At 70.0% G+C, this 115343-nt stretch carries 99 protein-coding genes, 10 tRNA genes, 1 other RNA gene and 4 pseudogenes (2 of these 114 running past the window's edge); 58 read left to right on the top strand and 56 right to left on the bottom strand.

Features of this window, described 5'->3' with window-relative positions; translation table 11 throughout:
- Together EDD92_RS23615 and EDD92_RS51290 are read left to right on the top strand one after the other, a co-directional pair.
- Positions 1-18 carry the 3' portion of a hypothetical protein gene (locus tag EDD92_RS23615; RefSeq protein WP_260326708.1) on the top strand. Its footprint begins 633 nt before the window's first position, so the window shows 18 of its 651 coding nt (coding positions 634-651); its start codon lies off the left edge, out of view; it ends in the stop codon at positions 16-18.
- Positions 15-509, top strand: a complete 495-nt coding sequence (locus tag EDD92_RS51290) for a hypothetical protein (protein WP_260326707.1) — start codon at positions 15-17, stop codon at positions 507-509. Before EDD92_RS23615 ends, EDD92_RS51290 begins: the two co-directional genes overlap by 4 nt.
- A gap of 356 nt (positions 510-865) precedes the next feature.
- Here EDD92_RS51290 and EDD92_RS51285 read toward each other — a convergent pair whose 3' ends face one another.
- Together EDD92_RS51285 and EDD92_RS23605 are read right to left on the bottom strand one after the other, a co-directional pair.
- Positions 866-1120, bottom strand: a complete 255-nt coding sequence (locus EDD92_RS51285) for a hypothetical protein (RefSeq protein ID WP_260326706.1) — start codon at positions 1118-1120, stop codon at positions 866-868.
- A 127-nt stretch (positions 1121-1247) separates the two neighbouring features.
- On the bottom strand, positions 1248-2480 hold the full coding sequence (locus EDD92_RS23605; protein ID WP_260326705.1) for a serine protease: 1233 nt from the start codon (positions 2478-2480) through the stop codon (positions 1248-1250).
- A 196-nt stretch (positions 2481-2676) separates the two neighbouring features.
- On the opposite strand from EDD92_RS23605, the gene EDD92_RS23600 reads away from it, so the two are divergent.
- Positions 2677-3558: a hypothetical protein gene (locus EDD92_RS23600; RefSeq protein WP_123966152.1), complete on the top strand. Its 882-nt coding sequence runs from the start codon at positions 2677-2679 to the stop codon at positions 3556-3558.
- A 349-nt stretch (positions 3559-3907) separates the two neighbouring features.
- On the opposite strand, the gene EDD92_RS23595 is transcribed toward EDD92_RS23600, so the two are convergent.
- From EDD92_RS23595 to EDD92_RS23585, 3 genes are all read right to left on the bottom strand, one after another.
- Positions 3908-4156, bottom strand: coding sequence for a hypothetical protein (locus tag EDD92_RS23595; protein WP_123966151.1), 249 nt, complete (start codon positions 4154-4156; stop codon positions 3908-3910).
- Positions 4157-4410: 254 nt separating this feature from the next.
- A complete protein-coding gene (locus EDD92_RS23590) occupies positions 4411-4617 on the bottom strand; it encodes a hypothetical protein (protein WP_123966150.1) in 207 nt (68 codons plus the stop codon).
- A 246-nt stretch (positions 4618-4863) separates the two neighbouring features.
- A complete protein-coding gene (locus EDD92_RS23585) occupies positions 4864-5340 on the bottom strand; it encodes a MarR family winged helix-turn-helix transcriptional regulator (protein ID WP_123966149.1) in 477 nt (158 codons plus the stop codon).
- Between the two features lie 127 nt (positions 5341-5467).
- On the opposite strand from EDD92_RS23585, the gene EDD92_RS23580 reads away from it, so the two are divergent.
- The 9 genes and pseudogenes from EDD92_RS23580 (at position 5468) to EDD92_RS23540 (ending at position 18106) form a co-directional block, all read left to right on the top strand.
- A complete protein-coding gene (locus EDD92_RS23580; protein WP_123966148.1) occupies positions 5468-5878 on the top strand; it encodes an HGxxPAAW family protein in 411 nt (136 codons plus the stop codon).
- Positions 5879-5959: 81 nt separating this feature from the next.
- Positions 5960-6844: a DUF2797 domain-containing protein gene (locus EDD92_RS23575; RefSeq protein WP_123966147.1), complete on the top strand. Its 885-nt coding sequence runs from the start codon at positions 5960-5962 to the stop codon at positions 6842-6844.
- Positions 6845-8483: 1639 nt separating this feature from the next.
- The gene (locus EDD92_RS23570) at positions 8484-9359 is read left to right on the top strand and encodes an amidohydrolase family protein (protein WP_123966146.1); all 876 of its coding nucleotides are present in this window, start codon (positions 8484-8486) and stop codon (positions 9357-9359) included.
- A gap of 183 nt (positions 9360-9542) precedes the next feature.
- Entirely contained in the window at positions 9543-10283 is a 741-nt protein-coding gene (locus EDD92_RS23565; protein WP_311736776.1) for a response regulator transcription factor, read from the top strand.
- A complete protein-coding gene (locus EDD92_RS23560) occupies positions 10280-11908 on the top strand; it encodes a HAMP domain-containing sensor histidine kinase (protein ID WP_123966144.1) in 1629 nt (542 codons plus the stop codon). Before EDD92_RS23565 ends, EDD92_RS23560 begins: the two co-directional genes overlap by 4 nt.
- Before the next feature lie 14 nt (positions 11909-11922).
- Complete coding sequence (locus tag EDD92_RS23555) at positions 11923-13440, top strand: bifunctional glycosyltransferase family 2/GtrA family protein (RefSeq protein WP_123966143.1); 1518 nt, start codon at positions 11923-11925, stop codon at positions 13438-13440.
- Positions 13441-13442: 2 nt separating this feature from the next.
- A complete protein-coding gene (locus EDD92_RS23550; RefSeq protein ID WP_123966142.1) occupies positions 13443-15662 on the top strand; it encodes a glycosyltransferase family 39 protein in 2220 nt (739 codons plus the stop codon).
- An 88-nt stretch (positions 15663-15750) separates the two neighbouring features.
- Positions 15751-17197: pseudogene (locus tag EDD92_RS23545) on the top strand (MFS transporter).
- A 153-nt stretch (positions 17198-17350) separates the two neighbouring features.
- Positions 17351-18106, top strand: coding sequence for a TetR/AcrR family transcriptional regulator (locus EDD92_RS23540; protein ID WP_030938626.1), 756 nt, complete (start codon positions 17351-17353; stop codon positions 18104-18106).
- Here the strand turns inward: EDD92_RS23540 and EDD92_RS23535 are convergent, their stop codons facing one another.
- The 4 genes from EDD92_RS23535 to EDD92_RS23520 form a co-directional block, all read right to left on the bottom strand.
- Positions 18107-18577, bottom strand: coding sequence for a PPOX class F420-dependent oxidoreductase (locus EDD92_RS23535; RefSeq protein WP_123966141.1), 471 nt, complete (start codon positions 18575-18577; stop codon positions 18107-18109).
- 188 nt (positions 18578-18765) lie between these two features.
- Positions 18766-19587 carry a YceI family protein gene (locus EDD92_RS23530; RefSeq protein WP_123966140.1) on the bottom strand — a complete coding sequence of 274 codons (822 nt, stop codon included), beginning with the start codon at positions 19585-19587 and terminating at the stop codon, positions 18766-18768.
- Between the two features lie 270 nt (positions 19588-19857).
- Entirely contained in the window at positions 19858-22401 is a 2544-nt protein-coding gene (locus EDD92_RS23525) for an MFS transporter (protein WP_123966139.1), read from the bottom strand.
- Between the two features lie 13 nt (positions 22402-22414).
- Complete coding sequence (locus EDD92_RS23520; RefSeq protein ID WP_123966138.1) at positions 22415-22915, bottom strand: MarR family winged helix-turn-helix transcriptional regulator; 501 nt, start codon at positions 22913-22915, stop codon at positions 22415-22417.
- A 195-nt stretch (positions 22916-23110) separates the two neighbouring features.
- Between EDD92_RS23520 and EDD92_RS23515 the strand changes: the two genes are divergently transcribed.
- A complete protein-coding gene (locus EDD92_RS23515; protein ID WP_099929976.1) occupies positions 23111-23311 on the top strand; it encodes a hypothetical protein in 201 nt (66 codons plus the stop codon).
- A gap of 9 nt (positions 23312-23320) precedes the next feature.
- On the opposite strand, the gene EDD92_RS23510 is transcribed toward EDD92_RS23515, so the two are convergent.
- From EDD92_RS23510 to EDD92_RS23475, 9 genes are all read right to left on the bottom strand, one after another.
- Positions 23321-24022, bottom strand: a complete 702-nt coding sequence (locus tag EDD92_RS23510; protein WP_123966137.1) for a hypothetical protein — start codon at positions 24020-24022, stop codon at positions 23321-23323.
- 59 nt (positions 24023-24081) lie between these two features.
- Entirely contained in the window at positions 24082-25005 is a 924-nt protein-coding gene (locus tag EDD92_RS23505; protein ID WP_123966136.1) for an RNA polymerase sigma factor SigF, read from the bottom strand.
- Between the two features lie 269 nt (positions 25006-25274).
- Entirely contained in the window at positions 25275-26114 is an 840-nt protein-coding gene (locus EDD92_RS23500) for an RNA polymerase sigma factor SigF (RefSeq protein ID WP_123966135.1), read from the bottom strand.
- A 180-nt stretch (positions 26115-26294) separates the two neighbouring features.
- Entirely contained in the window at positions 26295-26588 is a 294-nt protein-coding gene (locus EDD92_RS23495) for a Dabb family protein (protein WP_123966134.1), read from the bottom strand.
- Between the two features lie 20 nt (positions 26589-26608).
- A complete protein-coding gene (locus EDD92_RS49950) occupies positions 26609-26785 on the bottom strand; it encodes a hypothetical protein (RefSeq protein WP_185124107.1) in 177 nt (58 codons plus the stop codon).
- A gap of 84 nt (positions 26786-26869) precedes the next feature.
- Positions 26870-26954 (bottom strand) — tRNA-Ser (locus tag EDD92_RS23490).
- Between the two features lie 73 nt (positions 26955-27027).
- A complete protein-coding gene (gene tadA / locus EDD92_RS23485) occupies positions 27028-27453 on the bottom strand; it encodes a tRNA adenosine(34) deaminase TadA (protein WP_099934251.1) in 426 nt (141 codons plus the stop codon).
- A gap of 59 nt (positions 27454-27512) precedes the next feature.
- Positions 27513-28040 (bottom strand): hypothetical protein, encoded by a 528-nt coding sequence (locus EDD92_RS23480; RefSeq protein WP_123966132.1) that lies wholly within the window; start codon positions 28038-28040, stop codon positions 27513-27515.
- 240 nt (positions 28041-28280) lie between these two features.
- Entirely contained in the window at positions 28281-28475 is a 195-nt protein-coding gene (locus tag EDD92_RS23475; RefSeq protein ID WP_030938598.1) for a hypothetical protein, read from the bottom strand.
- Between the two features lie 95 nt (positions 28476-28570).
- On the opposite strand from EDD92_RS23475, the gene upp reads away from it, so the two are divergent.
- Positions 28571-29206 carry a uracil phosphoribosyltransferase gene (upp, locus tag EDD92_RS23470; protein WP_123966131.1) on the top strand — a complete coding sequence of 212 codons (636 nt, stop codon included), beginning with the start codon at positions 28571-28573 and terminating at the stop codon, positions 29204-29206.
- 95 nt (positions 29207-29301) lie between these two features.
- On the opposite strand, the gene EDD92_RS23460 is transcribed toward upp, so the two are convergent.
- From EDD92_RS23460 to EDD92_RS23440, 6 genes are all read right to left on the bottom strand, one after another.
- Positions 29302-29940, bottom strand: coding sequence for a LytR C-terminal domain-containing protein (locus EDD92_RS23460; RefSeq protein WP_260326702.1), 639 nt, complete (start codon positions 29938-29940; stop codon positions 29302-29304).
- Between the two features lie 110 nt (positions 29941-30050).
- On the bottom strand, positions 30051-30347 hold the full coding sequence (locus EDD92_RS23455) for a type II toxin-antitoxin system VapB family antitoxin (protein ID WP_003999914.1): 297 nt from the start codon (positions 30345-30347) through the stop codon (positions 30051-30053).
- Between the two features lie 183 nt (positions 30348-30530).
- The gene (locus EDD92_RS51280) at positions 30531-30653 is read right to left on the bottom strand and encodes a hypothetical protein (protein WP_260326701.1); all 123 of its coding nucleotides are present in this window, start codon (positions 30651-30653) and stop codon (positions 30531-30533) included.
- A gap of 56 nt (positions 30654-30709) precedes the next feature.
- The gene (locus EDD92_RS23450) at positions 30710-31024 is read right to left on the bottom strand and encodes a hypothetical protein (RefSeq protein WP_123966130.1); all 315 of its coding nucleotides are present in this window, start codon (positions 31022-31024) and stop codon (positions 30710-30712) included.
- An 80-nt stretch (positions 31025-31104) separates the two neighbouring features.
- Positions 31105-31761, bottom strand: coding sequence for an HdeD family acid-resistance protein (locus EDD92_RS23445; RefSeq protein ID WP_123966129.1), 657 nt, complete (start codon positions 31759-31761; stop codon positions 31105-31107).
- 80 nt (positions 31762-31841) lie between these two features.
- A complete protein-coding gene (locus tag EDD92_RS23440) occupies positions 31842-32435 on the bottom strand; it encodes an HhH-GPD-type base excision DNA repair protein (RefSeq protein WP_123966128.1) in 594 nt (197 codons plus the stop codon).
- A 90-nt stretch (positions 32436-32525) separates the two neighbouring features.
- Between EDD92_RS23440 and EDD92_RS23435 the strand changes: the two genes are divergently transcribed.
- From EDD92_RS23435 to EDD92_RS23390, 10 genes are all read left to right on the top strand, one after another.
- Positions 32526-34676 (top strand): penicillin acylase family protein, encoded by a 2151-nt coding sequence (locus EDD92_RS23435; RefSeq protein ID WP_123966127.1) that lies wholly within the window; start codon positions 32526-32528, stop codon positions 34674-34676.
- The gene (locus EDD92_RS23430; RefSeq protein ID WP_123966126.1) at positions 34669-35262 is read left to right on the top strand and encodes a GNAT family N-acetyltransferase; all 594 of its coding nucleotides are present in this window, start codon (positions 34669-34671) and stop codon (positions 35260-35262) included. The genes EDD92_RS23435 and EDD92_RS23430 overlap by 8 nt, the downstream gene beginning before the upstream one ends.
- Positions 35259-35732, top strand: coding sequence for a cupin domain-containing protein (locus EDD92_RS23425; protein WP_030938590.1), 474 nt, complete (start codon positions 35259-35261; stop codon positions 35730-35732). Before EDD92_RS23430 ends, EDD92_RS23425 begins: the two co-directional genes overlap by 4 nt.
- 254 nt (positions 35733-35986) lie before the next feature.
- Positions 35987-37723 (top strand): copper resistance CopC/CopD family protein, encoded by a 1737-nt coding sequence (locus EDD92_RS23420; protein ID WP_123966125.1) that lies wholly within the window; start codon positions 35987-35989, stop codon positions 37721-37723.
- Positions 37724-37963: 240 nt separating this feature from the next.
- Positions 37964-39274 carry an ABC transporter substrate-binding protein gene (locus tag EDD92_RS23415; RefSeq protein ID WP_123966124.1) on the top strand — a complete coding sequence of 437 codons (1311 nt, stop codon included), beginning with the start codon at positions 37964-37966 and terminating at the stop codon, positions 39272-39274.
- Entirely contained in the window at positions 39274-40251 is a 978-nt protein-coding gene (locus tag EDD92_RS23410; protein WP_123966123.1) for a carbohydrate ABC transporter permease, read from the top strand. Before EDD92_RS23415 ends, EDD92_RS23410 begins: the two co-directional genes overlap by 1 nt.
- Positions 40252-40256: 5 nt before the next feature.
- A complete protein-coding gene (locus tag EDD92_RS23405) occupies positions 40257-41147 on the top strand; it encodes a carbohydrate ABC transporter permease (protein WP_123970508.1) in 891 nt (296 codons plus the stop codon).
- Between the two features lie 26 nt (positions 41148-41173).
- Positions 41174-42490, top strand: coding sequence for a glycoside hydrolase family 36 protein (locus EDD92_RS23400; protein ID WP_123966122.1), 1317 nt, complete (start codon positions 41174-41176; stop codon positions 42488-42490).
- On the top strand, positions 42487-44499 hold the full coding sequence (locus tag EDD92_RS23395; RefSeq protein ID WP_123966121.1) for a beta-galactosidase: 2013 nt from the start codon (positions 42487-42489) through the stop codon (positions 44497-44499). Before EDD92_RS23400 ends, EDD92_RS23395 begins: the two co-directional genes overlap by 4 nt.
- A 38-nt stretch (positions 44500-44537) precedes the next feature.
- A complete protein-coding gene (locus EDD92_RS23390) occupies positions 44538-45314 on the top strand; it encodes an Fpg/Nei family DNA glycosylase (protein WP_123966120.1) in 777 nt (258 codons plus the stop codon).
- Here EDD92_RS23390 and EDD92_RS52145 read toward each other — a convergent pair.
- Positions 45308-45784, bottom strand: coding sequence for a hypothetical protein (locus tag EDD92_RS52145; RefSeq protein WP_311736774.1), 477 nt, complete (start codon positions 45782-45784; stop codon positions 45308-45310). The two genes, EDD92_RS23390 and EDD92_RS52145, sit on opposite strands and share 7 nt — an antisense overlap.
- Before the next feature lie 95 nt (positions 45785-45879).
- Between EDD92_RS52145 and EDD92_RS23380 the strand changes: the two genes are divergently transcribed.
- Together EDD92_RS23380 and EDD92_RS23375 are read left to right on the top strand one after the other, a co-directional pair.
- A complete protein-coding gene (locus EDD92_RS23380; RefSeq protein WP_123966119.1) occupies positions 45880-46926 on the top strand; it encodes a LuxR C-terminal-related transcriptional regulator in 1047 nt (348 codons plus the stop codon).
- Between the two features lie 178 nt (positions 46927-47104).
- Positions 47105-48634, top strand: coding sequence for a cytochrome bc complex cytochrome b subunit (locus tag EDD92_RS23375; RefSeq protein ID WP_123966118.1), 1530 nt, complete (start codon positions 47105-47107; stop codon positions 48632-48634).
- On the opposite strand, the gene EDD92_RS23370 is transcribed toward EDD92_RS23375, so the two are convergent.
- The 6 genes from EDD92_RS23370 to EDD92_RS23345 all read right to left on the bottom strand — a co-directional run bounded on the left by EDD92_RS23370 (position 48552) and on the right by EDD92_RS23345 (position 53057).
- Positions 48552-48956 (bottom strand): cytochrome c oxidase subunit 4, encoded by a 405-nt coding sequence (locus EDD92_RS23370; RefSeq protein ID WP_123970506.1) that lies wholly within the window; start codon positions 48954-48956, stop codon positions 48552-48554. The genes EDD92_RS23375 and EDD92_RS23370 overlap by 83 nt on opposite strands.
- A complete protein-coding gene (gene ctaD / locus EDD92_RS23365; RefSeq protein WP_123966117.1) occupies positions 48953-50632 on the bottom strand; it encodes a cytochrome c oxidase subunit I in 1680 nt (559 codons plus the stop codon). The genes EDD92_RS23370 and ctaD overlap by 4 nt, the downstream gene beginning before the upstream one ends.
- A gap of 90 nt (positions 50633-50722) precedes the next feature.
- Entirely contained in the window at positions 50723-51076 is a 354-nt protein-coding gene (locus tag EDD92_RS23360; protein WP_399183773.1) for a hypothetical protein, read from the bottom strand.
- An 88-nt stretch (positions 51077-51164) separates the two neighbouring features.
- Complete coding sequence (locus tag EDD92_RS23355; RefSeq protein WP_123966116.1) at positions 51165-52178, bottom strand: iron-containing redox enzyme family protein; 1014 nt, start codon at positions 52176-52178, stop codon at positions 51165-51167.
- Positions 52175-52396 carry a CDGSH iron-sulfur domain-containing protein gene (locus EDD92_RS23350; protein ID WP_123966115.1) on the bottom strand — a complete coding sequence of 74 codons (222 nt, stop codon included), beginning with the start codon at positions 52394-52396 and terminating at the stop codon, positions 52175-52177. Before EDD92_RS23350 ends, EDD92_RS23355 begins: the two co-directional genes overlap by 4 nt.
- Positions 52380-53057 (bottom strand): HemK2/MTQ2 family protein methyltransferase, encoded by a 678-nt coding sequence (locus EDD92_RS23345; protein WP_123966114.1) that lies wholly within the window; start codon positions 53055-53057, stop codon positions 52380-52382. Before EDD92_RS23345 ends, EDD92_RS23350 begins: the two co-directional genes overlap by 17 nt.
- Positions 53058-53374: 317 nt before the next feature.
- Here EDD92_RS23345 and EDD92_RS23340 point away from each other — a divergent pair, with 317 nt between their 5' ends.
- Both EDD92_RS23340 and EDD92_RS23335 read left to right on the top strand, forming a co-directional pair.
- On the top strand, positions 53375-56584 hold the full coding sequence (locus EDD92_RS23340) for a bifunctional cytochrome P450/NADPH--P450 reductase (RefSeq protein WP_123966113.1): 3210 nt from the start codon (positions 53375-53377) through the stop codon (positions 56582-56584).
- 177 nt (positions 56585-56761) lie between these two features.
- On the top strand, positions 56762-57961 hold the full coding sequence (locus tag EDD92_RS23335) for an MFS transporter (protein ID WP_123966112.1): 1200 nt from the start codon (positions 56762-56764) through the stop codon (positions 57959-57961).
- A gap of 209 nt (positions 57962-58170) precedes the next feature.
- Here EDD92_RS23335 and EDD92_RS23330 read toward each other — a convergent pair whose 3' ends face one another.
- The 3 genes from EDD92_RS23330 to EDD92_RS23320 all read right to left on the bottom strand — a co-directional run bounded on the left by EDD92_RS23330 (position 58171) and on the right by EDD92_RS23320 (position 62594).
- The gene (locus EDD92_RS23330) at positions 58171-58794 is read right to left on the bottom strand and encodes a TetR/AcrR family transcriptional regulator (protein ID WP_123966111.1); all 624 of its coding nucleotides are present in this window, start codon (positions 58792-58794) and stop codon (positions 58171-58173) included.
- Between the two features lie 161 nt (positions 58795-58955).
- Positions 58956-60656, bottom strand: a complete 1701-nt coding sequence (locus EDD92_RS23325) for an RICIN domain-containing protein (RefSeq protein ID WP_123966110.1) — start codon at positions 60654-60656, stop codon at positions 58956-58958.
- 516 nt (positions 60657-61172) lie between these two features.
- Positions 61173-62594 carry an ATP-binding protein gene (locus tag EDD92_RS23320; protein WP_123966109.1) on the bottom strand — a complete coding sequence of 474 codons (1422 nt, stop codon included), beginning with the start codon at positions 62592-62594 and terminating at the stop codon, positions 61173-61175.
- Between the two features lie 180 nt (positions 62595-62774).
- Between EDD92_RS23320 and EDD92_RS49630 the strand changes: the two genes are divergently transcribed.
- From EDD92_RS49630 to EDD92_RS51265, 3 genes and pseudogenes are all read left to right on the top strand, one after another.
- A complete protein-coding gene (locus EDD92_RS49630; RefSeq protein ID WP_148096475.1) occupies positions 62775-63254 on the top strand; it encodes a hypothetical protein in 480 nt (159 codons plus the stop codon).
- 775 nt (positions 63255-64029) lie between these two features.
- Positions 64030-64697 (top strand): annotated as a pseudogene (locus EDD92_RS51270) (replication initiator).
- Positions 64698-65017: 320 nt separating this feature from the next.
- Positions 65018-65281 carry a hypothetical protein gene (locus tag EDD92_RS51265; RefSeq protein WP_260326700.1) on the top strand — a complete coding sequence of 88 codons (264 nt, stop codon included), beginning with the start codon at positions 65018-65020 and terminating at the stop codon, positions 65279-65281.
- Positions 65282-65478: 197 nt separating this feature from the next.
- On the opposite strand, the gene EDD92_RS23300 is transcribed toward EDD92_RS51265, so the two are convergent.
- A tRNA-Ser gene (locus EDD92_RS23300) sits at positions 65479-65566 on the bottom strand.
- 73 nt (positions 65567-65639) lie between these two features.
- Here EDD92_RS23300 and ffs point away from each other — a divergent pair.
- An RNA gene (gene ffs, locus EDD92_RS23295) (signal recognition particle sRNA small type) lies at positions 65640-65736 on the top strand.
- A 1145-nt stretch (positions 65737-66881) separates the two neighbouring features.
- Here ffs and EDD92_RS52450 read toward each other — a convergent pair.
- Positions 66882-67379 (bottom strand): annotated as a pseudogene (locus EDD92_RS52450) (histidine phosphatase family protein); the annotation flags it as partial.
- Between the two features lie 217 nt (positions 67380-67596).
- On the opposite strand from EDD92_RS52450, the gene EDD92_RS23285 reads away from it, so the two are divergent.
- The 5 genes from EDD92_RS23285 to EDD92_RS23265 all read left to right on the top strand — a co-directional run bounded on the left by EDD92_RS23285 (position 67597) and on the right by EDD92_RS23265 (position 76287).
- Positions 67597-69840: a DNA polymerase III subunit gamma and tau gene (locus EDD92_RS23285; RefSeq protein WP_123966107.1), complete on the top strand. Its 2244-nt coding sequence runs from the start codon at positions 67597-67599 to the stop codon at positions 69838-69840.
- A 255-nt stretch (positions 69841-70095) separates the two neighbouring features.
- A complete protein-coding gene (gene purD, locus EDD92_RS23280) occupies positions 70096-71349 on the top strand; it encodes a phosphoribosylamine--glycine ligase (RefSeq protein WP_123966106.1) in 1254 nt (417 codons plus the stop codon).
- 367 nt (positions 71350-71716) lie between these two features.
- Entirely contained in the window at positions 71717-73513 is a 1797-nt protein-coding gene (locus tag EDD92_RS23275) for a hypothetical protein (RefSeq protein WP_123970505.1), read from the top strand.
- Positions 73514-73725: 212 nt separating this feature from the next.
- On the top strand, positions 73726-75228 hold the full coding sequence (locus tag EDD92_RS23270) for a N,N-dimethylformamidase beta subunit family domain-containing protein (RefSeq protein WP_123966105.1): 1503 nt from the start codon (positions 73726-73728) through the stop codon (positions 75226-75228).
- Positions 75229-75387: 159 nt separating this feature from the next.
- Positions 75388-76287 carry a phosphoribosylaminoimidazolesuccinocarboxamide synthase gene (locus EDD92_RS23265; protein WP_123966104.1) on the top strand — a complete coding sequence of 300 codons (900 nt, stop codon included), beginning with the start codon at positions 75388-75390 and terminating at the stop codon, positions 76285-76287.
- Positions 76288-76328: 41 nt separating this feature from the next.
- On the opposite strand, the gene EDD92_RS23260 is transcribed toward EDD92_RS23265, so the two are convergent.
- The 8 genes from EDD92_RS23260 to EDD92_RS23225 all read right to left on the bottom strand — a co-directional run bounded on the left by EDD92_RS23260 (position 76329) and on the right by EDD92_RS23225 (position 80844).
- Positions 76329-76404 (bottom strand) — tRNA-Gly (locus EDD92_RS23260).
- Between the two features lie 23 nt (positions 76405-76427).
- Complete coding sequence (locus EDD92_RS23255) at positions 76428-77042, bottom strand: response regulator transcription factor (protein WP_123966103.1); 615 nt, start codon at positions 77040-77042, stop codon at positions 76428-76430.
- The gene (locus tag EDD92_RS23250) at positions 77039-78274 is read right to left on the bottom strand and encodes a sensor histidine kinase (RefSeq protein WP_185124106.1); all 1236 of its coding nucleotides are present in this window, start codon (positions 78272-78274) and stop codon (positions 77039-77041) included. The genes EDD92_RS23255 and EDD92_RS23250 overlap by 4 nt, the downstream gene beginning before the upstream one ends.
- A 17-nt stretch (positions 78275-78291) precedes the next feature.
- On the bottom strand, positions 78292-79071 hold the full coding sequence (locus tag EDD92_RS23245) for an ABC transporter permease (protein ID WP_123966101.1): 780 nt from the start codon (positions 79069-79071) through the stop codon (positions 78292-78294).
- The gene (locus EDD92_RS23240) at positions 79068-80006 is read right to left on the bottom strand and encodes an ABC transporter ATP-binding protein (protein ID WP_123966100.1); all 939 of its coding nucleotides are present in this window, start codon (positions 80004-80006) and stop codon (positions 79068-79070) included. The genes EDD92_RS23245 and EDD92_RS23240 overlap by 4 nt, the downstream gene beginning before the upstream one ends.
- Positions 80007-80176: 170 nt before the next feature.
- Positions 80177-80249, bottom strand: a tRNA-Gly gene (locus EDD92_RS23235).
- Positions 80250-80330: 81 nt separating this feature from the next.
- Positions 80331-80402, bottom strand: a tRNA-Gly gene (locus EDD92_RS23230).
- 124 nt (positions 80403-80526) lie between these two features.
- Complete coding sequence (locus EDD92_RS23225; RefSeq protein WP_099929933.1) at positions 80527-80844, bottom strand: Lsr2 family protein; 318 nt, start codon at positions 80842-80844, stop codon at positions 80527-80529.
- Between the two features lie 280 nt (positions 80845-81124).
- On the opposite strand from EDD92_RS23225, the gene purS reads away from it, so the two are divergent.
- From purS to purL, 3 genes are read left to right on the top strand one after another with little or no spacing between them, the layout of a single operon-like run.
- Positions 81125-81388 carry a phosphoribosylformylglycinamidine synthase subunit PurS gene (gene purS / locus EDD92_RS23220; RefSeq protein ID WP_015659417.1) on the top strand — a complete coding sequence of 88 codons (264 nt, stop codon included), beginning with the start codon at positions 81125-81127 and terminating at the stop codon, positions 81386-81388.
- On the top strand, positions 81385-82065 hold the full coding sequence (gene purQ, locus EDD92_RS23215; RefSeq protein WP_123966099.1) for a phosphoribosylformylglycinamidine synthase subunit PurQ: 681 nt from the start codon (positions 81385-81387) through the stop codon (positions 82063-82065). The genes purS and purQ overlap by 4 nt, the downstream gene beginning before the upstream one ends.
- Entirely contained in the window at positions 82062-84320 is a 2259-nt protein-coding gene (gene purL / locus EDD92_RS23210) for a phosphoribosylformylglycinamidine synthase subunit PurL (protein WP_123966098.1), read from the top strand. The genes purQ and purL overlap by 4 nt, the downstream gene beginning before the upstream one ends.
- Before the next feature lie 60 nt (positions 84321-84380).
- On the opposite strand, the gene EDD92_RS23205 is transcribed toward purL, so the two are convergent.
- Complete coding sequence (locus EDD92_RS23205; RefSeq protein ID WP_123966097.1) at positions 84381-85853, bottom strand: MFS transporter; 1473 nt, start codon at positions 85851-85853, stop codon at positions 84381-84383.
- 79 nt (positions 85854-85932) lie between these two features.
- Between EDD92_RS23205 and EDD92_RS23200 the strand changes: the two genes are divergently transcribed.
- From EDD92_RS23200 to purM, 5 genes are all read left to right on the top strand, one after another.
- Positions 85933-86577: a TetR/AcrR family transcriptional regulator gene (locus EDD92_RS23200; protein ID WP_123966096.1), complete on the top strand. Its 645-nt coding sequence runs from the start codon at positions 85933-85935 to the stop codon at positions 86575-86577.
- A gap of 9 nt (positions 86578-86586) precedes the next feature.
- Positions 86587-87384: a maleylpyruvate isomerase family mycothiol-dependent enzyme gene (locus EDD92_RS23195; RefSeq protein ID WP_123966095.1), complete on the top strand. Its 798-nt coding sequence runs from the start codon at positions 86587-86589 to the stop codon at positions 87382-87384.
- A 40-nt stretch (positions 87385-87424) separates the two neighbouring features.
- Positions 87425-88213, top strand: a complete 789-nt coding sequence (locus EDD92_RS23190; protein WP_123966094.1) for an META domain-containing protein — start codon at positions 87425-87427, stop codon at positions 88211-88213.
- A 61-nt stretch (positions 88214-88274) separates the two neighbouring features.
- Positions 88275-89804, top strand: coding sequence for an amidophosphoribosyltransferase (gene purF / locus EDD92_RS23185; RefSeq protein ID WP_123966093.1), 1530 nt, complete (start codon positions 88275-88277; stop codon positions 89802-89804).
- A 60-nt stretch (positions 89805-89864) separates the two neighbouring features.
- The gene (gene purM / locus EDD92_RS23180; protein WP_123966092.1) at positions 89865-90932 is read left to right on the top strand and encodes a phosphoribosylformylglycinamidine cyclo-ligase; all 1068 of its coding nucleotides are present in this window, start codon (positions 89865-89867) and stop codon (positions 90930-90932) included.
- A 76-nt stretch (positions 90933-91008) separates the two neighbouring features.
- Here purM and EDD92_RS23175 read toward each other — a convergent pair whose 3' ends face one another.
- On the bottom strand, positions 91009-91266 hold the full coding sequence (locus EDD92_RS23175; protein ID WP_030938509.1) for a DUF3073 domain-containing protein: 258 nt from the start codon (positions 91264-91266) through the stop codon (positions 91009-91011).
- A gap of 290 nt (positions 91267-91556) precedes the next feature.
- On the bottom strand, positions 91557-92660 hold the full coding sequence (locus EDD92_RS23170; RefSeq protein WP_123966091.1) for a Glu/Leu/Phe/Val dehydrogenase dimerization domain-containing protein: 1104 nt from the start codon (positions 92658-92660) through the stop codon (positions 91557-91559).
- Between the two features lie 224 nt (positions 92661-92884).
- On the opposite strand from EDD92_RS23170, the gene EDD92_RS23165 reads away from it, so the two are divergent.
- Positions 92885-93727 (top strand): hypothetical protein, encoded by an 843-nt coding sequence (locus EDD92_RS23165; protein WP_123966090.1) that lies wholly within the window; start codon positions 92885-92887, stop codon positions 93725-93727.
- A gap of 565 nt (positions 93728-94292) precedes the next feature.
- Positions 94293-94499, top strand: coding sequence for a developmental transcriptional regulator BldC (bldC, locus tag EDD92_RS23160; protein ID WP_003949541.1), 207 nt, complete (start codon positions 94293-94295; stop codon positions 94497-94499).
- A gap of 492 nt (positions 94500-94991) precedes the next feature.
- Here the strand turns inward: bldC and EDD92_RS23155 are convergent, their stop codons facing one another.
- The 5 genes from EDD92_RS23155 to EDD92_RS23135 all read right to left on the bottom strand — a co-directional run bounded on the left by EDD92_RS23155 (position 94992) and on the right by EDD92_RS23135 (position 100300).
- A complete protein-coding gene (locus EDD92_RS23155; RefSeq protein ID WP_123966089.1) occupies positions 94992-95180 on the bottom strand; it encodes a DUF6274 family protein in 189 nt (62 codons plus the stop codon).
- Between the two features lie 296 nt (positions 95181-95476).
- Positions 95477-95551: transfer RNA gene (locus tag EDD92_RS23150), tRNA-Asp, on the bottom strand.
- 94 nt (positions 95552-95645) lie between these two features.
- On the bottom strand, positions 95646-99626 hold the full coding sequence (hrpA, locus tag EDD92_RS23145) for an ATP-dependent RNA helicase HrpA (RefSeq protein ID WP_123966088.1): 3981 nt from the start codon (positions 99624-99626) through the stop codon (positions 95646-95648).
- Between the two features lie 85 nt (positions 99627-99711).
- Complete coding sequence (locus EDD92_RS23140) at positions 99712-100029, bottom strand: hypothetical protein (RefSeq protein WP_185124105.1); 318 nt, start codon at positions 100027-100029, stop codon at positions 99712-99714.
- An 85-nt stretch (positions 100030-100114) separates the two neighbouring features.
- Complete coding sequence (locus EDD92_RS23135; protein ID WP_123966087.1) at positions 100115-100300, bottom strand: DivIVA domain-containing protein; 186 nt, start codon at positions 100298-100300, stop codon at positions 100115-100117.
- A gap of 143 nt (positions 100301-100443) precedes the next feature.
- Between EDD92_RS23135 and EDD92_RS23130 the strand changes: the two are divergent.
- Positions 100444-101232 (top strand): annotated as a pseudogene (locus EDD92_RS23130) (RNA-guided endonuclease TnpB family protein); the annotation flags it as partial.
- Between the two features lie 70 nt (positions 101233-101302).
- Positions 101303-101659, top strand: a complete 357-nt coding sequence (locus EDD92_RS51255) for a zinc ribbon domain-containing protein (RefSeq protein ID WP_311736813.1) — start codon at positions 101303-101305, stop codon at positions 101657-101659.
- A gap of 3 nt (positions 101660-101662) precedes the next feature.
- Here EDD92_RS51255 and EDD92_RS23125 read toward each other — a convergent pair.
- The 4 genes from EDD92_RS23125 to EDD92_RS23110 form a co-directional block, all read right to left on the bottom strand.
- A tRNA-Phe gene (locus EDD92_RS23125) sits at positions 101663-101736 on the bottom strand.
- A 24-nt stretch (positions 101737-101760) separates the two neighbouring features.
- Positions 101761-101835 (bottom strand) — tRNA-Asp (locus tag EDD92_RS23120).
- Between the two features lie 38 nt (positions 101836-101873).
- Positions 101874-101946, bottom strand: a tRNA-Glu gene (locus tag EDD92_RS23115).
- Positions 101947-102026: 80 nt separating this feature from the next.
- Positions 102027-103613: a metallophosphoesterase gene (locus tag EDD92_RS23110; RefSeq protein ID WP_185124104.1), complete on the bottom strand. Its 1587-nt coding sequence runs from the start codon at positions 103611-103613 to the stop codon at positions 102027-102029.
- 85 nt (positions 103614-103698) lie between these two features.
- On the opposite strand from EDD92_RS23110, the gene EDD92_RS23105 reads away from it, so the two are divergent.
- The 9 genes from EDD92_RS23105 to EDD92_RS23060 all read left to right on the top strand — a co-directional run.
- Positions 103699-104049, top strand: a complete 351-nt coding sequence (locus EDD92_RS23105; RefSeq protein ID WP_009327618.1) for a metallopeptidase family protein — start codon at positions 103699-103701, stop codon at positions 104047-104049.
- Between the two features lie 76 nt (positions 104050-104125).
- Positions 104126-104647 carry a hypothetical protein gene (locus EDD92_RS23100; RefSeq protein WP_123966086.1) on the top strand — a complete coding sequence of 174 codons (522 nt, stop codon included), beginning with the start codon at positions 104126-104128 and terminating at the stop codon, positions 104645-104647.
- Positions 104648-104864: 217 nt separating this feature from the next.
- Positions 104865-107006, top strand: coding sequence for a DEAD/DEAH box helicase (locus EDD92_RS23095; protein WP_123966085.1), 2142 nt, complete (start codon positions 104865-104867; stop codon positions 107004-107006).
- Positions 107007-107237: 231 nt separating this feature from the next.
- Positions 107238-110333, top strand: a complete 3096-nt coding sequence (locus tag EDD92_RS23090; protein WP_123966084.1) for a VCBS repeat-containing protein — start codon at positions 107238-107240, stop codon at positions 110331-110333.
- Positions 110334-110381: 48 nt separating this feature from the next.
- Complete coding sequence (locus tag EDD92_RS23085) at positions 110382-111941, top strand: amino acid permease (RefSeq protein ID WP_123966083.1); 1560 nt, start codon at positions 110382-110384, stop codon at positions 111939-111941.
- Positions 111942-112040: 99 nt separating this feature from the next.
- Positions 112041-112113, top strand: a tRNA-Lys gene (locus EDD92_RS23080).
- A gap of 896 nt (positions 112114-113009) precedes the next feature.
- Positions 113010-114014 (top strand): STAS domain-containing protein, encoded by a 1005-nt coding sequence (locus EDD92_RS23075; RefSeq protein ID WP_260326697.1) that lies wholly within the window; start codon positions 113010-113012, stop codon positions 114012-114014.
- Positions 114015-114375: 361 nt separating this feature from the next.
- Positions 114376-114747 carry an STAS domain-containing protein gene (locus EDD92_RS23065; protein ID WP_123966081.1) on the top strand — a complete coding sequence of 124 codons (372 nt, stop codon included), beginning with the start codon at positions 114376-114378 and terminating at the stop codon, positions 114745-114747.
- A 64-nt stretch (positions 114748-114811) separates the two neighbouring features.
- Positions 114812-115343: the 5' portion of a GAF and ANTAR domain-containing protein gene (locus tag EDD92_RS23060; protein ID WP_123966080.1), read on the top strand. 212 nt of this gene lie beyond the right edge of the window; only the first 532 of its 744 coding nucleotides appear in the window; its start codon is at positions 114812-114814; the stop codon falls past the right edge of the window.

Here is a 115343-nt window from a genome sequence, read left to right as displayed (position 1 = left end):
TGGGAAACCTCCTCATGACCAATTTGAGCCCCCGGGCCTGGTTCGCCGGATGCGCAGTAGCAGCATCGGCATTGCTGCTGACCGCTTGCACTTCTGACAGCGGTGACGGTGAGGCCGCCAACACGACGTCGTCACGGACCGCGGCGAGCGCGTCTCAGGCTGCGAGCAAGGCACAGGAGAAGAAGCTCACCGACCAGGCCCAGGCGGCCCTTGCCGCCGTTCAAGGCGGGACAATGGTTGAAGCTGGCGCGGAGCGCGTGACCGACGGCATCCACACAGAGCCCACCCTGAGCCAGGGCAAGACATACAAGCTCAACCTGGTGTGCGTCGGCAGCGGCAGCGCGCACTTGACATTCTCACCGGCGATCACCGGGCCGAAGACCGAAGTGCCGTGTGATCAGTCAGTGGTGCAGCAACGCATCACCGCGCACAAGCTGCCGGTACGCATCGATGTCGATGGCACCAAAGGATCTACAGGCGTGATCGCATGGCAGATCAACTCCATCTGATCGAAGCACCCAGTACGTACAGCAGCGAAGCACAGCAACCACAGTGACCAACCATGATCGTCAGCCACTGTGAGGGACCGTAGGGGGCCTCTATGCCCCTTGTTGACCGATCTCTGTAGAGCTACGGATCAGAAGGTTGCAGGTTCGAATCCTGCCGAGTGCACACAGGTCGAGAGCCCCGGAGAGATCCGGGGCTCTCGGCGTTTCCCGCGGCGTAAGTCGGTCCAGTACGGCGACGGTTGATCAGCCGGAGGGGTAGCCGCCAGGGGATCACGGGTGGTCTGGTGAGGTTGCGCCACCGACAGAGGGCAAGCCTGCGTTGTCGGTGGCGGGGTTCCACATCGGTGTCCGTCTGATCAGGAGGTCGGGGCCACGAGCGTGTGCTCGGTTCCCAGCCGGGTGGCTCCCGTGTCGGTGTACATGGTGGTCTCACCGTCGGACCAGCGGATGACGAGGTCGTCGGTGCGCCCGTTTCCGGAGTAGTTGCCGGTCGTCATGGCCGTGTCGTGGGTCCAGGTCTTGTTGGGGTCGAGGATGCGCTGCTCGCTGCCCAGGCCCGAGGCGGTGGTGCCGACGTAGTTGTCGAGTTCACCGTCGACCCAGCGCACCATGAGGTCCCACTTGGTGTTGCCGGAGAACTCGCCGCTGGTGAGGAGCGTGGCCTTCTTCCAAGTGTCGTTCGGTCCTTGAGCTTGTGCTCCTGTCCGAAGGTGCCGGCGCCGACGTTGGTGTACAGGGTCAGTTCGCCGTCGACCCAGCGACGATCAGGTCGGTGACGTGCTGGGAGGCGTTGAAGCGGCCCGCCGCGATCTGGACTGCGTTCTTCCAGGTGCCGTTGGGGGCCAGCAGCCGTCGCTCGGTGTCGTAGCCGCCGTGTCCGTTGCCGGGGTGGAGCGTGACCTCGCCGTCGGTCCAGACCACGATCATGTCGCTGTGGCCGGTCTGCCGGAAGTCGCCCGAGGCCAGCAGTCCGGCGTGCTGCCAGGAGGCCGCCGAGCCGGGCAGCCATGGGTCCCGCGACCCCTCGTAGGGCGGCTTCCTGCCCAGCTGCTGATGGGCGGCGGCGTGGTCGAACAGGTCCTGGGCGTCCTTGCCGTAGACCGGTGCGTACGTCACCCAGTCGTCGTTGGCGTCGTTGCCGCCGCCGTTGTAACCGCCGGTGTTGCCGATGACCTTGCCGGTGCCGGTGGTGCTGTCGTAGTCCTCGATCCAGGGGCCGCCGGAGACACCGCCGTAGAAGCCCTTGCAGGTCATGCGCAGCTGGCGGAAGCCCGGCAGCTGGGAGGTGCTGACGGGGCAGCGGACCGGCTGGTGGCCGGGGTTGACGGTGCCGGAGCCGGGATAGCCGATGACAGTGACTTTGTGGTGGTAGCTGCTGGTGGGCGTGAAGGTCAGGGCGCCCGCCACGTCCTCCACCTCGCCGCGGCTGTTGGCGCCGACCTGGGCGAAGGCCAGGTCGAGGTCGGACGCGGCCGTCTTGGTGTTCTTCGTGTAGCGCGCGTCCAGGTACATCCGGGCGACCGGGAAGACTCCGTACGGCTGCTCGGCGGCGGACTTACCGCTGCGGTACATCGGCACGAAGATGCGGTGCTTGGCCCCCTGCAGGCCGATTCCGCAGTGGCCGGCGGTCAGGACGATGTCCTTGGCGGCCGTGTGGACGACGCTGCCCGTGCAGTAGGTCTTCGGGCCGCCCAGGGGCGTGCCGTCGAAGAAGAAGGTCCCGACCGTCCTGTGGCCGGCGAAGTGCTCGGGCGCGGGCGTGCCGGACGGCGGCGGCCGGTGGGCGGCGCCGCGCTGTGCGCTGATTCCGTGCCTGGCGGCGGCCGGACCCGGTGCGGCGTCGGCCGGGACCGCGTTGTCCATGCGGTCCGCCGTCCAGTACTTCTCCTCCTCGCTGAGACCCGGTCCCTTTGCGGGAGTGGGGGGAGTGCCGGACGCGGCGGAGGCCGGTCCGGCGCTGAGTATGCCCACGCACAGACCTAGGGCCAGGGCCGGAACCCATCTGTATCTGGAACGCAACGAGGTGTCTTTCCGTCTTGAAGTCAGCCGGACGGTGAGTGATGCCGAGCTGTTTAATCGCACACCAGTTCGACAGTGAAGGTGGCCAGCATACTGACCTCCGCGGTGCTGTCCGGCACAACGTCAAAAGACAGGACACACAACGGCGATGGACAGATTCCGTACCGCCGCGTGGGCGGCGCTCCCGCTCCTGCTGCCTCTCCTGGCGGCCGGACCGGCTGCGGCCTCGGACTCGGTCTCGCAGCCCACGGCATCGCTCACGTACTCGAGCGTCAGGTCGGTGCGGCCCGGCGAGACGCTGACGGTCGATGCCAAGCAGGGCGAGGCGCTGTACGGCGACACCATGCGCTCGTCCGTGTTCCTCGCGACGGGCAAGCTGCGCATGATGGACCCCCTGCTGACCACCACCGTGACCATCGCCTGCGAGGCCGAGCCCGGCACCTATCCGGTCCTGCGGCGTGGCGCCGGAGACGTGGGCCCGGACGAGCATCCGTTCCGCTGGGCGCGGGTGCGTGTCGAGCCGGTCGACGAGGCCGCGCGCCGGGCCTGCCGCGACAAGGTGAAGAAGCTGCCCCGGCCCGACCCGGAGGAGCGCTGGGCTGCGGACACCACCTGGCCCCAGTCGGAGTGGGACGTGCGGACCTTCCGGGCCGGCAACCGCATCACGATCACCGACAACGACGACGAGGGAGCGGACGGGGACATCAGCCTCATCTCCCGCGCCTTCACCGACCGCCCCGTACTGCGCGGCGCCAAGGCCGTCCTGACCGCCGCCACCACCCTCAAGTGCGATGCCGCGCCCGGCCTTTACGTCGTCTACCGGCATGACGTCGGCCAGAGCGGCCCCGACAAGCCATGGGCCCGGCTGCGCCTCGTGGGCGCCGCCCGGGGAAAGGCCTGCTCGGCCGCGCATCCCTTCGGGTCGTCGCGCCTCAGTGTGGCGGCCTGGACCGTGGGCGGCACGCTCCTCGCCGCCGGGGCGGGGGCGCTGTTCCTGCGGGCCAGGTCCCGCCGCGGGAACTCCGCTTGAAACGCCGCGCGGTATCTGGAGCCGACTGCTGGTCTGCGGTCTTCTGCGTGCGGCCTTCTGCCCAAGGAGGGCACGGGACTCGGCGCCGCGGACGGTCAGGGCTGGCCCGGTGTCGGCCGGCCTCGTCGGCCGGCAGACTTCGGCGCTGCCCGCCGGCACCCAGGGCACCTGTTTGACGGCAGTCCCGGCGGCGACGACGGCACACAGGTGAGAGGCCCCGGAAAGATCCGGGGCCTCTTGCGTTTCAGGGGGCGGTGGCCCGTGGGCGGAGACAGCGCTCGGCGCCCGGAGCTGTGCTCCGGGCGCCGAGACCCAAGTCGGTCAGCTATGTGACGCGATCAGTGGCCACCTAATCGCAGGTACTGGAGCCGACGTGGTTGTTCATGCCGCCCGCGTTGCCCTCGCCATTGAGGATGTTGCCGGCCAGGCCGGGTAGCACGCCGACCTGGCCGAGGATGTCGACGTTCAGGTCGTGGGACTTGCAGCCGCCGCCTTCATGCATGAGGTTGGCGGGCTGGGCGGTGGCGGTGCCGGTGGCTATGAGGGTGAAGCTACCGAGGATGGCGGCCGCGACAGCGGCCTTGTGAAGCTTGCGCATGACTCCTCCTTGGGTCGGGTGAGCGCGCCATCAAAGATCCATTAAGCGCTCATTTGGGAGGCTAATCCGATATGTCTCGCCGCGCTCTTCGGGGCTGGCATACGGGGTCAATAGCGCGCAACCGGGCGAACCGGTCGCCGTCAGCCCGGTCGGCGGCAAGCCCGAATCCTGTTGGTTTCACACGCATTTGAGGCCCCGAAGGATTTCGGGGCCTCGTGGTCGTCGTGATCTGACGCTGACACAGATGGACGAGTTCAAGCGGCGGCTGCCAGGCGGTGGAAGGCCTCAGTGGTGCAGGGGTGGGCGAGCTCGTCCAGCAGGTGCCGCCACTCCGGGTCGGCGAGGGTCGGGTGTGCCAGGTCCCAGGCGGCGAGCAGTGGGGCGAGGTCGTTCTCGTGGAGGTGCTCCTCGGTCGGGTCGTCCATGGTGGTGCTCGTCTGGGAGGGCAGGAGCGGCTTCATGGCGGTTTCCTTCCGGCTGGGCGGGCGGTCAGGCTCCGGGATCCGTCGGGTTCAACGATGCCGCCGCCCGGTCGCCGCAACCATGGAGTGGCCTCCCGTATCGAGGGTGGAGGTGGCCGTGCCGGCCCCCCTCTTGCTGAAGCGGCTCGGTGCGGGCGGGGGGCGGCCTGCAGCAGGTCTGACTGGCCGGGGAGTTGGCCCCGCCGCGTGCAGCGGCCGGTTTACGCGATGCGTGCCGCCCGGGGCTCAGTCCGTTCGGCAGTGTTCCTCCAGGTAGCCGGCCGCCAGCGCGCTTGCGCGCGTGAACCAGTCGGTCAGTACGGCGATTTCGTCGGGGGAGTACTCGGCGAAGAGCTCGTTCAGGCGGGCGTAGTACGGCTCGTAGACCTCGCGGACGCGGGCCTCCGCATCCGGCAGGGCGGCCACGCGGACCCGGCGGCGGTCCGTCGGGTCGGGGCGGCGGATGACGTAACCGGCGCGTTCCAGGCGGTTGAGGATTCCGGTGACCGCGCCCGTGGTGACGTGGGCGCGGGCTGCCAGGTCACCGGCCGTGAGCAGGTTCTCGCCGGCCTCGATGACGTAGGCGAAGCAGGTCAGGTCGGTGACGTTCAGACCGATCTGCTGGGCCATCTCCTGCTGGCCGATCAGGCTGGTCGCGATGAGGTGGTCCATTGCCGACAGCGCCTGGGCCGGGGTGGCGGTCGGGCGCGGCTTGGCTTGCATTACGGATTCCCTGATTCCCTTAGATCGTGAGAGGTTTATGCGCTAAATTTCTTAGGACGTTAGGGACCTGGGCAGGCGCGGTGTCTGGTTCTGTCCGGATCCCGTTCGTCCTCGGGGAGGCGGGTACATGAGCGCACACCAGTATGACGAGGGGCACACGGTCGCGGGCTGGACCGGTTTCGCGGTCGCGACCGCAGGGGCCGTGGTGCTGGGGCTGGGGGTGTGTACGGCCTCGGTGATCGCCCTGGCCGGAGGGCTCGGCACCGTGGTCGTGAGCGTCCTGGTCACCTGGGCGCTGCACCTTGCGGGATGGGGCAAGCCGCCGGGGCGGCGGCCCAGGGAGCAGTGGGGATGGCGGGTACGGGATCTGGCGGCGCGGGAGGGGCATCCCGGGTGCGTCGGATGCCGGCTGGCCGGGCGCGGACGGGGAGTGCCGGGAGCGAGGGGAGCGAGGCGTATGGCGGCGTCGTCCGGCGCGGCGGTCGCGGTCGCCGGCGCGGAGCCGGAGCCCGCTGCCATCGCTGAATCAGGGCGCTGAAGCGGCTGTATCGGGGCACCGACCTGCTCGAATGCCCTCGCCACGGTCCGTTGTCAGTGGCGCCCCCTACTCTCGAAGGCAATGGCACAGGCATGGAAGTGCTCGGGGCTGCGGTGGGCGGCAGGCGGTCCCGTGCTGGCGTGGGACGGCGGGCGGCGCTCGGCGCTGACCTGGGGGAAACGGGTGGCCTTCGGGGTCGCGGACGGGGGTGTGCGGACATGTGTGGGCGCGCGTGGACATGCGTGTCCGGTGCGGGCGGTCGTGCCGGGGCGGAGTACGGGGGCGCGGTGCGAGGAGTGTGCGCGGCTGGACCGGGCGCACTCGGTGGCCGCCGACACGATCGCGGACGACCCGCGGCCGTACCACATGTATCTGGCGTGGTTCGGGCCCGGCATGGTCAAGGTCGGGATCACGGCCGAGGAGCGGGGCTCCGCACGGCTGCTTGAGCAGGGTGCGGTGTGCTTCAGCTGGCTGGGGGTGGGGCCGCTGATGGCGGCGCGGCGCACCGAGGAGTTGCTGCGGGCCGCGCTCCAGGTGCCGGACCGGATTCCGTACGCCGAGAAGCGGGCAGTGCGGTCCGGGTTGCCGGTGGCGGAGGCGGAGCGGGCGGCAGAGGTCGAGGAGTTGCACGGGCGGGCGCTCGCACTCGACGGCTGGCCGGAGTCACTCGCCCGTGAGCCCTGCCAACCGGTCGATCACGCCGAGGTGTTCGGGCTCGCCGACCTGCCGGCCGCCGTCGGCGAGGTGACCGAGCTTGTCGCGGGCGGGGTGGTGACCGGGCGGTTGGTTGCGGCGGCCGGGCCGGATCTGCATCTGGTGGCCGGGCGTGGCGTCGTTGTGCTGGATACGCGGTTGATGCGGGGGTGGGAGTTGCTTCCTGTCGAGGGACCTGTACGAGAGGGCGAACTCACCCTTCCGATGAAGGAGTTCAAGCGTGGACCCAGCGCGCAGGACGGCTTGTTCTGAGTTGTCGGTCGAACCTGGACGGGCCGGCGTGCGGCGCCTCGGCCATGCGGTTCAGGTTGGGAGTCGGTCAGTAAGGCGGAGGAAGCTGTCCAGACCCCTGGCGTGACCTGGAGTATTGGCCCGGGCGCGTCCTGCATGTGCGAGCCACTGGCGGACCGACGTCCCGCCAGGCTGAGATCGACGCAATCGTCACCGGAGCGGAAGCCTCTTGAGCCACACGATCATCCGGGAGAGGTCGGCCTCCGAAGTGGGCGACCGCCCTGGTGAGGGCCCTACTGGTCCTGACGAACCACGAAGTATCCCGCTGCCGACGATCTTCACCGAAGTCATCCGCCCGCCGCCGGCCCGGGCATCCCGAACCCCGCGCACACCAGACCCGTGGCCTGCAACTTCACGATGCACACTGCCCAGTGCTACGACGTGCCATCGCCGGGCGTGCCGCCGCGGTCGCCCTGTCTGGTTGGCCACCGGGACAGCGCCCGACACCCAACGGGGCCGCTTGACCATGGTGAGGGCGCGGCCCGCGCCTTGGTGCTCGGCTCGGTCATCCGTGTCCCGCCAAGCCGGACCGGCCGCGGGGTCGTGGAATCTGGCTACTTCGAAGTCCGCTGGACACGAGCGGCAACCAACGTTTCAACAATCAAGATGAGCAGTGAATTGGCAAACCCGACTAACCTCTGGGCTAATCCGGTGTAACAGGCTGCCTCCTGGATCTGGGTCTATGGCGAGGCCGACACCGACCGCGGCATATTCGTAGAGTGAGTGTTGTGCGTTAGGGAGACAGAGGAGGAAATGACAGGCATAAAGCCCTCCTCCTCTGCCTGCCCCTATCTCACGCGGGGATAGGTGTCATGCACACTGGTTGCCGACGCCGTTGCAGTCGCCATCGCCATCATCGCCGTGGTGATAGGCGATCGTGCTGGACTGGACCGTTGTGGTCTTTGTGGCGGTGTGAAGGACTGACGGTGCGGCCATCGCGGATCCGGCCGTGGCAGCGAGAGCGAAGCCAAGGGCGGCGCCGATCGCGAGTATTCGTGACATGGATATCTCCAGGCGTGTTTGGTGTTTGGTGTGTTGCCCCCTTGTCCATCACTCTGCCTACTCCTGCGGCAGGTTTCATCTCGGGCGCGGCCAATCGTGTGACCCCTGCGGAATCGTCCGGCCATGTCTCTGACGAGTGGGAATACCTGCGTTCCCGCTCCCGATTCCCCGATAGTCGCTCTCTGCCGTAACGCGCGATGGCGTCGCACGGTTCGCGGGCTACGGCCAAGAACGCGGAGTGCAACCTCGACAACAGAGGCTCCACTGGGGCCCATTGTTCGCCCGTCAGATCTCCATGTGCCGCGAACCCAAATCCGCCGGGACACGGATTCGGCTCGTCAGTTCGCTCCAGGCGAGCGATGATCCGCTCCAGGTCTCCCGTAGCTGCACCCTCCCGAACCTCACGCACACCAGAACCGCGACGTGCACTTCACGATGCGCAGTGCTCAATGAGGCGCACCCGAGGAGACGTCCCGGCGCCGTTGGCAGCCCCGCAACCCCTACTGGATCTCTTTTGGTAGGCGCTATGGACACCCCATCCCTGTCCGGTCGATCGTGGACGACATGAGCGAGCGCAGTTACGGATTCGCGAGGGCGTATGCCTGAGGCCGAGGATGTGCGGCGGTTCTGGCAGCGGCTCGGGCTGCCCGGGCTGGTCGACGTGCACACCCACTTCATGCCCGAGCGGGTGCTGCGCAAGGTCTGGGGCTACTTCGACTCACTGGGGCCGCTGACCGGCGGCGTCGAATGGCCCATCACATACCGGAAGGAGGAAGAGGAACGGGTCGCGCTGATAAGGGAGTTCGGCGTACGTCGCTTCACCGCCATGCTCTACCCGCACAAGCCGGGTATGGCGCAGTGGCTCAACAGCTGGGCCGCGGACTTCGCCGGCCGAACTCCGGATTGTCTGCACACCTCAACCCTCTTTCCGGAGCCAGGCGTTGCACCCTACGTGCAGGAAGCTCTCGACGCGGGGGCGCGGGTCTTCAAGGCGCATGTGCAGGTGGGGGCGTACGACCCCGCGAGCGAACTACTCGACCCTGCCTGGGGGTTGCTGGCCGAGGCGGGGGTTCCGGTGGTGATGCACTGCGGGTCGGGGCCCGCGCCCGGCAAGCACACCGGGCCGGAGCCGGTCGGGCGGGTGCTGGCCCGGCATCCCCGGCTGCGGCTGGTCGTCGCGCACATGGGGATGCCGGAGTACGAGGACTTCCTCGACCTTGCCGAGCGGTACCGGGAGGTGCGGATGGACACGACGATGGCGTTCACGGACTTCAGCGAGCGGCTCGCGCCGTTCCCGCGGCGGGCGCTGCCCCGGCTCGGCGACCTCGGCGACCGGATCCTGCTGGGCAGCGACTTTCCCAACATCCCGTATCCGTACGTCCATCAGCTGCACGCCCTGGAGCGGCTGGGGCTGGGTGACGAGTGGCTGCGGGCCGTGTGCCATGACAACGGGGCGCGGTTGTTCGGGCTGTGAGATCCCACAGGCAGGCTTTACGCCCTGATCACCCCGCCCTCACCATTGATGGAGGCCGGGTTCGCGCAGGTTCCGCAGGTCAGGAGGTTCCCAGGGGTTGCCTGAGAGGCGCCTGTGCGTTTCTCAGGGAAATCACAGGTTGTCGAAAGGGAGCTCTCAGAGGATCCCGACAGTGTGTCCACCATGACCACGACCTCGCCCCAGGGGCGCACCGAACTGCTGAGGCCGGACGGGAGCCCCGTCCGAGTGCTTGTGGTGGACGACGAGATGTCGATCACCGAGCTGCTGTCCATGGCCCTTCGCTATGAGGGATGGCAGATCCGGAGTGCGGGGGATGGCACGGGCGCCATCCAGACCGCGCGGGAGTTCCGGCCCGACGCCGTCGTTCTCGACATGATGCTGCCGGACATGGACGGGCTGACGGTGCTCGGGCGGCTGCGCCGTGAGCTGCCGGACGTGCCGGTTCTGTTCCTGACTGCCAAGGACGCGGTCGAGGACCGGATCGCCGGTCTCACCGCCGGTGGCGACGACTACGTCACCAAGCCGTTCAGCCTGGAAGAGGTCGTTGCACGGCTGCGGGGGCTGATCCGCCGCTCCGGTGCCGCCGATCGGCGTTCGGACTCCGTGCTGGTCGTCGGCGACCTGACGCTGGACGAGGACAGCCACGAGGTCAGCCGGGCCGGGGAGGGCATACACCTCACCGCCACCGAGTTCGAGCTGCTGCGCTTCCTGATGCGCAATCCGCGGCGTGTGCTCAGCAAGGCGCAGATACTCGACCGGGTGTGGTCGTACGACTTCGGTGGGCAGGCCAATGTGGTCGAGCTCTACATCTCGTATCTGCGGCGGAAGATCGACGCCGGTCGTGAGCCGATGATCCACACCCGGAGGGGAGCCGGTTACCTGATCAAGCCTGCCGCGTCATGAGCGGACGGCGACGACCGCGTACGCAGAAGCGACGAGCGGGACAGCCGCGCACCCTGCGGGCGCGGCTCGTCGTCGCTTCCGTGGTGCTGATCGCCGTGGTGTGTGCGGTGATCGGTACGGTGACGACCTTGGTGCTCAGGCGGCACCTGTACGACCAGCTCAACGACAAGCTGGGCGAGGTCGCGGCACGGGTGGCGCCCCGGGACTTCGGCGGGCCGGTCCAGGGCAACGGCGGGCCCGACGGGCAGGACAAGGACAAGACGGTCCCGGAGACCAGACTTGACGTGTTCGTCGCCAGGGGGCCGCAGGGGGACGGCGGCATGATCGCGGCCAAGATCGTGAACGGCACCATCACTGCCGCCCAGCGCGGTGTGAAGGCCGATTCCTCGAACAACTATGCGATGAGCGCCAAGGGGCTCACGGATGCCCAGATGAAGGTGCTCAACTCCGTTCCCCAGGACAACAACGTTCACACGGTCGAGCTGCCCGGACTGGGCACCTACCAGGTCAAGTACGCCAGCAACGCCAAGTACTCCTACTACGTGGCCCTCCCCGCCGAGGAAGTCGACGGCACTATCAACACGCTGATCCTCGTCGAGGTCAGCGTCACCGCTGCCGGCCTGGGCGCAGCCGTAATCGCCGGCTACGTCCTCGTAGGCCTGGCCACCCGCCCCCTCCGCCGAGTCGCGGCCACCGCGACCCGAGTTTCCGAACTCCCCCTCCACACCGGCGAGGTGAACCTCAGCGAGCGTGTTCCCGAGTCCGAGACCGACCCGCACACCGAGGTCGGGCAGGTGGGGGCCGCGCTCAACCGGATGCTGGATCACGTGCACGGTGCGCTGCACTCGCGGCAGCAGAGTGAGATGCGGGTGCGGCAGTTCGTCGCCGACGCCAGCCACGAGCTGCGCACTCCCCTGGCCTCCATCCGCGGGTACGCCGAGCTGACCAGACGTGGCAGAGAGCAGGTCGGGCCCGACACCCGGCACGCCCTGGGCCGTATCGAGTCCGAGGCGGGCCGGATGACCTTGCTGGTCGAAGACCTTCTTCTGCTCGCCCGTCTCGACGCCGGACGGCCGCTGCAGTTCGAGCAGACCGACCTGATCCCGCTGGTCGTCGACACGGTCAGCGACTCCCGTGCGGCCGGCATGGACCACAACTGGCGGCTCGATCTGCCCGATGAACCCGCGCTGGTGTCGGCGGACGCCGCACGCATCCAGCAGGTGCTCGTCAACCTGCTCGGCAACGCCCGCAAGCACACCCCGCCAGGTACGACCGTCACCGCACGACTACAGCGGCGCGGCCCGTGGATGTGCGTGGACGTCGAGGACAACGGGCGGGGGATTCCGGCGGAGTTGCTCCCGCACGTCTTCGAGCGGTTCGCGCGCGGTGATTCGTCGCGTTCCCGCGCCTCCGGGTCGACCGGCCTAGGTCTGGCGATCGTGCAGGCCGTTGCGACCGCGCACGGCGGTGCCGTGTCCGTGGACAGCGTTCCGGGACGCACGGTGTTCACCGTGCATCTGCCGGCGCTCGCCCCGGTGCTGCCCGGGCCCGCCCCCGAAACGAATTGGCAATCGCACTCACAGGCAGACCACAGTGCCACCACATGGGTGCAACAGGGCACTTGACCAGAGTCGCTTCCATGCGAACCGACCCTTCTCCCGGCACCCTGCCGGCGCGGGAGCACCTCCCGGCCGGCGACGCCGGTACGCCTGTCCTGGACGTAGTGATCCCCGTCTACAACGAGGAGAAGGACCTCCAGCCGTGTGTGCTGAGACTGCACGACCACCTCAAGCACACGTTCCCGTACGCGTTCCGGATCACGATCGCGGACAACGCGTCGACCGACACCACCCCGCTGGTGGCGGCGCGGCTGGAGACGGAGATCCCCGAGGTCTCCAACTTCCGACTGGAGCAGAAGGGCCGCGGTCGCGCCCTGCGGACCGTGTGGTCCGCCTCCGAGGCGCCGATCCTCGCCTACATGGACGTGGACCTCTCCACCGACCTCAACGCGCTGCTGCCGCTGGTGGCGCCGCTGATCTCGGGTCACTCGGACCTGGCGATCGGCTCCCGGCTGGCCCGCTCCTCCCGCGTCGTGCGCGGACCCAAGCGGGAGTTCATCAGCCGGGCGTACAACCTGATCCTGCGCGGCTCGCTGCAGGCCCGCTTCTCCGACGCGCAGTGCGGCTTCAAGGCGATACGGCGTGATGTCGCGCAGGTGCTGCTGCCGCTGGTCGAGGACACCGGCTGGTTCTTCGACACCGAGATGCTCGTCATCGCCGAGCGTGCGGGTCTTCGTATCCACGAAGTTCCCGTCGACTGGGTCGACGACCCCGACTCCACCGTCCACATCGTGAAGACGGCGACCGAGGACCTGAAGGGGGTGTGGCGGGTGGGCAAGGCCCTGGCCACCGGGTCGCTGCCGCTGGACCGGATCACCCGGCCCTTCGGCGACGACCCGCGCGACCGCGACATCCAGGACGTACCGAAGGGGCTGGCCCGCCAGCTTGTCGGGTTCTGTGTGGTCGGCGGTCTGTCGACCCTCTTCTATCTCGTCCTCTACAGCCTCTTCCGGCAGTTCGGCGGCTCGCAGGTCGCCAACGCGCTGGCCCTGCTGGTCTCCGCGGTCGCCAATACGGCGGCCAACCGGCGCCTCACCTTCGGAGTGCGCGGCAGCGGCGGCGCCGTCCGGCACCAGGCGCAGGGCCTGGTCGTCTTCGGCATCGGGCTCGCGCTGACCAGCGGTTCGCTCGCCGCCCTGAACGCGGCGACGTCCGACCCCGGGCACTCCACCGAGCTGGCGGTCCTCGTCGCCGCCAACCTCGCGGCGACCGTGCTGCGCTTCCTGCTGTTCCGCGCCTGGGTCTTCCCCGACAAGAGCGACAGCGTGCAGTCCACCGTGGTGGCATCGCACACCCCGTCCTCGCCGACGTATGCGACGGCCCGGCACCCGCAGCAGTACCGGCAGCAGGCGTACCAGCCGCAGCCCCCGCTGCCGCAGCGCCCCGGCGCGCGCCCGAACCTGCCGTACCAGAACGTGCCGAACCAGAACCACCACACGACCCAGTTCCGCGCCGGTGAAGTCGCGGACCAGCGCTGGGAGGACGCCACCATGCATCTGCAGCCGGTGCGCCCGACCGACACCGAGCCGAGGGACTGACGATGACCACCCACTACGACCAGCCGACCCAGCCGGGTCCCTCCGCGTGGGGCCCGCCGCCGACGGCGACCACGGAGGTGCAGGAGCCCGCGGCTCCCCCGGCCGCCCCGGCTCCCGGATCCGGTGAACCCGAGCAGCCCTTCGTCCGCAGACTCTGGCCCGGCCGCCCCGAGGACCCGCGCTGGGTGCGCCCGGCCTTCCTCGGCCTGCTGCTCGCCACCGGTCTGCTCTACCTCTACAACCTGAGCGCCTCCGGCTACGCCAACTCCTTCTACTCGGCGGCCGTCCAGGCGGGCAGCAAGAGCTGGAAGGCGTTCTTCTTCGGATCGCTGGACGCGGGCAACGCCATCACCGTCGACAAGCCCCCGGCCTCCCTGTGGCCGATGGAGCTGTCGGTGCGGATCTTCGGCCTCAACTCGTGGGCGATCCTCGTCCCCGAGGTCCTCATGGGCCTCGCGACGGTCGCCGTCGTCTACGCGTCCGTACGCCGCCGGTTCAGCCCCGCGGCCGGACTGATCGCGGGCGCGGTCCTCGCGCTCACTCCCGTCGCGGCGCTGATGTTCCGGTTCAACAACCCGGACGCCATGCTGGCGCTGCTGATGTCGGCCGCCTGCTACTTCGTGGTCCGCGCCCTGGAGGACGGCCGTACGAAGTGGCTGGTGTGGGCCGGTGTCGCGATCGGATTCGCGTTCCTCGGCAAGACCCTGCAGGCCTTCCTGATCCTGCCGGCCCTCGCGATCGTCTACGCGGTCTGCGCGCCGGTGTCGCTGAAGAAGCGGTTCGGGCAACTGGCCGCGGCGACGGCCGCGCTGGTGGTCGCCGGCGGCTGGTGGGTTGCGATCGTCGAACTGTGGCCCGCCTCCTCCCGCCCGTACATCGGCGGCTCGCAGGACAACAGCTTCCTTTCGCTGACCTTCGGCTACAACGGCTTCGGCCGCCTCAGCGGCAACGAGACCGGCAGCGTCGGCGGCGGTGGCGGAGGCGGCGGCACCGGCATGTGGGGCGAGACCGGCTGGGACCGGATGTTCAGCTCCGAGGTCGGCAGCCAGATCTCCTGGCTGCTGCCGGCCGCGCTGATCCTCTTCGTCGCGGGCCTGGTGGCGACGCGCAAGTACAAGCGGACGTCCGTGACCCGCGGTTCGTTCCTGGTATGGGGCGGGTCGCTGCTCCTGACCATGGTCGTCTTCAGCTACATGGCGGGCATCTTCCACCAGTACTACACGGTGGCCCTCGCCCCCTACCTCGCGGCCGTGGTCGGCATGGGCTCCGCGCTCCTGTGGGAGAGGCGGCGCGAGACCTGGGCGTCCCTCACCCTCGCGGCCGCCGTCGTGGCGAGCGCCGCCTGGGGTTACGTCCTCCTCAACCGCACCTCGGACTATCTGCCCTGGCTGAAGTACCTGGTCCTGGTCGGCGGCCTGGTCGCCGCCCTCGGCCTGATCTTCGCGGGCCGGATCAACCGGCAGCTCGCCCTCGGGGCGGCCGCCGTGGGCATCCTGGCCTCCCTGGCCGGCCCGACCGCGTACACCCTGTCCACCGTGAACAGTGCGCACACCGGCTCCATCGTCACGGCCGGCCCGGCCGGCGCGAGCATGATGGGCGGCGGCCGGGGCGGCCCCGGCGGCGGTGGCGGCATGCGGGGCGGCATGGGCGGCGGCATGCCGGGCCAGCAGAACCAGCAGAACGGCAACGGCAACACCCAGGGCAACGGCACCACCCAGAACGGCAACGGCTTCCCGGGCGGCGGCATGCCGGGTCAGCAGAACGGCAACGGCAGTACCCGGAACCAGCAGGGCGGTATGCCCGGCGGCCGGACGGGCGGCGGCATGGGCGGCGGCGGTGGCGTCGGTGGCCTGCTGAACGGAGCGAGCGTCAGCTCCCAGGCCAAGAAGCTGCTGGAGACCGACTCGTCCAAGTACACCTGGGTCGCGGCGGCCATCGGCGCGCAGAACGCGGCGAGCTACCAGCTCTCCACCGGCGACCCGGTGATGGCCATCGGCGGCTTCAACGGCACCGACCCGTCCCCGACCCTCGCGCAGTTCAAGCAGTACGTGGCCGACGGCAGGATCCACTACTTCATCTCGTCCGGTACGGGCGGTGGCGGCATGGGCGGCAGCAGCAGCGGTACGTCCTCGCAGATCACGTCGTGGGTCGAGAGGAACTTCAAGAAGGTGACGGTCGGTTCGTCGACCTTCTACGACCTGACCCAGAAGGCGAGCAGCTAGCAACCCGCAGACAGGCAGACAGGCAGACCACACCTGACGGAGAAAAAGTGTTGTACACCGTATAGTAGCCAGCTATACGGTGTATGGCATGTCTGCGTCCCCTCAGAGCCGGTCCCAGGGCCACCCCCAACGCCGACTGATCCTCGGTGTCATCTGTCTCGCCCAGCTCACCGTGCTGCTCGACAACACCGCCCTGAACGTGGCGATCCCCTCCCTCACCAGGGAGCTGGGCGCGGCCACCTCCGACATTCAGTGGATGATCAACGCGTACTCGCTCGTCCAGTCCGGCCTGCTGCTCACGGCGGGCAGCGCGGCCGACGGCTACGGCCGCAAGAAGATGCTGATCGCGGGCCTGGCGCTGTTCGGGGCCGGTTCACTGACCGCCGGACTGGCCGGCAGCACGGGCCAGTTGATCGCCGCACGGGCCGGCATGGGCGTGGGCGGTGCGCTGCTGCTGACCACCACCCTGGCCGTGGCGATGCAGATCTTCACGCCCGACGAGCAGCCGAAGGCCATCGGCATCTGGGCGGCGGTCAACGCGCTGGGTTTCGCGGCGGGTCCGCTGCTCGGCGGGTTCATGCTGAACCACTTCTGGTGGGGAGCGATCTTCCTGGTCAACCTGCCTGTGGTGGCGCTGGGACTGATGGCGGTGGTGGCCCTGGTTCCGGAGTCCAGGGCTGCGTCTTCCCGGGGGACAACCCCCGGACCCCCGGAGCGCGGCGACCGCCCCGACCTCCTCGGCGCACTGCTCTCCACGATCGGCATGGCCGCGCTGGTGTTCGCGGTCATCTCCGGGCCGGAGCACGGGTGGACGTCGGTGCGGGTCCTCGGCACGGCGGCGGTCGCCGCCTTGGTCCTGGCTGCCTTTGCGTACTGGGAGACCCGGATCCGGTACCCCATGCTCGACCTGCACTTCTTCAGGGACCGGCGGTTCACCGGAGCGGTGGCCGGAGCGGTGCTGATCACCTTCGGCATGGGCGGGGCACTGTTCCTGCTCACCCAGCATCTGCAACTCGTGCTTGGTTACGGCCCCTTGGAGGCCGGTCTGCGGACGGCGCCGCTCGCGCTGACGGTCGTCGCGCTGAACTTCTCGGGGCTGTCGGCGAAGTGGTCGGCCAGGCTCGGTACGCCGGTGTCCGTCGCGCTGGGGATGGTGCTGATGGCGGGTGGGCTGGTGTCCATCGCACTGCTGGACTCCGGGGGTTATGCGGGGACGCTGGTCGGGCTGTTGCTGATCGGCGTGGGGGTGTGCGATCGCCAACCCGGCGATGGCGCACGCCATCATGAGCGCGATTCCTCCGGAGAAGGCGGGGGTGGGGGCCGGGATCAACGGGACGCTCGCGGAATTCGGAAACGGGTTGGGGGTCGCCGTGCTCGGCGCGGTACTCAGCTCCCGGGTTCCGTCGGCCCGGTTGGCCGCGGGGTTGGAGACGGGGCAGTTGGTGGGGGCGGTGGCGGTACTGCTGGGTGGGTTCCTGGCCGCCGCGTTGCTGCGTCGCGCTGAGCGGGCAGACTCGGGGGTGGTGGTCGCCTAGGAGCTCGGGTGCAGCGGTTGCCGGGCGGCTGCGGGCTCGTCGTGGTTTCTCGCGCTCACGCGGCGGAGCCGTATCGACACAGCCCCGCGCCCCTTTGGGGCGGCTGCCACCTAGCATCGTGATCAGTCGACGTAAGTCTAGGAAGGTGCGCCAATGGTGAGGGCAGCCGAGCGGGCGGCGCGGACCAGTGTGTGGCTGGAGGGCAAGGTGCGCCGGGGCGGTCGCGGCGGTCAGCCGTCGGGGCTCGACCGGGACCGGATCACCGAGGTGACCGTCCGCCTCCTGGACGGGGAGGGGCTGGCCAAGTTCTCCATGCGCCGGCTGGCCGCCGAGCTGAACGTCACCGCGATGTCCGTCTACTGGTACGTCGACACCAAGGACGACCTCCTCGAACTCGCCCTGGACGCGGTCTTCGGCGAGATCGGCCTGCCGGACCCGGATGCCGACGAGGACTGGCGCGACCAGCTGCGGGCGCTGGCGAGGGAGTACCGCTCGCTGCTGGTCCGCCATCCATGGCTGTCGTCGCTGGCCGGCACCTTCCTCAACATCGGCCCGAACAACCTGGCCTTCGCCCGCGTCGTGCAACGCGTCATCCGCCGCACCGGCCTGCCCACGCACGGCCTGGCGGCGGCCATCTCGTCCGTCTTCCAGTTCGTGTACGGCTTCGGAACGATCGAGGGCCACTTCAACGCCCGCAGCGCCGACTTCGGAATGACCGCGGACGAGTACTTCAAGCACGCCATGAGCGCGGTGACGCAGGACCCGCAGGCCGCCGAGGTCGTCAAGGAGTCCGAGGACATCATGGCGGCCCGCGGCGGCGACACCGTGCACGAGATGTGGGAGCGGGACTTCGACTTCGCCCTGGACCTGCTGGTGGCGGGCATCGAGGCGATGGTGGCCCGGGGCTGACTACTCCTCAGTGGCCAGCCGTGCCGGGAACCCACCCGTGGCCACCGGCCCCCACTTCTCGGGAGTGACCCGGATGATCGACTTCCCCTGCTTCACCATCGCCGCCCGGTACTCGTCCCAGTCCGGGTGCTCGCCGGCGATGTTCCGGTAGTACTCCACCAGCGGTTCCACGGACTCCGGCGAGTCGATGACCTCCGCCGTTCCGTCCACCTGCACCCACGGCCCGTTCCAGTCGTCGCTCAGGACGACGAGGCTGACTCGCTCGTCCCGCTTGGCGTTGCGGGTCTTGGCCCGGTCGGGGTAGGTGGAGACGACGATCCGCCCGGAGTCGTCGACCCCGCAGGTCAGCGGCGAGGCCTGCGGGCCGCCGTCGGCCCTGCGCGTCAGCAGGATCGCGCGGTGGCGGGGCCGTACGAAGTCCAGCAGTTCGTCGAGGGAGACGCGGGTGTTGGTCGCGATGTTCGGTGCCATGGCGTCAGCCTAGGCGCAGGGGCGCTGCTCGGCCTGTCCCTGCTGAGCCTATGTCCGGGCCGGCGGTACGGCTTCTGACAGAACGACCGACAGGCGCCGCGGTCGTGGATGTGCGTCATGCTGCCCAAGCCGTTGTGGCTGCTCTTGTTGACCAGCTTGACCAGGGCGTTCGTTCATTTCCGTGATCTTTACGCCTGCGGCAGCGACTCCCCCTGGACCGCCTGGATGTCCAGCTCCACCTTCAGCGTCGTGCCGATCGCGGCGATACCCGCCTGGAGCACCTGGTTGTAGTTCATGGCGAAGTCCTCGCGGCGGAGTTCCGTCGTCGCACGGAAGGCGGCGCGGGTGCCGCCCCACGGGTCCGCGCCCGTTCCCAGGTACGCCAGGTCCAGGTCCACCGGCCGTACGACCCCGTGCAGCGTCAGCTCGCCGTGCACGGTCCAGCGGTCCGCGCCCGCCGCCGTGAGGCCGGTGGACCGATACGTGATCTCCGGGTACTTCTCGGCGTCCAGGAAGTCCGGTGAGCGCAGATGGTCGTCGCGCATGCCGTTGCCCGTGTCGATCGAAGCAGCGCGGATCATCGCTTCCACCCGCGACTTCTCCACCTCGTCAGGGGCGATCTCGACGCGCCCGGCGAAGTGCGTGAACCGCCCGTGCACGCTGGAGATCCCCAGGTGCTGGGCGACCGCGCCCACCGAGGAGTGCGCGGGGTCGATGGTCCACGGCCCGGGCGGCGGCAGCTCCGTGCCGCCCTGCCGGGCCAGTGTCACCGCGCCGAGCTCGGCCCTTCCGCTCGCCGTGACGAGTGCGCTGGAGGCCACGGGCGCATACCCGACGGCCGTGACGATGACGGTGTAGGCCCCCGGGGCGAGGTCGGTGGCGTCCCGTACGGCTCCCTCGGCGTCCGCCTCCGCGCGCAGCACCTGCGTGCCGGTCATGTCGGTCACCGTGACGACCGCGTGCGACACGGCCCATCCGTCCCGCGTACGGATCTTCGCGGTCAGTCCCATCCCGTTTCTCCCTGCAGTGAAGCCGGTCGTAAAGCTGGTCGAAAAACTGGTCCCAAAGAGACCGGCCCGTGGCACCGGGCGCACACCTCCGCTCAGAGCGCGCGCACCGTCCGCCACGGGCCGGAGTTCGAACACAGGGCCTCCCCGGCAGACCCGGCCTGGGCCGCGGGGGCTGGCACGCCCTCCCCCAGAAGGGGTGCCCCCATGACCCCGCTCACCGGCGGCGCTGTGCACCGCTCGTCGGAGTCGGCCCGGCCCGCCGGGCAGGCCCTACTCGCCCGGGTGGGCCAGTTCGATGTCGTGGTCGTCGACTCCGCGGCCGTTCACCGTGAGGGCGGTCGCGACCGGCGGGTAGCCCGTCGCGATGACCGTGTAGTCACCGCCGTTCAGGTCGGTGAAGGCGTAGGCGCCGTCCGTGCCGGTGGTAGCTGTCCCGACCACGTTGCCCGCCGCGTCGACCAGGGTGACCCGGGCGTCGGCCAGCGGGCCGTGCGGGGCGCGTACGACGCCCTGGAGCTGAGCGCCCGAGTCGAGGTCGATCTCGATACGGGTGACTCCGGTGCCGCCCACCTCGACGGGCAGGGCGCGCGGCCGGTACCCGGGGGCGTTCACCGCGACGGTCACGGCACCCGGTACCAGCTCCGCGAGGGAGAACTCGCCCTGCTCACCGGTGGCGACGGTGGCCAGCAGCTCTCCGCGCACATCGGTCACGATGACCATCGCGTCCTTGACGGGCAGCGTGGTCTCGGCGGCCCGCACCACACCGCTCAGCCCGCTGGTGCCGCTGAGCAGGATGTCGTACGAGACCGGCTCGCCGTTCACCACGACCGTGGATGCCTGCGGCTGGAAACCGTCGGCGGCGGCGATCAGGACGTAGCTGCCCACGCTCGGCGCCTCGAGGGCGTAGGAGCCGTCGGCCTGCGCGACCGAACGGCCCAGCTGCCGTCCCGCCAGCGAGATCAGCGTGACGGCGGCCTGCGGCACGGGCGCGCTCTCGTTGCCGCGGACGAAGCCGCGGACCGGGATCCCGCCGGAACCGGCCGACTCCTCGGGCCGGGCGATGGTCGCCACGGCGGCAAGTTGCTGCGTGCCGTCGGCGGCAAGCTCGGTGTCGGACACGGCCCAGCTCGGGGCCTTCTCGGCGGCCGGAGCCGAAGCCGGGGCCGGGGCCTCGACGGCGGCCGGAGCGGCCTGAGACCCGACCGGCGTCCCGTCCGCGGCAGCGGCCTGCGCCAGCGCGCCCTTGGTCTTCAGCGGGACCTCCTTGATGAACAGGGTGATCAGGAACGCGACGGCCGCGAGGGCGCCGGCGATCAGGAAGACGTCGGCGATGCCGTGGCCGTACGCGCTCTCCATGAGGGTGCGGATCGGGGCCGGCAGCTTGCCGAGGTCCGGGATGCTGTCGGTGGACGAGCTGGAACCGGCCAGCGCCGCACGGTACTGCGGGTCGAGGGCGGCGATGCCGTCCTTGACGTAGTGCGTGATCCGGTGGGCCATCACCGCGCCCAGCGCGGACACGCCGACCGCACCGCCGAGCGAGCGGAAGAAGGTGACCGTGGAGCTGGCGGAGCCGAGGTCGCTCGGGTCGACCTGGTTCTGCGTGCACAGCACCAGGTTCTGCATCATCATGCCGATGCCGAGACCCAGCAGCGCCATGAAGATCGACATCTTCCAGTACGCGGTGTCGTAGCGGATGGTGCCGAGCAGACCGAGGCCCGCCGTCACCAGCACGCCGCCGATGACCAGCCACGCCTTCCAGCGCCCGGTGCGGGTGATGAACTGCCCGGAGACGGTGGAGGAGATGAACAGCCCGCCGATCATCGGGATGGTCATGACGCCCGACATCGTCGGGGACTTGTCACGGGCCAGCTGGAAGTACTGGCTGAAGAAGACCGTGCCGGTGAACATCGCGACACCGACGAAGAGCGAGGCCAGCGACGCGAGCGTGATGGTGCGGTTGCGGAACAGCCGCAGCGGGATGATCGGCTCGCTCGCCTTCGACTCGACGAGCACGAAGACCAGACCGAGGACGATCGAACCGCCGACCATCGCGTACGTCTGCCAGGACAGCCAGTCGTACTTGTCACCGGCGAAGGTGACCCAGACCAGCAGCAGCGAGACGGCGGCGGCGATGAAGAAGGCGCCGGCCCAGTCGACCTTCACGTCCCGCTTCACGACCGGCAGGTGCAGGGTCTTCTGCAGCACGATCAGCGCGAGGACGGCGAAGGGGACACCGACGTAGAAGCACCAGCGCCAGCCGAGCCAGCTGGTGTCGGTGATGACGCCGCCGAGCAGCGGGCCGCCGACGGTGGCGACGGCGAAGGTCGCGCCGAGGTAGCCGGAGTAACGGCCGCGCTCCCGCGGGGAGATCATCGCGGCCATGACGATCTGGGCGAGGGCGGACAGACCGCCGACGCCGATGCCCTGGACGACACGGCAGGCGATCAGCATGCCGGCGTTCTGCGACAGGCCGGCGGCCGCGGACCCCAGGACGTAGATGACCAGGGCTATCTGGACGAGCGCCTTCTTGCTGTACAGGTCGGCGAGCTTGCCCCACAGGGGAGTGGCCGCGGTCATCGACAGCAGGGCGGCGGTGACGACCCAGGTGTAGGCGGACTGGCCGCCGCCGAGGTCGCTGATGATGTGCGGCAGGGCGTTGGTGACGATCGTGGACGACAGGATCGCCACGAACATGCCGAGCAGCAGACCGGAGATCGCCTCCATGATCTGCCGGTGCGTCATCGGGGCGTACTCGGCGGAGCCTCCCCCGTGCTTGGCATGAGCCCGCACACCGGCTGGTGTGGTCGTTGCCATGGGCTTCCTTCTCTTAAGTGCTTGCGGGTGTACGGGTGGTCGGTTCGAGTTCGTGTGCGGGGGGCGGGAGCCGGGGCGGCAGGGCGCGGCAGTCGTCGAAGCTGGCCCGCAGGCGTTCCATGAGACGGCTGAGCTGGGCGACCTCCTCGTCGCTCCAGTCGGCGAGCCGCTCGGCCAGCAGCTGTGTGGTCCGCTCGGACAGCGCCTCCAGCTGGGCCAGGCCCGTGGGTGTGAGGTGCAGGATCCGGGACCGCTTGTCCGCCGGGTCGGGGGACCGGTCGATCCAGCCGCGCTCGGCGAGGTGCGCGACATGGCGGCTGGTGACCGACATGTCCACGGACAGCAGCTCGGCGAGCCTGCCCATGCGCATGTCGCCGTGGCGTCCGAGAAGGATCAGCACCGCGGCACTGCCGCTCGGGCAGTGGGACGGCATGATCCGCCCCAGCTCCCGCTTCACCGCGCCGAAGGCGCTGAACTGCCGGAGCAGCTCCTCGTACTGCGCCCGCTCGGCCATCACACCTCCCGCATTCGTTGCTTAGGGCAACCATAGAAGTTGTTGGTTGCTGCAGGCAAACAAAATGCCCCGGATGCTGGACAAAAACTTGGCAAAGGCAAGTATTGCGAACGTAAACATGCAGGTGAGAGTGGTTGCGGCTGTGAACCGCCCCCCACTTGGGCCACAACCACTGATTCGCTAGGGTCTCGGGCTATGGCTAACCCCCAGGGCCCCCAGGGCAACCACGACCCCGCAGGCAGCACCCAGATGTTCCGCGCGTTCGTCGACGAGGGCCCGCAGGGCCGCCGTCAGCAGCAGGCGCCCGCGCCGGCCGGTCCGCGCATCGGCCTGATCGTCGGCATCGTCGTGGCCGTGGCGGTCGTGGCGGCCGTCGCCTGGCTGGCACTCAAGTAGGGCGTACCGCTACTTCCACTGGACGGTGACGTCCCGCGTCTCGACATGCATGCCCAGCGGCACACGCCACGCGTCGACGCACACCGTCCAGGTCTTGTCCTTCCGCGCTCCGGCCCCGATCGGCACCGGAAGCCCGGCGGTCGACTCGACCGTCCCCCAGTCGATGCCGAGCGCCCCGATGACGTGCGTCCCGAAGGTCACCTCACCGGAACGCACCGCGGTCCCCCCGGAGTTGGCGAAGTCCAGGGTGACGTCTTCGCACCAGCGCCTGTCGGTGGCTTCACGGACCGGGTCGCTCCAGGTGAGCGCGGCGGGTCCAGCGGGTGCCGCACGGCTGGGAGTTGCCGTCGGCGACGGCGAATCCGGTGTCGTACGACCGGACTTGGTTCCGCCGATGGACGGCGCCGGATCGGGCGATGTCGGTACGGCTGTCTCCGGTACGTTGCCCGAGCTGCTGCCCGGTGCAGGGGAGTCGCGCTTCTCCGAGTCGCCGTCCAGTGGCACCAGCGTCACACCGCCCGTCGGAGCCGCTGCCGTGGCGGAGGCCTGGGGCGCACCGCCGACCACCCCCGTTGCCACGTACCCCTCACCCCGGCCGCCGCCCCCGCACGCGGCCAGTGCGGCGCCCAGACAGACGACGGCCGCCGACGCGCCGATCACGGCGCCTCGACGGCCATGTGTCCATGTCGTCCCAGGAATCCCACGCAGCATCGCGCCATGGTGGCTGACGCTCCGTCAAATAGGAACCCTCAGGCGACTCCTGAGGAGGATCAGTCGGAGATGAGCCCCTCCCGCAGCTGCGCCAGCGTCCGCGTCAGCAGCCGGGAGACGTGCATCTGGGAGATGCCGACCTCCTCGCCGATCTGCGACTGGGTCATGTTGGCGAAGAAGCGGAGCATGATGATCTGCCGCTCGCGGGGCGGGAGTTTGGCCAGCAGGGGCTTGAGGGACTCGCGGTACTCGACGCCCTCCAGCGCGGTGTCCTCGTAGCCGAGGCGGTCCGCGAGGGAGCCCTCGCCGCCGTCGTCCTCGGGCGCCGGGGAGTCGAGCGAGGAGGCCGTGTACGCGTTGCCGACCGCGAGGCCGTCGACCACGTCCTCCTCGGAGACGCCGAGCACGACGGCGAGTTCGGGGACGGTCGGGGAGCGGTCCAGCTTCTGGGAGAGCTCGTCGCTGGCCTTGGTGAGGGCCAGGCGCAGCTCCTGCAGCCGGCGCGGGACGCGCACCGACCACGAGGTGTCGCGGAAGAACCGCTTGATCTCGCCCACGACCGTCGGCATCGCGAACGTCGGGAACTCCACGCCGCGTTCGCAGTCGAAGCGGTCGATCGCCTTGATCAGGCCGATCGTGCCGACCTGGACGATGTCCTCCATCGGCTCGTTGCGCGAGCGGAAGCGGGCCGCCGCGTAGCGCACCAGCGGGAGGTTGAGTTCGATGAGGGTGTCCCGGACGTACGCACGCTCGGGGCTGTTCTCGTCGAGTGCGGCGAGCCGCAGGAAAAGGGAGCGGGACAGGGTGCGGGTGTCGATGGCATCCGAGGCCGGAGGGGCCGGGATGTCAGCGGCCGTAAGGGCCGGGGCCGGTGCGGTGTCGACGGCTGCCACCTCATCGATGGAGCCGAGCACGGCGTCGGCGGGCGCGGACTCGCTCTTCGTGAGCGTGAGCACCTTCGAGCTGCCCTGATCTGCGGACATGCCACCCCCTCTGGGTCGCGGGACGGTCGTGGCCGAGGCTCCTCCGGTGAGGAGTTCAGCCTTCACCTGAATACCGGAGCCGAAGCCACGGCAAACGCGCTTGGGGAAGAATGTCACATGTCGGCAACACGCTGTAGTGACATGTCGACATGCGAGATGCGAATCAGCCCTGGAAAGAGGGGGTCTGAGGCCTTTTCAGCGCAGAACTGTCGGGAACGGCCCTGGTGAGCGATTCGCTCGTGCCGGTTACGGCTCGCTCCTGTTTGCGGTTATGCCTCGATCCGATTCGCGGACCGCAGTCGCTGGAAGCTACGCGCGAGTAGCCGTGAGACATGCATCTGGGAGACGCCGAGTTCCGCACTGATCTGCGACTGGGTGAGGTTGCTGTAGTAGCGCAGAAGAAGGATTCTCTGTTCCCGTTCCGGAAGTTGTACGAGGAGATGGCGGACGAGGTCGCGGTGCTCGACGCCGTCCAGGGCCGGGTCCTCGTAGCCGAGCCGGTCGAGGAGCCCCGGCAGTCCGTCGCCCTCCTGCGCGGCCTCCAGGGAGGTCGCGTGGTACGAGCGGCCGGCCTCGATGCAGGAGAGCACCTCCTCCTCGGTGATGCGCAGCCGTTCGGCGATCTCGGAGGTCGTCGGGGTGCGCCCGAACGCGGTCGTCAGGTCCTCGGTCGCGCTGTTGACCTGCACCCACAGCTCGTGCAGACGGCGCGGGACGTGGACCGTGCGGACGTTGTCCCGGAAGTACCGCTTGATCTCGCCGACGACGGTCGGCATCGCGAAGGTCGGGAACTGTACGCCCCGGTCCGGGTCGAACCGGTCGATCGCGTTGATGAGCCCGATGGTGCCGACCTGGATCACGTCCTCCATCGGCTCGTTGCGGGAGCGGAAGCGGGCGGCCGCGTAGCGCACGAGCGGGAGGTTGGCCTCGATGAGCGCCCCGCGCACCCGGTTGTGTTCCGGTGTGCCCGGCCCGAGCCCCTTGAGTTCGCCGAAGAGCACCTGGGTGAGGGCCCGGGTGTCGGCGCCGCGGCTGCGCGGCGGTGCGGCCTCCGGCGGGGCCTCAGGGGCCTCCAGGGGCGGTGCTTGAGGCGCAGTACTGGCCGGCACGGTCAACTCCACCTCGCAATCGATCAACGTCTTCGGCAAAAGCGGTCATAGCATCACAAGAGATGTGCACTGTGTGCAAGCACCGCATTACGCCGTGTTGAGGGCAAGTTGGGATCAATAGGGGCTCAATACGCATAAAGGCCCTGCGCCTTTCCGGCGCAGGGCCCAGCGGGGTCCGGCTCAGTATTCGTAGTCGGCGATCACCCAGGTGGAGAACTCCTTCCACAGCGTCACGCCCGCCTGGTGCTCCGGGTGCTCGACGTAGCGCCGCAGCGCGGCCGCGTCGTCGAAGCCGGAGTTGATGGCGAAGTCGTACGCGATGGGGCGATCGCTGAGGTTCCAGCCCAGCTCCCAGAAGCGGATCTCGGGGATCTTCCCGTCCAGCGACCGGAAGGCGTCGACGCCCTCCAGGACGCGCGGGTCGTCGCGCTCGACGCCCTCGCCGAGCTTGAACAGGACGAGATGGCGGATCATGTGCGCTCCTAGCTGCGGGCCTAGTGGGCGCCGTTGGCGAGCCAGGTGAAGAAGTCGCCTATGGCCTTGGCGGCGTCCGATATGCCCTCGAACCCTATCTGGACGTAGTCGGCCGCCTTGGCCGGGTCCGTGACGATCACGTACAGCGCGAAGACCACGAGCACATAGACGGCGATCTTCTTGGCATTCACCGCCATCGCGGCCTCCCCTGTCACTGTTGCCCCAACGACCGCACATGATCGCACAAAGGGCCCCGTCTCTCGACGGGGCCCTTCCCAAAGCGGTAGCGGAGGGATTTGAACCCTCGGTGACTTGCGCCACACTCGCTTTCGAGGCGAGCTCCTTCGGCCGCTCGGACACGCTACCGAGGGAGACCTTACAGCACGCCGGGCAGTGCTTTGAAATCGGTATTCGGGGGTCGGTGTTCAGGGGGCGGTCTTCAGCGGGAGCGGAAGAATTCGGTGAGGATTCGGGCGCAGTCTTCGGCGAGTACGCCCTCGATCACCTCGGGGCGGTGGTTGAGCCTCCGGTCGCGTACGACGTCCCAGAGCGAGCCGGCCGCGCCGGCCTTCTCGTCGCGGGCGCCGTAGACGACACGGTCCACGCGGGACTGCACGAGCGCGCCCGCGCACATCGTGCAGGGCTCCAGCGTGACGACCAGGGTGCAGCCGGACAGCCGCCACTCCCCGAGGTCGGCCGCCGCCCGGCGGATCGCGAGGATCTCGGCGTGCGCCGTCGGATCGCCGGTGGCCTCGCGCTCGTTGTGTCCGGCCCCGAGCACGGTCGTACCGTCCGAGGCCAGTACGACGGCGCCCACGGGCACGTCGGCGCCGGCCCGCCCGGCCTCGTCCAGGGCGAGCCGCATCGCGGCCCGCCAGCGGTCGCGGACCGGGTCGGGGGTGCCTCCTGTGGTCGCTGCAGCGGTCAGCGGACGGTCTCCAGGACCTCCGAGGCGCCCAGGGCCTCGGCGATCGTGTTCAGGGCGTCCTCGTCCAGGGTGCGCAGCTCCTTGGCGCTGACACCGAGGTCGTCGAGGATCTCGGCGTCGCCGACGGGGCTGTGCGGCACGGACTCGGCGGACGGCGTGTCCTCGTCGCCGTCGTCCTCGTCCTCACCGTCCTCTGTGCCGTCGAGGTCGAGGGAGTCCAGGTCGGCGTCGTCGTCGCCGGGCTCCCTTCCGAGTAGTTCGTCGGTGAGCAGGATCTCGCCGTAGCTGCTGCGGGCAGCGGCGGCGGCGTCCGAGACGTAGATACGAGGGTCGTCCTCGCCGTCGATACGGACGACGCCGAACCACGTTTCTTCCTGCTCGATCAGGATGAGCACCGTGTCGTCCTCGGTCGAGGCTTCCCGGGCGAGGTCGGCCAGATCCGACAGGGTCTCCACATCGTCGAGCTCTGTGTCGCTCGCTTCCCACCCGTCTTCGGTGCGCGCGAGCAGTGCGGCGAAGTACACCGTGACTCTCCCACTGGTCTTAGGCGTGCCGGTTGGAGGTCCCCCCGGCGGGGCTCAGGGCGGGGAGAGCTGTGCTCCGAGCCCCACCCACTCGGAATCGTGGCAGAAACAAGGCGTTCAGGGGACGTCTTCGACACCCTGTGTCCGCCGTCTTTGATCGACCACGAGCCGGATCGTACGCGGCGATCGGCGTGTGCACGCAACGGGTTGCCCTCAGGCGCGTCCCGAGTCGGACCGCAGCTACCAGCGGAAGGTGCGCATGCGCATGGCGTGGCGCAGCCGTGCGGTCTTGGCGCGCCTGGGCTGCACACGGTCCCGCAGCTCACGGGCTTCGGCGAGGTCACGCAGGAACTGGGCCCTGCGGCGCCGGCGCTCGGCGTCGGTCTCGGCCGACGGCGAGTCCTGTCGGGTTTCACGCTCAGGCAGGTCAGGCATAGGCACACCACCCCCCGGTACGTCCTCCCACTTTCCCTCTGATGGGCGGTTTGATGCCAGCGCAAGGCCCAAGGGGGCGCGGTTACTGTTAGGGCATGCGTCTCCACGTCGTCGACCACCCCCTGGTCGCCCACAAGCTCACCACGCTGCGCGACCAGCGCACCGACTCCGCGACCTTCCGCCGTCTCGCCGACGAGCTGGTCACCCTGCTCGCCTACGAGGCCACGCGTGACGTGCGCACCGAACAGGTCGACATCACGACGCCGGTCTCCTCGACCACCGGCGTCAAGCTCGCCCGCCCGCGCCCCCTGGTGGTGCCGATCCTGCGGGCCGGCCTCGGCATGCTCGACGGCATGATGCGGCTGCTGCCGACCGCCGAGGTGGGCTTCCTCGGCATGATCCGCAACGAGGAGACGCTGCAGGCGTCGACGTACGCCTCCCGCATGCCCGAGGACCTCTCAGGCCGTCAGGTGTACGTCCTGGACCCGATGCTGGCCACCGGTGGCACGCTGGTCGCGGCGATCCAGGAGCTGATCAAGCGTGGTGCGGACGATGTGACCGCGGTGGTGCTGCTTGCGGCGCCCGAGGGCGTCGAACTCATGGAGCGGGAGCTGGCGGGGACGCCGGTGACGGTCGTGACGGCGGCCGTCGACGAGCGGCTCAATGAGCACGGGTACATCGTGCCGGGGCTCGGGGACGCGGGGGATCGCCTCTACGGGGCGGCTGAGTAGGGTTTCGCCCCTTCGTCGTGGGGGCGCGGATGTCTGGCGACTGCCAGTCCGTTGTGGCTGGTCGCGCAGTTCCCCGCGCCCCTGAAGGGGCGCTCTCAGCAGCTCTTCTTCGAAGAAGTGGGCGCCGGCTGCGGATTCGCCAGTGCCGCCAAGGCCTTGTCGGCAGCCGCCTTGGGAGTGAGGTCCTTGAAGGCGGTGCCGAGGATCAGGTCGACGTCCGTGCCCTTGCGGGTGTCGGCCCGCTTGTCGGCGCCGGCGAGCTGGGTGGCGAGCACGGGAAGTGAGCTGTTCAGGGAGGGCGGGGCGCCGAGCAGTATGCCGGTGCCCTTGACCTTCTTGTCGAACTCCTTGGACGCGTTGCCCACATCGCCGATCTTGAAGCCGCGCTTCTTCAGCTCGTCCGCCGTGCTCTTGGCCAGACCGCTGCGGGGCGTGGCGTTGTAGACGTTGACCGTGATCGTGCCGGGCTTGGGGAGGGCCGGCCTCTTCGTGTCGGCCGACGGGCTCACCTTGGTTGCGCAGTCCGCCTTGGGGCCGGCCGCCGAGGCCTTCTCGCCGCCACCGGTGAAGAGGTCGATGAGCTGCAGCGTGCCCCAGCCGACCAGGCCGAGCGCGGCGACGGAGGCCACCAGGGCGACCCCGAGCCTGCCGCGCCGGCGCCTGCGCATCCGTGGGTATTTGTCCCCCGTGATCCGGTACTTGCCGCCCATGCCCGGGGGGGTCAGCATGCTCATGAGCGCAGCGTAGTGCGCCCGGGCGGCGATGCCTACTAGATGATCATTCGAGGCCGCACAGGTGAACCCGAAAGGGCCAAGCCGTTACCGGCAGGCCTTCCGGGCTCGTGTCAGTCGAGTTCGAGCACGCGCGCGTGCAGCACCTGGCGCTGCTGCAGCGCGGCCCGCACCGCGCGGTGGAGGCCGTCCTCGAGATACAGGTCGCCCTGCCACTTGACGACGTGTGCGAACAGGTCGCCGTAGAAGGTCGAGTCCTCGGCCAGGAGGGTCTCCAGGTCGAGCTGTCCCTTGGTGGTGACGAGCTGATCGAGGCGGACCGGGCGCGGCGCGACGTCCGCCCACTGCCGGGTGCTTTCCCGGCCGTGGTCGGGGTACGGCCGGCCGTTTCCGATGCGCTTGAAGATCACACGGAAAGCCTACCGGTCAAGACCTTCCGGGCGCAGCCATGGCGACGCAGTGCGGAGACCGAAAAGAAGTTGCAAACCGGGGCAAACAATCCGTACGGGTGTTACGCACAGGCTGTGGACGGAGGGCGCCGGCCCGGCGGAGGCGGTGGGTCCACGGGGGAATGCCCGCCTCCGCCGGCGGAATCAGCGGTCCCGTTCCTTCGGGGGCTGCTCGGTTTCCGGCTTCTTCAGATTCTGTTTCGGTGCGTTGCGTGCGGCTTCCGCGCGCAGCAGGGCGCGCAGGACCGCGTACGGGTCGGTGGGCATGGCTGTGTTCCTTGGTTCCTCGCGTGGTGACTGACTTTTCCGGGGGCCGGGGTCTGTCAGCAGCGCAGGACCACGGAGCGCAGCGCCTGCAGGGTGTGCGGCGGCCGGGGCGGGGCGGGGAGGGGGCGGTCCGCCGGGGTGTCGCGGGGCGGGGCCTGAAGAGGGGCGGGGCGCAGGGCCACGACGGTGCGGTGCAGGGCGTCGGCCGGTGGCCGCAGGGCCGCGTCCAGGGCGTCGTACTCGACGATCTCCGTGGCGGCGGACGGTGCCGCGTGCACCTCCGCGTGGGTGCCCGGTACCAGCAGGGCGAGCAGCAGGACGAGCGTCCGCAGCCAGGCGTGGCCGCGGGACAGGCTTCGTACGGTGCTCACGGGAGGTCATTTGCCCACGGTTTGTCCCACGTTCAGCATGTCGGGGCCGAGAACCGCCCGTTCGGGGGACCCCGTGCGGCTCAAAGGGTGCGTGGCGCCCGGCCCCGGATGCGGATCGCGGTGACGATCTCGACCACGCCGACCGCGACCAGCCAGATCCCGCCGACCAGGGTGAGGACGGCGACCGATTCGAACGGCGAGTCGATCAGCACGATTCCGCCGAGAAAGGTGACGATCCCGAGGAAGATCTGCCAGCCGCGGGCCGGCATGGTGCTGTCGGAGGCGGCGGCCAGGGTCTGGGTGATTCCGCGGATGAGCCAGCCGATGCCGATCCACAGGGCCAGCAGCAGGATCGACCGCATCGGGCCGCGCAGACAGAACAGGCCCAGCAGGATCGACAGGGAGCCGCTGATGAAGGCGAGGACGCGCAGCGCCGTCGTCCTGTGCGTGCCGAAGGCGGCGACCAGCTGGAAGATGCCGCTGATCAGGAGGTAGACGCCGAAGAGGACGCCGACCGCGAGCAGGGGGGCGCCGGGCCAGACCAGAACCAGGAGGCCGAGGACCAGGGAGGCGACGCCGGTGAGCAGGACGACCTGCCAGGCGGCGCGGGAGAGGGCGTGCAGGGGGCCTTCGAAGGGGGGCTCCGGCTCATGCGGGCCCGTCGCGCGTCCGGCGGCGTGGACCTTGCGGTCGTCGAACTGCGGGCCCCGGGAGGAGCCGTTCGATGGCTCGGTCATGTTCCATGCTTGGACCCGCGGCGGGCGCCGCGCCACCCCTGGGAGCCGGTCGGCTGACGGCCGTCCCCCGATGCCTTGCGCTACTTCCCGGCGGCCTTCGCGGCCTTCGCGGCCGCCTTCATCTCCTGCTTGTGGGCCCGCACCTTGGCCAGCGACTCGGGTCCCTCGATGTCGGCGACGGAACGGTGGCAGTCCGCCTCGCCGTATCCGCCCGCGGCCTCCCGCCAGCCCTTGGGCCGTACGCCGAGCTGCTTGCCCAGCAGTGCGAGGAAGATCTGCGCCTTCTGCTTGCCGAAGCCGGGCAGCTCCTGCAGGCGCTTCAGGAGCTCACGGCCGTCGGCCACGTTCTTCCAGACGAGCTCGGCGTTGCCGTCGTAGTGCTCGACGAGGTACTGGCACAGCTGCTGGACGCGCTTGGCCATGGACCCCGGGTAGCGGTGCACGGCCGGCTTCTCGGACAGGAGCGCGGCGAAGGCGTCCGGGTCCATCACGGCGATCTCGTGCGCGTCCAGGTCGTCGGCGCCGAGCCGGTCCGCGATCGTCCGGGGCCCCTTGAACGCCCACTCCATCGGGACCTGCTGGTCCAGCAGCATCCCGACGAGGGCGGCGAGCGGCGATCGTCCGAGGAGCTCGTCGGCCTTGGGGTCCTGGGCGAGGTGGAGGGTGACGTCCATGACCCCGATCATCCCTCTTTCACGCCTCGCGTACGATTCCAGCACGAATTACTAAGGCAAGGCTTGCCTAAAGACGCAGGGGGTTGCAGCGTGACGACCGAGATCTACCGTGACGCGTGGGGCATCCCGCACCTGCGCGCCGGCAGCACCCGCGAACTCGCCCGCGCACAGGGCCTGGTGACCGCCCGCGACCGCGCCTGGCAGCTGGAGGACGGGCGGCACCGCGCGCAGGGCACCTCGGCGTCCTTCCTCGGCCCCGAGGCCCTGCACTGGGACCTGTTCGCCCGGCGGGCCCGCCTCGACGACACCGCCCGGCGCTGCTGGGCGGCCCTGGAGGAACGGGACCCCGAGACGTCGGACTGGGTACGGGCGTACGTCGACGGGGTAAACGACGGACTGGACAGCGGTCCTACGGCCCCTGAGTTCGAAGTCGTCGGCCTCACCCCGGGGCGCTGGGAGCCCTGGACCCCGCTCGGTGTCTGGCTCGCCACGCACATCCTGTTCGCCGGGTTCCCGGCCAAGCTGTGGCGCGAGGAGGCCGCGGCGCACCTGGGCGAGGAGGCCGTCGGCCTGTTCGCCGCCGACGGGCCCGGCAGTTCCGGCAGCAACGGCTGGCTGGTCGGCGGGGCGCGGACCACGACCGGTCACGCCGTGATCGCGGGCGACCCGCACCGCTTCATCGAGGACCCCGGCGTCTACCAGCAGATCCACCTCTCCTGCCCGGAATTCGACGTGGTCGGTCTCGCCGTGCCGGGTGTTCCCGGCATCGCCCACTTCGGCCACACCGGCACGGTCGCCTGGGCGATCACCAACGCCATGGCCGACTACCAGGACCTGTACCGGGAGCGGCTGCGGGGTGCGGGGGCGGGGGTGGAGGCCCTCGGGCCGGACGGGGTGTGGCGGCGGGTGTCCCGGCACACGGAGACCGTGGAGGTTGCGGGGGAGGAGGCGGTCGAGGTCGAGGTGATCGAGACTGAGCGGGGGCCGGTGATCGCCGGGGGGAATTTCTTCGCCCCCGCCGCCCCTTCCCTTCCCGTCCCTGGGGGCTCTGCCCCCAGACCCCCGTTCGGCCCTGAAGGGGCCTCGTCCTCAAACGCCGGACGGGCTGAGGGGCTTGCCCTTCGTTACCCGCCCCGTGTCACCGGTGATCTTGGCTTCAGTGCCCTTCTGCCCCTCCTGCGGTCCCGGCGGGTCGCCGATGTGGATCGTGCCGTTGATCTGTGGGCCGAGCCCGTCAACGTCGTTCAGGCCGCCGACACCGAAGGTGGTCTGCTGCATCGCGTCGCGGGGCGGGTGCCGGTGCGTGCCGAGGCGAATCGGCATCGGCTGGTCCCGGCCTGGGAGCCAGGACACGAATGGCAGGGCTGGCACGAGATGCCGAGCGCCGCCGAACTCACCGACTCCGTCGCCGTGATGGCCAACCAGCGCGGCCTCGCCACCCCGCTCGGCGTCGAGTTCGCCCCGCCCCACCGCGCCGAGCGGATCGCCGCGCTCCTGTCGGAGAAGGAGCAGTGGTCGGCCGGCGACATGCCGGCGATCCACACGGACACCCATCTCGCGTCCGCCGCACCCCTGTTGGACCACCTGGCCGCCCTCGAAGACCTCTCCCCCGAGGCCGCCGCCCTCCGCGACCGCCTTCTGCGCTGGGACCGCCGCATGGATGCGAGCAGCACCGACGCGGCCGTCCACGCGGCGGTGCGCGGCGCGGTCGTACGGCATCTCGCGGCGCACCCTTCCTTCGCCGCGCTCACCACTCCGCCCGCCTACCCCGAGGTCTTCCTCCCCTGGCTCGCCCTGCGCCCGCGCATCGGCTTCGCCCTCGAACACCTGCTGCGCGCCGAGGAGCTGTACGGCGTCGACCGGGCGGACGTCGTGCGGGCGGCCCTGGAGGAGGTGGCCGCCGAGCCGCCCGCCGGCACCTGGGGTGACACCCACCGGCTCGCTCCCTGGCGGGCGCTCACCGGGACGCCGTACGAGGGGCCGGGTCTGTCCGGCGACCACGACTGCGTGCTGTGCACCTCCGCCGTGCCGGGGGTGACGGATCTGGCCGCGCGCGGGCCGGCCGCCCGTTACGTGTGGGATCTGGCCCGCCGCGAGGACAGCCTGTGGGTCGTCCCCTTCGGCGCGTCCGGCGTGCCGGGCTCGCCCCACCACGACGACCAACTCCCCTTGTGGCTCAAGGGGGATCTGGTCCCGGTCGTCACCGACTTCGCCCGCCTGGAGAAGGAAACCGATGACTGACGTGTACGTCCACGAGGAGAGCGTCGACGGTTTCGGCACCGTCCGTATCCGTCCCCTCGACCCGCACGCAGACGCGGAGGTCGTCCACCGCTGGGCCGCCGAGGAGCGTGCCGTCTTCTGGGGCATGAACGGCCTCAGCCGGGACCAAGTGGCCGGGATCTACGCCCACATGGACACCCTCGACACCCATCACGCCTTCCTGCTGCTCAAGGACGGCACGCCGGCCGTACTGCTCCAGACGTACGAGCCGGAGGCCGACCGGGTGAGTGAGTGTTACGAGGTGCAGGGCGGCGACCTCGGCATCCATGTCCTGCTCGCGCCCGCCGGCCCGGACGGCGCGCGGCCCGGCTGGTCGGCGGTGCTGCTCGGGGTCATCGCGTCGTACGTACTGAAAGGCCTGGAGCGGCGCCGGATCGTCGTCGATCCCGATGTGCGGAACGAGAAGGCGATCGCTCGTTTCCTGCGGCAGGGGTTCGAGGCCGGGCCGGTGGTCGTGCTGCCCGAGATCGACGTCCCGGACGTGTACCTGCCCGAGAAGAAGGCTCAACTGGCCTTTCTGCGCCGGGAGGTAGCCTTCCCCGAATGACTCCTGAGGACCTCGTCGCGCACTACGGACTGGAACCGATCCCGCGCGAGGGCGGACTGTTCCGCCAGACCTGGGCGGGCCCCGAGCGCGCCGACGGACGGCCGGAGGGCACCGCGATCGTCGCCCTGCTGACGGCGGACGACCACTCGGCCCTGCACCGCCTGCCCACCGACGAGATCTGGCACTTCTACCTCGGCGACCCGCTGGAGCTGCTGCTCCTCGCCCCGGACGGGACGTCCAGGACGGTGGTGCTCGGACCGGACGTCCTGGGCGGCCAGCAGCCCCAGACGACCGTGCCGGCCGGCACCTGGATGGGCGGGCGGGTCGTCGCGGGCGGGGCGTGGACGTTCTTCGGGTGCACGATGGCGCCCGGGTTCACCTACGAGGGTTACGAGCACGGGGACGCGGGCGAGCTCACGGCGCGGTATCCGGCCGAGGCCGACCGGATTGCGCAACTGTGCCGTCCATGAAGCTGCTGGAGGGACAGGTCGCCCTGGTCACGGGTGCGAGCGGCGGCATCGGCCGGGTCGGCGTGGTGAGGTGTCGGCGGCTTCGTGGGTGGGGGTGAATCGGCTCGGCGTGGTGAGTGGTCGGCGGTTCGTATGCGTACCTGTCCGGAAGGCGGTAAAGGGCCGGGACGGAGGGTGGCGTGGGGTGTGACGGTGAGGGCAGGGGGCGGCAGCGGCGACGAGGGCTCCGCGGGTACCGGGGGGTTCAGGGGCTGGTGCTGCTGGGTGCCGTGCTGGTCCTGCTCGTCCTGGGCGGTGCGGGGCCCGCGTCGGCGCACGCGGCGCTCAAGTCCACCGACCCCGAGGACGGAACCGTCCTCAGGTCGGCACCCCGCTCCATCACCCTGACGTTCACCGAGTCCGTCGGTCTGCTCGACGACTCCTTCCGTGTCCTGGACCCGGACAACCGGCGTGTGGACATCGGCGAGGCCCAGCACGCCAAGGGCCGCTCCGACACGGCGAGCGTGACCCTGCCCGCGAAGCTCGCGAAGGGCACGTACGTCGTGGCCTGGCGGGTCGTCTCGGCGGACAGCCACCCGGTGGGCGGCGCGTTCACCTTCTCGGTCGGCAAAGCCTCCGCGACGGTCGCCACGGTGGACACCGGGCCGGTCGAGAACCCCGCGACCGCGAGTCTCTACAACATCGCCCGGTACCTCGCGTACTTGGCGGTGGCGCTGCTCATCGGCACCGCCGCCTTCGTCGCCCTGTGCCGCCCGACGGACCGCGGCCCGCTGCGGAAACCCCTGGTCGTGGGCTGGTGGACGCTACTGGGGACCACCCTGGCGCTGCTGGCCCTCCGGGCCCCGTACGAGACCGGCACGGGCCCCGCGACCGCCCTCGACGCCTCCGCCTTCACCCGCACCCTCACGGGCCGCCCTGGGCTGGCCCTGCTGGCCCGGCTCGCCCTGTTGCCGATCGCCGCCGTGTTCGCCGTACGGCTCCGCAAACGCGACGCATGGCCGCGGCCGCTGCTCGCCGCCGGTGGCGCCCTCGGCGTGGCCCTCGCCCTCACCTGGGCCGCTTCCGAGCATGCCTCGGCGGGCATCCAGGTGCCCCTGGCGATGGCGTCCGCCGTGCTGCACCTGCTGGCCATGGCGGTCTGGCTGGGCGGCCTCACGGCGCTGCTGATCCTGCTCCACCGCACCGAACTGCCCCCGGCCGTCGTGGCCCGCTTCTCCCGGCTCGCCTTCGCCTCCGTGACCGTCCTGGTCGTCACCGGCGTCTACCAGTCCTGGCGCGGCCTGGGCTCCTGGAGCGCGCTCACCGGGACGACGTACGGGCGCCTGCTGCTCGTCAAGGTGGCCACCGTGGTGCTGCTGCTGACGGCGGCCGGGCTGTCGCGGCGCTGGACCGCGCGGCTCGTGACGGCGGACGCGGAGACGGCCGTACGGGAGCGCGTTCCTGAGCCCGTGGGCGGGCCTCCCGCGGCCGCCGCGGACCAACCGACGGTCCCCCCCGCCGGGGGCACGAGCCGCCGCCATCTGCGCCGCAGCGTGCTCGCCGAGGTCGCCGTCGGTGTCGTGGTGCTGGTGATCACGACCGTGCTCAGCAGCACGCTGCCGGGCCGCGCGGCCGCGGAGGCGGCGCAGGCGCCCGCGACGGCCGGCGGGCTGCCCGCCGCGTCGGTCACGACGATCCCGTTCGAGGTCGGCGCCGCGCGCGGCAAGGTGCAGATCACCCTCGACCCGGGCCGCGTCGGCGACAACACCGTGCAGGCTGTCGTGTTCGGGCCCGACGGAGGCATCGTCACCGTGCCGGAGCTCCGGCTCTCCTTCACGCTGCCCGCGCAGAAGATCGGCCCGCTCGACGCCAAGTTGAAGGACCAGGGCGGCTACTGGGGCACGGATTCCGTCTCGCTCCCCATCGCCGGGACCTGGACGATGAAAGCCACGGTCAGGACGTCGGAGATCGACCAGGTCAGTGTGACCAAGTCGTTCCGCATCTCCGGCTAGCAACGACGCGAAACCGGCATTTACTCTCATCTCCGTGCAGGCTGTTCGATCATTCGGACGGATTCGATCACGAACATGTCGGTCACGTTTCCACAAAGGTGCCCGGCGGCTCTTGACGCATGACCGGACAAAGGGCTGATATAAGCGCCACGATGTTCGGTCGAGTTGATTTCTGGTCGGTTTCGACTTTTTTTCGACGTGGCGTAGTGGTGACCGAACCCCTGCCTTCAGGAGCCGCACATGGACCTCTCCCCCTCGGGTCTCTCTCTGCCCGCCCCCAGTCGTCGTGGTCTGTTGCGTGGTGTGGGGGGTGCAGCGCTGCTCGCGGGTGCGGGCATACCCCTGCTGTCCGCGTGTGGCGGCAGTGGGTCCTCGTCGGACCCCAAGACCGTCAGTCTCGGTTCCAACTCCTCGGATGCGGTGCCCAAGAAGGCGTTCGCGGAGATCTATGCCGCGTTCACGAAGAAGTCCGGCATCAAGGTCGACGTGAACACGAAGGACCACAACACCTTCCAGGAGCAGATCAACTCCTATCTGCAGGCCACGCCGGACGACGTGTTCACCTGGTTCGCGGGCTACCGCATGCAGTTCTTCGCGGCGAAGAAGCTGGCGACGCCGATCGACGACGTGTGGGAGAAGATCGGGGGGAACTTCCCCGACGCGATGAAGCAGCTGTCCAAGGGTGAGGACGGCAAGTACTACTTCGTGCCGCTGTACACGTACCCGTGGGGCGTCTTCTACCGCAAGAGCGTCTTCAAGCAGCACGGCTACCAGGTGCCCACCACGTGGGAGCAGCTGGTGGCGCTGTGCAAGCAGATGAAGAAGGACGGCCTGGTCCCGATCGCGTTCGGTGACAAGGACGCGTGGCCGGCGATGGGCACCTTCGACCAGATCAACTTCCGGCTCAACGGCTACGACTTCCACAAGTCGCTGATGGCGGGCAAGGAGGCGTGGACGGACCCGAAGGTCAAGGCGGTCTTCGACCACTGGTCGGAGCTTTTGCCGTATCACCAGGACGGCTTCATGGGCCGCACCTGGCAGGACGCCGCGCAGAGCCTGGTGTCGAAGAAGGCGGGCATGTACGTGCTGGGTTCCTTCGTGGCGCAGCAGTTCACCAACAAGGCCGACCTGGACGACCTGGACTTCTTCGCCTTCCCGGAGATCAACTCCCAGTTCGGGCAGGACACCGTGGAGGCCCCCACCGACGGCTTCATGGTCTCCAAGGCGCCGAAGAACCACGACGGTGTCACCAAGCTGATGGAGTACCTGGGCACGCCGGAGGCCGAGCAGATCTACCTCAAGGCCGACTCCAGCGTGGTGGCCGCCTCCAGCAAGGCCGACACCTCGTCGTACACGCCGCTGCAGAAGAAGGCGTACGAGATGATCTCGAATGCCAAGTCGCTGACGCAGTTCATGGACCGTGACTCGCGGCCGGACTTCACCTCGACGGTGATGCAGCCGGGTCTGCAGAAGTTCCTGCAGAACCCGAAGGGCGTGGACAGTCTGCTCGCGTCGATCGAGCGCCAGAAGAAGACGATCTTCGCGTCCTGATGAGCTCCGAGACCACCACGAAGACCCCGGAGGCGGCCGTGCCGCCTCCGGGGCCCGCGCCTGTCAACAAGCGGGTGGCGCAGGGGCACAAGCGCCTGCTGACCCGCCGTGACCGCATCACGCTCGCCGTCATGGCGGGCGTGCCCACGGTCCTGCACGTGGCCCTGGTCTGGGTCACCGCCCTGGCCTCGATCGCGCTGGCCTTCACCACCTGGGACGGCATCGGCTTCGACTCGATCAAGTGGGTCGGCCTGGACAACTTCCGTCAGCTGTTCACCGACAACCCGCAGTTCTGGCCGGCCGTCGAGCACAACATCATCTGGTTCGTGGTGCTCATCGCGATCCCCACCCCGCTGGGCCTGTTCCTGGCCGTGCAGCTGGACAAGAAGATCCGCTTCTCCCGGGTCTACCAGACCGCGTTCTTCCTGCCGGTGGTGGTCTCGCTGGCGGTGACCGGGTTCGTGTGGCAGCTGGTCTACAACCCGGACACCGGGCTGATCAACAGCCTGATCGGGGCCAACAAGCCCGGCCACTACATCGACTGGATCGGCGACCCGCACCTGAACCTGTGGGCGGTGCTGGTGGCCGCGTCCTGGCGGCACACCGGCTACATGATGATCCTCTACCTGGCCGGTCTCAAGGGCGTCGACCCCTCGCTGCGCGAGGCGTCCTCGCTGGACGGCGCCAACGAGTGGCAGACGTTCAAGAACGTCATCTTCCCGACCCTCAGGCCCACCAACACGGTCGTCCTGGTCGTCACGATCATCGAGGCGCTGCGCGCCTTCGACCTGGTGTTCGTGTTCAACAAGGGCGCCCAGGGCACCGAACTCCTGTCGATCCTGATCACCAACAACATCATCGGCGAGTCCAGCCGGATCGGCTACGGCTCCGCGATCGCGGTGGTGCTGCTGGTCATCTCCCTCGCGGTCATCATCCCGTACCTGATCGCGACCTTCCGGAAGGAGCGGCAAGCGTGAGCACCCTGAGCACCGCAGACGCCGCGCCGCTGAAGCAGCGCACGCCCGTCCGCCCGGCCCGGATCCTGCTGCACACCTTCCTGGTGGTGACCGCGCTGGCCTGGCTGGCCCCGCTGCTGTGGGCCGTCTTCGCGGCGCTGCGCCCGTACTCGGAGACCAGCAACCGCGGCTACGTGTCCTGGCCGCACAAGCTGAGCCTGGAGAACTTCACCAACGCCTTCCAGCAGTCGGACATGCTGCACTACTTCGGCAACACGCTGATCATCGCGGTCCCGGCCGTGCTGATCACGCTGCTGCTGTCGTCGATGGTCGCGTTCTACGTCTCCCGCTTCGACTTCCGGCTGAACATCTTCCTGCTGCTGGTCTTCACCGCCGGCAACCTGCTGCCGCAGCAGGTCATCATCACCCCGCTGTACCGCCTGTACCTGCTCATCGACCTGCCCGGCATCACCATGAGCGGCAAGCTGTACGACTCCGCGCTCGGCCTGGTCCTCATCCACGTGGCGTTCCAGTCCGGGTTCTGCGCCTTCGTGCTCAGCAATTACATGCGGATGCTGCCGCACGAGCTGACCGAGGCCGCCCTCGTGGACGGGGCGTCGGTGTGGCGGATGTACTGGCAGATCGTGCTGCCCCTGTGCAAGCCCGCCATGGCCGCCCTGGCGACCCTGCTCTCGATCTGGATCTACAACGACTTCTTCTGGGCGATCGTGCTGATCTCCACCGGCGAGAACATGCCCATCACCAGTGCGTTGAACAACCTCTCCGGGCAGTACTTCACCGACCCCAACCTGGTCGCCGCCGGCGCCCTGCTCACCGCGATCCCCACCCTGATCGTGTACTTCGTACTGCAGCGCCAGTTCGTCAGCGGACTGACCCTGGGCGCCAACAAGGGCTGACGCCCTCCTTTTTGAAAGAGACCTCCGTGCCGCACCACCCCTTCACCGCCGTCGCCTCCGTCCCCGTGGACCCGGCCAACGCCCGGGTCCACGAGGAGGGCTGGCAGTCCTGGAGCCCCAGCGGCGCCTATGCCCTCGGCGACAAGCCGTACCGCCCGACCAACGACAACTGGGCGACGGTCTGCTACCGCCCCGGCGTGACCGTCCCCGAGGGCACCTTCCAGGGCGAGGGCCTGCTGGCGCTCGACCCCGGCGACGGCGCCCCGGCCCGTCTGTGGGCGGCCGTCGATCCGACCGCCGAGGTGCCGTCCATCCGCCTGACCGTGACGGACGGCATCGCGGAGGTCACCGCCGACGGCGCGGTGAAGGAGTGGACGGGCACGGACGTCCAGGCGGCACTGGGCAGTTGGGCCGACAGCCTCGGCGTCGAGCCGCCGCGCCCGGCGCCGACCGTCTGGTGCTCCTGGTACGAGTACTTCACGAACGTCACCGAGGACGACATCCACGAGAACCTGCGTGCGATGGACACCCTCGACCTGCCGATCGACGTGGTCCAGATCGACGACGGCTACCAGAAGGCCCTCGGCGACTGGCTCACCCTCTCCGGCCGCTTCCGCTCCCGCGAGGGCATCGCGGACGCCATCCGTGCCCGCGGCCGCCGGGCCGGCATCTGGACGGCCCCCTTCCTGGTCGACCCGGCGAGCGACCTGGCCACGGAGCACCCCGACTGGCTGGTCCGCGACACCTCGGGCGGCTTCACCCACGCCGGCCGCAACTGGGGCCACGACCTGCGCGTCCTGGACACCACGCACCCCGGGGCGGCGGCGTACCTGACCGAGGTCTTCCGCACCCTGCGCACCGAGGGCTACGACTACTTCAAGGTCGACTTCCTGTACGCGGGCGCGCTGGACGGCGTACGTCACAAGGACGTCGATGCCCTCACCGCGTACCGCGAGGGCATCGAGCTGATCCGCGAGGCGATCGGCCCGGACGCGTACCTGCTGGGCTGCGGCGCCCCGATCCTGCCCTCGATCGGCCTGTTCGACGCGATGCGGGTGAGCCCCGACACGGGCCCGCACCGCCGCCCCGAGGCCGACGACTTCAGCCAGCCGGGCCAGGATCCGGCCGAGTTCACCGGCGCCGGACGCCAGTGGCAGCACGGTCGCCTCTGGGTCAACGACCCCGACTGCCTGATGGCCCGCCCGGCCGTGGAGACACGGGAACGCTGGGCGGCACACGTGGAGGCGACCGGCGGCCTGATGGCGTCCAGCGACCGCCTGATGTCCCTGGACGAGTGGGGTGTGGCCACCACCCGCCGCGTGCTCTCGGGAGCCGGGCGATGACCCGCGCCCTGAAGGTGCCGGGCATCGCGTACGGCGGCGACTACAACCCCGAGCAGTGGCCCGAGGAGGTCTGGGCCGAGGACATGCGCCTGATGGCCGAGGCCGGCGTCACCATGGTCAGCGTCAACATCTTCTCCTGGGCGCTGCTGGAACCCTCCGAGGGCGCGTACGACTTCTCGCGCCTCGACCGCATCCTCGACCTGCTCCACGCCCACGGGATCGCCGCCGACCTGGCGACCCCGACGGCGGCCCCGCCGGCCTGGTTCTTCGTGAAGCACCCGGAAGCGCTGCCGGTGGACAAGGACGGCCGCCGACTCTCGTACGGCAGCCGCCAGACGTTCTGCCCTTCGAGCCCCGCCTACCGCGAGGCGGCCCTGCGCATGGCCGGCGAGCTGGCCCGGCGGTACGCGGAGCACCCGGCGGTCGTGATGTGGCACGTCCACAACGAGTACGGCTGCCACAACCCGGAGTGCTACTGCGACACCAGCGCGGAGGCGTTCCGCGGCTGGCTGCGCGACCGCTACGACAGCCTGGACGCGCTCAACCACGCCTGGGGCACCACCTTCTGGAGCCAGTGGTACTACGACTGGGACCAGATCCTGCCCCCGCGCGCGACCGGCGCGGTCCCCAACCCCACCCACCAGCTGGACTGGCGCCGCTTCTGCAGCGACGCCCTGCTCTCGCTGTACGAGGCGGAGCGCGACGTCCTGCGGGAGGCCGCCCCGGAGACCCCCGCCACCACCAACTTCATGGTGATGTACAACTTCGACGCCCTCGACTACTGGCGCTGGGCGCCCGAGCTGGACATCGTCTCCAACGACCACTACCTCCAGTCCGCCGACCCGCAGTCGCAGATCGACATCGCCCTCAGCGGCGATCTGGTCCGCTCGCTCGCGGGCGGCCCGTGGCTCCTGATGGAGCACTCCACGGGCGCGGTGAACTGGCAGCCGGTCAACCGCGCCAAGACGGCGGGGGAGTTGCGCCGCAACGCCCTCGGTCATGTGGCGCGCGGCGCCGACGGCATCGCGTACTTCCAGTGGCGGGCGGCGAAGGCGGGCGCCGAGCAGTGGCACTCCGCGATGCTGCCGCACGCGGGCACCGACAGCCAGATCTGGCGTGACGTGGTGCAACTGGGCGCGGACCTGCGGGCGTTGGCGGAGGTGCGGGGTGCCACCGGCACCGCCGAGGTCGCCGTCGTCTGGGACTGGAACGCCCGTTGGGCCCTGGAACTCCCCTCGCAGCCCAGCGGCGAGCTGCACTTCCAGGACCTGGTCCGAGCCTGGTACGAGCCGCTGTGGCGCTCGGGCGTGGCGGTGGACTTCGTCCGCCCGGACGCGGATCTGTCGGCGTACCGCCTGGTCCTGGCCCCTTCGCTGTACCTGATCGACGACGCGGGCGCCGCCAACCTCACCGGCTTCGCGGAGCGCGGCGGCACGCTGGCGGTCGGCTTCCACAGCGGGATGGTGGACGCCAACTGCCATGTGCGGCTGGGAGGTTACCCGGGCGCGTTCCGGGAGGCCCTCGGCGTCCGCACGGACGAGCTGTTCCCGCTGCTGCCCGGGCAGACGGTGGCCCTGAGCGACGGCACCACGGGCACGCTCTGGTCGGAGCGGATACGGCTGGAGGGCGCGGAGGCGGTGACCTCGTACACGGACGGACCGCTGACCGGAGTGCCGGCGGTGACCCGCAATTCGTACGGCACGGGCACGGCCTGGTACGTGGCCACCCACCCGGACCCGGAGGCCCTGTCCGGCCTCCTGGAGCGCATCCGCGTCGAGGCCGGGGTGGAACCGGTGCGCTCCGCTCCCGCGGGCGTGGAGGCGGCCCTGCGGCGCGGCACCGAGGCCGACTACCTCTTCCTGATCAACCACACCGACCAGGACGCGGAGGTCGCCGTCTCCCCGGAGGCGACCGAGCTGCTGTCCGGGAAGCCGGTGGTCGCCGGGAGGGTGACCGTGGCGGCGAGGGAGGTCGTGGTGGTGCGGGAGCCACTCGTGGGTACCCGGTAGCGAAGTCGCCGGAGCCTCCCGTAGCGAGGTGAGCGGTCATGCCCGAGCTGCCGGACGTCGAGGGATTCCGGCGGGTCTTCGAGTCCTGCGCGAAGGGCCGGGTGATCCGGCAGGTCGACGTCCGTGACGCGGGCGTACTGCACGGGGTGAGCGCGCGGCGGCTGCGGGAGGCGCTGGAGGGCCGGCGCTTCACCGGGGCGGAGCGCCACGGGAAGTGGCTCCTGGCCCGCACCGGCGGGCCCACCCTCGTGCTCCACTTCGGCATGACGGGCCTGCTGGTCTGCACCCGCTCGGACGAGGAGGCCGCGCCCCACGACCGTGTCGTGTTTGTGGTGGGCGCGGACCGCCAGCTGCGCTACCGCGACCAGCGCAAGCTCCAGGGCCTGTGGCTGGCCGAGGACGAACCCGCTGTCGAACGGCTGCTGGCGAGGCAGGGCCCGGACGCGCTGGCCATGGACCGCGAGCGGTTCGGGGCCGCGCTCTGCGCCCGCCGCGGCACGATCAAGACGGTCCTCACCAATCAGTCCGTCGTCGCAGGCCTGGGCAATCTGCTGGCCGACGAGATCCTCTGGCGGGCGAGAGTGCGCCCGAGCGCCCACGCGAACGAGCTCACCGAGGCCGACTGCCGCCGCCTCTACACCCAGATGCGCCGCACCCTGCGCTCAGCGGTCCCCACCGGCCGCGTCCCACCCCGCGACTCCTGGCTCACCGGCCACCGCGACACCCCGTCCCCGCACTGCCCCCGCTGCGGCGAGCCATTGCGCCGCTCCCGTCTGGGCGGCCGTACGACGGTGTGGTGCGCGAAGTGTCAGTAGCTCATGCAGAGGCCGTCGTTCGGGCAGAACATGGCCCACACGGCGTTGTAGCCGGCCCTCACGGTCAGAGGATTCGGGTCGGGAGGGAAGTTGACGTTGGAACCCGGGTCGGGCGTGGCGGTGAAGGTGATCGTCGTTCCGACCGGGAAGCTCGCCTCGCACGGGCCGCTCGGGTTCGGCTGCGGCTGCGCGTCTTCGGCGTAGGGGTCCCACGCCGTCGTGTGGCAGTTGATCCCGGCCGGGTTGCTGGTGACGGTTCCGCCACCCCATCCGTCGCTGATCCACGCGGACACGGTGGCCCGCTGGGTCGCGGCGGGGAGGGCATGAACGGGCGCGGCGGTGCCGAGCGCCGCCGCCGCGGCGAGCAGGGTGGCCGCCATGACCGGCCGCCAGGCGCTACGGGCGCCGGCTCGGCGCCGAGCAGTCACGACGGGCTCGCCCGTCGCTGGGGGAAGGGGGTGGGTACTCATCGGTGTCTCCTCGAGTCCGATCTCCCCATTCTCGACAGCGGCCCGGCGCGGAGCCCATCCCAGAAATATGGGGAATTGCGTCGTACGCTCGATATATGGCGGTTCCTGTCGCCTACGCGCGGTCGCACGAGCGTGTCGTCCGCCTCTGCGAGGCCGGTGGCGACTCCCGGGACCTGCGTGTGCGGCTCCTCGAAGAGCTGCGCACCGCCACCGGCTTCGACGCGTACGCCTTCCTCCTCACCGACCCCGAGACCGCCGTGGGCTGCTCACCGGTGGCCGACGTGCCCTGCCTGCCGGAACTGCCCAGGATGACCCGCCTCAAGTACCTGAGCGCCATCGGCCGCTGGACGGCACTCGACGGCATCGCGCTGCTCAGCGAGCTCCCCGACCGCTCCGGCAGCCTGCTGTGGCGCGAGCTGCTGCACGGCTACGGCGTGCGGGACATCGCCTCGATGGTGTTCAGGGACCGCTTCGGCTGCTGGGGCTTCCTCGACCTCTACCGCTGCGACGGCGGCTTCAGCGCCGCAGAGGCCGAGTACCTGGCCCGCCTCACCGCCCCGGTGACCGCGGCCCTGCGCCGGAGCCAGGCGGAGACCTTCGTGGTGAGACCGTCCGGTGCGCCGCGCCCGGGTCCGCTGGTGCTGCTGCTCTCCCCCGACCTGCGGGTACTGGCCCGGACCCCGGAGACCTACGCCTGTCTGAGCCTGCTGGTGCCGCCCGAGCACGGTGGCCCGGAGGTGCCCGCGAGCGCCTACGACGTCGCCGCGCAGCTGCTGGCCGTCGAGGCAGGGGTCGACGCGAACCCGCCGCGCTCGCGGGTCCATCTGGCGGACGGTCTGTGGCTGACCCTGAGCGCCGCCCGGATCGGCGACGCCGCACCGCCGGCCCGGCGGCGGGCCATCGCCGTCACCATCGAGGAGACCTCACCGGGGGAGCGGCTCGCCGTGTTCGCCCGGGCCCACGCCCTGAGCCCCCGGGAGAGCGTCCTCCTCGGCCACCTCGCGAAGGGCCGCGACAGCCACGCCCTGGCCGGCCGGATGTGCCTCTTGGAGCACACCGTGCAGGACCACCTCAAGTCGATCTTCGCCAAGACGTCGACCAACAACCGCGGAATGCTGCTCGCCCGCGCCCTGGGAGCCTGAGTTCTGAGCGTCAGGCCGATCGGGTGCGGCACCTCCGGCGCACGAGTGTTTCGTGACCGAGGGGTACTCGCCGCGTGCGCTCCGGGCAACAGATGCCGGGAGCACGCGGTGTCGAAGGGAGAGCGGCCGTGACGTGGGTGCCCCACCAGGAAGCCGTGAGCCGCGCCGTGGGCCCGTCGTGACCGCGTCCGGACCTGCCCGCCCGCCCCACCCCGGGGAGCGGCTGGCGGACGCGGTGGACGCCCGGCTGCCCGTGTACGACGGGGGCGGCCGGCTGTTGCGCAAGGCGTTCCCGGACCACTGGTCGTTCCTGCTCGGCGAACTGGCGCTCTACAGCCTGCTCGTCCTGGTGCTGACCGGCGTGTGGCTGACGCTCTTCTTCAAGCCGGAGATGCGGGAAGTCGTCTACGACGGGCCGTACACCCCGCTGCGGGGCGTGCGCATGTCGGAGGCCTTCGACTCCACCCTGCACATCAGCTTCGACGTACGCGGCGGACTGCTGATCCGTCAGCTGCACCACTGGGCCGCCCTGGTGTTCGTCTCCGCGATCGGCCTCCACCTGCTGCGGATCTTCTTCACCGGCGCCTTCCGCAGGCCGCGCGAGCTGAACTGGGCCATCGGCCTCACGCTGTTCGTGCTCGCCCTGGCCGAGGGCTTCGCCGGCTACTCCCTGCCGGACGACCTGCTCTCCGGCACCGGCCTGCGCATCGCCCAGGGGATCATGCTGTCCATCCCCGTGGTGGGGACGTACATCGCCTTCTTCGTCTTCGGGGCCCAGTACCCGGGCCACGACGTCATTCCACGGCTGTACAGCCTGCACATCCTGCTGCTGCCGGGAGCGCTGATCGCCCTGGTCACAGTGCATCTGATCCTCGTCTTCCACCTCAAGCACACCCAGTGGCGCGGCCCGGGCCGCACCAACGCGAACGCCGTCGGCAGGCCCCTCCACCCGCGCTTCACGGCCTCGTCAGCCGGCCTGTCCCTGACCGTGTTCGGGGTGCTGGCCGTCCTCTCCGGCCTCGCGCAGATCAACCCGGTCTGGGTGTACGGCCCCTACCGGCCGGACCAGGCATCGACCGGGTCCCAGCCCGACTGGTACGTCGGCTTCCTGGAGGGCGCGCTGCGGCTCGTACCGCCGTGGGAGACCACCATCGCCGGTCACACCCTGATGTGGAACGTCCTGCTGCCCGCGGTCGTCCTGCCCGGACTGCTCTTCGCCGTGCTGTACGCCTACCCCTTCGTCGAGCAGCGGCTGACCGGCGAGTGGCTCAGCGAACAGCACCTGTGCGACCGGCCCCGCGAACGGCCCGTCCGCACCGGCCTCGGCGTCGCGGGCATCACGTTCTACGGCGTGCTGCTGCTGGCGGGCGGCAACGACGTGATCGCGGCGTCCTTCCGCATCTCGGTCAACACCCTCACCTGGATCCTGCGCATCGCCCTGATCGTGGGCCCGGTGCTCGCCTTCGTGGTCACCCGCGCGCTGTGCCACGCCCTCCTGGAGGCGGAACAGGAGCGTCTCACCGAGGGCGAGGAGACCGGAGAGGTGCGGCAGAGCGTGGCCGGGGGCTACGAGAGCGGCCACCGCCCCGTCACCGACTTCCGGCCGGGCGCCCCGCGCGCCCCGCTCAGTCCTGGGGACCGGCGCCCCGATCCACGTACTGGAACACCAGACCCAGAACTCCCCGGCCCAGCACGCCGAAGCCGATGAGGAACAGCCACAGGCCGTAGACCACGCCGGTCGCCATGACCGCGAAACCGAACGCGGTGACGATCGGCCAGGGGCTGTGCGGCGGGAAGAACTCCAGCGGCCCGGCGGCGTCGGCCACCTCGGCGTCGCCGCGGTCCTGGGGGCGCCGGCCGTGCCGGGCGTACTGCACGGCGCAGAAGAACGACACGAGCCCGGCCATGCCGAACGCCACGACGAGGGCCGCGGTGCCCGCCGGGTCCCAGTGCGACCACACGCCGTAGAGCGCCGCCGAGCCGCCGAAGAAGGCGGCCACGACACCGAAGAGCACGGCCTCCACCTTCACTGGAGTCCCTCCTGCCTGGCCTGCTGGACGACGTCGGGGTGGTGCAGGTCGAAGGCCGGGGACTCCGAGCGCACCCGGGGCAGCGCCGTGAAGTTGTGCCGGGGCGGCGGACAGGAGGTGGCCCACTCCAGGCCCCGCCCGTACCCCCAGGGGTCGTCCTCCTCGACGGTCCGCCTGTGGCGGGAGGTGTGCCACACGTTGTAGAGGAACGGCAGCGTGGACACGCCGAGCAGGAACGCGCCCGTCGACGACAGGGTGTTGAGCAGGGTGAACCCGTCGGTCGGCAGATAGTCGGCGTAGCGGCGCGGCATGCCCGACTCGCCCAGCCAGTGCTGCACGAGGAACGTCAGCTGGAACGCCGGGAACAGCAGCCAGAAGTGCAGCTTGCCCAGGCGCTCGTCGAGCATCTTCCCGGTGATCTTCGGCCACCAGAAGTAGAAGCCGCCGAACATCGCGAAGACCACGGTGCCGAAGAGCACGTAGTGCAGATGGGCCACCACGAAGTACGAGTCGGTGACGTGGAAGTCGAGCGGCGGCGAGGCCAGCAGCACCCCGCTGAGGCCGCCCAGCAGGAACGACACCAGGAATCCCAGCGACCACAACATTGGCGTCTCGAAGGAGACCGACCCGTGCACCATCGTCCCGATCCACGCGAAGAACTTGATGCCGGTGGGCACCGCGATCAGGAACGACATGATGGAGAAGAACGGCAGCAGTACGGCGCCGGTGGCGAACATGTGGTGCGCCCACACCACCGCCGACAGCATGGTGATGGTGGTCGTCGCCCCGATCATCGGCAGATAGCCGAACAGCGGCTTGCGCGAGAACACGGGGATGATCTCCGAGATGATGCCGAAGAACGGCAGCGCGACGATGTAGACCTCGGGATGCCCGAAGAACCAGAACAGGTGCTGCCACAGCAGGGCGCCGCCGTTGTGGGCGTCGAAGACGTGCGAGCCGAACTTCCGGTCGCACTCCAGGGCCAGCAGCGCGGCCGTGAGCACCGGGAACGCGGGCAGCACCAGGATGGACGTGAACAGCACGTTCCAGGTGAACATCGGCATCCGGAACATCGTCATGCCCGGGGCGCGCAGACACAGGATCGTGGTGATGAAGTTGACCGCGCCCAGCGTGGTCGACACCCCGGTGACCACCAGCCCCATCACCCACAGGTCGCCGCCGGCGCCGGGCGAGAAGTAGGCGCTGTTCAGCGGCGCGTAGGCGAACCAGCCGAAGGCCGCAGCGCCGCCCGGCACCACGAACCCCGACACGACCATCAGACCGCCGAACAGATACATCCAGTACGACAGCGCGTTGAGCCGGGGGAACGCCACGTCCGGGGCGCCGATCTGCAACGGCATCACGGCGTTCGCGAACCCGGCGAACATCGGAGTGGCGAACAGCAGCATCATGATCGTGCCGTGCTCGGTGAACAGCTGGTTGTAGGTGTGCTCGTTCATGAACTGCAGCCCCGGACGGGCCAGTTCGGCACGCATGCCGAGAGCGAGCAGACCGCCGAGGAGGAAGAAGCAGAACGCGGTCACCATGTACAGCCGGCCGATCACCTTGTGGTCGGTCGTCGAGGCCCAGGCGAGCAGCGTGCGCCCCAGCGGGACGGCGGCGCCGCGGGAGGCACGCCCCGCACCTTCGTCGAGGCGTTGCGACGCTTCGGTCATTGTTCTCCTCAGCCGTGCCGAGAGCGAGAAGCGCCTCGCGAGTGCCCGCCCCGACCGGCGGGAAACCAGCGACTCCTCCGCGTGCCGACGCTACCCACGCGTCGGGCGGCGCGGGCGCTGCCACGCCTCCGGAGCAGCCCCGGATCGCCCGGCCGCCACGCCGGGGGCGCGGCGCCGCCGTGCTTCGCGCCAGGCCCATCCGGCGCCGGGCACCCAGGAACGTCCGCCGGGCCCCCACCTCACCGGCAGAACCCGCAGGATCAGCCCGGTCCGGTGGTGCACCGCCCGCAGGACGTCCGCCCGGTCGGGCGCGTCGCGCACCACGGAGGTGGCGAACACCAAGGGATCCGGCGCGGCCCACCGGCCGGCCGTCTCCGCTGCCGCGCTCAACGCCGTGAGCAGCTGCTCGGAGCCTGCCTCTCCGAGGCGTCCGTCGTCCCTCACCTGCTCGGACAGGCGCAGGGCACTCCCGCCTCCGCGTCCCTCACCTCCAGCCGGACCGTGTTCGAACCGACGTCCAGCACGCTGAGTCTCATGGACCTCGGGGTCCCTCGTCCCGCCGCCGCCAGTCCGCCAGCAGCCTGGCCGCCAGGGCGTCCTCCAGGTGAGTGGTCGTGCGGATCCCGAAGACGACGTCGGCCTCCAGGCCCGGTTCGCTCTCCAGGAGGCCGCCCACGACGTCATGCCGTACGACCTGTTCGTGCACGGCGTCGGCCTCCACGTGCTCGGTGTAGAAGCGCACGGCCGCCGCTCCGGCCCCGGCCCGGCGCATCGCTTCGGCGAGGCGGCGGGAGGCCGGGGACGAGGTCACCTCGACGGCGGCGAAGTGCCCGACGAGCGCGCCGCGCAGCGCCCGGTGCAGACCGAACAGGGACATCAGATTGACGGTGGCGAGCGCCTCGGCGGGGGCGGCGTCGACGTAGTGCCCGTACGCCGTCTCCAGCCCCAGGTCCGCCATGAGGTCGGCGTACAGCTGCGCGTGGATCTCGTCCGCGCGGCCCGCGCCGAACTCGTCGAACTCGACCGCGACCATGGCGGCCTTGGCCCGCCCGTGCAGCCGGGGGATGACCCAGGCGTGCGGATCCGCTTCCTTGAGGTGGTAGAGCGAGCGCAGGGCCGCATACTCCCGCAGGTGGCGGAGATCGCCTTCGCCGCGCAGGAAGTGCGAGACGCTGCCGACGGCGTCCACCGGTTCGACCTGCAGTTCGTCCAGTGCCTGCCGGGCCGTGTCGGAGGCGACCACCGGCACGTCCGCGCGCAGTGCCCCGAGGAAGCGGTCCTCGATCTCGGCGCGGCAGGCCAGCAGACCGCTGTCCCACTCGAGCCCGTCGGGCACGCCCTGGAAGCCCTCGTAGTGCAGCTCGTAGAGGACGTAGAGGGCGAGCTGCAGGTCCTCGCCGTACGGCGGACAGCGCGCCGGGGGCGGAATGCCGTCGGGGGCCGGTCCCCGCAGCAGGGCCAGCACGGCGGCGGAGAGCGGGCCCCGCGGTTCGGGCAGTGGCGGCGGCCGGTGGCGCGACTGGTCGCGGGGGAGGGTCGTGCTCATTCGGGGCCGCCTTCACAGGGCCGCCCGCCGCGGCGGCGATGGCTGGTGTCGCACCAGGGGAACGTGCGGCTGCGGCGGCAGGTGCAGACGGCCACGGTGAAGCGCCGGGAGACCGTCACCTCGCCGTTCTCGTCCACCACTTCGACCGGTCCCTCGATGAGGAGGGGCCCGTCGCGCTGGACGCGAACCCGGCGGGGCCGGTCAGGTGTGTGCGGCACGGATCACCACCAGCTCCTCCGTCGTACCGCCGGCCGTCAGCCCCCGATCGCGCAGCCAGCCGAGCCGTGAACACAGCACGCGGCCGAACGGGAGCCGGGTCCGGTCCACGACCTCGGCCCGCAGACCGGCGTTCCCGAGGCGCGCCAGCGTGGCGTCGATACCGCACAGATGCGAGTGCACGATCAGCAGTGCGCCCGTCGGCCGCAGGAACGCGGACGCGGTGTCGCAGATGCGGTCGATCAGCAGCCGGCCGTCCGGACCGGCGTCCCAGGCCCGGGCGGCACCCACGGGCGGCGTCTCGTCCTGGGCGGGTACATAGGGCGGGTTGGCGACCACGAGATCGAAGCGGCGGCCGGGCACGGCCGAGGCGAGGTCGCCGTGGCGTACGCGCAGGGTCTGGCCGTTCAGCAGGGCGTTGAACCAGGTGGCCGCGACCGCCCGCCAGGAGATGTCGACCGCGGTGACCCGGCCGCCGAGCCGCGCCGCCTCCAGCGCGAGCACTCCGCTCCCGGTGCCGAGGTCCAGCACGTCCGTACGTTCCGTGATCGCCTCGCGGCACATCGCCCGCCGCAGCAGCCGGGTGTCGGTCTGCGGGGGATAGACGCCCCGCGGGACCCAGCAACGGGGCGGGGCGGCGACGATCGAGCGGCTGGTGGTCATGGGTGTCTCCATCAGCCTGGTGCCTTCCGCCGGGGACGAGCGCCACCGGGGCGAACCGGCAGCGTCCCACGGGTACCCCCTGACGACAGACGTAACGACCGGGCGCCGACGGGCCCGAACGCCACAGGGCCGGACCGCCAGGTCACACACCCGAGCGTGGGAACGACGCCCGCGCCCTCCCTCCCGATGCACTGACCGGCCCGACGGTTCTGTCGGTCGACCGTGTCAAGCAACACAATCACTCGACATTGTCGAGTGACAATGTCGCGGGTATGTTGATCGCAAGCGACAGCCGGTGCGGCACGAAAGGCAGACCCATGACCAAGACGTCCCTGCGTGGAACCGAGCCGATCCCCCAGCGTCCGGCCCTCCCGCTGGTCGGCCACGCGTTCAGCGTCCCCAGTGGTGCCGACGGCCTGCTCCATGTGATGAAGGAGGCCAAGGAGCTGGGGCCGCTCTTCCGGCTCCGGATCTTCGGCAACGACATCAACCTCGTCTCCGGACTGGACCTCGTCACCGAACTCGCCGACGAGACCCGCTTCCGCAAGAACGTCCACCCAGACCTCGTCCTCCTCCGGGCGATCGGCGGAGACGGGCTGTTCACGGCCTTCAACGACGAGCCGAACTGGCGCAAGGCGCACGACATCCTGATGCCGGCGTTCTCGCTCGGTGCGATGCGCGGCTACCACGCGACGATGCTCAAGGTCGCCCGGGAGCTGACAGGGAAGTGGGACCGGGCGGCAGGCACGGAGCCCGTGGACGTCGCCGCCGACATGACACGGCTCACCTTCGACACCATCGGCCTGTGCGGCTTCGGCTACGACTTCGAGTCGTTCGCCCGCGAAGAGGCGCACCCCTTCGTCACCTCGCTGTCACGGGCGCTCGGCTTCGCGCAGGCCAAAGGGGAGTCGATCCCCGGTACGGACCTCTTCAAGTGGCGGCAGGCCGAACAGTTCCGCGGCGACGTGACCCTGATGCAGGACCTGGTCGACGACGTGATCCGGCAGCGCAGGGCTTCCGGCGACCAGAGCACCGACGACCTGCTCGGGCGGATGCTGCACACCCGCGACGCCGTCACGGGCGAACCGCTCGACGACGTGAACATCCGTCACCAGGCGATCACGTTCCTCATCGCCGGGCACGAGACCACCAGCGGGGCGCTGTCCTTCGCGCTGTACTACCTGACCAAGCACCCCGAGGTCCTGGCCCGTGCCCAGGCGGAGGTCGACGCGCTGTGGGGCGACACGGACGCCCCCGAACCGGACTACGCGGACATCGGGAAGCTGACGTACATCCGTCAGGTGCTCAACGAGGGCCTGCGGTTGTGGCCCACGGCGCCCGTCTATGCGGTGGAGCCGCTGGAGGACACCGTCATCGGCGGGAAGTACGCCGTGCGCAAGGGGGAGTCGCTGCTGGTGCTCATCCCGCAGCTGCACCGGGACCCCGCCTGGGGCGAGAACGTCGAGCTGTTCGACCCCGACCGGTTCCTGCCCGAGCGGGAGGAAGCACGCCCCGTCCACTTGTTCAAGCCGTTCGGCAACGGCGAACGCGCCTGCATCGGCCGCCAGTTCGCGCTGCACGAGGCGACCCTGGTCCTCGCGCTCCTGGTGCACCGCTACCGCCTGATCGACCACACCGACTACCAGCTGAAGATCAAGCAGTCCCTCACCCTCAAGCCCGACGAGTTCACCCTCGACCTGGCCCGGCGGACCGCCGCGGAGCGGCGCCGGCCCGCTCCCGTGAACGGCGCACCCGCGGCCCTGGAGCGGCCCGCGGCCCGGCGCGTCACCGGCACCGCACTGACCCTCCTGCACGGCTCCAACCTGGGGACCTGCGCGGGCATCGCCCGGGATCTGGCCGAGGACGGCGGCGAACGCGGATTCACCGCGACCGTCACGCCCCTCAACGACGCGGTGGGCAAACTGACGCCCGACGCCGGACCCGTGGTGATCGTGGCCGCCTCCTACAACGGCAGGCCGACCGACGACGCCACGGACTTCGTCGCCTGGCTGGAAGGACTTGAGCCCGGCTCACTCGACGGAGTCCAGTACGCCGTACTCGGCGTCGGAGACCGCAACTGGGCCGCCACCTACCAGCGCGTCCCCACCCTCATCGACGAACGGCTCACCGCCGCGGGCGCCGTACGCCTGCTGGAGCGCGGTGCCGCCGACGCCTCCGGGGACTTCGGCGGCACCGTCGACCGGTGGACGGGTGACCTGTGGACCGCCCTGCTCGACCGGTACGGAGCCGACGGGCAGGCGGCCGCGGTGGAGACGGAGACCGACCAGGCCGCGGGGCTGTACGAGCTGCAGGACACGACCGACTCGGTCATCGGCGGGCTCGCGGCACGCCACGGCGTCCAGCCGATGGAGGTGCTCGACGCGTACGAACTGGTCGACATGGACCATGGGCTCGGCCGTTCCAAGCGCTTCGTGCGGCTGCGGCTGCCCGAGGGCGTCACCTACCGCACCGGCGACCACCTGGCCGTACTCCCGCGCAATCCCGACGCCCTGGTCCAGCGGGTCGCCGACCGGTTCGGTCTCGACCTGGACCGCACCGTCCGGCTGCGCGCCCGCCGCCGCAGCCGCAACATCCTGCCCGTCGACCGCCCGCTGACCCTGCGCCGGCTGCTGACCGACTTCGTCGAACTGCAGGACGCGGCGACCCAGGAGCAGGTCGCGGTGCTCGCCGAGCACACGGCCTGCCCACCGGAGAAGCGCCCCCTCGCCGAGCTGGCGGCGGCGGAACCCGAAGCCTTCCGTGAGCAGGTGACGGTCGCCGGGCGGAGCGTCCTGGACCTGCTGGAGCGCTACCACGCCTGCGAGTTGCCGTTCGAGCGCTTCCTCGAGCTGCTCCCCGTGCTGCGCCCGCGTCACTACTCGATCTCCTCCTCCGCGCAGGCGGCCCCGGGCGAGGTGGACCTGATGATCTCGTTGCTGGCGGCACCCCACCGCGGTGGCGAAGGAACGTTCAAGGGCATCGCCTCGCACTACATCCAGACCGTTCGGGCCGGGGACACCGTCCAGGCCAGGGTGCTTCCGTGCAGCGAGTCGTTCCGCCTGCCGCAGGACCCGTCCGTCCCCGTCATCCTGATCAGCGCCGGCACCGGTCTGGCCCCCTTCCGCGGAGCCGTCCTCGACCGCCACCACACCCGGTCGACCGGAATGCTGCTGTGCTACTTCGGCTGCGACCACCCCGCCGTCGACTACCTCCACCGCGAGGAACTCGAGCTGGCCGAGGCGGCCGGGGCCGTCAGCATGCGCCCCACCTTCGCCTGCGCGCCCGAGGACGGCGCCCGCTATGTGCAGGACCGCATCGCGAAGGAGAGCGACGAGGTCTGGGCCGCGCTGGAGGCCGGCGGACGCGTCTACATCTGCGGCGACGGCCGCCGCATGGCTCCCGCCGTGCGCGAGGCGTTCATGGCCGTCTACCGGAAGTACACGGGCGCGGACGACGAAGAGGCCACCGCCTGGCTCGCCGCCCTGATCGAGTCCGGCACCTACGTCGAGGACGTCTGGGCCGGCTGAACACACCGGATCCCCACCACGGGGCACGGACGTCCGCAGCGCCCGTGCCCCGTGCCCTCCCCGTTCCGAACGCCATCTGCTCCCCCCACGTGAGGTTCCCATGCTTGTCGCACGCTCCGCGGTCCGCCAAGGACCCGCGCTCTTCCCGTACTCGATCTCGTTGCAGCGGAGCGGCCGGTGAAGGCGCGCGGCGGCACCGCTCTCACCTTCGGTGTCGCGGTGGCGCTCATCGCCGGAGTGACGCTCGGCAACGGCGGCGCGAATGTGATGCCCGTCTTCGTCGACGACTTCGCCTCGCGCTTCGCCATGTCCAACTCCGGTGCCGGACTCGTCGCCGCGACCCAGCTGCTGGCGACCGCCGTCGTGACCCTGCTGCTGGCCCGACGGGCCGCGCGGCCGGGCCGCGCGGGGCTGACCCGCCTCGGCCTCGCCTGCGCGGGAGTCGGCTTCCTGGCCGCGACGGCAGCGCCCGACGCGGTGACCCTGATCCTGGCGAACCTGGTCCTGGGAGCAGGACTCGGTGCGGTCTACGCCGCGGCCACAGCGGCGCTCGCCGCCACCGACGACGCGGACAAGGCGTCGGCGGTCACCATCTCGGGGACGGTCGCGGTGACGGCGCTGCTGATCATGGCGGTTCCCGCAGCCAACCACGATCTGGGGGAGGGCACCGGGTTCGTCCTCATGGCGCTGTGCTGCATGGCCGCCTGGCCCCTCGTGCGCAGGCTTCCGGACGGCCCTCCGGCCTCCGGTGGCGCCTGCGACGGCGTGGAGGGCAAAGGCGTCGCGGCCCGCCCTTCGGTGATCCTGCTGGCCGGAACGGCGCTGCTGTGGGCAGTCACCCAGGGGGCCTGGTCGTACGCCGCGGTGCTGGGACGTCAGCACACCGCCATGTCGGACTCGCTCGTGTCGGCGGTCCTCGCGGTCTCGAGCGTGGTGGCACTCGTCGGCGCGGTCGTCGGCCCCGCAGCCGCACGCCGCTTCGGGCGCATGCGGTCGATGGCGGCGTTCGTCACCGCACAGGCCCTGGCGATGGCCGTCCTGATCTCCACCCACGACACCGTGCTCTTCATCGCCGCAGCCGTGCTCTGGCAGGGGTGCCAACTGGCCGTCCTGGTGCAGATGCTGGCCGCCGCCGCGCTCATCGACCCGACAGGGCGTCTGGTCGCGTCGCTCAGCGGTGCGGGCGCGCTGGGCACCGGCATCGGACCCCTGGCCGTCGGCGCCGTCCTGGACGCGGCGGGAGCCGGCGTACTCAGCATCCTTCTGGCCCTCGGCACCTTCGTCGCCTCTCTGCCCCTGCTCAGGATGGCGGTGGCAGGCGCGGGCGCCCCCGCCGAGCGTCACTCGGCTCCGTCGCCGGCCGCCGAGGCGGGTTGAGAGCATCCGGCGCCGGGGCCGAGTTCGGGTTGGCGACATGACCGTCAGCCGGGACTCGGCCCTTCGCCGTCGAGGCCCCCGCATGCGACAGCACCTCGACGACCGGGATCCAGAAGTACTCCCGGACGGACGCGGACGGCGGCCGTTCGCGTCGGCCGGTGGGCGCCGGCCACCCCGGCCCGTGTGAGTGGTGGCCGGTCGGTGCCTGGTCAGTCCACAGGTACGGTCACGAGGTCCAGCCGGCCGCCCGCCAGGGCCACGACGGCGGAGACCAGCGCTTGGAGCGCGGTGTGTTCACCGGCCTTGTCGGGCAGCGACAGGTGCTGCATGGTCAGTCCGTCGAAACCCGCGAGGAAGAACCGCGCGAGCGTCTCGGCCGGCTGGCGCAGTTGGTGGCCGGTGCGTTCGGCCGCCTCGTTCACCAGCTTCGTCGTCACGTCCACGATCCCGCCGTAGTGGCTGCGCAGGGCCTCGCTCAGGGAGGGGGTGCGCAGAGCGAACATGGACAGCTCGTTGAGCAGTAGGTAGCTGGTGGGCTGCTCACTCACGGTGCGCCACAGGGCGGCGGCGAGCGCCGCGACGGTCGCCTCGAAACCGGCGTCCTCGGGTGCCGCCCGCTCGACCTGGGCGACCAGGTCCTCGGTGAGCTGCTCCATGACGGCGCGGTAGAGCTCCTCTTTCGTGCCGAACGTGTAGTGCACGGTGGCCTGTGCGACGCCCAGCTCGGCAGCGATGGCGCGCGTGCTTCCGGCTGCGACGCCCTCCCTGGTCATGAGGGCGATGGCCGCTTTGATCAGTTGGGGGCGGCGTTCGGCCGCGGAGACGTGAGCCATGCTTGCATTATATCGACTTAGTCTGTTGGTTAAGTCGTTCGATCAAGTCGATGAGGATGCTGCTTGGCATCCCCCTCGCCGAAGCCGCCTCGACCGGCGCCCGCACCGACGAAAACGAATGCGACCCCATCCAAGAGAGGGGGTCGCATTCGCATTCTTGCCTACTTGAGCGCTGTACCGCCCGAGTTGTGATAGGCGATCGTCTTGTTGATCAGGTTTCCGCCGTCGGACTCGACCGTGGTCTGTTCCTGCTGCCCCGGACCGAAGAACAGGCCGGCGACATGGGCGTTCGCCACCTGGTCCATGTGTCCGAAGAACCAGTCCACCTTGTCGTCCTTGTAGTGCTGGAAGGTGTTGTTCTGCGCCGCGTTGCCCAGGGGGATCTGCCACAGGACCACCGGCTTGCCCACGGACTCGGCCATCGTCTTCCAGAACTTCAGCGTGTCAGCGGCCGTCTGGTCGGTCCAGAAGGTGTTACGGCCGCCGTGGGCCGGCTGTGCGTACCAGCCCGCGTCGCGGTCCGACACGTCGGAGACCAGGATGTCGGCGTCCTGCGCCCCGAGGCTCGCGTAGTCCTTGACGCATTTCTGGGTGTCGTTCTGCCAGTCCCAGCAGGTGAGGTGGAGCCCCGCGGCGGTGTTCGGCGCGTACTTGTGCGCCATCGAGATCAGGCAGCGGGAGAGTCCGGCGGCGCTGTTCTCCTGTGATCCGCAGTCCTTCGGATTCGCGGCCGAGACCTGCGCGGCAACCTTGTGCGGATCGCCGAGCGACCGGACGTAGCCCCAGAAGTCGGGCTCGATGTCGATCGCGTCGTGCGACGTGCCGATCTTCTGGAGGAAGAAACGGTAGTCGTTCAGGTACCGGGTGAGCAGGTCGACCCGGTTGATGGCCTTGACCTCACCCGGACCGTCGCCCTCGCCCGCCGCATCGCCGAGGTCGCGCAACGAGTACCAGCTCCACAGCATCTTCTGCGGACGCGAGCCGCCCTTGTACGTCGCCTGGGACGCCACCTCGTCCCGCCAGGTCACGTACGTGCCGGGCGCCGTGGTGCTGCCGTTCCAGCAGCCCCACCAGTTCGACCACCCGTCCTTGCACTTCGCTGCCGTGTAGTAGTCCGACGAGGGCGCGGGCTGGCTGTGCACATAGGCGTAGCGCGCGTCGAACGGCGCGGCGTTCGCCGAGGCGTCGGACATCGAGCCGCCGATGATCACCTTGTCACTGCCCATGAACCGCTTCGCCGAGCTGCCGCCACCACCCGCGGGCGACGGAGACGCGGACGAAGGTGAGGACGACGGGCGCGGGTCGCTCGGAGTCGGGCTCGCGGGAGCGCCGCTGCCCGGCGCGGTGGGCGTACCGCCGCCGCCGACACTCCCGACCGCGACGAGGCTCCACTGCTGATCGGCGCCGCCCCGGTCGCGGTCCTGGACGACGTTGCCCCCGTCGGCCTTGGCGGCCTTGCGGACACCGACAGCCATGCCACTGAAGCGATTGACCAAACGCACGTAGCCGTTCGACGACTTGGCCAGTTTGAACTGCTGGTTGGTGCCGTTCAGGTCTTTCCACTGCACGATGGCGGAGCCGGCGGTCTTCGACCAGCCGAGGTCGTCCAGCACCTTGCCGGAGGTCCGGTTCTGCAGCCGGTAGTGCCCGTCACCCGCGTCGATGAACCGCCACTGCTGGTTGCCCCCGCCGTGGCGCGCCCACTGCACCACCGCCGCGCCGTCGTTCCTGGCGGAGCCCCGGTCGTCCAGCACCTTGCCGCTGTTGCGGTTGACCAGCACGTACCACTTCTTCAGGTCCAGGGTTTTCTGCTCCGCCGAAGCCTGGCTGACCACGACAGCCGAGCCGGCCACGACCACCATGGCGAGACCCGCCCAAAGACCCCGACGCGCGAGCAACCGACGACCACGATGCTTCGTACGGCCACCGCGAGCGCCGCCGTCGGCACGGTGGCCGCCGCGGGACGCCACCGATGACGAGGGTGGACCGGGGACATGTCTGCGCTCTCGTTCCAGGGACATGCCTGTGCTCTCTTTCAACTGTTGCATCGGACCGGACCACTTGGCCGGACAACACTGAGTGGTCACAGAGGCCGCAAAGGTTGCCGCGAAGAGCCACAGACATTTCCGCCCCGACCGCTTCCCGTCCGCCACGGAGCGCGGCGCGGCGAACACCGGAGGTGGCGAAGGCCTGATGGCTGCGTGAGGGGGGTGCCCCCAGAACGCTTTCCCGTTGTTCGTCCGAGGGTTCGGGATGGTCAGCGACGTCTTGACCTGCGGCGCAATACGAGGCTGAGGGCAGGTAATGGACGGAGCTGAACGGCAGCGAATGCAGCCGGAACTGCAACCGGAACTGCAATCACAGGTCCAGCTTCCCCCTCACGCCCTGCGCCAGGCGCTGAGCAGTTCCTCGGGGCCGTATACCGCCTGAAGGCCGGAACAACCGACCCCGCTGCGAGAGACCGCCACGAGCGGCACGGGCTCGTCGGTGATCGCCGCCCGGTGCTTCTGCAGGGCGGCCAGGTCGTGGTGGTCGAACGCAGAGCTCTCCAGCCACTTGACCGAGCCGAGGAAGAGCAACTCCTTGGCCACCGGCTGCCGGTCCGCGCCCACCAGGTCGATTTCGATGTCGTTGCTGCGGGTCCAGTACCCGCCGATCGCTGGGACGGCGGGCAGGATCGCGTCCGGCAGAAGACGGGCAAGTGATTCCCGGACCAGGGGTTCGATCGCGCGGCCACGCCAGCTCGTCCACTGCTCCTGGATGCGGCTCAGGGTGAGATCTCCCCGCATACGCTCGATCTCCGCCATGTGCGGATCCAGAAACGCGAGCCAGAACCGCAGGTAGGGGTCGGCCACCCGGTAGCGGCGTTCCTTCGACGGCCGTAGGGAGAGGGGCAGTTCGGCTGCCACCGCTCGTTTCTCGGTCAGGACTTCGGTGGCCCGGGTGAGGGTGGTGTGGGCGATGCCGCCGGCGGCGCGCGCGATGTTGGTGAAGGTTCGCTCCCCGGATCCGATGGCCCGCAGTACTTCCCTGCTCATCGCCTGCGGTGGAAACTCCGCGGCCAGTGAGCGCTCGGCGGAGACCAGCAGTGCCGAGATCGGGTTGTCCAGCGAGTCGCGGAGGAACTCCCAGACATCCGCTCCGGCCCGCCACTCGGCGCAGATCAGAGGGAGTCCCCCCGTGATCAGGGCGGCGTCGAAGGCGGCCGCCGGTGACAGGTCGAGCATCTCGCCGATGTCGGCCGGGTTCAGCGGTCCCACGATCATTTCCCGGCCCCGCTGGTGAAAGGGACGGTCGTAGCTGTTCAGTGCCTCCATCATCGACAGATCGGACCCGACCAGGAGGAGAAGTACCGGCTTGCGGCTGAGCAGCCGGTCCCAGGCCCGCTGGAGCATGCCCTCGAAGGCGTCGATGCGGTCCATGAGATACGGGACCTCATCGATGACGACGACGCTGGGGGTGTCGTCGGGCAGGATCTCCGCGAGCAGCCTGAACGCCGCGTTCCACTGCCCCGGCGTCTCCTCCGAGAACAGTCCACGCTCCGGCAGGGTGGACCTGGCGACGGCGTCGAGGAGCTCCGTCAGTTCGTCCTCCGCCGTGCCGCCCGCCGCGGTGAAAAAGAGGTACGGCACCTCGGTGCGCCGGAGGAACTCCTCGACCAGGCTGGACTTGCCGACCCGCCGTCTTCCCCGCACGAGGATGCACTGCCCCGGCTTCGCCGACCCGACGGCATCGCGAACCCCCTGCAAGGCGTTGCCGAGCACGCTCAGCTCACGGTCCCGCCCGATGAAACGACGCACGCAGCCTCCCGATGTCAATAGTATCGGTAGAGATACTATCGGCATCGATACCATCCTGCCTCAGGATGCTGGACTCGGAGAGGGCGAGAACGCAATCGTTGTCTCGAAGGCGGCACCAGGCTTCGAGCCAGGGCGCCACTCGACCGTGAGGGCCGCTCGGGCGTCGATGGCCTGGGCGACTTGGCGGATGCCGATGCACGGCAGATGGGTTCCGGTGCGGTCGGCGTGGCCATGAGCAGCCGGTCTGCCAGCACGTTGAGGCCGGCATCGGCGCACTTGTCGACGGCGCAGCCGGACGTTCCTTCGGGGGGACGGGGACAGGAGTGGCCACCCTGTGCGGCAGGCGCTTTTCTGCCGCAGGGCGAGCTTGGACAGGCCGCGCGGGGCGGTCAGTTCGGCCGGGAGCGCGCGTTGTTGACGGCCACCAGCCGCGTGCCGGGCGGCACAGGTTCCAACGGGGCGTACGTCTGCCTGAGCTTGTGCGAAGAAGCTCCATTGACCGTTGGCGGGCAGATTGAGACCAGCGTGGCTGTACTCGCCATCCGTGTCGTCCAGGTTGTACGGGTTGATCGAGGAGGCAAACGGCGCACGCAGCAGGTGATCGACAACGACCCCGTGCCTTCGTTCATGCTGCGTCTGCGCGATCAGTCGGAGCCGTGAGGACTTCCGGCGTTGACGGCGCTCATTCCCAGCGTCGCCAGCGAAGCCAACGCGCAAGGTACGGACAGAGGTTGAGGTCTGGAGCGTGTCCACAGGCGGTCGGCTTTCGGCAGGATTGCACAGCACTGGCAAGGTCGAAGTCGGGTTACCCGCGACCTTCCAGGGAAGGATCTCGAGTGCATCTCAGTGGGTCGGGGAGGGCTGCTCATGAGCGGTACATCAGCGTCGCGCCACGACAGGACAGAGCCGGGGCCGCCCGAGCGCGGCTCCAATCGCTTCAGCGATGATCCCCCTGATCCCCTCGCCTCGCTGCTGGCCAAGGTCAACAGGGGGGAACACATTGCGGGACCTGGAGACAACCCGGGCGGCGAAGATCGTGACCCCCATGACGAGGAATGGCGGGAACATGATCGCCACGGCCCCTATGCGCAGGGGCGTCGCCGGAGGAACTAACGCGCAGGGCGGAGTCCCCGTCTGCCGCAACGCACGCGGGGACTTGGCCTGAGGGGTGCTCACCTGGGCGGGAGCGGGGCGGCTTGCAATTCGACGAGCAGACGGCGCGCGCCGCTTGATTTCCCTCAGGATTTGGCACGGGCTGATCGGCTGTTGTGGTTATGAGGCCGTACCCACATCAGTGCGGCTGAGCCCCCTGGCGTGTGGTGATAGCCGATTAGCCAGCCGCCGAAGTCGGTAGAGGAGGTCACCACCTGTCACGATCACCTCCGGGCTGCGTGGCGGCAAGGGCATCCCGGAGCACGTCGCGGCCCACCCGCGCGTGTTCGCCACCTTCACCGCCCCGAGCTTTGGCCCGGTGCACAACCGCCCCTCCAGCGGCCGTACTTGCCGCTGCGCGTCCACCACGACCAGGACGACGGCACCCTCGGCACCGCGCTTGCCCCAGACACGTACGACTTCGAGGCGGCCGTGCTCTGGAACGCCCACGCTGGTCAGCTCTGGCGCCGCTCCTCGACGTACCTGCGTCGAGAGGTCGCCAAGCGCGCGGGGCTCTCGCAGCGCCGTTTTCGTGACTACGCGCGCGTGTCGTTCGCCAAGGTCGCCGAGTACCAGAAGAGCGGCGCCGTCCACTTCCACGCCGTCATCCGGATCGATGGCGCTGGAGGCGGTGACACCCCGCCCCCGCTATGGGCCACCGCCGGGCTGCTCACCGACGCCATCCGCACTGCGACAGCCAATGTCCGCGTGGACGGTCCGGTCATCGACAGGCGCACTCACACCTTCACCTTCGGCCGCCAACTCGACGTCCACACCATCAAATCCGCCGACTTCGACGGCGGCCAGGACCTCACCGAGCGAGCAGTCGCCGCGTACATCGCCAAGTACGCCACCAAAGGCGCCGAAACCGCGACAGGAACTCTCGACCGCCCACTGAGGTTCGCCGCCGAACTCGCCCAACTCGACATCAGCGACCAAGGCGCCGCCTGATCCGCCCCGCTTGGGACCTCGGCGCCCGCAAGAGCCTCGAACACCTCCGCCTGCGCGCCTGAGCCCACATGCGCGGCTTCCGCGGCCGCTTCTCCATTTACGGAGTCTCCTCGTGGAGGCGGCCAAGCTCCGCACCAGCGCCCGCTGGGTCGTCGCCCTGGCCCTCGGTCTCCGTCAAGGGGAAGCAGCCGGGCTCCACTGGGAAGACGTCGACCTGGACGCCGGGTACGCCCGCATCCGCAAATACCGACTCCGCCCCCAAGTACGCCCACGGCTGCAAAGACGACCCGTGCGGCCGGAAGGCCGGCTACTGCACTCAGATGCAGCAGACCCGCCGCGAGCACAAGTCCACCGAGCCCCATGTCGGACGTCACACGGTTGGTCTGCGCGACCCGCTGATCAAGCTCCTCCGCCATCACCAGGAGGTGCAGGAGGAGAAGAAGATCGCGGCCGGTGCGGACGGGCAGGACAAGGGATACGCGTTCGTCTCCCCGACCGGCGGCCCCCTCAGCCCGACCACCGACTTCCACACCTGGAAGCGACTCCTCAAAAAACGCTGGCGCACGAGACGGCCGTCTCCATGACGCTCGCCACACCGCGGCCCGCATGCGCGCCCGCTACATGCACGCGACCGGAACGCTGCCGCGGAAAGTTGCCCAGCAAGTCGGCGATGCCCTCTGGGAGCCGCCGAAGACCAACTGAGACGGAAACTGAGACGGACAACGTCGAAGGGCCCCACCGCGAACGGTGGGGCCCTTCGACATCGTGCCCGGTGAGGCACTGGCGGAGGATACGAGATTCGAACTCGTGAGGGGTTGCCCCCAACACGCTTTCCAAGCGTGCGCCCTAGGCCTCTAGGCGAATCCTCCGCCGGAAACATTACATGACGTCGGAGGGTGCTAGCGAACTCGTTCGGGCGCCCGGCGATCGGGTAGGGTGGGGTTCAGCCCCTCACGCGGCGCTATCTGACTGAACTCCCCCAGGGCCGGAAGGCAGCAAGGGTAGGTCGGCTCTGGCGGGTGCGTGGGGGGTCTTGTGTTTCCCGGACGTCGCCGACGTTTCCGATTCGGCCGTCGGGGACTCGTCGCGGCGGTGCGCGCGGAGGAAGATCCGCTCGTCGACGTAGACCGCGAGGAAGAAGACGAGCGCGACGCCCAGGCCGATGACCGAGGGGTGGCGGCCGGTCGTGGGGGTGAGGACCGCGGTCATGGCCAGCCACAGGAAGACGTTGGGCGTGTTCTGCGTGATGAACATGTCGCGGCCGAGGCCGGTGTCGTGCGGGCGCAGGCGGAGGAAGAGCGCCGTCAGCCCTCGGAGGGCCGTCAGGACCGTGGCGGTGACGGTCGTCGTCAGCAGCAGATGAGCGGCCTGCGCGGCCGTCAGACCCGTCGGCGGGGTCAGCGCGAACGTGGCCAGGCCCGCCAGGGGGATCAGGGCGAGGCCGCCCAGCCAGTTCCAGTTGGTGCTGAGGGCGCCCGCGCGGATCGGGTCGCGCCGGCGCAGGGCCTGGGCGCCCGCGCCGGGCAGGACGAGGGCGGCGAGCAGCACGGCCGCGTAGCTGAGCAGCGCAGGTTCCAGGGTGGCGAGCGTATGGGCCTGTGCCGTGCCGCCCGGCAGCATCACCGGGAGCGCCAGACCCGCCAGCAGCAGCACCGGAAGGGCCAGCGAGGCGGCCACTGTGTGGCGTACGGCGAAGAAGTAGTCGCCTCCCCAGAGGAGGGAGAGGGTGGGCACCACGAGGGCCGGGGGGAGCAGGAGGAAGAGGCCGGCCAACTCCAGGGGGAGGGAGTGGCCCGCCCAGAGCAGGATCAGCCCCAGGGCCAGGCGGGGCAGGAGCAGGGGCCAGGCCGTGTGGAGGCTCGCGAGTGGGCGGCGCAGAGTGTGCGGGTTGACGCGCAGCATGGCGAAGAAGGAGCCGATGGAGAGCAGGGCCGTCAGCGTCACGGTGAACACCAAGGCGGGCACGCGTACGCCCAGGGCGAGCTGTGCGGCCGTCCCAGCCCCGGCCGCTGCGGCGACCAGCAGCGGGAGGCGGATCTCGACGATCTCGCCGAGGTCGTTCAGCAGGCCGACAGCCGCCGGGCTGGCGACCGCACGGTGCAGGTCCTCTTCGGAGAGCGGGCGGGCGTTGGGGATCTTGAAATCGCGGTACGACTCGGGTCGGGCGCCCGCGACGACCAGAGCGAACATCTCCACGACGTACTTGTGGGCGACGACGAGGACGGTACGGCCCGCCCGGGAGGCGGGGAGCAGCACCTCGCTGTAGTACGCGGCCACGCGCGCGTACATCTCGCGCCAGGTCTCGCCGCCGGGGGGCCGTCCGGTCGGGGAGTGGAACGCCTCGGTGTAGCCGGCGAAGCCGATGGTCTTTTTCACCAGGCTCTTGTTGCGGCCGCTGTAGAGGCCGAAGTCGCGTTCCGTAAGGGCCTCGTCGATCGTGAACCGGTCCGGCGGCTCTGGCAGCCGGTCGGTGATCGTCCGGGCGGTCTCCTGGGCGCGGCGGAGGGTGGACGTGTGCACTTCGTCGATGCGTATGCCGCTCGCCGCGAGGGCGGCGACCCGGTCTGCCGCCTGCTCGGCCTGGCGCAGGCCGAGCGGGGTGAGCGGGGCGTCCAGCCGTCCGGCGAAGCGATTCTGTTCATTCGCCTGGGACTCACCATGGCGGATGAAGTAGAGGGGCATGAGTGTCCTTGCGGGGTGTGGGGGGGTGTGGGGGGTGTGAGGGGAGGGGTGGCAGGGGCACTGTGCGTTTGGTGTTGTATTTGAGCGTTCAACTTAATCATGAGGGGTGCTCTGTTTCTGGGAAGCGGCTGTCAAGAGACGCTCATGTTTCGCCGGGCGCTCGTCCTGGCATCCCGGGCGGCCCGCGTTGTCAGTGGGCGCCTATAACCTCGTATGCGTGTCGTCTCTCGCGCTGTACCGCCGCTATCGCCCGGAGTCGTTCGCCGAGGTCATCGGGCAGGAGCATGTAACCGACCCGCTGCAGCAGGCGCTGCGGAACAACCGGGTCAATCACGCGTACCTGTTCAGCGGGCCGCGCGGCTGCGGCAAGACGACGAGTGCGCGCATCCTGGCCCGCTGCCTGAACTGCGAACAGGGACCCACGCCGACGCCCTGCGGGGAGTGCCAGTCCTGCCGCGACCTGGCACGCAACGGACCGGGCTCCATCGACGTCATCGAGATCGACGCCGCTTCGCACGGTGGCGTGGACGACGCACGTGAGCTGCGTGAGAAGGCCTTCTTCGGGCCGGCCGCCAGCCGGTACAAGATCTACATCATCGACGAGGCCCACATGGTCACGTCGGCCGGCTTCAACGCGCTGCTAAAGGTAGTCGAGGAGCCCCCGGAGCACCTCAAGTTCATCTTCGCGACCACCGAGCCCGAGAAGGTCATCGGGACGATCCGCTCGCGGACACACCACTACCCGTTCCGTCTCGTGCCGCCGGGGACGCTGCGCGAGTACCTCGGCGAGGTGTGCGGCAAGGAGAAGATCCCGGTCGAGGACGGCGTGCTGCCCTTGGTCGTCCGGGCCGGTCAGGGTTCCGTGCGTGACTCCATGTCCGTCATGGACCAGCTGCTCGCGGGCGCCGCGGCGGACGGTGTGACGTATGCCATGGCCACCTCGCTTCTCGGCTACACCGACGGTTCGCTCCTCGACTCCGTCGTCGAGGCCTTCGCGACCGGTGACGGGGCCGCCGCCTTCGAGGTCGTCGACCGCATCATCGAGGGCGGCAACGACCCGCGCCGCTTCGTCGCCGACCTGCTGGAGCGACTGCGCGACCTGGTGATCCTGGCCGCCGTGCCGGACGCCGCGGAGAAGGGGCTCATCGACGCCCCGGCCGACGTGATCGAGCGCATGCAGGCCCAGGCGGGCACCTTCGGCGCCGCCGAGCTCAGCCGCGCCGCCGACCTGGTCAACGAGGGCCTGACGGAGATGCGCGGCGCCAACTCGCCCCGCCTCCAGCTCGAGCTGATCTGCGCGCGCGTGCTGCTGCCCGCCGCGTACGGGGACGAGCGGTCGGTGATGGCCCGCCTCGACCGGATCGAGCGAGGCGTGAACTTCTCCGGGGGCGGCGCCGCGCCGGCCATGGGGTACGTGCCGGGGCCCGAGGCGCACGGAGGCGCGATGCCCGGGGCGACCGGCGGGGAACCGGTTCCGCCCGGAGGTGGCCCCGCCGCTGCCCGGGCGGCGGTCCGCGCATCGGGTGCGCCGTCCGTCGCGCCGGCCGGCCAGGGCGCTCCCGCAGCCGTGGAACCCCCCGCTCGCACACCTGCTGCCCCGGCCGCCGCCCCGACCGAACCTGCGGCTCCCACAGCACCCCCCGCCCCTGCCCCCGCGGCAGCCCAGCAGCCCCAGTCACCCCCGTCGGCTCCCGCCCCCGGTGCCTGGCCCACCGCGGCCACCGCGGGCGGCGGCCGACGCCCCGGCGGCTGGCCCACGGCCACCCCCGCAGGCGCCGCGCAGCCCACGCCCCCGGCCGGCGCACCGGCCCCGCCCCCGGCAGCCACGCCCCAGCCCACCGCGCCCGCCGCCGGCCACGCGTCCCCGAGCGGCGGCCCGGACCCCCGCATGCTCTGGCCGAACATCCTGGAGGCCGTCAAGAACCGCCGCCGCTTCACCTGGATCCTGCTCAGCCAGAACGCCCAGGTGGCCGGCTTCGACGGCACGACCCTCCAGCTCGGTTTCGTCAACGCGGGCGCCCGCGACAACTTCGCGAGCAGCGGCAGCGAGGACGTACTGCGCCAGGCGCTGGCCGAGCAGTTCAACGTGCAGTGGAAGATCGAGGCGATCGTCGACCCGTCCGGCGGCTCGGCCCCGCCGTCACCCGCCGCCCCCGCCAACGGCGGCTACGGCGGAGGCGGCACCGCGGGCGGCTACGGCAGCACCGCCGCGCAGCGCCCGGCGTCCCCGACGCCCCCCACCTCACCCGCCCCCACACCACCGCCCCCGACGGCCCGGGCCACCCCCTCCGCCGCACCCGTATCCCAGCCCACAGCCCCGGAACCCCCGCCCCCGGTCTCCCCCGAGGACGACATCCCCGAGGACGACGACCCCGACCTCAACGAATCGGCCCTCTCCGGCCACGAACTGATCGTGCGCGAGCTGGGGGCGACGGTCGTGGAGGAGTTCTCGAACGAGTAGGCCGAGCTTTAGGGCGGGACTGTTCTTCCAGGCGGGAGTTCTTTTCGGGCCTGTTCTTCCGGGCGCGCTGTTCTGGCCGCCGGTCACGGCACTTCAGCCCGTCCGGCGTGTGAGGACGAGGCCGAAAGCAGGGGGCTGGGGGCGGCAGCCCCAGGGCCGGTCACCGCACCACCCGGCACCGCTTGGAGGAACGCACAGCTCACCACCCCCCTCCCGCTCGGCCTCCCGCACAAAACCCCCGTTAGGCTGACCCCCGTGAAGGTCCTCGTCATCGGCAGCGGTGCCCGCGAACACGCCCTGTGCCGTTCCCTGTCCCTCGACCCCGACGTCACCGCGCTGCACTGCGCCCCCGGCAACGCCGGCATCGCCGAGGTCGCCGAGCTGCACCAGGTCGACGCCCTGGACGGCAAGGCGGTCTCCGCGCTGGCCACGGAACTCGGCGCCGACCTCGTGGTCGTGGGCCCGGAGGCGCCCCTCGTCGCGGGGGTCGCCGACGCCGTGCGCGAGGCGGGCATCGCGGTCTTCGGCCCCGCCAAGGAGGCCGCGCAGCTCGAGGGCTCCAAGGCCTTCGCGAAGGACGTCATGGCGGGTGCGGGGGTGCCCACCGCACGCTCGTACGTCTGCACGACCCCGGAAGAGGTCGACGAGGGCCTCGACGCCTTCGGTCCCCCCTACGTCGTCAAGGACGACGGCCTCGCCGCCGGCAAGGGCGTCGTCGTCACCGGCGACATCGAGGCGGCGAGGGCGCACGCCAACTCCTGCGAGCGCGTCGTCATCGAGGAGTTCCTCGACGGCCCGGAGGTCTCCCTCTTCGCCATCACCGACGGCGAGACGGTCGTCCCGCTCCAGCCCGCCCAGGACTTCAAGCGCGCGCTCGACGGCGACGAGGGCCCGAACACCGGCGGCATGGGCGCGTACTCCCCGCTGCCGTGGGCCGACCCGAAGCTGGTCGAGGAGATCCTGCAGACCGTCCTGCAGCCGACCGTCGACGAGATGCGCCGCCGCGGCATCCCCTTCTCCGGCCTGCTCTACGCCGGTCTCGCGATCACCTCGCGCGGCGTCCGGGTCATCGAGTTCAACGCCCGTTTCGGCGACCCCGAGACCCAGGTGGTGCTGGCCCGCCTGAAGACCCCGCTGGCCGGCGTCCTGCTCGCCGCCGCGAACGGCACCCTGGAGCACCTGCCGCCCCTGCGCTGGAGCGACGACGCCGCGGTCACCGTGGTCGTCGCCTCGCACAACTACCCCGGCACCCCCCGCACCGGCGACCCGATCACCGGCCTCGACGAGGTGGCCGCCGAGGACGCCCCGCACGCGTACGTCCTGCACGCGGGTACCAAGCACGACGGCGAGGCGATCGTCAGCGCCGGCGGCCGCGTCCTGTCCGTCACGGCGACCGGCAAGGACCTCACCGAGGCCCGCGACCGCGCGTACCGGGCCGTCTCCCGCATCCGCCTCGACGGCTCCCAGCACCGCACGGACATCGCGGCGAAGGCGGCACAGAACGCCTGACCCACCGCGTCGTCCACACTTTCCGACGAACCCATCGGGCCCCGGATCCGTCTAAGGATTCGGGGCCCGACGCATGCGGGACCGGGCTCCGGATCGGGCTCGGGTTCGAGTTCGGGATCAGGGGCCTGATCTTTGCTTTCCGTCATCCACCTCTCCCCAAAGCCATTCCATCGAGTGACCGATACCCCATCCGGCTGACGTGGGCCGAGGCCCCAACTAGGGTGCGGCGCAAGCGGTCCGGCACTTGGCCCACCGGCATTGCGATGTCAGTGGCGGGTGCCACAGTGGGGGAGTGAGCAACGCCAGGACAGCCGCGCGACCAGGACAGCTTGGGAGGGGGTGAGGACCGGCCGTGACCGGTACCGGTATGGGTGTGGAAGCGGGCGCGCAGGCAGCGCGCTCCAGGGCCCTCGCCGTGCTGCGCATCCGCAGCAGGGCGCTGGCCGTCGCGCTCTTGCCTGCGGCGGCCGCAGTGATCCTGCTGGCCGGCGGTTCCACCGACCACCTCGTGGGCCCGTTCTGGCACGCCGCCCGCTGGGCCATGACCCCCCTCGCCGTCCTTGTCCTGCTCGCAGCGGCCGCCATCGCCCTGGTCGTCGCCCGCGCCCGGCCGGCCGTCAGCCCGACGGTCCCGATCGCCGAGGACTCGGCCCCGGACCTGTACCGGATGGTGCGCGACCTCGCCGACCGGCTGGACGTCCCCGCACCCTCCGCGATAGCGCTCACCCCGGACTGCGACAGCTGGCTGGAGGACCGCACCCACCCGGCGCACGGCCCGCCCCCCGCGGCGGACCGCGACGAGATAGCGGGCATGCGGGGCGCCCACCGGCGCACGGCCGCCGCACCGGTCCTCGTCATCGGCTCCCCCTTCCTGTGGTGGATGCGCGTCGGCGAACTGCGCGCGGTCCTCGCTCCGGTCGTCGCCGGTACGGGACCCTCCGCCCACCCGGACATAGCAGCGGCCCGCCGCTTCGTACGGGGCCTGGACGCGGCGGTGGCCGTGGGTTCGACGCCCGGCCGCTGCCCCTTGACCCGCGCGGTGTGCGCGAGCGTCGGCTGGGTGGCCCGTCTGCTGCTGCGCAGCTGCCGGGAGCATGCGGCGCAGATGGAGCGAGGCGTGGCGGCCGCGGCCTCCGAGCGTGCACAGGCTGTGGACTACGGCCTCAGGATCGTCGCCCAGGAACAGGTGGGCCTGGCCTACGCCGGCTGGGACCGCCTGCTGACCCGGGTCGCGCTGCCCGCCTGGCGGATGGGCCGCTGGCCCTCCCGCCTGGACGCGGGAGTGGTGGCGGCCCTCACCGAACTCTCCCGTCGCGACCGCCTGGCCGAGGGCTTCGCCTCCCGCCTGGGCGAGCGCCCCGCCTGCGACCTGCTGGAAGAGCCCGGCACGGTGGACGGCGCGGCCTCACTCCTCGCCGCCCGCCTCTTCCACGGCGGACCCGCCGAGCCCGGCCCCGACTGGGCCCCGGTCGACTGGGACGAATACCCGGAGGAGGTCGTGGACCGCAAATGGCGCACCGACGCGGCCCGCCTCCACCGAGTCCTCGACACCCTGGGCGTCAGCCACACCCCTGACCCCACCACCCAGCCCGCCGACGGCCCCACCCTCTCCAGAATCCTCAACCACCTGTCGACCCCGCCGCCCGGTCCCGCAGCCGCCGACGGCGAGCAAGCCCCACAGGGGCCACCTGCAGCCGACGACGAATGCAGCACGGCTGGTGCGGGTGGGAACAACACGGCCGAAGGCGAAGCCGAGGCCGAAGAACCGGCAGAAAACGAACGCACAGCCACCCTCGCCGCAGGCCTCACCGCCGAACTGGCCCGCGAGGAAGCCACAGCCACCCCCGCGGAGCAAACCGCCCCCGACGCCGCCTTCTGGGACGACGCCACGCTCCCCCTCTTCCCGCTCCAACCCCCGCGCACAGCCCGCGAGTTGCTCGCGGACCACGTCACCGCGATGGTCTGCTGCGCCGCCATGGACACCGCAGGTGCAACGCCCGGCCTCGACTGGCTCGACGGCCCGTCCCTCCTCATCAACGGCGAACGGGCCACGGATCTGACCCCCCGCGTCCTCAGCCTCGTCGAGGACGGCGACCCGGCCCCCCTGCGGACCTGGCTTCTCGAATCCGGCATACGCCCCGAGAAGCCCGTCCGGCTTGTGTGACGGTCCCGGGTTCCGGAACCCCGCATTCCACTTTCGGCCAATTCGCAACGAATAGTGACCACATGGGTGCGCAATGTGATGTGCTGGGACCGATCGAGCACATGGCAAGGGCTTACGGCACAAGCCAGGCACGCCAGGGCCACAAGCCAGGCACGCCACACCATGCGAAGACACGCCACGCGACCGCGGGGGATCGAGGGAGGGGAGCGACCATGGGGCAGGAGCAGATCCGCCGCTGGGAATCCGGGGCGCTGGCGCATGCCGTGACCGACCCCTTCGGCCAGGGCCCCGTGCCCTGGCTCCGCGGCAGCGAGACGTACTTCGACGACACCGGCCAGGTGGTCCCCTGGTACGTGGACGCACCGCAGGAGTCATCGCCGGGCGAGTCGCCGAACACCCCTCGGGTCCCGGCACCCCGGGCCGCCGGCGGCCCCCGCTCAGCGGACGACGTCCGCCGCCAGATCAAGGGCTTCATCTCCACCGGCGCCGTCGCCCCCGGCGAGGCCGTCGACTTCCACATCACGGTCGACCCGCCGCAGGAATTCAGCGTCGACATCTACCGCATCGGCCATTACGGCGGTGACGGCGCCGCCAAGATCACCACCAGCCCCCGTCTCTCCGGCATCGTCCAGCCCCCGCCGCTCGCCGCGGACCGCACGGTCTCCTGCCACCACTGGTGGCTCTCCTGGCGGCTGCAGATCCCGAGCTACTGGAGCATCGGCGCCTACGTCGCCGTACTCACCACCCTCGACGGCTACCGCTCCCACATCCCCTTCACGGTCCGCGACAACCACCCCGCGGACCTGCTCCTGCTGCTGCCCGACGTCACCTGGCAGGCGTACAACCTCTACCCGGAGGACGGCCGCACGGGCGCGAGCCTCTACCACGCCTGGGACGAACAGGGCCGTCTGCTCGGCGAGTCCGACGCCGCGACCACGGTCTCCTTCGACCGCCCGTACGCCGGAGCCGGCCTCCCCCTGCACGTCGGCCACGCCTACGACTTCATCCGCTGGGCCGAGCGCTACGGCTACGACCTCGCCTACGCCGACGCCCGCGACCTGCACGCCGGGCACGTGGACCCCACCCGCTACCGCGGCCTGGTCTTCCCGGGACACGACGAGTACTGGTCGGCCAACATGCGCCGCACCGTCGAACTCGCCCGCGAGAACGGCACCTCCCTCGTCTTCCTCTCCGCCAACACCATGTACTGGCAGGTGGAGTTGGGCCCGTCCCCGTCCGGCGTCCCCGACCGCCTGCTGACCTGCCGCAAGCGCAAAGGCCCCGGCCGGCCCGTCCTCTGGCGCGAGATCGACCGCCCCGAGCAGCAAGTGGTCGGCATCCAGTACGCGGGCCGGGTCCCCGACCCCCACCCCCTGATCGTCCGCAACGCCGACCACTGGCTGTGGGAGGCGACCGGCGCCCACGAGGGCGACGAGATCGAGGGCCTGGTCGCAGGCGAGGCGGACCGCTACTTCCCGCGCACCCCGCTCCCCGAGCACGAGGAGCGCATCCTGCTCGCCCACTCCCCGTACACCGACTCCGAGGGCACCCTCCGCCACCAGGAGACATCCCTCTACCGAGCCCCCTCCGGCGCCCTGGTCTTCGCGTCGGGGACCTTCGCCTGGTCCCCGGCCCTGGACCGTCCGGGCCACGTCGACACACGAGTCCAGCGCGCCACCGCCAACCTCCTGGACCGCATCTGCAAACGTGACTGAACTCACGTAAGCCCACGTCACCGCCCCTTTCGACCCCACCCCGCTCCAAGGGCGACCCCCGGCATACGGGAGAATCGAGCCCATTGGCCCGCCCGTCACCCACCACCACCCTGCTCGAGCCCTTCGGGCGCCCCTTTTGTTCAACCACGGGGAGGAACCGTGTCCGGATTCGTAGAAAAGCCCGAGCCGATCCAGGTTCCGGGCCTGGTTCACCTCCACACCGGCAAGGTGCGCGAGCTGTACCAGAACGAGGCCGGCGACCTCGTGATGGTCGCCAGCGACCGCATCTCCGCCTACGACTGGGTGCTGCCGACCGAGATCCCCGACAAGGGCCGCGTCCTCACCCAGCTGTCCCTGTGGTGGTTCGACCAGATCGCCGATCTGATCCCCAACCACGTGCTGAGCACCGAGCTGCCCGCCGGCGCCCCCGCCGACTGGGCCGGCCGCACGCTCGTCTGCAAGTCGCTGCAGATGGTCCCGGTGGAGGCCGTGGCCCGCGGCTACCTCACCGGCTCCGGCCTGCTCGAGTACAACGAGTCCCGCACGGTCTGCGGCCTCGCCCTCCCCGAGGGCCTGGTCGACGGCAGCGAACTCCCCGCCCCGATCTTCACCCCGGCCACCAAGGCCGAGGTCGGCGAGCACGACGAGAACGTCTCGTACGAGGAGGTCGCCCGCCAGGTCGGCGCCGACACCGCCGCCCGACTGCGCCAGGCCACCCTCGCCGTCTACGCCCGGGGCCGCGACATCGCCCGGGACCGCGGCATCATCCTCGCGGACACCAAGTTCGAGTTCGGCTTCGACGGCGAGACCCTGGTCCTCGCGGACGAGATCCTCACCCCGGACTCCTCCCGGTTCTGGCCGGCCGACCAGTGGCAGCCGGGCCGCGCGCAGCCGTCGTACGACAAGCAGTTCGTCCGGGACTGGCTGACCTCGCCGGAGTCCGGCTGGGACCGCAAGAGCGAGCAGCCCCCGCCGCCGCTGCCACAGCAGGTCGTGGACGCGACCCGGGCGAAGTACATCGAGGCGTACGAGCGCCTGACGGGCACGAGCTGGTCGTAGGACACGAAGAAGCCCCCCGGCAGAAGCCGGGGGGCTTGATCTGGAGCGGACGACGAGGCTCGAACTCGCGACCTCAACCTTGGCAAGGTTGCGCTCTACCAACTGAGCTACGTCCGCAGTGCGCCGTGGCGCGGAGCCAACTATACCCAACCCCGCTCCCGCGCGAGCCGCACCGCCGCATGCCGGTTCTCGGCTCCGAGCTTGGAGACGGCCGACGACAGGTAGTTCCGTACGGTCCCCTGCGACAGCGCGGCCCGCTCGGCGATCTCCGCGACGGGCGCCCCGTCGGCGGCGAGTTCCAGCACCTCCGCCTCCCGCACGGTCAGCGGCGAGTCCCCGGAGGCGATCGCATCGGCGGCCAACTCGGGGTCGACGTAACGGTTCCCGGCATGCACGGTCCTGATGATCTCCGCGAGCCGCTGCGCGCTGACCGTCTTCGGAACGAACCCGCGCACACCTGCCGCAAGAGCCCGCTTCAGATGCCCGGGCCGCCCGTGACTGGTGACGATCAGCACCTGGCAGCCGGGCAGTTCGGCCCGCAGGGATGTGGCGACCTTCACACCGTCGGCGCCCGGCATCTGAAGATCGAGCACGGCCACATCCGGCTCGTGCGCCCGCGCCATCGCCAGCGCCTCAGGACCGGACGCCGCCTCGGCCACGACCACAAGGTCGTCCTCCAGCCCGAGCAGAGCGGCGAGCGCGCCCCGGATCAGATGCTCGTCGTCGGCGAGCAGAAGCCGTACGACGGCGGTCATGCCGTGACCTCTTTCACACTCAGGGGCACCTCGGCCTTCACGCGGAACACATCCGCACCGACCCGACCCGCCTCCAGCGTTCCGCCCACCGCCGACAGCCGCTCCCGCAGCCCGGCCAGCCCGGACCCGCCGCCACCCGCAGGATCCGAGGCCCCGTCGTTCTCCACGGTCAGCACCACACATCCCCCGTCGGCCTGCAGTGCTATGTCACATCGCACCGCATCCCCGTGGCGCAGCACGTTCGTCGTCGCCTCCCGCACGACCCACCCGAGCACCGACTGGACCCCGACCTCCAGCCCGCCGGCCTCCCCGCTCACCTCGCAGCGAATCCCGGCCGCACTCAACACGCCCTGCGCACCGGCGAGTTCGACCCCGAGGTCGGCCTCTCGATACCCCCGTACGACATCCCGCACCTCCCGCTGCGACTCCTGCGCGATCCGCTGCACCTCGATCATCTGCTCCACGGCCTCGACCCGCCCGCGCCGCGCGAGCTGCACGGCGAGTTCGCTCTTGAGCGCGATGACGGCAAGATTCCGCCCCATCACGTCGTGCAGATCCCGCCCGAACCGCAGCCGCTCCTCGGCGACGGCGAGCCGGGCCTCGGCCTCCCGGGCACGTTCCGCCTCCCACAGGACGGACAGGGTCCAGGCGCCGCAGCGACTGGTGAACAGGGAGAAGACCACCCCGAAACCGGTCAGTACGCCGACCATGACGATCCCGGCGGGATCCGGATCGGTCCAGGCGAACGCTGCCATGAGCACCACGGCGAGCACGGCCGACCGGCGCAGGAACACCAGCATGGGCACGACCAGCCCGTACAGCAGCCCGAAGGGCATCAGCGCGGCACCGATGACCAGCCTGATCGTCACCGCGTCGGCCCCGCCCAGCGCGGCAAGCGCCAGGGTCAGGGCCAGCGCGAGGCCCAGCAGTACGGCGGCGGGGCGCAGGGCGCGGACCGGGAGTTCGGCGCGGCCCAGGTAGTGGTCGAGCACGGTCCGGGTGAGCCGGTTGGCCTCCACGCACTGCAGTGCGCTCACCAGGAGGAGCAGGCCCGCGACGACCGCCGACGCGGGCCGCCGCTCAAGCCCGCCCACCAGCGGCAGTGCCAGCCAGGACAGGGAGAAGACCCATGTCGAGGCATACCAGGTCAACAGAGTCTGCAACTCGACCCGCTCGGCCTTGCTCCGCTCCCTCCAGTGCCGCCGCTGCCACCCCCGTATCAGCCCGAGCACGACCGCTCCCCCGTCCGTCAGCGTCGAGGTTCCCAACGGAACCACCGCCGTACAGCAAACACCGCCACCACGGTCCAGGCCAGAGCGGTCGCCATCGCGCCCAGCACCTCGTAGGCACTCAACTGCCCGGTCCAGCCGCCCCGGACCAGCCGGATCGCGGGGGAGAGCGGAAGCAGTTCGCAGACGGAGGCGAGCCGGTCCGGCAGGAGTTCGGTGGGGATCATGATGCCCGAGCCGAACATGGACGCGAACACCAGCGGCGCCGCCGTGATCTGGGCGCTCTCCGTGGTCCTGGTGAAGGAGGCGGTGAGCGCGGCGAGTGCGGCGCACAGCACCAGGCCCGACAGGAGACCGAGGACCGTGAGATACGGCGCCCGGGGCGCCCCCGCGTCGAGCAGCACCGCGCAGCCGGCGCTGAACAGGACGGCCTGAGTGAAGCCGAGGAGGACGGCGGGCAGGGCGGTGCCGGTCAGGATCTCCGCGTCGTCGAGTTCGCCGGTGCGCAGCCGCTTGAGGACGAGCTCCTCGCGGCGGGCGACGTAGGCACTCACCAGGGAGGTGTACACGGCGAACAGGAAGGAGAAGCCGATCGCGGCCGTCAGCATCACTGTGCCGACGCTCAGCCCCTCCGCCTTCAGATCCATCTGGTCGACCGCGGGCCGCACACTGAACGGCAGCGCAAGCGGCATCAGCAGCGCCGTGACCACCGCACTCCGGTTGCGCCCGAGCAGAGTCAGCTCCGCCCGTGCCAGCGCCCGCAACCGCCGCCCGACCGGGCCCAAGACCACAGCACTCACACCGCCACCTCCCGCTCCCGCGCGATCCCCAGGAAGGCCTCCTCCAGCGAGGCCGACCGCACATCCAGGCCCCGCAGCTCCACCTGCGCCCCTTCGGCCCACACCAGCAGCCCGGTGGCCGCCCGCTGCAACTCCCGCGTCCGCAGCCGTACGACGTCCCCGTCCACCTCGTGCCCGCACACCCCCAGCTCACCGAGGGGCGGCAGGTCCCCCAGGAAATAGCCGTCGGGCAGCCGGAAGGAGATCCGCGAGGGCCGGCCGGCGGTCACCTCGGCCGGGGTACCGGCGGCCGCGATGCGTCCGTCGTGCAGGATCGCCAGCCGGTCGGCGAGGCCCTCGGCCTCCTCCAGGTAGTGCGTGGTGAGCAGCACGGTGGTGCCGCCGTCGCGCAGCGTCCGCACCAACTCCCAGGTGTCCCGGCGCCCTTCGGCGTCGAGCCCGGTCGTGGGCTCGTCCAGGAACAGCACCTCGGGCTCGCCGAGCAGCGCGAGCGCCAGGTCCAGCCGCCGCCGTTCACCCCCGGACAACTGCTTCACCCGTACGTCGGCCTTCCCCGTCAGCCCGACGAGCGCCAGCGCCCCCTGTTCCGGCCGCGCCCCGCTCACACACCCCGCCCACATCCGTGCGGTCTCCGCGACGGTCAGCTCGGACGGAAACCCGCCCTCCTGGAGCATGACGCCGGTCCGCGGTCGTACGGCGGCCCGCTCCTCGTACGGATCGTGGCCGAGCACCCGCACCCGGCCCCCGGCCGGCCGGGCGAGCCCCTCCAGCAGTTCGACCGTGGACGTCTTGCCGGCGCCGTTGGTGCCGAGCAGCGCGAAGATCTCGCCGCGGCCCACGGAGAAAGAGATTCCGTGCACCGCCTCGAACCCGCCCCCGTACACACGCCGCAGGTCAGTGACCTCAATCACGTGTTCGTGTTCGCTCGTGTCCATGACTTCAGCGTCCCGGCGAGCGGGACCCCGCAGCAGTGCGCGCCGTCATCACTCGGCATGACAAATGTCAGAGGACATCAGTAGGGAGATCAGGGGGAGATCAGGAGGACGGAAGGAGAGACGCCGAACACGACGAAGGCCCCAGCCATAAGACTGGGGCCTTCGATCAGAGCGGACGACGAGGCTCGAACTCGCGACCTCAACCTTGGCAAGGTTGCGCTCTACCAACTGAGCTACGTCCGCATTGCCTCCGACCGGCTCCCACCGATCGGCGCGAGCACCAGCCTACCTGATCCACAAGAGTGGTTCTGACCGGCGGTGCAGAGCGGGTGACAGGAATTGCACACTGCGCCTTCCCCCTGGAAGGGGGATGTTCTGCTACTGAACTACACCCGCATGTACTCCGTGAGCCGGGCCTTTCGGCCTTGCCCCTCGGCGTGCTCCAGACTCTAGCTGACCAGGAGGGGTGCAGCGCAAGTCGGTTCTCCCGAGGGGCCGGTGACCGGGCGTCGGGCGGCGGCTACTGCGCCGCGCTGAACGCCTCATAGACCTTCTTGGGGATGCGGCCGCGGGCCGGGACGTCCATCTTGTTGGCCTGGGCCCAGGCGCGGACGGCCGCCGGATCGGGGGCGACCTCCGTCTGCCGGTAGGTCCTGCCCGACTTCGACCGCTTGCGGCCGGCCTCCACGTACGGCGCGAGCGCCTTACGCAGTTTCTTGGCATTGGCTTGATTCAGGTCGATCTCGTACGACTTGCCGTCGAGTCCGAAGGCGATCGTTTCCGCCGCTTCCGAGCCGTCGATGTCGTCAAAGAGAGTGACCACGACCTTCTGCGCCACGAATAATCGGTCCCTTCGTGCGGCACGCTGACAATTCATTTGTACAGTGCCCGACAATGCAATGTGAAGCCCGACTAAATCCTCCCGCGTGTCCGAGCGCAATAGGTTTCGGATGTAGATCCGGGATCTTTCCCGGAAATTTTCTGCAGTGACCGCCTTGAGTGGCGGATCGTGACAGCCGTCACGTAGATTCCTACAAGTCGACGCGCGTAGAAATTTTGTGCAGGTAGTCTGAAACCACTGCAGGAACCTGCTCCGCACCACACCACCGGGAGTGCACGTGGCACGCGTCGTAGTCGACGTCATGCTCAAGCCGGAGATCCTCGACCCCCAGGGCCAGGCGGTGCAGCGCGCACTGCCGCGTCTGGGTTTCGAAGGCATCTCCGACGTACGTCAGGGAAAGCGATTCGAACTGGAAGTTGACGGGCCGGTCGACGAGGCCGCCCTCGCCCGCATCCACGATCTTGCGGAATCCTTCCTCGCCAACACCGTGATCGAGGACTTCACCGTCAAGGTGGAGGAAGTCGCGGAGGCCGCGAAGTGACCGCTCGTATTGGCGTCGTCACTTTCCCGGGCAGCCTCGACGACCGGGACACCCAGCGCGCGATCCGCCTCGCGGGCGCAGAACCGGTCGCTCTCTGGCACAAGGACAAGGACCTCCACCAGGTGGACGCGGTCGTCCTCCCCGGCGGTTTCTCCTACGGCGACTATCTGCGGGCCGGCGCCATCTCCCGCTTCTCGCCGGTGATGGAGACGGTCATCGAGCAGGCGAAGGCCGGCCTTCCGGTTCTCGGTATCTGCAACGGCTTCCAGATCCTCACCGAGGCCCACCTCCTCCCGGGCGGCATGCTCGGCAACGACCACCTGCACTTCATCTGCCGCGACCAGAAGCTGCGGGTGGAGAACGCCTCCACCTCCTGGACCAGCGACTACAGCGAGGGCCAGGAGATCCACATCCCGCTGAAGAACATGGACGGCCGTTACGTCGCCGACCAGTACACGCTGGACAAGCTGGAGGCCGAGGGCCGGGTCGCGTTCCGGTACGTCGACTTCAACCCGAACGGCTCGCTCAACGACATCGCCGGCATCACCAACGAGGCCGGAAACGTCGTGGGCCTCATGCCGCACCCCGAGCACGCCGTCGAGCCGCTCATCGGGTCCGGCCGCACCGACGGCCTCCCCTTCTTCACCTCGATCCTCAAGAAGCTGGTCAACGCATGAGCCGGACGCCTCTGGACACGGTCGAGCACGCGGCCGCGACCCCCGACGTCGAGCTGCCCTGGGCCGAACTCGGCCTGAAGAAGGACGAGTACGAGCGCGTGGTCGAGATCCTCGGCCGCCGGCCCACCGGTGCCGAGCTCGCCATGTACTCCGTCATGTGGTCCGAGCACTGCTCGTACAAGTCGTCGAAGGTGCACCTGCGCCAGTTCGGCGAGAAGGCCCCCCAGTCGGACGCGCTGCTGGTGGGCATCGGCGAGAACGCCGGTGTCGTCGACGTCGGCCAGGGCTACGCCGTCACCTTCAAGGTCGAGTCGCACAACCACCCGTCGTACGTCGAGCCCTACCAGGGCGCGGCCACCGGCGTCGGCGGCATCGTCCGCGACATCATCGCGATGGGCGCCCGCCCGGTCGCGGTCGTGGACCCGCTCCGCTTCGGCGCGGCCGACCACCCGGACACCAAGCGCGTCCTCCCGGGCGTGGTCGCGGGCATCGGCGGCTACGGCAACTGCCTGGGCCTGCCGAACATCGGCGGCGAGGTAGTCTTCGACGCCTGTTACCAGGGAAACCCGCTGGTCAATGCCGGTGCCATCGGTGTGATGCGGCACGAGGACATCCACCTGGCGAAGGCGTCCGGCGCGGGCAACAAGGTCATCCTGTACGGGGCCCGTACGGGCGGCGACGGCATCGGCGGCGCCTCGATCCTGGCCTCCGAGACCTTCGACGACGCCAAGCCGTCGAAGCGTCCGGCCGTCCAGGTCGGCGACCCCTTCCAGGAGAAGCTCCTCATCGAGTGCACCCTGGAGGCCTTCAAGGAGAAGCTGGTCGTCGGCATCCAGGACCTCGGCGCGGCCGGCCTGTCCTGCGCGACGAGCGAGCTGGCCTCGAACGGCTCCGGCGGCATGCGCGTGACCCTGGACGACGTACCGCTGCGCGACTCGACGCTCTCGCCCGAGGAAATCCTCATGAGCGAGTCGCAGGAACGCATGTGCGCGGTCGTGGAGCCGGAGAAGGTCGACCGGTTCCTGGAGATCTGCGACAAGTGGGACGTCATCGCCACCGTCATCGGTGAGGTCACGGACGGCGACCGCCTCGAGATCTACTGGCACGGCGGCAAGATCGTCGACGTCGACCCGCGGACCGTGGCGCACGAGGGCCCGACGTACGAGCGGCCGTACGCGCGCCCGGAGTGGCAGGACGCCCTGCAGGCGGACGACGCGGGCAAGCTCGCGCGGCCCACGACGTCGGCGGAGCTGAAGGACCAGGTCCTGAAGCTGGTGGCCTCGCCCAACCAGGCCTCCAAGAAGTGGATCACCTCGCAGTACGACCACTTCGTGCAGGGCAACACGGTGCTGGCCCAGCCCGAGGACTCGGGCATGATCCGCATCGACGAGGAGTCCGGCCTCGGCGTCGCGATCGCGACGGACGGCAACGGCCGGTACGCCAAGCTCGACCCGTACGCGGGCGCGCAGTTGGCGCTCGCGGAGGCGTACCGCAACGTCGCCACCACTGGTGCCAAGCCCCTCGCGGTCTCCGACTGCCTGAACTTCGGCTCGCCCGAGGACCCGGCCGTGATGTGGCAGTTCGCGGAGGCCATCCGCGGACTCGCCGACGCCTGCCAGCAGCTCGGCACCCCGGTGACCGGCGGCAACGTCTCGCTCTACAACCAGACGGGCGAGGTGGCCATCCACCCGACGCCCGTGGTCGCGGTCCTGGGCGTCATCGACGACGTCGCCCGCCGCACGCCGGTCGCCTTCCAGGAGGAGGGGCAGCTGCTCTACCTCCTCGGCGACACACGTGAGGAGTTCGGCGGTTCGGCCTGGTCACAGGTGGTCCACGACCACCTCGGCGGGCTGCCCCCGAAGGTCGACCTGGAGCGTGAGCGGCTGCTCGGCGAGATCCTGATCTCCGCCTCCCGCGACGGCATGATCGACTCCGCGCACGACCTGTCGGACGGCGGTCTGATCCAGGCGGTCGTGGAGTCGGCACTGCTCGGCGGCAAGGGTGCGCGTCTGGTCGTTCCGGACGGGCTCGACGCCTTCACCTTCCTCTTCTCCGAGTCGGCGGGTCGCGCGATCGTCGCCGTGCCGCGCTCCGAAGAGGTCCGCTTCAACGACATGTGCGGCGCGCGGGGCCTGCCCGTCACGCGCATCGGTGTCGTGGACGGCGACTGCGTCGAGCTCCAGGGCGAGTTCGAACTGCCGCTGGAGGAACTGCGCACGGCGCACGAGGAGACCATCCCGGCGCTGCTCAAGTAAGCAGTCGTACGACGCCGAAGGCCCCGCCGGTTGCGCTCCGGCGGGGCCTTCGGCGTGTGCTCATACGGGCACCGGCTCCTTCGCAGGTTCCGAAGTGGGCGTCCCAGGAAGGGACTTGGGCAGGCGCAGGGCCAGCACCAGGCACAGTGCCATCAGGCCGGCCCCGCACAGGAACACCGTGTCCATCGCGGAGACGTACGCCTCCAGGCCCTGGCTGCGTGCCGGGCCGCGCAGTGTGGCGAGCGCGTCGGTGCCGCCGCCCGGGCCGTCGTACAGCCGGGTGATGAGGGTGCCGAAGAGGGCGGCGCCCAGGGCCGTGCCGAGGGTCTGGAAGAAGCGGATGGCGGTGGTGGCGACGCCCAGCTGATGGCGCGGGGCCGCTTCCTGGACCAGCTGGATGGCCTGGCCGATGAGCTGGCCGAGCCCGATGCCGAGGACGAGCAGTTCCGCGCGCAGCCACCACAGCGAGGTGCCGGTGCCGAGCGTGGCCAGCAGCAGGAACGCGAGCGCGGTGACGGCCGAGCCGGTGATCACGAACGTCCGCTCGTGCCAGCCCCGCTCCGTGAGCTTGCCGACGAGGATGCCCACAACGGTCATGCCGATGGCCATGGGGATGAGGTACAGCCCGGCCGAGGAGCTGGCCACACCCCGCACGACCTGGAGGTACACCAGCACGTAGTACATCGCGCCGATCATGCCCGCGCCGACCAGCGCCTGGACGGCGAAGCCCCAGCGCAGCGCAGGGAGACGGAACATGGACAGCGGCAGGATCGGCTCGACGGCCCTGACCTGGCGCCACAGGAACAGACCGAGCGCGGCCCCCGAGGCGACCGCGAGGCCGAGGACCTGCGGCGATGCCCAGGCGTACTGTTTGCCGCCCCACTCGGTGATCAGCAGCAGTGCGGCCGAGAACGCGGCGGCGAGCGCGGCCCCGAGGAAGTCGATGCGGTGGGTCGAGGTGTGCCGGGGCAGCTTCAGGACCAGTGCGCCGAGCACCAGGACGGCGGCGCCGAGCGGCAGGTTGACGTAGAAGATCCAGCGCCAGCTCGCGTGGTCGGCGAGCAGGCCGCCGATCCACGGGCCGATCGCCATGCCGCCGCCGGCGACGATGCCGCCCATGCCCGCGCCCTTGGCGTCCTTCTCGCCGGGTCCCTTGAGCTGGGCGATCACCACCATCGTCACGCTCATCAGGCCGCCGGCCCCGATGCCCTGCACCGCCCTCGCGGCGATGAGCTGGCCCAGCGACTGGGCCGCCCCGCACAGCGCCGAACCGAACAGGAACGTGCCGACCGCGCCGAGGAAGACCCGCTTGGCGCCGAGGGTGTCGCACAGCCTGCCGTAGAGCGGGAGCACCGCCGCCGAGGCCAGCGAGAAGGCGCTGACCAGCCACGGGATCTTGTCGATGCCATGGTCGGGATCGAGGTCCCGGACGATCGGGACGGTGGCCGCGGACACGATCTGCATGTCCAGGACGGCCAGGACGATGGTGACGAGGCAGACAAGGAAGCCGATTTTGCGCTGGGTCTCGGTCATGGGCACCACCATGCCCGGCATTCGTGTACCGAGTCAATGTTTCATCTGGGATGAAAATTCATCTTGGTACAGTGCTCTCATGGCTGCTGAGGCGATGGGGCTGCGCGAGCGCAAGAAGCTGCAGACCGCGATGCGGATCTACCGGACCGCGGTGGCGCTGTTCGACGAGAAGGGCTTCGACGCCGTCTCCGTGCAGGAGATCGCGGACGCCTCCGAGGTCTCCAAGATGACCGTCTTCAACTACTTCGGTACGAAAGAGGACCTGGTCTTCAAGCCCATGGAGGAACACTTCTGCGACCCGGCCCGCGCCGTGCGCGAGCGGGGGCCCGGTGAGTCCGCGGTGGAGGCCGTACGCCGTCAGTTCCTGGAGATGGTCGAGAACCGCGACCCCTCCATCGGCCTGCACGCCGAGCCCTTCGCCCGCCGGATCCGCTCGGTCGTTCTGGCGACACCGGTCCTGCGGGACCGGGCCTATCTGTCGGCCGAAAAGGGCGCACGGGAACTGGCCGACCTGCTCACGGAGGAGACCGGCGACAGCACCCTGGCCCTGATCGCCGCAGCCACCCTCACGGCCGCCCGCCAGGCCCTGGTCGAGGAGCACCATCTGCGCATCGATGCCGGCGAGAGCGTGGACGCGGTCGCCGCCGACGCGGCCGAACGCGCAGAACGGGCCTTCGCGTTGGTGGAAGAGGGGCTCGCCGGGTACGCCCGCAGGCCGCTCTAGGCTGACCCCATGCCCCCGGCCAAGAAGCGCGCCCGTGTCTACGACCCCGTCAAGATCCGCAAGGCCGTACTGGCCCAGCTCGGGAACGTCCGGGAGGCCGTGCGCGCCCTGAGTCCCGAGCAGCTGGCCGGGTCCACCCGGCTCGGCGAGTGGACCGTGCGGGAGCTGGTCGCGCACATCGGGATGGCGGTGACGGCCGTGCACCGGTCGCTCGACAAGCCGGAGCCCGCCAAGCAGGACGCCGTGCTGCTCGACTGGGCCTTCGCCACCGCCGCCAACTCCGCGGCCATCGACGACTTCACCCGGCGGCTCGCCGAGGAGCACCCCGACCTCGACGCCTACCTCGCCGACGTCGAGCAGAGCCTCGTCCGGCTGCTCGACGAGCACCCCGGCACCCGCCTGCTGGACACCAACGTCGGCGCCCTGCCCCTCGCCGACTACGTAGTCACCCGCACCGTCGAACTCGTCGTCCACACCGACGACCTGAACGCCGCCGTGCCCGGACTCGAGGTGCCGTACGACCGCCAGGCCCTCGCCGCCTGCACCCGGCTGCTCGCCGACGCCCTGGCCGCGAAGGCGCCCGGCGGCTCCACCGAGGTACGGATCCCGCCGTACGCCGTCGTGCAGTGCATCGAGGGCCCCCGGCACACCCGCGGCACCCCGCCGAACGTCGTCGAGACCGACCCGCTGACCTGGATCCGGCTCGCGACCGGCCGTGTGACCTGGGCGGATGCCGTCCAGGAGGCACAGGTGAGCGCCGGCGGCGAGCGGGCGGACCTGAGCGGGCTGCTGCCGCTGATGAAGTGAACGGGGGGAACCGGTCGCCCGTCCCTCCCGTCCCATCGGCATGGACAAACAGCGACTCACCCTCGCCGTCCTGACCGTGCTTCCGCTCGTCATGGCGTGCGGAAGCGACACGGGCAGCCCCTCCGTCGCGTCGGAAGTGTCCGGCGTCCACTGGAAGGTCGACAGCGTCACGGTGGACGGCACCACCCGGCGCGCTCCCGCCGACGCCGACGTCCGGATCCGCGAGGACGGAACCGCCGTGGGCAACTACGGCTGCAACGAGTTCGGCGCGAAGGCGGCCTTCAAGGACCACCGCGTCGAACTGACGCACGCCCGCCAGACCCTGATGGCCTGCGAGCCCCGGCGCATGGCCTTCGAACGGGCCCTCGCAGCCACCCTCACCGACCACTCGCTCACGGTCGGGACCAAGGGCGACGGCCTGACGCTCACCACCCACGACGGCGACCGCATCCGGCTGTCCAAGGAGAAGGACGCCCCGCTGTACGGGACGAAGTGGACGATCACGGCACTCGGCAGCGCCAACGGCACGGCGACCAGCCTGCCGCGGCAGCAGACGGCCTCTGCGTACCTCACCTTCGACAAGAAGTCCGGCAAGGTCACGGGCCGCCTCGGCTGCAACCACGTCACCGCGAACGCCACGGTCCGCGACGGACATATCACCCTCGGCGCCCCGTCCACCACACGAATGATGTGCGACACCTCACTCATGCATACGGAGAAGAGCCTCCTGCGCCTCTTCGACGGCACCGTGAGCTACGGGTTGGATCACCAAACCCTCACGCTGACCAGCACAAACGGAGAAACCGCCGAGGCGGTCGCCGCACGGTGATCCATTAGCGGCAGGTATCCCCAATTCGGACCAGTGGTCGATCTCGCCTACACTCGGAGCCGTGCCACGTGGTGACGGTCGACTCAATCATGATCTGCTCCCCGGTGAGAAGGGCCCCCAGGACGCCTGCGGCGTCTTCGGAGTCTGGGCTCCCGGTGAAGAGGTCGCCAAGCTCACTTACTTCGGGCTCTACGCCCTCCAGCATCGGGGCCAGGAATCCGCGGGAATCGCGGTCAGCAACGGCTCCCAGATCCTCGTCTTCAAGGACATGGGCCTCGTCTCCCAGGTCTTCGACGAGACCTCGCTCGGTTCGCTCCAGGGTCATATCGCGGTCGGTCACGCCCGCTACTCGACCACCGGCGCCTCCGTGTGGGAGAACGCCCAGCCGACGTTCCGCGCCACCGCGCACGGCTCCATCGCGCTCGGCCACAACGGCAACCTGGTCAACACGGCGCAGCTCGCCGAGATGGTCGCCGACCTGCCGAAGAAGGAGGGCGGCCGCACCCCGCGCGTGGCGGCCACCAACGACACCGACCTCCTCACGGCCCTGCTGGCCGCCCAGGAGGACGCGGACGGCAAGCCGCTGACCATCGAGGAGGCCGCCCACACGGTCCTCCCGAAGGTGCGCGGTGCCTTCTCCCTCGTCTTCATGGACGAGCACACCCTGTACGCCGCCCGCGACCCGCAGGGCATCCGCCCGCTGGTCCTCGGCCGCCTGGAGCGCGGCTGGGTCGTCGCCTCCGAGTCCGCCGCCCTCGACATCTGTGGCGCGAGCTACGTCCGGGAGATCGAGCCGGGCGAGTTCGTGGCCATCGACGAGAACGGCCTCCGCACCTCCCGATTCGCGGAAGCGAAGCCCAAGGGCTGTGTATTCGAGTACGTCTACCTGGCCCGCCCCGACACGGACATCGCCGGCCGGAACGTGTACCTCTCCCGCGTGGAGATGGGTCGCAAGCTGGCCAAGGAAGCCCCGGTCGAGGCCGACCTGGTCATAGCGACCCCGGAGTCCGGCACCCCGGCCGCCATCGGCTACGCGGAGGCGAGCGGTATCCCGTTCGGTGCCGGTCTGGTGAAGAACGCCTATGTCGGCCGGACCTTCATCCAGCCGTCACAGACCATCCGCCAGCTGGGCATCCGCCTCAAACTGAATCCCCTCAAGGAAGTCATCAAGGGCAAGCGCCTGGTTGTCGTCGACGACTCGATCGTGCGCGGCAACACCCAGCGGGCCCTCGTGCGGATGCTTCGCGAGGCGGGCGCGGCGGAAGTCCACATCCGGATCTCCTCTCCCCCCGTGAAGTGGCCCTGCTTCTTCGGCATCGACTTCGCCACCCGCGCCGAGCTCATCGCCAACGGCATGACCATCGACGAGATCGGCACCTCGCTGGGCGCCGACTCCCTGGCGTACATCTCCATCGACGGGATGATCGAGGCGACCACGATCGCCAAGCCGAACCTGTGCCGCGCCTGCTTCGACGGCGAGTACCCGATGGAGCTCCCGGACCCCGAACTGCTCGGCAAGCAGCTCCTGGAGACCGAGCTGGCCGCGGGTCCCGCGGCCACGGCAGCGGCCGACGCCATCCGTCGCCCGTAGGCAGCCCGTTCTGTGCCTTTTTAAATACGTCTGCAGTACGACACGAAAGTTCTCACCGTCATGTCTGAGACAACTGGTGCCAGCTACGCAGCCGCGGGCGTCGACATCGAAGCGGGCGACCGCGCCGTCGAGCTGATGAAGGAGTGGGTGAAGAAGACGCAGCGCCCCGAGGTCCTCGGCGGCCTCGGCGGGTTCGCCGGCCTCTTCGACGCCTCCGCCCTCAAGCGCTTCGAGCGTCCCCTCCTCGCCTCCGCCACTGACGGCGTCGGCACCAAGGTCGACATCGCGCGCCAGCTCGGTGTGTACGACACCATCGGCCACGACCTGGTCGCGATGGTCATGGACGACATCGTGGTGTGCGGCGCCGAGCCGCTGTTCATGACCGACTACATCTGCGTCGGCAAGGTCCACCCCGAGCGCGTGGCCGCGATCGTCAAGGGCATCGCGGAGGGCTGTGTGCTGGCCGGCTGCGCCCTCGTCGGCGGGGAGACGGCCGAACACCCCGGACTGCTTGGCCCGGACGACTTCGACGTCGCCGGCGCCGGTACGGGCGCGGTGGAGGCCGACCGGCTGCTGGGCCCGGATCGCATCCGTACGGGTGACACGGTGATCGCCATGGCGGCCTCCGGGCTTCACTCGAACGGGTACTCACTCGTCCGGCATGTCCTGCTGAACCAGGCGGGCCTGTCGCTCGACGCGCGGATCGAGGAGCTCGGCCGCACCCTGGGCGAGGAACTGCTGGAGCCGACCAAGATCTACTCCCTGGACTGCCTGGCCCTGACCCGCACCACCGAGGTGCACGCCTTCAGCCACGTCACGGGTGGCGGCCTCGCGGCGAACCTCGCCCGCGTCATCCCGGACGACCTGCACGCGATCGTCGACCGTTCCACCTGGACCCCGGCCCCGATCTTCGACCTCGTCGGCAGGACGGGTCAGGTCGAGCGCCTGGAGCTGGAGAAGACCCTCAACATGGGCGTGGGCATGATCGCCATCGTCCCCGAGGAGTCCACGGACGTGGCCCTGGCGACACTGGCCGACCGCGGGGTCGAGGCATGGGTCGCCGGAGAGATCACGGTTCGCGGCGACCACGAGACGGGCGCGGCCCTCGTCGGCGACTACAGCGCCTGACGACCGCGACAGCAGCGCAAAACCCGGTCCGGTGGTGTGGACCACTCCCGGACCGGGTCGAGCACGGTTAAGTGCGTCAAGCGCCGCGGCGATGTTGCGACGTGGGACCGGACTCGTCGTCCTCGTCCTCGTCGTCGTCGTTGTAGAGACTCGCGTACTCGGCGTACGGGTCGTCTTCGTCCTCGTCGTCCTCGAACGGCTCGCCGTTCGGCGGTTGGCTCGAAGTCGAAGCGCCCAGCTCGCTGGCCAGACGCGACAGGTCAGTCCCGCCGCTGTTGTACTTCAGCTGGCGGGCGACCTTCGTCTGCTTGGCCTTGGCCCGGCCGCGCCCCATGGCTCGACCCCCTCGGTGACGGGGCTCGACGGCCCCAGAGTCTTGACACGCGTTCATGATCTGGAACGGGCTCTCCGCAGAGAGACCGGTCCGTAGGGCTTCCACGGTACCTGAGCCCGCGCCCATACGGTACGTCGCCCGCAGGACGGGCCCGGGTCCAGGACCCTCGGGGCGCCCCGTCCCCGCTGGTCAACCGCGATTTTAACCACTTCTCGGCAGGCGACCCGCCGACGAACGTGAGAGTTCTCTCTAAGTGTGCGCCGACGGGTACCGGCCAAACCTCCCGAAGGTCAGAGACTGCGTCCGCCGGCCGCCTCGTGCATCCGCTGCTCGGCGATCCGGTCGGCCGCCGCGGCCGGCGGAATCCCGTCCGTCTTCGCACGTGCGAATATGGCCAGGGTGGTGTCGAAGATCTTCGCCGCCTTCGCCTTGCACCGGTCGAAGTCGAAGCCGTGCAGCTCGTCGGCGACCTGGATGACACCGCCGGCGTTCACCACGTAGTCCGGCGCGTAGAGGATCCCGCGGTCGGCGAGGTCCTTCTCGACGCCCGGGTGGGCGAGCTGGTTGTTGGCGGCGCCGCAGACGATCTTCGCGGTCAGCGCGGGCACGGTGTCGTCGTTCAGGGCTCCGCCGAGCGCGCAGGGGGCGTAGATGTCCAGGCCCTCGACGCGGATCAGGGTCGCGGTGTCGGCGACGGCGCTTACGCCGACCGGGTGCGCGGCGAGGATCCGCCCCACGGCCTCCTCGCGCACATCGGTGATGACGACCTCGGCGCCCTCGTCGCGCAGGTGCCGGACCAGGTGGTGGCCGACCTTGCCGACGCCCGCGATGCCGACCTTGCGGCCGCGCAGCGAGGGGTCGCCCCACAGGTGCTGGGCGCTGGCGCGCATGCCCTGGTAGACGCCGAAGGCGGTGAGGACGGAGGAGTCGCCGGCGCCGCCGTTCTCCGGGGACCGCCCGGTGGTCCAGCGGCACTCGCGGGCCACGACGTCCATGTCGGAGACATACGTACCTACGTCGCACGCGGTGACGTAGCGGCCGCCGAGGGAGGCGACCATGCGCCCGTAGGCGAGCAGCAGCTCCTCGGTCTTGTCCCTCTCCGGGTCGCCGATGATCACGGCCTTGCCGCCGCCGTGGTCGAGACCGGCCATGGCGTTCTTGTACGACATCCCGCGCGCGAGGTTGAGCGCGTCGGCGACGGCCTCCGCCTCGGTCGCGTACGGGTAGAAGCGTGTACCGCCGAGCGCGGGGCCCAGGGCGGTGCTGTGGATGGCGATGACGGCCTTGAGGCCGCTGGCGCGGTCCTGGCAGAGCACGACTTGCTCATGTCCGCCCTGGTCCGAGTGGAACAGGGTGTGCAGTACATCAGCAGGTGCGCCGGTTACGTCGGTCACTGTGGTGACTCCTGAAGTAAAGAGCGGCGGTTGGAGACCAGCTCCCGTGCGGGTGGCGGGTGCTGTGAGCATGAGATTAGAGCCTGGGTGCCCCCGGCCACCGCGCAGTGCTCAGGATCACCCACTCGCGGAGTACGTCCGTGCGACGATTTGCATAGATTTCCCGCCCGTTTGTGAGCGGGTTCCGCAGGTTTTCCCGGTGGTGGGCGGGGGAGGGAGCAGGCGTGCCCAAGGTGTCCTCGGTGATCGTCCCGTACGCGACGTATTTGCGCGTGTACGAGCCGCTGGCCGCCTTCCCCGAGCCGGAGCGCAGCCACTGGGCGCGCTACGCCCGGCGCGCCGACCGTCCCTCGTACCAGGACGAACTCCGCCGCTCCCTGGCCGACTTGGTGCCCACCCCGCCGATCCCGGTGCCGGTGCACGAGAGCAGTGACGCCTTCGTGCTGGAGGCCGACGGGGTGCTGTGCGTGTGCCCCTGGAGGACCCGGCTGCGCGGCTGGCAGGCCCTTCAGGAGCTGCCCGAGGAGCTGCCGAAGCCCGTGCTGGACGCGGTGCTCCCGGAGGTCGTACGACGCCAGACGACCCAGGACTACGAGCGCTGGCTGGTGCGCAACCCGGACGCCCGCCCCTGGATCCGCACGGCGACCTGGCAGGTGCCGCTGCACTGGTTCGTGCTGGTGGCGGACGAGGAGCGGCGCTTCGACAAGGGCTCCGGCGAGATCCCTCCGATGCTGCGCTACCAGACGCCGATGGTGCAGGCGCGGCGGCGGGTGGCGCGGGCGCTGCGGGCCCTGAAGGACGCCATCGACGAGGGGCCGCTGATCGACGGCCTGGTGGACGTGGGGCGCTGGCTGGAGGAGTTCCACCCGCGCTCGGTGGTGGAGCTGGACTACGGCGGCCTGGTGCACACGCTGCCGGCCGGTGAGCTGGAGGACGACCACTCGGCGGCGGACGTCGCCGAGGGCATCGAGGCGCTGCGGCAGGGGGACGGGGCGGCCGCGGGGGCGGCGTACGCGCGGCTGGTGGAGCGCTGGCGGTCGGTCCGGGACCGGCGCTCGGCCAACTGACAGCGACCTCAGGTAACGAACTGACGTTTGACGAATCGCCCGTTTTGGGGTTTCGTCCTCGCACCGAAGTGTGCTCTGTGTTTCCTGAGGTTTCGTCAACATGGGACGTAGGTCCCGATCCGGGCGTTCATCTCAAGCTGTGCCAAGCGTGACGGACCGCACTTACGCGGCCCTTGCGTCCCTTGCCCCTCCTCGTGCCAAAATAGGACAAGGAGTCCGGGGAGGACTCCGTCCGTCCCAGTGCGTACCACTGTGGGCGGAATCTCAGCATTGCACGCTTTGGGGGGTCTCGTGGCTCCTGATTGTCCTGTGACTGATCGTCACAGTGACGTGACTGTCCGCTATGGCATGGTCCATCGGCTTCCGTCGCTGATGAACACCTGGAGGGGCAATTCCATCGGTTTGGCCGACGCGGCTGGACAGATGGTGTAGTTGTAGTGCCGAGGACAAGCCGTTCGTCCTATAACCGACTCGACTCGCGTCCACCATTTCGGGCAACGCGGGTCAAGGTGCAGAATTTAGAGGAAAGAACCGAGAAGGTTCGGTTCTCCCGAGGAGGCCGCTCATGACCGCTCGCACCCCTGATGCCGAGCCGCTGCTGACCCCGGCTGAGGTCGCCACGATGTTCCGCGTCGACCCCAAGACGGTCACGCGGTGGGCGAAGGCCGGAAAGCTCACTTCGATTCGAACGCTCGGCGGGCACCGCCGCTACCGCGAGGCGGAGGTCCGTGCACTGCTCGCGGGCATCCCGCAGCAGCGCAGCGAGGCCTGAACAACTGCATAACCGGGCAAACCGGCAGGTCCCCCACTTGCCGTGGCGCCCGAACCCTGGCTCCAAGCGACGCGGGGTCTGCCCCAACAGGCTCCACGCCCACGCTCTTCAGAGCTTTCCAAGCAAGTAACAGGGTGCGTCGTCGATCGCGCTGGACTCCGCCGGGTCCAGCGCGATCTTTTTTGTGCGCGCGGCGTGCCTGGTCCGGGCCGCTGTGCGTGGCCTTGTCGGAGTCTGGGGAGGGGTGTCGGATCTCTTGTGGGCGCCCGTGGGGCGGCGCCCGGCGGGAGGCTTCCGGAGGGGCCCCCGAGTGGTGCAATTGCACATATAAAATTGACCACTTGTAGGTGGGGTGTAAGTACCGCGGTTTCAGAAACTCATGCGGTGACACCCGTCACATGCCGCGGTCCTTGTTGCCGTCGTCGTCCGTGCGCTACAGGAGGCGTACGGTCCAGATCCCCGTGGCGGGGCGGGTGTTGGAGCGGCCGGCCGTCATGCGCCGGCGGCACTTTCGTCCTCGACGACCTCGTCCGGAACCTCGGCGGCCCTCGGCGAGTCCATCGCCAGCCGCAAGAGGTGGTGGCATATCGGGCAGTGGCGGGTCAGGTGGCCGTACGAGGAAGCGGCCGACAGATGCGCACGGAGCAGGGCCCGTGTCTCGTGCCTGACCGACGCCGCCATACGCCACCTCCACGGGGCCGAAGGGGGGACGGCCCTGTCTTCTGGGTACCGAGGGAATTTGACGGCGTCAAGACGGCGTGGGGCTCCGCGGGGGGCTCCACCGTGCGCCGGTGACTCCAGTGCCGTGCCCTTGCCGGTGCCGGACGCTGCGCCGACCGTCGCCCTGGGGGCTGCGCCCCCAGACCCCCCTTCGGCCTGAACGGCCTCGTCCTCAAACGCCGGACGGGCTGAGATGACGCGACCGGCACGAGAAAGGGCCCGCACCGAAAGGTGCGGGCCCTGCTCACTTCTCACTGCGGTCCTGACGGGATTTGAACCCGCGGCCTCCACCTTGACAGGGTGGCGAGCACTCCAAACTGCTCCACAGGACCAGGTTTCGCGGCGCCATTCGTGCGTTGCGCTGCGAGAAGAGACTGTACAGGAGGGTGAGCCCGCTGGTCGAACTCACCCACTGTGTGCGGGCGGTTACGGTACGGCCGCGTCGATCGCCTTCACGATCCGCTTGTCGGAGACGGGGTACGCCGTACCCAGCGCGTGGGCGAAGTAGCTGACCCGGAGCTCCTCGATCATCCAGCGGATGTCCAGCACCGAGGAGGGGACCGGACGGCCCTGGGGCATCTGCTCCAGGAGCCATGCGTACTCGTCCTGCATCTCGTGGACCTTCTCCATGCGCGTCGTGTCCCGCTGGACACCCGTCGGCATCTGCTGGAGGCGGCGGTCCGCGGCCACCAGGTAGCGCATCAGGTCGGGCAGGCGGCGAAGGCCCGTCTCTGTCACGAAGCCCGGCTTCACAAGGGCGTCCAGCTGCCTCCGGACGTCCTGGAGGTTCGGGAGCAACGCGGGGCTGCGTACGGCCTTCAGACGGCGCTCACAGGCCTGCCAGGCCGCCAGGACCTGCTGGACCTGGCCCACCGTACGGACCGTCGTGTCCACGATCTCCGCGCGCACCTTGTCGTACAGCTTCCGGTACGACTCCTCGTCCCACGCCGGGCCCCCGAAGTCCCCGATCAGCTTGTCCGCCGCCGCCGTCGCGCAGTCGTCGAACAGGCCCTGGATCGAGCCGTGCGGGTTCGCGGACAGGGCGAGCTTCTGGGCGTTCGTCAGGCGGTCGCTCGCGAATTTCGCGGGGTTGACCGGGATGTTGCGCAGGATCAGCCTGCGCGTGCCCTTCCACATCGCCTCCGCCTGTTCCGCCTCCGTGTCGAACAGGCGGACCGAGACCGTGTCGCCGTCGTCGACCAGTGCCGGGTACGCCTTCACCGGCTGGCCCGCCCGGCGCGTCTCGAAGACGCGGGTCAGGGAGCCGATCGTCCAGTCCGTCAGGCCCTTGCGCTCCAAGGACTCGCCACCGGTGCGCTCGGCGGTGGCCGCGGCGGCCTGGGAGAGGGCCTTGCGGGCCTTCGGCTTCAGCTGGAGCCTCAGCGCCTCCAGGTCCTTGTCCTCGGCGAGCTTGCGGCGCCGCTCGTCGACGATGCGGAAGGTGATGCGCAGATGGTCCGGGACCTTCGACCAGTCGAAGTCCGACGCCTCGAACGGGACTCCGACCATGCGCTTCAGCTCACGCGCCATCGTCACCGTCAAAGGCTCCTGCAGCGACTGTGCCTGATTGCGCCCCTCCGGGGACGACGCCGTATCCAGGAAGCGCTTCGCGAAGTTCGGCGCCGGCACGTAGTTGCGGCGGATCGGCTTCGGGAGCGAGCGGATCAGCTCGGTGACGAGTTCCTCCCGCAGGCCCGGGATCTGCCAGTCGAAGCCCTCGTCCGTGACCTGGTTGAGGACCTGGAGCGGGACATGGACCGTCACACCGTCCGCGTCCGCGCCCGGCTCGAACTGGTACGTCACCCGGAACTTCAGCGGCCCCTGCCGCCACGAGTCCGGATAGTCGGCCTTGGTGACCGCCTCCGCCGACTCCCGGATGAGCATCTCCCGCTCGAAGTCCAGGAACTCCGGCTGCTCGTGCCGCTTCCGCTTCCACCAGGAGTCGAAGTGGGCGCCGGAGACGACGTGTTCGGGCACCCGGGCGTCGTAGAAGTCGAAGAGCGACTCGTCGTCGACGACGATGTCCCGCCGTCGGGCGCGGTGTTCGAGCTCCTCGACCTCGCTCAGCAGCTTGCGGTTGTCGGCGAAGAACTTGTGATGCGTACGCCAGTCGCCCTCGACGAGCGCGTTGCGGATGAACAGCTCACGGCTGACCTCGGCGTCGATCCGGCCGTAGTTCACCTTCCGCTGGGCGACGATCGGGACGCCGTACAGCGTGACCTTCTCGTACGCCATCACGGCCGCCTGGTCCTTCTCCCAGTGCGGTTCGCTGTACGTCCGCTTCAGGAGGTGCTCGGCGAGGGGTTCGACCCACTCGGGCTCGATCTTCGCGTTGACGCGGGCCCACAGACGGGAGGTCTCGACGAGTTCGGCGGACATGACGAACCGTGGCGGCTTCTTGAAGAGGGCCGAGCCCGGGAAGACCGCGAACTTGGCGTTCCGGGCGCCCAGATACTCGTTCTTCGCGCCGTCCTTCACGTCCTTCATGCCGATGTGCGAGAGCAGCCCGGCGAGGAGGGAGACGTGGATGCGGTCGCCGGGGGCGTCCTCCTCGTTGAGGTGGATGCCCATCTGCTTGGCGACCGTTCTCAACTGCGTGTAGATGTCCTGCCATTCGCGAATGCGCAGGAAATTGAGGTACTCCTGCTTGCACATCCGCCGGAACGAGCTGGAGCCGCGCTCCTTCTGCTGCTCGCGGACGTAACGCCACAGGTTGAGGTAGGCGAGGAAGTCGCTCGTCTCGTCCTTGAAGCGGGCGTGCTGCTGGTCGGCCTGGGCCTGTTTGTCGGCGGGGCGCTCGCGCGGGTCCTGGATGGAGAGCGCGGCGGCTATGACCATGACCTCGCGGACACAGCCGTTCTTGTCGGCCTCCAGGACCATGCGGGCCAGGCGCGGGTCGACGGGCAGCTGGGCGAGCCTGCGGCCGGTCTGAGTGAGCCGCTTGCGTACGTCCTTCTCCGCCGGGTCCAGCGCGTGCAGCTCCTGGAGCAGCTGCACGCCGTCGCGGATGTTGCGGTGGTCCGGCGGGTCGATGAAGGGGAACTTCTCGATGTCGCCGAGGCCGGCCGCGGTCATCTGCAGGATGACGGACGCCAGGTTCGTACGGAGGATCTCCGCGTCCGTGAACTCCGGGCGGGCGAGGAAGTCGTCCTCGGAGTAGAGGCGGATGCAGATGCCGTCGGACGTACGGCCGCAGCGTCCCTTGCGCTGGTTGGCGCTGGCCTGCGAGATCGGCTCGATGGGCAGGCGCTGGACCTTGGTCCGGTGGCTGTACCGGCTGATCCGGGCGAAGCCCGGGTCGATGACGTACTTGATGCCCGGGACGGTCAGCGAGGTCTCGGCGACGTTCGTAGCCAGAACGATCCTGCGGCCCGTGTGCGGCTGGAACACGCGGTGCTGCTCGGCGTGCGAGAGGCGGGCGTAGAGCGGCAGGACCTCGGTGAACCGGTAGTTCTTCTTCACCAGCGCGTCCGCCGTGTCGCGGATCTCGCGCTCGCCGGAGAGGAAGACGAGGATGTCGCCCTTGCCCTCGCCCTGGAGCTCCTCGACCGCGTCGCAGATCGCGGTGATCTGGTCGCGGTCGGAGTCGTCGCCGTCCTCTTCGAGGAGCGGGCGATAGCGCACCTCCACCGGATACGTCCGGCCGCTGACCTCGATGATCGGGGCGTCGCCGAAGTGCCGGGAGAAGCGCTCGGGGTCGATGGTCGCGGAGGTGATGACGACCTTGAGATCGGGCCGCTTCGGCAGCAGCTGCGCGAGATAACCGAGCAGGAAGTCGATGTTGAGGGACCGCTCGTGGGCCTCGTCGATGATGATCGTGTCGTAGGCGCGCAGCTCGCGGTCGGTCTGGATCTCGGCGAGCAGGATGCCGTCCGTCATCAGCTTGATGAAGGTCGAGTCCTGGTTCACCTGGTCGGTGAACCGCACCTTCCAGCCGACGGCCTCGCCGAGCGGGGTGTCCATCTCCTCGGCCACACGCTCGGCGACCGTACGGGCGGCGATACGACGGGGCTGGGTGTGCCCGATCATGCCCCGCACCCCCCGCCCGAGCTCGAGGCAGATCTTGGGGATCTGGGTGGTCTTACCGGACCCGGTCTCACCGGCGACGATGACGACCTGGTGATCGCGGATGGCCTCCGCGATGACGTCCTTCTTCTGGCTGACCGGCAGCTGCTCGGGATACGAGACGGCGGGGACCCGGCCGCGCCGCTCGCCCATCCGCTCCTCGGCCTTCGCGATCTCCGCCTCGATCTCGGCGAGGACGGCGGCCTGGGCCTCGGGCTTACGGATCTTGCGCGCGCCTTCGAGCCTGCGCCCGAGCCGGTGCGCATCGCGCAGGGACAGCTCGGTCAGGCGGGGGGCGAGGGTGCCGAGGGCCGGGGTGGCGGGGGCAGGGTGCGTAGACATACGCGATCCAGGATCTCATCCCGGAGAAATCCGTGGCGAACGATTTGTGCCCGGCGGCCGAGCAGGGGCGGCTCGGACGGTTCGCTCAGCCGGTCCGCTGCCCCGGCGGCGGCGCGGGTGCGAGCGGCTGCTGCCGCAGGCCGCCGTCCCCCAGCGCGATGGACCTGGCGGTGTTGGAGACGGCCTTGATGCCCAGATAGGCGGTGGTCATGCTGCTCACCGCGGTGAAGGCGGCCGTGAGCACGCCCACGATCACCGCCTTGTCCCCGTCGAGCCGCCACACCCCGAGGACCGCCACGCCCGCGATCGCAAGATTGCTGATCACCACGGCCAGCAGCCCGTACCGGGCCCGGTCCTTCTCCAGCTCGACATCCCGAATGGCCTTGGCCTCGTCCCGGCTCATCGTCCCCCGCCCCCCTTGGCCCTACGCCGACCAGGCAGAACGTAGCGCCGCGAGCGAATGCTGCCAAGCGAACGGCCGGACGACCTCACCGGCTCCGCAGTTCACCGATCCGCGCGTCGACCTGAGCCCGGTCGTAACCCCGGCGGGCGACGTCGAAAGCGGGAGGTGCGGAGGGATCCTGACCTGCGGCGAGGAGCCGGAGGTAATCGTCGACCTGCCCGCGGTCGTATCCACGCCGCACGATCGCGAACCCATGAAACTCATCCGTCACCTATGCCCACCCCATCCATCTCCGCGCCGACGATACATCGAAGATCGGCGATACGTTCGAAAATCACCCTTTCCGGTTAATGGTGTGGATTCACAGGATCGAACAGAAGACACGACCTGGATTTTCTCTTCGTGAAACTGACGATGCGGGTCAAGCTGCTGCCAACGCCCCAACAGGCCACGGCACTCGAAGCAACCATGCACGCCTGCAACGATGCCGCCAACCACGTATCCGCCGTCGCCCACACCACCGGCAACAAGAAGAACCGCGACCTCCGCACCGAGATCTACACCCACGTCAAGCAAAACTGGTGCCTCGGCGCCCAGGCCGCCCAGCACGTCATCAAGAAGACCTGCGACGCCTACGAGGCACTCAAAGGCAGCCTCAAAGCGGGAAACCTCGGGCGGCCGGGCTCGAAGCGCCACAAGGCAGCCACCAGCAAACCCATCACCTTCCGCCCGCTCGCCGCCCAGCCCTACGACGACCGCATGCTCTCCTGGCAGATGGAACAACGCACCATCTCCATCTGGACCACCGAAGGCCGCCTCAAACGCCTCCCCTTCACCGGAGACGAACAGCAGCTACAACTCCTCGCCCAGTACCGGAAAGGCGAATCCGACCTGCTCACCCAGGACGGCCAGTGGTACCTGCTGGCCACCCTCGACGTACCCGAAGCCCCACAGAACCCCCATCCCCAAGGCTTCATCGGCATCGACCTGGGCATCGCCAACATCGCCACCACCTCCACCGGACACCGACACAGCGGCCGCAAACTGAACCGCACCCGGCACAACGACCGAAACCTGCGCACCCGGCTCCAGAAGAAAGGCACCCGATCCGCCAAGCGGCGAGCCAAGCGCCGCGCCGGAAAAGAATCCCGACGCACCCGCGACATCAACCACAAGATCAGCAAACACATCGTGGCGGAGGCTCAACGCACCGGTCGCGGAATCGCCCTCGAAGACCTGAGAGGCATCCGCGAACGGGCACGGCTGAAAAAGCCTGGGGGCACCTCCCACGCCCTTAAGGCAGTGGGGGAGCGTCACGATCAACTCCTGGGCCTTCGCCCAGCTCGCCGCCTTCATCGAATACAAGGCGCGCAGAGTCGGAGTGCCTCTGGTGTACGTCGACCCGGCCTACACCAGCCAGGAATGCTCCCGCTGCCATCACATCGACAAACGGAACCGGCCGAACCAGGCCGAGTCTGCGCCGCCTCCGCCGAAGCCATCGGCGGGGCGAGCTGCGAGCCGGGGAGGAAGCCCGGGCAGCGGACGCGATCGCTCGTACCACGAACTTGATCAGCTTGACCTCAGGAGGCAGATATACAACAAGGCCCCGATCCGAAGATCGGGGCCTTAGCTGTGGCTGGGGCCGGGGTCGAACCGGCGACCTATCGCTTTTCAGGCGATCGCTCGTACCAACTGAGCTACCCAGCCACGAGGCTTCCGGGGAAACCTCAGCGGTCCTGACGGGATTTGAACCCGCGGCCTCCACCTTGACAGGGTGGCGAGCACTCCAAACTGCTCCACAGGACCAAGCTGTTGCGTACGACAGTGTCGCACACGGTGTTGCGTGCCCCCAACGGGATTCGAACCCGTGCTACCGCCTTGAAAGGGCGGCGTCCTAGGCCGCTAGACGATGAGGGCTATCGGCCCGCCTGGGCGCCTCTCAGCGCGTCGGGGACGTGAGAAGCATATGGGATGGCGGGAGGTATCGCCAAAACGGTTTACGGGGTGGAGGGCGAGGGGGTGGACGGAGCGGGAGAGGAGGGGGTCGGCGAGGACGGGGTGGCTCCGGGCTGGTTCTCCTTGGGGAGGTGGCGGGTGACCTCGGCGGTCGTCTCGCCCAGGCCGCCCAGTTTGATCGAGTCCCAGGCCTGGAGGCGGCGGGTGTCGCGGTCGAAGTAGAGGATCGAGGCCTCGATCGGGGCCGGGTACTTGTGTTCGAGCGCGCGCAGGCCGCTGCCGCCCGTCGAGCCCTCCATGCGCAGGTGGGTGCCGCGCTGCAGGATCTCGTCGCCCTCGTGGTGCAGGTGGCCGCACAGGACCAGTGGCACCTCGCCGTCGACCTCGCGGGCCGCCGACGGCTCGTGGACCATGGCCACGTCGACGGGGGTGCCCGCGCTCTTCTGGTCGCTCAGGGCCGTCGCCAGGCGGGCGCCGGCCAGTTCCTCCGACGCGGCGGCTCCGAGTGCCTTCGAGCGGTCGGGGGTGAACTGCGGGTCGCCCATGCCCGCGAAGCGCAGGCCCGCGATCGTCTCCGCCCGGCCGCGGTCCAGGACGTGGACGTTCTTCATGCGCTGCAGATAGCGCTGGGTGACGTCCGAGTCGTGGTTGCCGCGGACCCAGACGTACGGCGCCCCCAGGTCCGCGATCGGGTCGAGGAAGCCGTTCTCCGCCGCCGAGCCGTGGTCCATGGTGTCGCCGGTGTCGACGATCACGTTCACCTTGTACTGGTCCACCAGCGACGCGATGATCTTCCAGCTCGCGGGGTTGAGATGGATGTCCGAGACGTGCAGGACGCGGACGGTGGACGGGTCCGGCTGGTAGGCGGGCAGGGTGGACGTGACGTCGTAGAGCTTCGTCACATTGGTGACCAGGCGGGCCAACTCCTTCTGGTAGACGTCGAATTCGGTGACGATGTTGCGGGCGTTGCCGACCAGCGAGGGCGCCGAGGAGAGCAGGCCCGAGTACTTCGGTTCGAGGACGGACTCGGGGTTCCAGGTCGCGTACACCGAGGCCCCGCAGGCCATGAGGAGGGCCAGGGCCGTGCCGCCGGCGGCGAGGGCGCGGCGGGGGCGGCGGTAGACCGTGAGGCCGAGGGCCGTGGCTCCCGACACGACGGCGACGCAGGAGCGCAGGGCCACGTCGAGGGTGCCGTGCTCGACGTCGTGGGCGACCTCGTCCTGGAGGCCGGAGAGGCGTTCGGGGTGGTCGACCAGGGCCTGGGCGCGGGCCGGGTCGAGCTGGTCGACGTTCACGTCGAGGCGGAGCGGCGCGTGGTGGCTGTTCAGTTCCAGGGCGCCGAGCGGCGAGATGTTGATCTTCGTGCCGCCGCTGAGGGACGGGCGCAGGGTCATCGTCGTGTTCATGGGGCCGACCGGGACCCGTACGTTGCCGACGATCAGCAGTCCCAGCCAGGCGCCGAGCAGGACCACGGCGGCCAGGCCCAGGGCGCGGGGCCAGGGGTGCGGCTGCCGGACGAGCTCGAGGGTCGGGTGGGGGCGGCGGGAGCGGTAGTGGCGGGTGAGGGTGCGCGGGGACTTGCGTAGCCGGTTCAGGGCGGTGGCGGCGATGGCGGGGACGCGGGCCATTGGTCCCGTATGCCCAAGTGCGGGCATGGATATGCCGGTGGGTCCATGACTCTCGTACGGACGGGCCGTGGCCGACAATGGGCCTGTGCTGGAGATGACGCGCGAGGAGTTCGAGGAACTGGTCGCCGAGGCGCTCGACCGGATCCCGCCGGAGCTGACGCGGCTGATGGACAACGTCGCGGTGTTCGTGGAGGACGAGCCGCCGGCGGACGATCCCGAGCTGCTCGGGCTCTACGAGGGCACTCCGCTGACGGACCGGGGTGAGTGGTACGCCGGGGTGCTGCCGGACCGCATCACGATCTACCGGGGGCCGACGCTCAGGATGTGCGAGTCGCGGGAGGACGTCGTCGCGGAGACCGAGGTGACCGTCGTGCACGAGATCGCGCACCACTTCGGGATCGACGACGCGCGGCTGCACGCCCTGGGATACGGGTGAGCGGGGCGCGTGTCCTCTTGTGGGCGGCGGGAGTTGGGCAGGTTGACTCCTTCCCCCGCCTCGGAGGTGGCTTTCCGTGCGCCGCTTGTACGTACCCGTCCGTCTGGCCGCCACGGTCATGGCCGTCGCCGCTGCCGCCGGCTGCATGAGTGTGGGCGAGGACGGGGGAGGCGGGGGCGCGAAGCCGTCGCACTCCGCGGGGCAGCGGGGCGGGGAGGCGCCCGACGGCGGGACGGGTGTGTCCGGCAGGGGCGTCGGGGCCGGCGTCGCCGACGGCAAGCACAAGGGCGGCAGGCGGGAGAAGGGGAAGGACGGGAAGTCGGCGTCCCCCTCGGCCTCGCCGTCCGCGGGGGCCGGACAGTCCGCCCCTCCGGGGGGCAAACCCGGCAACGGGAAGAGCGAGAAGCCCGGGGTTCCCGCGCCGACCGTCGCGTCGCCGACCCCGACGCACACGGCCGAGCCGCAGCCGACACCCAGCGAGCAGCCGGTCACCGCCTCGCCCCAGCCGACGGTCGCCGAGCCGTCGTCCTCGGCGCACGAGGAGTCGCCGCAGATGACGGAGCGGGAGCCGGCGCCGACGGCGGGGTCGCCTGCGTAGGGACGTGACGAGCGTCTCGGGGGATCGGTTTGCCTTGGGGTGTGCAGGGTGCGTATGGTGGTAGATCGTTTGATCCCATTGCCCGGCGCCATTGCAGAGAGCGCCGCGTGGCGCGTTCTCTCCCTTGCCGTGGCTGACCGCATAGAGGCGGTCGTATTGCGAAATCACGGAGTTGACGGGCGCGTGCCGACGAGACTCCGGAAGGTTTCGCTTACGCATGTCCATTTCCAGTACTGATCACGTCGTCGTGCCCGAGAACGAGGGCACCGAAGGCGCCGTGGAAGCTCCCGAGGTCACCTTCGCGGACCTCGGTCTCCCCGAGGGCGTCGTGCGCAAGCTCGCGCAGAACGGCGTGACCACTCCCTTCCCGATCCAGGCCGCGACCATCCCGGACGCCCTGGCCGGCAAGGACATCCTCGGCCGTGGCCGCACCGGCTCCGGCAAGACCCTCTCCTTCGGTCTGCCGACGATGGCTCGCCTCTCCGGCGGGCGCACCGAGAAGCACAAGCCGCGCGCCGTCATCCTCACCCCGACCCGTGAGCTCGCGATGCAGGTGGCGGACGCCCTCCAGCCCTACGGCGACGTCCTCGGCCTCAAGATGAAGGTCGTCTGCGGCGGTACGTCGATGGGCAACCAGATCTACGCCCTGGAGCGCGGCGTCGACATCCTCGTCGCCACCCCGGGCCGTCTGCGCGACATCATCAACCGCGGCGCCTGCTCCCTGGAGAACGTCGAGGTCGCCGTCCTCGACGAGGCCGACCAGATGTCCGACCTGGGCTTCCTGCCCGAGGTCACCGAGCTGCTCGACCAGATCCCGGCCGGCGGCCAGCGGATGCTGTTCTCGGCCACGATGGAGAACGAGATCTCCACCCTGGTCAAGCGCTACCTGAGCAACCCGGTCACGCACGAGGTCGACAGCGCCCAGGGCAACGTCACGACCATGTCGCACCACATCCTGATCGTGAAGCCCAAGGACAAGGCGCCGGTCACCGCCGCGATCGCCTCCCGCAAGGGCCGCACCATCATCTTCGTCCGCACCCAGCTGGGCGCGGACCGGATCGCCGAGCAGCTGCGCGACGCCGGGGTGAAGGCCGACGCGCTGCACGGCGGCATGACCCAGGGCGCCCGCACCCGCACGCTGGCCGACTTCAAGGACGGTTACGTCAACGCGCTCGTCGCCACCGACGTCGCCGCCCGCGGTATCCACGTCGACGGCATCGACCTCGTGCTGAACGTCGACCCCGCCGGTGACCACAAGGACTACCTGCACCGCGCCGGCCGTACCGCTCGCGCGGGCCGCACCGGCACGGTCGTCTCGCTGTCGCTGCCGCACCAGCGCCGCCAGATCTTCCGGCTGATGGAGGACGCGGGCGTCGACGCCGGGCGTCACATCATCAACTCCGGTACGGCCTTCGAGCCCGAGGTCGCCGAGATCACCGGCGCCCGTTCGATGACCGAGGTCCAGGCCGAGTCCGCGGGCAACGCGGCTCAGCAGGCCGAGCGTGAGGTCTCCCACCTCACCAAGCAGCTGGAGCGGGCGCAGCGCCGCGCGACCGAGCTGCGCGAGGAGGCCGACCGTCTGGTCGCCCGGGTGGCCCGCGAGCGCGGCGAGGACCCGGAGGCCGCGGTGGCCGAGGCGCAGGCGGCGGTCGCCGAGACCGTCGAGGCGGCCGAGGTGTCGGTGCCCGAGCAGCCCGCCGCTCAGGACGTCGACCGGGCGCAGGCTCCGTCGTCGTACGAGCGTCGTGAGCGTCGGGACAACGACCGTGGCGGGTTCCGTCGTGACGACCGTCGGGACGACCGCGGTGGTCGTTCCTTCGAGCGCCGGGACAACGACCGGGGCGGCTTCAACCGCGATCGTGACCGCGACCGTGGTTTCGAGCGTCGGGACAACGACCGTGGCGGGTTCCGTCGTGACGACCGTCCGTCCGACCGTGGTGGCCGTTCCTTCGAGCGTCGTGACGACCGCGGTGGCCGTGGCTTCGAGCGTCGGGACAACGACCGTGGCGGGTTCCGTCGTGACGACCGTCCGTCCGACCGTGGTGGCCGTTCCTTCGAGCGTCGTGACGACCGCGGTGGCCGTTCCTTCGAGCGTCGGGACAACGACCGTGGCGGGTTCCGCCGCGACGACCGTCCGTCCGACCGTCCGGCCGGCCGTTCCTTCGAGCGCCGTGACGAGCGCGGTGGGCACCGTGGCAGCGACCGTCCCTTCAACCGGGACCGGCAGGGCGACCGCCCGGGCTTCCGCTCCGGCGGCCACGAGCGCCCCTACGGCCGTCGTGACGACCACCGCGGCACCGGTGGCGGCTCCTCCTTCGGCCGTCGCGACGACAAGCCGCGCTGGAAGCGCAACGGCTGACCTGATTCAGCGGTGAACGCCGTGGCCCCCCGTCACACCGGACGGGGGGCCACGGCGTTTCTGCTGTTCCACGCGGTCCGGGGTGGGGTGGAAACCAGTTGGGAATCCTTTTACCAGGCCGTGAACTCCCTGTAGGATCAGCTGACTTCTGAGGCGAATGTGACGGCCGGGGGGCCTGGGCACCGGACATCGGGTGCGTGCGCGACGCCTCGTTCTTCGGGGAGGGTCTCCTTGACTCGTCATGGCTTCGTACGTCTGCGTCTCGTCGCCGCCTCGGCGGTACTGGCCGCAGGCCTGAGCCCGCTGCTTCCGTCGGCACCGGCCGTCGCCGACGCCGCGCAGGAGACGGTGGTGCCGGCGACCATGCGCTCCACGTACACCTCGGGCGCGCTGTGGAGCGCGTCCACGTACAGCGGTCACGACGCGGCCGGGACGCAGGGCGTCTTCCACACCCTGGAGGGCGCCGGGCTGGTCTGGACGCGGTACGCCGACGGCACGTCCGTGCCCGTGACCCGGCCGACCGGGAGCGTGGTGAGCGGCGGTTCCGGCGGGGACGTCATGGTCAGCCGCTACTCGGACGGCCGGGTCGACCTGTGGAACGCGGTCGACGGCAGCACCCGGACGCTGCAGGCACCCGAGGGCCTGAGCGTGCTCACCGGCTACCAGGACCTGGCGGTCGCGTACCGCAACGTCCCCGACGAGAACGGGACGGCTTGGCGCGAGATGCATCTGCTGCTCCCGGCCGCCGACGGCGGCACCCGGGACGTGCCCGTCACCGGTGTGCCGGCGGGGGTGAACCTCGGGCAGCCGGTCGGCGCAGACGCGGACGGGCTGCTGTTCCAGGGCGCCAAGGACGGCCAGTACCTGTCGGTGATGGTCGACCGGCACACCGGACAGGTGCGGGACATGACCCCGCTGCGCACCAAGGTCTACCTCAAGGCCCAGGTCACCTCCGACCACGTCGTGCTGTTCAACCTCAATGAGACGACCGTCCTGGTCTACGACCGCGCCGACCTCTCCGCTGCCCCCGTCGAGGTCCCGCTCGCAGGCAGCGGGGTCAACCCGGCGCAGGATCTGGCCGTCGTGGGCGACTGGCTGGTGCACCGGCCCAGCGGGGGTACGACGGTGTATGCCAAGGCGATCGCGGGTGGTCCCGAGGTCACTCTGCTGGCCGGGTCGAACGTCGGCGTCTCGGCTGTCTCCGACGGCACCGCCGTAGCTGTGGGCCGCACCAGCGCCGCCACCGACGACTGGGGCGTGCAGCGGATCGCCGCCGGCGCGGACGGCAGACCGACCGTCACCATGGTCAAGCCGTTGCCGAAGCCGCCGTACCCGATCCAGGGGCTGTCGCTGGACCAGGGGCGGCTGGTGGAGGCGGACGCCAGCTGGGGCAACACGCGTGACACGTACGGCCGTACGGTCGCCGTCACCGGTACGCCCACCTATGGTCCGCGCTCGAACTACGACGGCACCGACATCAAGCTGTACAGCTGCCCGGCCGGCGACGTCGGCTGCTCGCAGGTGTTCGGTACGGCCGCCGGGCCGACCGTCTGGCTGGAACGGGAGTCCGGGGAGTACGACCGGCTCAGGGTCAACGGCCCCGGGCAGTACGCCTTCTGGGACCGCGATGTGCCCGCGGGCGGGCGGATCACCGACGTCTCCGGCACGTACGTCCTCTACACCACCGCCACCCAGCAATACGTCTACAAGATCCGCGACGACGCGCCGGCCAAGGTCACGCGCGCTCCCGGCGCCGCCGCCCTCTCCGGTGACCTGCTGTGGACGGCGGACGTGACCCCCGGGCGGGTCAGCGCGTACGACCTGTCGGCGAAGAGGACCGTCGAGACGCTCACCCTCGACGGCGTCGGCTGCGCACCGACCGAACTGCAGGCGCTCGGCCGCTATCTGTACTGGAACTGCGGTGACACGGCCGGGGTGTTCGACCGTACGACGAAGAAGTCCGTGTCCGTCCCGGCCGACGAGGCGAAGCTCGGCGACGGGTATGTCGTCACGCACGACAAGGCGGCCGAGAAGCTGGTGCTGACCACGGTCGCCGAAGGAAACCCGGTCAGCCGGGTCATCGGCGAACTGCCCGACACCGGCGTCTCGCAGCGCGATGTGCGCTGGACGGTCGACGAGTCGGGCGCGAACGCCGCCTACGTCGACGCCCAGGAGCGGGTGCACATCGTCCCGTCCGGTGTGCCGCAGCAGCCGCTGCGGCTGCTGGACCCGCCGGACAGCCTGGACATGGTCACCACCGACATCGAGCGCCCCGAGTTCAGTCCGCTCACCCGGGTGCTGCTGTCGAAGCCGGCCGCGGGCTGGCAGCTGACCGTGCGCAGCAAGGCCACCGGCAAGGTAGTCGACACCCGCAGCGGCGGCGAGACGCGCGGTGAGCTGAAGGTCGAGTGGTACGGCAGGACGAGTGCCGGCCGCCCACTGCCCAACGGCGGCTACGACTGGGCGCTGAGCGTCGACCCGGCGGACGGCGTAGGCGCCCCGCTGCAGGTGAACGGCTCGGTGCAGGTACGCAGGGGCGCGGCTGTCCACCGCGACTACGTGGGCGACGTCTGGGGCCCGGACGGTATCGGCGACCTGCTGACCCTCAGCAGCTCCGGCAAGCTGGCCTTCCAGCAGGGCACGGGCAAGGGCACCTTCTCCGGGACGGTGACCGGGATCGGCTGGCCGACGACGATCAGGCCGGTGCCGTTCGGCGACCTGAACGGCGACCGCTGCAACGACGTCCTGGTCCGGCTGAGCAGCGGCGCCCTGCGCGCCTACCGCCCGGACTGCGGCGGGGAGTTGGCGCCGTCGACCCCGTACACCTCGCTGGGCACCTCCGGCTGGAACCAGTACGACGTCCTCACCTCGCCCGGCGACGTGACCAAGGACGGCCGCCCCGACCTGATCGCCCGCAATGCCTCGACCGGCACGGTGTACCTGTACAAGGGCACGAGCACGGGGAAGCTGTCGGCGCGGGTGACGCTGTACGGCGACTGGCGCGGCTACAAGAAGGTCGTCGGGGCCGGTGACCTGAACGGCGACGGGATCGGCGACCTGCTGGCGCAGGACAGGGCGAACACCCTGTACCGCTACTACGGCAAGGGAGACGGCACGTTCGGCGCCCGGGCGAAGCTGTTCTCGAACTGGGGCGGCTCGTACAACGCGCTCGTCGGCGTCGGCGACATCACCGGTGACGGCAAGGCGGACCTGGTGGAGCGGGACACGGCGGGGAACGTGTACCGCAACTCCGGTGACGGGAAGGGGTCGTTCGGGGGCCGGGTGAAGATCGCGTCCGGCTGGCAGGGCTACAAGGGTATTTTCTAGCCAAGTTGTGACGTGTGTCACGCCCTCGGTGTGGGAATCGCTGGGGGCATGACAGATGACGCGATAGAGAGTGGGCTGTCGGACGAGGAACGGCTTGCCCAGCTCGGTTACACCCAGGTCCTCGCCCGCCGTATGTCGGCGTTCTCCAACTACGCCGTCTCCTTCACGATCATCTCCGTCCTGTCGGGCTGCCTGACCCTCTACCTCTTCGGGATGAACACGGGCGGTCCCGCGGTGATCACCTGGGGCTGGGTGGCCGTCGGCCTGATGACGCTGTTCGTCGGGCTCGCGATGGCCGAGATCTGTTCGGCCTACCCGACCTCCGCGGGCCTGTACTTCTGGGCCCACCGCCTGGCGCCCCCGCGTTCGGCCGCCGCCTGGGCGTGGTTCACGGGCTGGTTCAACGTGCTGGGTCAGGTGGCGGTGACGGCGGGCATCGACTTCGGCGCCGCGTCCTTCCTCGGCGCCTATCTGAACCTCCAGTTCGACTTCGAGGTGACCCCGGGCCGGACGGTCCTGCTCTTCGCCGGGATCCTGGTGCTGCACGGCCTCCTGAACACCTTCGGCGTGAAGATCGTCGCTCTGCTCAACGACATCAGCGTGTGGTGGCACGTGCTCGGCGTCGGCGTCATCGTCGGCGCGCTGGCCTTCGTACCCGACCACCACCAGTCCGCGTCCTTCGTCTTCACGAAGTTCGTGAACAACACGGGTTGGGGCAGCGGTGTGTACGTCGTGCTCCTGGGCCTGCTGATGGCGCAGTACACCTTCACCGGCTACGACGCCTCGGCCCATATGACGGAGGAGACGCACGACGCGTCGACGGCGGGCCCGAAGGGCATCGTCCAGTCCATCTGGACGTCGTGGATAGCGGGCTTCGTCCTGCTGCTGGGCTTCACGTTCGCCATCCAGTCCTACGACAAGGAGCTCGCCTCGCCCACGGGGGCGCCGCCGGCCCAGATCCTGCTGGACGCGCTGGGCGCCACGGCAGGCAAGCTGCTGCTCCTGGTCGTCATCGGCGCGCAGCTGTTCTGCGGGATGGCCTCGGTGACGGCCAACAGCCGCATGATCTACGCCTTTTCACGCGACGGCGCCCTGCCCCTCTCGCGCGTGTGGCACACGGTGAGCCCGCGGACGCGGACGCCCGTGGCGGCGGTGTGGCTGGCGGCGGCCGGGGCGCTGGTGCTGGGACTGCCGTATCTGATCAATGTGACGGCGTACGCGGCGGTGACCTCGATCGCCGTCATCGGCCTGTACATCGCGTACGTCATCCCGACGCTGCTGCGGGTGCGCAAGGGCGACGACTTCGTGCGGGGGCCGTGGCACCTGGGCCGCTGGTCCCGTCCGGTCGGCATCGTCTCGATGGTGTGGGTGGGTGTGATCACGGTCCTGTTCATGCTGCCCCAGGTCTCACCGGTCACCTGGGAGAGCTTCAACTACGCCCCGGTCGCCGTCCTGGCCGTCCTCGGCTTCGCGGCGGCGTGGTGGGGGGCGTCGGCCCGGCACTGGTTCCTCAACCCGGACCACGAACGCACGCTCGCCCGGGAGGCGGCACGCGCGGCGGCCTCCGGCGGTACTCACGGAGGCACTCCCGAAAAGGTCGATCCCTGACACTCCGGCTGGATCTTCGCCTCTGGCACGGCCGTGTCCCCGATACCCGATCGGAGACGCGGCCGTGTCCGGCTATGCTCGGGGAGGCAACATCGCCAGGGGCCCTTAGCTCAATTGGCAGAGCAGTGGACTTTTAATCCATTGGTTGTGGGTTCGAGTCCCACAGGGCCTACGGGTGGTAGGCGGGGGATATGCCCTCTGACCTGCTGTGCGGCGTCCGGGTCGGCTTCGGTCGGCTCGGGCGCCGCTTCGTTTTCGGGGTCCGTGCGTGCGCGACTGGCCCAAGCCGCCATCATTCGGCCGACGAAGGAGCACACGCCGCGGCTCGGCTGAGCGGTGGAAGTGCTCGCCGGATGGTCAACGCCGGGCGTCCACCGCCTCCCGCACGACGGACACTTCGGCGTTCCGGGCCTTGGTCAAGGCCGCCACTCCCGCTCGCACCCGGCGGGCCTGATGCCAGTACCTGGAGCGACACACCGCTGAACAGAACCGAGCCCGCCGGGCCGACGTCCAACTGCATCCGCTCACCACGGGCCGGGCAGGACCGGGCAGCCGTCCGGCCGTCACCACCGGCCACTTCACCAGGCTGGACCCGCTACGAGATCCCTTCAGCGACTTCCGAAACGAGAACCTGCGATGTGTGAGCGGCCGGTGCGGCACGAGGGGCACATGATGTGGATCTGCGCGAGCGGGAAACATGGATACCTGCGGCAGGTTGTGAAAGCAGCCTCAGTGGATACCCGGTGAGTGAGGGGTTCGGCAGTGTGCCCCCTCGGGTGGACCGTCTGCCCGGATGTCGTCTCCATGAGCCGCTCGGCAGGCGGTGCGCTCGTTTCGGGTGAGCCCGTCCAGTGCTGTGGGTGGGGGCGGCCGGCGACGTACGGTGGAGAGACCGAGGGCATCACGCACTCCGGTACTCGTGCCGGAGTCGTCCTCGGCGAGAGACGAACCCGGACCGCTCGAGCTGGCGGTGCGGAGACGGGTCGGCATCATGTCCGCCGCGATCGAAGCACGTCCGCTGTCTCCCCTGGGCGATGAGCTCCCCGGCCGAGGGACGGTGTGAGGGTTGTGCAGCGACTGGACATCCATCGCCGTGACCGGGGGGAGCGGGCCCTCGTCACGCTCGCCGGTGAGATCGGGCCGGGGACGGTGCCCCTGCTCCGGGCCGCGCTGGAGCGGTGTCTGCTCGACGGGGTGACCGTCATCGACGTCGACCTCACCACCGTCGGCTCCTGCGACGCCAAGGGCCTGAATGTCTTCCTGACGACGTCGAGGCGTGCCGACCGGGTGCATGCTTCTCTGTGGCTGCACCATCCGTGCGTGCAGATCAGCCGCCTCCTCGCCGTCACGGGATCCGCGTCCCGGCTCCTCGCAGACCCGGCGCACCCCGTGCCCCCCGCCCCGCTGTGTGAGCTGCTGGACGCGGCTGTGGCGGGTGCGCCGGCCGGCGGCACGCGGACGACGGGCGACCACGCCGGTGTGCCGCCCGTCAAGGACGGGATCCGCCTGCGCCGGTTGAGTCGTCAACAGGCGGAGGGGATGACCGAGGAGATCGCCGACCTGGTGGTGTCGTCGGTCGTGGGCTCTTCCGGGAAGGTGGGCCAGGAGCGGGGCGAGTTCCTGTGGCGGCTGGCCGTCAGTGCCCGGCGGCCCGGCTTCGCATTGCTGATCGCCGAGACGACGGTGCTGGTGGGCTGTTCCTTCGGTTTTCCGGTGGGCCCCGGTGCCCGGTCCGAGCGGGGGCTGCAGGAGAGCGTCCAACGGCTCACCGGCTGTGCCCGGTTCCTGCTCCTCACCCAGGTCGTGGCGCCGCAGCACCCCCAGCACCGCGACATCGCCCGGCGCCTGCAACAGCGCCTGCTGGCCGATCGGCACGTCGCACTCGGAGTCGCGCTGCTCCGTCCGGCCGACGATGCCGGACAGGCCGCGTACGAGTCCTGGGACTGGCGGAACCAAGGAGACATGGTCGGGCTGCCGGGTGGGGGCACTCCTTGCCTCCTGACCCTGTCCCGGGAAAGCGAACTCCGGTTACCCGGGCCTCGGAGACGACGGAGAACGCAGGGCGGTCCGTAGCGGGCGCAGACCTGCCGCACCCGGGGCGCGATCTCTGCGGAGCGGTTGCTGGGCAGGCCGGGGGAAGAGACGGTGCTCGATCTGGTGGCCGAGGTTGCCGGCCAGGACGTGGAAGAGGAGGCCGCCGTCGATGTTCGCCGAGCCCTGGATCTGGCGGAGAGACCACGGGCCTCGGGTCTCGTCCTTGTCGCTTTCGGTCATGTCCATGGGCGTCAGGGAAGGACGACCGGCCGAGCCGCCACAGCAGTAGGCTTGTCATACGGTCGCCCGTGGCCCCGGCCCTCTCCGTGAAGTCCCGTTCCGCGCAACAGAGGCTCTGCGCACGACGGAAGCCGTACGACCGACTGAGGAGATGGGGCGCATGAGCCCGCATCCCGACGTGTTCGACGAGTGCCGCGTGGTCCGGGCTGGTGGTGAGCTGGACGTGGCGACCGCGTCGGCCTTTACGCATGATCTGGAGGACGCCCGTCACGGCAGCGGGCGGCTGTTCCTGATCGTCGACCTGAGCGGCGTGACGTTCATGGACGGCAGCGTCCTGGAGCCGTTGTGCGCGGCCTGGCACGACTGCCACCGGCGGGGTGGATGGGCACGCGTGATCCACACCGGGCCGGGAGCGGCGCTCCTGTTCCGGGCCGCCGGTCTGCTGGAGTGGTTCCCCCGGTACGCGAGTGCCCAGGACGCCTGGCAGGGCATAACCGCGGACCGTGCGGCGACGCGCCACCGGGGCACGTAATGTACGGCGCAGGCCAGGCGGCGCCGCACCTCGGAGCCCCACGGCTGTCGAGGAGCGGGTAACGGTGATCAGCGACGGCATGGCCGACCTCCTGCGGACGCTGCGTCGCGGTGAGACCGGCGACCCGGGGCGGGCGTGCGCGCGGGTGCTGGGCGCCCATGGTGTCGCCCTGTCGCTGCTGCTGGACGGCGGCCGGATGACCGAACCGCTGTGGTGCCACCCGGAGTTGAGCGCCCGGTTCGAGGAACTCCAGCTCACGCTCGGTGAGGGCCCCGGGCCGGATGCCGTCCGCACCGGAACACCCGTCGTGGAGCCGGACCTGGACCGGGTGCGCTCCGAGCGGTGGCCCGCACTGCTGCCGGCCGCGCGCGAGCTGGGTGTCCACGGTGTGTGCTGCTTCCCGCTGGGTATCGGCGCCATCCGGGTCGGCGTCCTGACCGTGCTGTGCGACGGAGACCGACGGCTGAGCGACCAGCAGTACGCGGACGCCACCGCCCTGACGGCCGCACTGACCGGCGCCTTCCTGAACGGGGCGGCACCCCGTGGAGGCCGGAACGGGGACATGCCCGGGTTCGGCGTGTTCCCGGAGTGGCCGT

The organism is Streptomyces sp. TLI_185, assembly GCF_003814765.1.
Lineage (GTDB): Bacteria > Actinomycetota > Actinomycetes > Streptomycetales > Streptomycetaceae > Streptomyces.
This window is presented reverse-complemented; position numbering and strand designations above follow the sequence as displayed.

What these genes read in the sequence shown, in the direction of transcription:
- EDD92_RS23570 (WP_123966146.1), top strand. Translation starts at nt 8,484, where the DNA reads ATGCCTGAGGCCGAGGATGTGCGGCGGTTCTGGCAGCGGCTCGGGCTG.
- EDD92_RS23325 (WP_123966110.1), bottom strand. Translation starts at nt 60,656, where the DNA reads ATGGTGGTCGTGGCCGGCTCGGCTGTCGTGGTCAGCCAGGCTTCGGCG.
- EDD92_RS23410 (WP_123966123.1), top strand. Translation starts at nt 39,274, where the DNA reads ATGAGCTCCGAGACCACCACGAAGACCCCGGAGGCGGCCGTGCCGCCT.
- tadA (WP_099934251.1), bottom strand. Translation starts at nt 27,453, where the DNA reads ATGCGGCTCGCCCTGGACGAGGCCGGGCGGGCCGGCGCCGACGTGCCC.
- EDD92_RS23585 (WP_123966149.1), bottom strand. Translation starts at nt 5,340, where the DNA reads ATGCAAGCCAAGCCGCGCCCGACCGCCACCCCGGCCCAGGCGCTGTCG.
- EDD92_RS51285 (WP_260326706.1), bottom strand. Translation starts at nt 1,120, where the DNA reads ATGGTGCGCTGGGTCGACGGTGAACTCGACAACTACGTCGGCACCACC.
- EDD92_RS23415 (WP_123966124.1), top strand. Translation starts at nt 37,964, where the DNA reads ATGGACCTCTCCCCCTCGGGTCTCTCTCTGCCCGCCCCCAGTCGTCGT.
- EDD92_RS23355 (WP_123966116.1), bottom strand. Translation starts at nt 52,178, where the DNA reads ATGAGCACGACCCTCCCCCGCGACCAGTCGCGCCACCGGCCGCCGCCA.
- EDD92_RS23565 (WP_311736776.1), top strand. Translation starts at nt 9,543, where the DNA reads ATGACCACGACCTCGCCCCAGGGGCGCACCGAACTGCTGAGGCCGGAC.
- EDD92_RS52145 (WP_311736774.1), bottom strand. Translation starts at nt 45,784, where the DNA reads ATGAGTACCCACCCCCTTCCCCCAGCGACGGGCGAGCCCGTCGTGACT.
- EDD92_RS23155 (WP_123966089.1), bottom strand. Translation starts at nt 95,180, where the DNA reads ATGGCGGCGTCGGTCAGGCACGAGACACGGGCCCTGCTCCGTGCGCAT.
- EDD92_RS23440 (WP_123966128.1), bottom strand. Translation starts at nt 32,435, where the DNA reads ATGGACGTCACCCTCCACCTCGCCCAGGACCCCAAGGCCGACGAGCTC.
- EDD92_RS23395 (WP_123966121.1), top strand. Translation starts at nt 42,487, where the DNA reads ATGACCCGCGCCCTGAAGGTGCCGGGCATCGCGTACGGCGGCGACTAC.
- EDD92_RS51280 (WP_260326701.1), bottom strand. Translation starts at nt 30,653, where the DNA reads ATGCCCACCGACCCGTACGCGGTCCTGCGCGCCCTGCTGCGCGCGGAA.
- EDD92_RS23575 (WP_123966147.1), top strand. Translation starts at nt 5,960, where the DNA reads ATGGCACAGGCATGGAAGTGCTCGGGGCTGCGGTGGGCGGCAGGCGGT.
- EDD92_RS23580 (WP_123966148.1), top strand. Translation starts at nt 5,468, where the DNA reads ATGAGCGCACACCAGTATGACGAGGGGCACACGGTCGCGGGCTGGACC.
- EDD92_RS51290 (WP_260326707.1), top strand. Translation starts at nt 15, where the DNA reads ATGACCAATTTGAGCCCCCGGGCCTGGTTCGCCGGATGCGCAGTAGCA.
- EDD92_RS23255 (WP_123966103.1), bottom strand. Translation starts at nt 77,042, where the DNA reads ATGACCGCCGTCGTACGGCTTCTGCTCGCCGACGACGAGCATCTGATC.
- purM (WP_123966092.1), top strand. Translation starts at nt 89,865, where the DNA reads ATGTCTGAGACAACTGGTGCCAGCTACGCAGCCGCGGGCGTCGACATC.
- EDD92_RS23330 (WP_123966111.1), bottom strand. Translation starts at nt 58,794, where the DNA reads ATGGCTCACGTCTCCGCGGCCGAACGCCGCCCCCAACTGATCAAAGCG.
- EDD92_RS23430 (WP_123966126.1), top strand. Translation starts at nt 34,669, where the DNA reads ATGACTGACGTGTACGTCCACGAGGAGAGCGTCGACGGTTTCGGCACC.
- upp (WP_123966131.1), top strand. Translation starts at nt 28,571, where the DNA reads ATGCGTCTCCACGTCGTCGACCACCCCCTGGTCGCCCACAAGCTCACC.
- EDD92_RS23270 (WP_123966105.1), top strand. Translation starts at nt 73,726, where the DNA reads ATGGGGCAGGAGCAGATCCGCCGCTGGGAATCCGGGGCGCTGGCGCAT.
- EDD92_RS23240 (WP_123966100.1), bottom strand. Translation starts at nt 80,006, where the DNA reads ATGGACACGAGCGAACACGAACACGTGATTGAGGTCACTGACCTGCGG.
- EDD92_RS23555 (WP_123966143.1), top strand. Translation starts at nt 11,923, where the DNA reads ATGCGAACCGACCCTTCTCCCGGCACCCTGCCGGCGCGGGAGCACCTC.
- EDD92_RS23515 (WP_099929976.1), top strand. Translation starts at nt 23,111, where the DNA reads ATGGCTAACCCCCAGGGCCCCCAGGGCAACCACGACCCCGCAGGCAGC.
- EDD92_RS23550 (WP_123966142.1), top strand. Translation starts at nt 13,443, where the DNA reads ATGACCACCCACTACGACCAGCCGACCCAGCCGGGTCCCTCCGCGTGG.
- EDD92_RS23590 (WP_123966150.1), bottom strand. Translation starts at nt 4,617, where the DNA reads ATGAAGCCGCTCCTGCCCTCCCAGACGAGCACCACCATGGACGACCCG.
- EDD92_RS23510 (WP_123966137.1), bottom strand. Translation starts at nt 24,022, where the DNA reads ATGCTGCGTGGGATTCCTGGGACGACATGGACACATGGCCGTCGAGGC.
- EDD92_RS23530 (WP_123966140.1), bottom strand. Translation starts at nt 19,587, where the DNA reads ATGGGACTGACCGCGAAGATCCGTACGCGGGACGGATGGGCCGTGTCG.
- EDD92_RS23460 (WP_260326702.1), bottom strand. Translation starts at nt 29,940, where the DNA reads ATGAGCATGCTGACCCCCCCGGGCATGGGCGGCAAGTACCGGATCACG.
- EDD92_RS23505 (WP_123966136.1), bottom strand. Translation starts at nt 25,005, where the DNA reads ATGTCCGCAGATCAGGGCAGCTCGAAGGTGCTCACGCTCACGAAGAGC.
- EDD92_RS23425 (WP_030938590.1), top strand. Translation starts at nt 35,259, where the DNA reads ATGACTCCTGAGGACCTCGTCGCGCACTACGGACTGGAACCGATCCCG.
- EDD92_RS23390 (WP_123966120.1), top strand. Translation starts at nt 44,538, where the DNA reads ATGCCCGAGCTGCCGGACGTCGAGGGATTCCGGCGGGTCTTCGAGTCC.
- EDD92_RS23110 (WP_185124104.1), bottom strand. Translation starts at nt 103,613, where the DNA reads ATGGCCCGCGTCCCCGCCATCGCCGCCACCGCCCTGAACCGGCTACGC.
- EDD92_RS23345 (WP_123966114.1), bottom strand. Translation starts at nt 53,057, where the DNA reads ATGACCACCAGCCGCTCGATCGTCGCCGCCCCGCCCCGTTGCTGGGTC.
- EDD92_RS23085 (WP_123966083.1), top strand. Translation starts at nt 110,382, where the DNA reads ATGACAGATGACGCGATAGAGAGTGGGCTGTCGGACGAGGAACGGCTT.
- ctaD (WP_123966117.1), bottom strand. Translation starts at nt 50,632, where the DNA reads ATGACCGAAGCGTCGCAACGCCTCGACGAAGGTGCGGGGCGTGCCTCC.
- EDD92_RS23065 (WP_123966081.1), top strand. Translation starts at nt 114,376, where the DNA reads ATGAGCCCGCATCCCGACGTGTTCGACGAGTGCCGCGTGGTCCGGGCT.
- EDD92_RS23095 (WP_123966085.1), top strand. Translation starts at nt 104,865, where the DNA reads ATGTCCATTTCCAGTACTGATCACGTCGTCGTGCCCGAGAACGAGGGC.
- EDD92_RS23525 (WP_123966139.1), bottom strand. Translation starts at nt 22,401, where the DNA reads ATGGCAACGACCACACCAGCCGGTGTGCGGGCTCATGCCAAGCACGGG.
- EDD92_RS23560 (WP_123966144.1), top strand. Translation starts at nt 10,280, where the DNA reads ATGAGCGGACGGCGACGACCGCGTACGCAGAAGCGACGAGCGGGACAG.
- EDD92_RS23540 (WP_030938626.1), top strand. Translation starts at nt 17,351, where the DNA reads ATGGTGAGGGCAGCCGAGCGGGCGGCGCGGACCAGTGTGTGGCTGGAG.
- bldC (WP_003949541.1), top strand. Translation starts at nt 94,293, where the DNA reads ATGACCGCTCGCACCCCTGATGCCGAGCCGCTGCTGACCCCGGCTGAG.
- EDD92_RS49950 (WP_185124107.1), bottom strand. Translation starts at nt 26,785, where the DNA reads ATGGCGGTGAATGCCAAGAAGATCGCCGTCTATGTGCTCGTGGTCTTC.
- EDD92_RS23275 (WP_123970505.1), top strand. Translation starts at nt 71,717, where the DNA reads ATGGGTGTGGAAGCGGGCGCGCAGGCAGCGCGCTCCAGGGCCCTCGCC.
- EDD92_RS23175 (WP_030938509.1), bottom strand. Translation starts at nt 91,266, where the DNA reads ATGGGGCGCGGCCGGGCCAAGGCCAAGCAGACGAAGGTCGCCCGCCAG.
- EDD92_RS23495 (WP_123966134.1), bottom strand. Translation starts at nt 26,588, where the DNA reads ATGATCCGCCATCTCGTCCTGTTCAAGCTCGGCGAGGGCGTCGAGCGC.
- EDD92_RS23520 (WP_123966138.1), bottom strand. Translation starts at nt 22,915, where the DNA reads ATGGCCGAGCGGGCGCAGTACGAGGAGCTGCTCCGGCAGTTCAGCGCC.
- EDD92_RS23140 (WP_185124105.1), bottom strand. Translation starts at nt 100,029, where the DNA reads ATGAGCCGGGACGAGGCCAAGGCCATTCGGGATGTCGAGCTGGAGAAG.
- EDD92_RS23595 (WP_123966151.1), bottom strand. Translation starts at nt 4,156, where the DNA reads ATGCGCAAGCTTCACAAGGCCGCTGTCGCGGCCGCCATCCTCGGTAGC.
- EDD92_RS23600 (WP_123966152.1), top strand. Translation starts at nt 2,677, where the DNA reads ATGGACAGATTCCGTACCGCCGCGTGGGCGGCGCTCCCGCTCCTGCTG.
- EDD92_RS23190 (WP_123966094.1), top strand. Translation starts at nt 87,425, where the DNA reads ATGGACAAACAGCGACTCACCCTCGCCGTCCTGACCGTGCTTCCGCTC.
- EDD92_RS23195 (WP_123966095.1), top strand. Translation starts at nt 86,587, where the DNA reads ATGCCCCCGGCCAAGAAGCGCGCCCGTGTCTACGACCCCGTCAAGATC.
- EDD92_RS23475 (WP_030938598.1), bottom strand. Translation starts at nt 28,475, where the DNA reads ATGCCTGACCTGCCTGAGCGTGAAACCCGACAGGACTCGCCGTCGGCC.
- EDD92_RS23340 (WP_123966113.1), top strand. Translation starts at nt 53,375, where the DNA reads ATGACCAAGACGTCCCTGCGTGGAACCGAGCCGATCCCCCAGCGTCCG.
- purL (WP_123966098.1), top strand. Translation starts at nt 82,062, where the DNA reads ATGAGCCGGACGCCTCTGGACACGGTCGAGCACGCGGCCGCGACCCCC.
- EDD92_RS23380 (WP_123966119.1), top strand. Translation starts at nt 45,880, where the DNA reads ATGGCGGTTCCTGTCGCCTACGCGCGGTCGCACGAGCGTGTCGTCCGC.
- EDD92_RS23535 (WP_123966141.1), bottom strand. Translation starts at nt 18,577, where the DNA reads ATGGCACCGAACATCGCGACCAACACCCGCGTCTCCCTCGACGAACTG.
- EDD92_RS23445 (WP_123966129.1), bottom strand. Translation starts at nt 31,761, where the DNA reads ATGACCGAGCCATCGAACGGCTCCTCCCGGGGCCCGCAGTTCGACGAC.
- EDD92_RS23200 (WP_123966096.1), top strand. Translation starts at nt 85,933, where the DNA reads ATGGCTGCTGAGGCGATGGGGCTGCGCGAGCGCAAGAAGCTGCAGACC.
- hrpA (WP_123966088.1), bottom strand. Translation starts at nt 99,626, where the DNA reads ATGTCTACGCACCCTGCCCCCGCCACCCCGGCCCTCGGCACCCTCGCC.
- EDD92_RS23205 (WP_123966097.1), bottom strand. Translation starts at nt 85,853, where the DNA reads ATGACCGAGACCCAGCGCAAAATCGGCTTCCTTGTCTGCCTCGTCACC.
- EDD92_RS51265 (WP_260326700.1), top strand. Translation starts at nt 65,018, where the DNA reads ATGCAGCAGACCCGCCGCGAGCACAAGTCCACCGAGCCCCATGTCGGA.